Annotated in this window: 82 protein-coding genes, 2 tRNA genes and 1 pseudogene (1 of these 85 running past the window's edge); 35 read left to right on the top strand and 50 right to left on the bottom strand. The window is 73.0% G+C overall.

Translation table 11 applies throughout. The features are described from left to right. Nucleotides 1-362: 362 nt before the first annotated feature. The 15 genes from AC069K_RS18670 to AC069K_RS18740 all read right to left on the bottom strand — a co-directional run bounded on the left by AC069K_RS18670 (nucleotide 363) and on the right by AC069K_RS18740 (nucleotide 23,522). Nucleotides 363-4,499, bottom strand: a complete 4,137-nt coding sequence (locus AC069K_RS18670) for an Rne/Rng family ribonuclease (protein WP_478617513.1) — start codon at nucleotides 4,497-4,499, stop codon at nucleotides 363-365. A gap of 236 nt (nucleotides 4,500-4,735) precedes the next feature. Next, nucleotides 4,736-5,512: a TIGR03936 family radical SAM-associated protein gene (locus AC069K_RS18675; protein WP_365113378.1), complete on the bottom strand. Its 777-nt coding sequence runs from the start codon at nucleotides 5,510-5,512 to the stop codon at nucleotides 4,736-4,738. Between the two features lie 132 nt (nucleotides 5,513-5,644). Then, complete coding sequence (locus AC069K_RS18680) at nucleotides 5,645-6,793, bottom strand: hypothetical protein (protein WP_478617516.1); 1,149 nt, start codon at nucleotides 6,791-6,793, stop codon at nucleotides 5,645-5,647. 74 nt (nucleotides 6,794-6,867) lie between these two features. Then, nucleotides 6,868-8,796 carry a TIGR03960 family B12-binding radical SAM protein gene (locus AC069K_RS18685; protein ID WP_358837351.1) on the bottom strand — a complete coding sequence of 643 codons (1,929 nt, stop codon included), beginning with the start codon at nucleotides 8,794-8,796 and terminating at the stop codon, nucleotides 6,868-6,870. A gap of 87 nt (nucleotides 8,797-8,883) precedes the next feature. After that, a complete protein-coding gene (locus tag AC069K_RS18690) occupies nucleotides 8,884-10,425 on the bottom strand; it encodes a CYTH and CHAD domain-containing protein (RefSeq protein WP_478617520.1) in 1,542 nt (513 codons plus the stop codon). A gap of 82 nt (nucleotides 10,426-10,507) precedes the next feature. Next, on the bottom strand, nucleotides 10,508-11,698 hold the full coding sequence (gene rodA / locus AC069K_RS18695) for a rod shape-determining protein RodA (protein WP_358831440.1): 1,191 nt from the start codon (nucleotides 11,696-11,698) through the stop codon (nucleotides 10,508-10,510). Further along, nucleotides 11,698-13,899 carry a penicillin-binding protein 2 gene (gene mrdA / locus AC069K_RS18700; RefSeq protein WP_365113384.1) on the bottom strand — a complete coding sequence of 734 codons (2,202 nt, stop codon included), beginning with the start codon at nucleotides 13,897-13,899 and terminating at the stop codon, nucleotides 11,698-11,700. The genes rodA and mrdA overlap by 1 nt, the downstream gene beginning before the upstream one ends. Before the next feature lie 13 nt (nucleotides 13,900-13,912). Further along, the gene (gene mreD, locus AC069K_RS18705; protein ID WP_365113386.1) at nucleotides 13,913-14,596 is read right to left on the bottom strand and encodes a rod shape-determining protein MreD; all 684 of its coding nucleotides are present in this window, start codon (nucleotides 14,594-14,596) and stop codon (nucleotides 13,913-13,915) included. A 16-nt stretch (nucleotides 14,597-14,612) separates the two neighbouring features. After that, nucleotides 14,613-15,734: a rod shape-determining protein MreC gene (mreC, locus tag AC069K_RS18710; protein WP_478617526.1), complete on the bottom strand. Its 1,122-nt coding sequence runs from the start codon at nucleotides 15,732-15,734 to the stop codon at nucleotides 14,613-14,615. 136 nt (nucleotides 15,735-15,870) lie between these two features. Then, the gene (locus AC069K_RS18715; protein ID WP_053727412.1) at nucleotides 15,871-16,890 is read right to left on the bottom strand and encodes a rod shape-determining protein; all 1,020 of its coding nucleotides are present in this window, start codon (nucleotides 16,888-16,890) and stop codon (nucleotides 15,871-15,873) included. Nucleotides 16,891-17,155: 265 nt separating this feature from the next. After that, complete coding sequence (gene ndk / locus AC069K_RS18720; protein WP_358831444.1) at nucleotides 17,156-17,569, bottom strand: nucleoside-diphosphate kinase; 414 nt, start codon at nucleotides 17,567-17,569, stop codon at nucleotides 17,156-17,158. Nucleotides 17,570-17,673: 104 nt separating this feature from the next. Further along, a complete protein-coding gene (locus AC069K_RS18725; RefSeq protein WP_365113391.1) occupies nucleotides 17,674-18,024 on the bottom strand; it encodes a DUF4233 domain-containing protein in 351 nt (116 codons plus the stop codon). A 6-nt stretch (nucleotides 18,025-18,030) separates the two neighbouring features. Beyond that, entirely contained in the window at nucleotides 18,031-19,542 is a 1,512-nt protein-coding gene (gene folC, locus AC069K_RS18730) for a bifunctional tetrahydrofolate synthase/dihydrofolate synthase (RefSeq protein ID WP_478617531.1), read from the bottom strand. A gap of 73 nt (nucleotides 19,543-19,615) precedes the next feature. Beyond that, on the bottom strand, nucleotides 19,616-20,719 hold the full coding sequence (locus tag AC069K_RS18735; RefSeq protein ID WP_478617534.1) for a sensor histidine kinase: 1,104 nt from the start codon (nucleotides 20,717-20,719) through the stop codon (nucleotides 19,616-19,618). A gap of 178 nt (nucleotides 20,720-20,897) precedes the next feature. Next, nucleotides 20,898-23,522: a valine--tRNA ligase gene (locus tag AC069K_RS18740; protein WP_478617537.1), complete on the bottom strand. Its 2,625-nt coding sequence runs from the start codon at nucleotides 23,520-23,522 to the stop codon at nucleotides 20,898-20,900. Nucleotides 23,523-23,661: 139 nt separating this feature from the next. On the opposite strand from AC069K_RS18740, the gene AC069K_RS18745 reads away from it, so the two are divergent. Further along, nucleotides 23,662-24,576: a hypothetical protein gene (locus tag AC069K_RS18745; protein ID WP_478617539.1), complete on the top strand. Its 915-nt coding sequence runs from the start codon at nucleotides 23,662-23,664 to the stop codon at nucleotides 24,574-24,576. Between the two features lie 76 nt (nucleotides 24,577-24,652). On the opposite strand, the gene clpX is transcribed toward AC069K_RS18745, so the two are convergent. The 5 genes from clpX to AC069K_RS18770 all read right to left on the bottom strand — a co-directional run bounded on the left by clpX (nucleotide 24,653) and on the right by AC069K_RS18770 (nucleotide 29,478). Then, nucleotides 24,653-25,945, bottom strand: coding sequence for an ATP-dependent Clp protease ATP-binding subunit ClpX (gene clpX, locus AC069K_RS18750; protein WP_067158960.1), 1,293 nt, complete (start codon nucleotides 25,943-25,945; stop codon nucleotides 24,653-24,655). Nucleotides 25,946-26,102: 157 nt separating this feature from the next. Beyond that, a complete protein-coding gene (locus tag AC069K_RS18755; protein ID WP_101392375.1) occupies nucleotides 26,103-26,765 on the bottom strand; it encodes an ATP-dependent Clp protease proteolytic subunit in 663 nt (220 codons plus the stop codon). 94 nt (nucleotides 26,766-26,859) lie between these two features. Further along, complete coding sequence (locus AC069K_RS18760; RefSeq protein WP_358831450.1) at nucleotides 26,860-27,477, bottom strand: ATP-dependent Clp protease proteolytic subunit; 618 nt, start codon at nucleotides 27,475-27,477, stop codon at nucleotides 26,860-26,862. A 333-nt stretch (nucleotides 27,478-27,810) separates the two neighbouring features. Then, on the bottom strand, nucleotides 27,811-29,202 hold the full coding sequence (tig, locus tag AC069K_RS18765) for a trigger factor (RefSeq protein WP_478617544.1): 1,392 nt from the start codon (nucleotides 29,200-29,202) through the stop codon (nucleotides 27,811-27,813). Nucleotides 29,203-29,401: 199 nt separating this feature from the next. After that, nucleotides 29,402-29,478: transfer RNA gene (locus AC069K_RS18770), tRNA-Pro, on the bottom strand. Nucleotides 29,479-29,630: 152 nt separating this feature from the next. On the opposite strand from AC069K_RS18770, the gene AC069K_RS18775 reads away from it, so the two are divergent. Beyond that, nucleotides 29,631-29,704: transfer RNA gene (locus AC069K_RS18775), tRNA-Gly, on the top strand. A gap of 82 nt (nucleotides 29,705-29,786) precedes the next feature. Here the strand turns inward: AC069K_RS18775 and AC069K_RS18780 are convergent. From AC069K_RS18780 to AC069K_RS18800, 5 genes are all read right to left on the bottom strand, one after another. Beyond that, entirely contained in the window at nucleotides 29,787-29,981 is a 195-nt protein-coding gene (locus AC069K_RS18780) for a hypothetical protein (protein ID WP_067159004.1), read from the bottom strand. A gap of 128 nt (nucleotides 29,982-30,109) precedes the next feature. Beyond that, nucleotides 30,110-30,568 carry an HD domain-containing protein gene (locus tag AC069K_RS18785; protein ID WP_478617548.1) on the bottom strand — a complete coding sequence of 153 codons (459 nt, stop codon included), beginning with the start codon at nucleotides 30,566-30,568 and terminating at the stop codon, nucleotides 30,110-30,112. Between the two features lie 5 nt (nucleotides 30,569-30,573). Beyond that, entirely contained in the window at nucleotides 30,574-33,000 is a 2,427-nt protein-coding gene (locus tag AC069K_RS18790) for an ABC transporter permease (protein WP_478617551.1), read from the bottom strand. Continuing rightward, a complete protein-coding gene (locus AC069K_RS18795) occupies nucleotides 33,000-33,815 on the bottom strand; it encodes an ABC transporter ATP-binding protein (protein WP_478617553.1) in 816 nt (271 codons plus the stop codon). Before AC069K_RS18795 ends, AC069K_RS18790 begins: the two co-directional genes overlap by 1 nt. A 145-nt stretch (nucleotides 33,816-33,960) precedes the next feature. After that, nucleotides 33,961-35,106, bottom strand: a complete 1,146-nt coding sequence (locus AC069K_RS18800; protein WP_358831455.1) for a PP2C family protein-serine/threonine phosphatase — start codon at nucleotides 35,104-35,106, stop codon at nucleotides 33,961-33,963. A 107-nt stretch (nucleotides 35,107-35,213) separates the two neighbouring features. Between AC069K_RS18800 and AC069K_RS18805 the strand changes: the two genes are divergently transcribed. Then, complete coding sequence (locus tag AC069K_RS18805) at nucleotides 35,214-36,443, top strand: GNAT family N-acetyltransferase (protein WP_478617557.1); 1,230 nt, start codon at nucleotides 35,214-35,216, stop codon at nucleotides 36,441-36,443. Between the two features lie 12 nt (nucleotides 36,444-36,455). On the opposite strand, the gene AC069K_RS18810 is transcribed toward AC069K_RS18805, so the two are convergent. Both AC069K_RS18810 and AC069K_RS18815 read right to left on the bottom strand, forming a co-directional pair. Next, nucleotides 36,456-37,265: an Fpg/Nei family DNA glycosylase gene (locus AC069K_RS18810; RefSeq protein WP_478617560.1), complete on the bottom strand. Its 810-nt coding sequence runs from the start codon at nucleotides 37,263-37,265 to the stop codon at nucleotides 36,456-36,458. Between the two features lie 9 nt (nucleotides 37,266-37,274). Next, nucleotides 37,275-37,763: a ribose-5-phosphate isomerase gene (locus AC069K_RS18815; protein WP_358831458.1), complete on the bottom strand. Its 489-nt coding sequence runs from the start codon at nucleotides 37,761-37,763 to the stop codon at nucleotides 37,275-37,277. A 217-nt stretch (nucleotides 37,764-37,980) separates the two neighbouring features. Between AC069K_RS18815 and AC069K_RS18820 the strand changes: the two genes are divergently transcribed. Continuing rightward, nucleotides 37,981-39,468: an amino acid permease gene (locus AC069K_RS18820; RefSeq protein ID WP_478617564.1), complete on the top strand. Its 1,488-nt coding sequence runs from the start codon at nucleotides 37,981-37,983 to the stop codon at nucleotides 39,466-39,468. Here AC069K_RS18820 and AC069K_RS18825 read toward each other — a convergent pair. Next, on the bottom strand, nucleotides 39,432-41,300 hold the full coding sequence (locus AC069K_RS18825; RefSeq protein WP_478617567.1) for a protein kinase domain-containing protein: 1,869 nt from the start codon (nucleotides 41,298-41,300) through the stop codon (nucleotides 39,432-39,434). The genes AC069K_RS18820 and AC069K_RS18825 overlap by 37 nt on opposite strands. A gap of 147 nt (nucleotides 41,301-41,447) precedes the next feature. Here AC069K_RS18825 and AC069K_RS18830 point away from each other — a divergent pair, with 147 nt between their 5' ends. Next, nucleotides 41,448-42,236 (top strand): hypothetical protein, encoded by a 789-nt coding sequence (locus AC069K_RS18830; protein WP_478617570.1) that lies wholly within the window; start codon nucleotides 41,448-41,450, stop codon nucleotides 42,234-42,236. Between the two features lie 128 nt (nucleotides 42,237-42,364). Here AC069K_RS18830 and AC069K_RS18835 read toward each other — a convergent pair whose 3' ends face one another. Continuing rightward, nucleotides 42,365-42,967 (bottom strand): biotin transporter BioY, encoded by a 603-nt coding sequence (locus tag AC069K_RS18835; RefSeq protein ID WP_365101062.1) that lies wholly within the window; start codon nucleotides 42,965-42,967, stop codon nucleotides 42,365-42,367. A gap of 279 nt (nucleotides 42,968-43,246) precedes the next feature. Between AC069K_RS18835 and AC069K_RS18840 the strand changes: the two genes are divergently transcribed. From AC069K_RS18840 to AC069K_RS18855, 4 genes are all read left to right on the top strand, one after another. Continuing rightward, complete coding sequence (locus AC069K_RS18840) at nucleotides 43,247-44,692, top strand: amino acid permease (protein ID WP_478617574.1); 1,446 nt, start codon at nucleotides 43,247-43,249, stop codon at nucleotides 44,690-44,692. A 182-nt stretch (nucleotides 44,693-44,874) separates the two neighbouring features. Beyond that, on the top strand, nucleotides 44,875-46,278 hold the full coding sequence (locus AC069K_RS18845; protein ID WP_478617577.1) for an amino acid permease: 1,404 nt from the start codon (nucleotides 44,875-44,877) through the stop codon (nucleotides 46,276-46,278). A 158-nt stretch (nucleotides 46,279-46,436) separates the two neighbouring features. Further along, nucleotides 46,437-47,078, top strand: coding sequence for a superoxide dismutase (locus AC069K_RS18850; RefSeq protein ID WP_478617580.1), 642 nt, complete (start codon nucleotides 46,437-46,439; stop codon nucleotides 47,076-47,078). A 215-nt stretch (nucleotides 47,079-47,293) separates the two neighbouring features. Further along, nucleotides 47,294-47,827 carry a DUF4240 domain-containing protein gene (locus tag AC069K_RS18855; RefSeq protein WP_358831466.1) on the top strand — a complete coding sequence of 178 codons (534 nt, stop codon included), beginning with the start codon at nucleotides 47,294-47,296 and terminating at the stop codon, nucleotides 47,825-47,827. A gap of 67 nt (nucleotides 47,828-47,894) precedes the next feature. Here the strand turns inward: AC069K_RS18855 and AC069K_RS18860 are convergent, their stop codons facing one another. Continuing rightward, entirely contained in the window at nucleotides 47,895-48,557 is a 663-nt protein-coding gene (locus AC069K_RS18860) for a DsbA family oxidoreductase (protein ID WP_478617583.1), read from the bottom strand. 136 nt (nucleotides 48,558-48,693) lie between these two features. On the opposite strand from AC069K_RS18860, the gene pepN (AC069K_RS18865) reads away from it, so the two are divergent. Next, a complete protein-coding gene (gene pepN, locus AC069K_RS18865; RefSeq protein WP_478617586.1) occupies nucleotides 48,694-51,273 on the top strand; it encodes an aminopeptidase N in 2,580 nt (859 codons plus the stop codon). Between the two features lie 136 nt (nucleotides 51,274-51,409). Next, nucleotides 51,410-52,492, top strand: coding sequence for a hypothetical protein (locus AC069K_RS18870; RefSeq protein WP_478617589.1), 1,083 nt, complete (start codon nucleotides 51,410-51,412; stop codon nucleotides 52,490-52,492). 18 nt (nucleotides 52,493-52,510) lie between these two features. On the opposite strand, the gene AC069K_RS18875 is transcribed toward AC069K_RS18870, so the two are convergent. The 3 genes from AC069K_RS18875 to AC069K_RS18885 form a co-directional block, all read right to left on the bottom strand. After that, the gene (locus AC069K_RS18875) at nucleotides 52,511-53,701 is read right to left on the bottom strand and encodes a serine hydrolase domain-containing protein (RefSeq protein ID WP_478617592.1); all 1,191 of its coding nucleotides are present in this window, start codon (nucleotides 53,699-53,701) and stop codon (nucleotides 52,511-52,513) included. Between the two features lie 118 nt (nucleotides 53,702-53,819). Next, nucleotides 53,820-54,725, bottom strand: coding sequence for a pyridoxamine 5'-phosphate oxidase family protein (locus AC069K_RS18880; RefSeq protein ID WP_478617595.1), 906 nt, complete (start codon nucleotides 54,723-54,725; stop codon nucleotides 53,820-53,822). A gap of 124 nt (nucleotides 54,726-54,849) precedes the next feature. After that, complete coding sequence (locus AC069K_RS18885) at nucleotides 54,850-55,305, bottom strand: VOC family protein (RefSeq protein ID WP_365101079.1); 456 nt, start codon at nucleotides 55,303-55,305, stop codon at nucleotides 54,850-54,852. Nucleotides 55,306-55,463: 158 nt separating this feature from the next. Between AC069K_RS18885 and AC069K_RS18890 the strand changes: the two genes are divergently transcribed. Then, complete coding sequence (locus AC069K_RS18890) at nucleotides 55,464-56,006, top strand: CGNR zinc finger domain-containing protein (protein WP_478617598.1); 543 nt, start codon at nucleotides 55,464-55,466, stop codon at nucleotides 56,004-56,006. Nucleotides 56,007-56,163: 157 nt separating this feature from the next. Then, on the top strand, nucleotides 56,164-59,484 hold the full coding sequence (locus tag AC069K_RS18895) for a S8 family serine peptidase (protein WP_478617601.1): 3,321 nt from the start codon (nucleotides 56,164-56,166) through the stop codon (nucleotides 59,482-59,484). A gap of 77 nt (nucleotides 59,485-59,561) precedes the next feature. On the opposite strand, the gene AC069K_RS18900 is transcribed toward AC069K_RS18895, so the two are convergent. Then, nucleotides 59,562-61,052 carry a M28 family peptidase gene (locus tag AC069K_RS18900; protein ID WP_478617604.1) on the bottom strand — a complete coding sequence of 497 codons (1,491 nt, stop codon included), beginning with the start codon at nucleotides 61,050-61,052 and terminating at the stop codon, nucleotides 59,562-59,564. Nucleotides 61,053-61,320: 268 nt separating this feature from the next. Between AC069K_RS18900 and AC069K_RS18905 the strand changes: the two genes are divergently transcribed. Next, a complete protein-coding gene (locus AC069K_RS18905) occupies nucleotides 61,321-62,349 on the top strand; it encodes an aspartate-semialdehyde dehydrogenase (RefSeq protein ID WP_365101087.1) in 1,029 nt (342 codons plus the stop codon). 620 nt (nucleotides 62,350-62,969) lie between these two features. Here the strand turns inward: AC069K_RS18905 and AC069K_RS18910 are convergent. After that, nucleotides 62,970-63,482 (bottom strand): DUF1203 domain-containing protein, encoded by a 513-nt coding sequence (locus AC069K_RS18910; RefSeq protein ID WP_478617608.1) that lies wholly within the window; start codon nucleotides 63,480-63,482, stop codon nucleotides 62,970-62,972. 241 nt (nucleotides 63,483-63,723) lie between these two features. Here AC069K_RS18910 and pepN (AC069K_RS18915) point away from each other — a divergent pair, with 241 nt between their 5' ends. Continuing rightward, the gene (pepN, locus tag AC069K_RS18915; RefSeq protein ID WP_478617611.1) at nucleotides 63,724-66,291 is read left to right on the top strand and encodes an aminopeptidase N; all 2,568 of its coding nucleotides are present in this window, start codon (nucleotides 63,724-63,726) and stop codon (nucleotides 66,289-66,291) included. Nucleotides 66,292-66,756: 465 nt separating this feature from the next. Here pepN (AC069K_RS18915) and AC069K_RS18920 read toward each other — a convergent pair whose 3' ends face one another. Genes AC069K_RS18920 through AC069K_RS18930 form a run of 3 tightly spaced genes read right to left on the bottom strand, consistent with a single transcriptional unit; the run spans nucleotide 66,757 to nucleotide 69,803 of the window. Next, nucleotides 66,757-67,821 carry a LysR family transcriptional regulator gene (locus AC069K_RS18920; protein ID WP_478617613.1) on the bottom strand — a complete coding sequence of 355 codons (1,065 nt, stop codon included), beginning with the start codon at nucleotides 67,819-67,821 and terminating at the stop codon, nucleotides 66,757-66,759. Between the two features lie 10 nt (nucleotides 67,822-67,831). Continuing rightward, a complete protein-coding gene (locus tag AC069K_RS18925) occupies nucleotides 67,832-68,758 on the bottom strand; it encodes a DMT family transporter (RefSeq protein ID WP_478618099.1) in 927 nt (308 codons plus the stop codon). 49 nt (nucleotides 68,759-68,807) lie between these two features. Then, nucleotides 68,808-69,803 (bottom strand): EamA family transporter, encoded by a 996-nt coding sequence (locus AC069K_RS18930; RefSeq protein ID WP_478617616.1) that lies wholly within the window; start codon nucleotides 69,801-69,803, stop codon nucleotides 68,808-68,810. Between the two features lie 79 nt (nucleotides 69,804-69,882). Between AC069K_RS18930 and AC069K_RS18935 the strand changes: the two genes are divergently transcribed. Continuing rightward, complete coding sequence (locus tag AC069K_RS18935; RefSeq protein ID WP_478617619.1) at nucleotides 69,883-70,380, top strand: MarR family winged helix-turn-helix transcriptional regulator; 498 nt, start codon at nucleotides 69,883-69,885, stop codon at nucleotides 70,378-70,380. A gap of 90 nt (nucleotides 70,381-70,470) precedes the next feature. On the opposite strand, the gene AC069K_RS18940 is transcribed toward AC069K_RS18935, so the two are convergent. The 3 genes from AC069K_RS18940 to AC069K_RS18950 are packed head-to-tail and all read right to left on the bottom strand — an operon-like array spanning nucleotide 70,471 to nucleotide 73,020. Further along, complete coding sequence (locus tag AC069K_RS18940; RefSeq protein ID WP_101388341.1) at nucleotides 70,471-70,698, bottom strand: hypothetical protein; 228 nt, start codon at nucleotides 70,696-70,698, stop codon at nucleotides 70,471-70,473. Nucleotides 70,699-70,718: 20 nt separating this feature from the next. Then, on the bottom strand, nucleotides 70,719-72,872 hold the full coding sequence (gene malQ, locus AC069K_RS18945; RefSeq protein ID WP_478617623.1) for a 4-alpha-glucanotransferase: 2,154 nt from the start codon (nucleotides 72,870-72,872) through the stop codon (nucleotides 70,719-70,721). A 4-nt stretch (nucleotides 72,873-72,876) separates the two neighbouring features. Further along, nucleotides 72,877-73,020 (bottom strand): hypothetical protein, encoded by a 144-nt coding sequence (locus AC069K_RS18950; RefSeq protein ID WP_358831491.1) that lies wholly within the window; start codon nucleotides 73,018-73,020, stop codon nucleotides 72,877-72,879. Nucleotides 73,021-73,289: 269 nt separating this feature from the next. Between AC069K_RS18950 and AC069K_RS18955 the strand changes: the two genes are divergently transcribed. Next, complete coding sequence (locus tag AC069K_RS18955; RefSeq protein ID WP_478617626.1) at nucleotides 73,290-76,370, top strand: beta-N-acetylglucosaminidase domain-containing protein; 3,081 nt, start codon at nucleotides 73,290-73,292, stop codon at nucleotides 76,368-76,370. A 68-nt stretch (nucleotides 76,371-76,438) separates the two neighbouring features. Here AC069K_RS18955 and AC069K_RS18960 read toward each other — a convergent pair whose 3' ends face one another. After that, nucleotides 76,439-76,975, bottom strand: a complete 537-nt coding sequence (locus AC069K_RS18960) for an HNH endonuclease (protein ID WP_365101103.1) — start codon at nucleotides 76,973-76,975, stop codon at nucleotides 76,439-76,441. Between the two features lie 254 nt (nucleotides 76,976-77,229). Between AC069K_RS18960 and AC069K_RS18965 the strand changes: the two genes are divergently transcribed. The 14 genes from AC069K_RS18965 (at nucleotide 77,230) to AC069K_RS19030 (ending at nucleotide 96,183) form a co-directional block, all read left to right on the top strand. Then, the gene (locus AC069K_RS18965) at nucleotides 77,230-78,309 is read left to right on the top strand and encodes a mechanosensitive ion channel family protein (protein ID WP_478617630.1); all 1,080 of its coding nucleotides are present in this window, start codon (nucleotides 77,230-77,232) and stop codon (nucleotides 78,307-78,309) included. Between the two features lie 224 nt (nucleotides 78,310-78,533). Next, complete coding sequence (locus AC069K_RS18970; RefSeq protein WP_478617633.1) at nucleotides 78,534-79,751, top strand: ROK family transcriptional regulator; 1,218 nt, start codon at nucleotides 78,534-78,536, stop codon at nucleotides 79,749-79,751. A 100-nt stretch (nucleotides 79,752-79,851) separates the two neighbouring features. Next, the gene (locus AC069K_RS18975; protein ID WP_478617636.1) at nucleotides 79,852-81,198 is read left to right on the top strand and encodes an ABC transporter substrate-binding protein; all 1,347 of its coding nucleotides are present in this window, start codon (nucleotides 79,852-79,854) and stop codon (nucleotides 81,196-81,198) included. A gap of 31 nt (nucleotides 81,199-81,229) precedes the next feature. After that, complete coding sequence (locus AC069K_RS18980) at nucleotides 81,230-82,171, top strand: carbohydrate ABC transporter permease (RefSeq protein WP_478617639.1); 942 nt, start codon at nucleotides 81,230-81,232, stop codon at nucleotides 82,169-82,171. 3 nt (nucleotides 82,172-82,174) lie between these two features. Further along, nucleotides 82,175-83,065, top strand: coding sequence for a carbohydrate ABC transporter permease (locus AC069K_RS18985; RefSeq protein ID WP_365101111.1), 891 nt, complete (start codon nucleotides 82,175-82,177; stop codon nucleotides 83,063-83,065). 4 nt (nucleotides 83,066-83,069) lie between these two features. After that, on the top strand, nucleotides 83,070-84,335 hold the full coding sequence (locus AC069K_RS18990) for a 6-phospho-beta-glucosidase (RefSeq protein ID WP_478617642.1): 1,266 nt from the start codon (nucleotides 83,070-83,072) through the stop codon (nucleotides 84,333-84,335). After that, complete coding sequence (locus AC069K_RS18995; protein WP_478617645.1) at nucleotides 84,332-85,312, top strand: N-acetylglucosamine kinase; 981 nt, start codon at nucleotides 84,332-84,334, stop codon at nucleotides 85,310-85,312. The genes AC069K_RS18990 and AC069K_RS18995 overlap by 4 nt, the downstream gene beginning before the upstream one ends. 279 nt (nucleotides 85,313-85,591) lie before the next feature. Further along, entirely contained in the window at nucleotides 85,592-87,004 is a 1,413-nt protein-coding gene (locus AC069K_RS19000) for a hypothetical protein (RefSeq protein WP_478617648.1), read from the top strand. Nucleotides 87,005-87,065: 61 nt separating this feature from the next. Then, complete coding sequence (locus AC069K_RS19005) at nucleotides 87,066-88,043, top strand: glutamate ABC transporter substrate-binding protein (RefSeq protein ID WP_365101117.1); 978 nt, start codon at nucleotides 87,066-87,068, stop codon at nucleotides 88,041-88,043. A 58-nt stretch (nucleotides 88,044-88,101) separates the two neighbouring features. Next, nucleotides 88,102-89,430, top strand: coding sequence for a coiled-coil domain-containing protein (locus AC069K_RS19010; RefSeq protein WP_365101119.1), 1,329 nt, complete (start codon nucleotides 88,102-88,104; stop codon nucleotides 89,428-89,430). Nucleotides 89,431-89,480: 50 nt separating this feature from the next. Continuing rightward, nucleotides 89,481-92,144, top strand: coding sequence for a tetratricopeptide repeat protein (locus AC069K_RS19015; RefSeq protein WP_365101272.1), 2,664 nt, complete (start codon nucleotides 89,481-89,483; stop codon nucleotides 92,142-92,144). A 3-nt stretch (nucleotides 92,145-92,147) separates the two neighbouring features. After that, nucleotides 92,148-93,464: a PP2C family protein-serine/threonine phosphatase gene (locus AC069K_RS19020; protein WP_478617653.1), complete on the top strand. Its 1,317-nt coding sequence runs from the start codon at nucleotides 92,148-92,150 to the stop codon at nucleotides 93,462-93,464. 66 nt (nucleotides 93,465-93,530) lie between these two features. Next, a complete protein-coding gene (locus tag AC069K_RS19025) occupies nucleotides 93,531-94,889 on the top strand; it encodes a vWA domain-containing protein (RefSeq protein WP_478617656.1) in 1,359 nt (452 codons plus the stop codon). Between the two features lie 118 nt (nucleotides 94,890-95,007). Then, nucleotides 95,008-96,183, top strand: coding sequence for an FHA domain-containing protein (locus AC069K_RS19030; protein ID WP_478617659.1), 1,176 nt, complete (start codon nucleotides 95,008-95,010; stop codon nucleotides 96,181-96,183). Between the two features lie 13 nt (nucleotides 96,184-96,196). Here AC069K_RS19030 and AC069K_RS19035 read toward each other — a convergent pair whose 3' ends face one another. After that, the gene (locus AC069K_RS19035) at nucleotides 96,197-97,177 is read right to left on the bottom strand and encodes a methyltransferase domain-containing protein (RefSeq protein WP_478617662.1); all 981 of its coding nucleotides are present in this window, start codon (nucleotides 97,175-97,177) and stop codon (nucleotides 96,197-96,199) included. 117 nt (nucleotides 97,178-97,294) lie between these two features. Here AC069K_RS19035 and AC069K_RS19040 point away from each other — a divergent pair, with 117 nt between their 5' ends. The 4 genes from AC069K_RS19040 to AC069K_RS19055 all read left to right on the top strand — a co-directional run bounded on the left by AC069K_RS19040 (nucleotide 97,295) and on the right by AC069K_RS19055 (nucleotide 104,915). Then, nucleotides 97,295-97,699: a globin gene (locus AC069K_RS19040; protein ID WP_358836506.1), complete on the top strand. Its 405-nt coding sequence runs from the start codon at nucleotides 97,295-97,297 to the stop codon at nucleotides 97,697-97,699. Nucleotides 97,700-97,865: 166 nt separating this feature from the next. Then, nucleotides 97,866-101,174, top strand: a complete 3,309-nt coding sequence (locus AC069K_RS19045) for an FtsX-like permease family protein (RefSeq protein ID WP_478617665.1) — start codon at nucleotides 97,866-97,868, stop codon at nucleotides 101,172-101,174. A gap of 1 nt (nucleotide 101,175) precedes the next feature. Further along, the gene (locus AC069K_RS19050) at nucleotides 101,176-103,905 is read left to right on the top strand and encodes an FtsX-like permease family protein (RefSeq protein ID WP_478617668.1); all 2,730 of its coding nucleotides are present in this window, start codon (nucleotides 101,176-101,178) and stop codon (nucleotides 103,903-103,905) included. After that, on the top strand, nucleotides 103,902-104,915 hold the full coding sequence (locus AC069K_RS19055) for an ABC transporter ATP-binding protein (protein WP_478617670.1): 1,014 nt from the start codon (nucleotides 103,902-103,904) through the stop codon (nucleotides 104,913-104,915). Before AC069K_RS19050 ends, AC069K_RS19055 begins: the two co-directional genes overlap by 4 nt. A gap of 580 nt (nucleotides 104,916-105,495) precedes the next feature. Here AC069K_RS19055 and AC069K_RS19060 read toward each other — a convergent pair. The 7 genes and pseudogenes from AC069K_RS19060 to AC069K_RS19090 all read right to left on the bottom strand — a co-directional run. Next, the gene (locus tag AC069K_RS19060; RefSeq protein WP_478617672.1) at nucleotides 105,496-106,176 is read right to left on the bottom strand and encodes a DUF8010 domain-containing protein; all 681 of its coding nucleotides are present in this window, start codon (nucleotides 106,174-106,176) and stop codon (nucleotides 105,496-105,498) included. Further along, nucleotides 106,173-106,661 (bottom strand): acyl-CoA thioesterase, encoded by a 489-nt coding sequence (locus AC069K_RS19065; protein ID WP_358832196.1) that lies wholly within the window; start codon nucleotides 106,659-106,661, stop codon nucleotides 106,173-106,175. The genes AC069K_RS19060 and AC069K_RS19065 overlap by 4 nt, the downstream gene beginning before the upstream one ends. 5 nt (nucleotides 106,662-106,666) lie before the next feature. Further along, nucleotides 106,667-108,331, bottom strand: coding sequence for an energy-dependent translational throttle protein EttA (ettA, locus tag AC069K_RS19070; protein ID WP_358832195.1), 1,665 nt, complete (start codon nucleotides 108,329-108,331; stop codon nucleotides 106,667-106,669). A 188-nt stretch (nucleotides 108,332-108,519) separates the two neighbouring features. Next, the gene (locus tag AC069K_RS19075) at nucleotides 108,520-109,920 is read right to left on the bottom strand and encodes an LAETG motif-containing sortase-dependent surface protein (RefSeq protein WP_478617676.1); all 1,401 of its coding nucleotides are present in this window, start codon (nucleotides 109,918-109,920) and stop codon (nucleotides 108,520-108,522) included. 498 nt (nucleotides 109,921-110,418) lie between these two features. After that, nucleotides 110,419-110,805 (bottom strand): annotated as a pseudogene (locus AC069K_RS19080) (single-stranded DNA-binding protein); the annotation flags it as partial. A 350-nt stretch (nucleotides 110,806-111,155) separates the two neighbouring features. Then, nucleotides 111,156-113,201: a YfjP family GTPase gene (locus tag AC069K_RS19085; protein WP_478618104.1), complete on the bottom strand. Its 2,046-nt coding sequence runs from the start codon at nucleotides 113,199-113,201 to the stop codon at nucleotides 111,156-111,158. A gap of 1,838 nt (nucleotides 113,202-115,039) precedes the next feature. Next, nucleotides 115,040-115,343: the final stretch of a dynamin family protein gene (locus AC069K_RS19090; protein ID WP_478618106.1), read on the bottom strand. Its footprint extends 1,295 nt past the window's final position; only the last 304 of its 1,599 coding nucleotides appear in the window; its start codon lies off the right edge, out of view; it ends in the stop codon at nucleotides 115,040-115,042.

Genomic DNA, 115,343 nt, shown 5'->3' on the forward strand with positions numbered 1-115,343 from the left:
CCCGCGCCCCTCACATGCCGCTGCGCGGCATTCCCGGGGCGCCCCGAAGGGGCGCTTCAAGGGGCGCGGGGAACGGCGCGAGCAACCCCCCACGGCCCGCGGACGACGACTGGTCTTAGGGGCGCGGGGAACTGCGCGACCAGCCCCCCACCGCCCCGCAGACGAAAAGCGACCCTCCCAGCGGAACGCACGAGCCTGCCCAGGACGGTACCGGGCGCCCACAGGGGCGCGGGGAACTGCGCGACCAGCCCCCACCGGCCCACGGACAAACACCCGCCCGGACGGGCCCGGCGAAGGGCGAAGGCCCGGCCCCGGGGTCCCCGGGGCCGGGCCTTCGATGGTGCGTCCCAGCGGGACGGAGATCAGCTCTCCGTCGGCACCTGCTCGGCCGCCGCCTTCTTCGCGGTGGCCTTCTTGGCCGTCGTCTTCTTCGCCGCGGTCTTCTTCGCCGCCGTCTTCTTGGCGACCGCCTTCTTCGCGGTGGTGGCCTTCTTGGCCGTCTTACGGGCCGTCTTCTTGGCCGGAGCCGCCTCGGCGTCGGCGTCGGCGTCGGCGTCGGCGTCGGCCTCGGCCGGAGCCGCGACCTCGGCCGGAGCCGCTACCTCGGCCGCGACCGGCTCGGCCGCCGGCGCGTTCTCCACCACGAGAACCGCCTCCTGCGCGCCCGACGGCGACCCGGCCGGTGCCGTGGCCTTGCGGGTCGCCCGGCGACGGGCCCTCGGCGGGGCGGCGGCGGGCGCCTCCTCGACGACGGGCTCGGCCGCGACCTGCTCGGGCTCGGCGACCGGCGCCGGTGCGGCGACCGGCTCGGCCACCACGACGGGCTCCACCACGACCGGCTCGGCCGCGGCGGGCGGACCCGCGGGCGCGGACACCTTGCGGGTGGCCCGGCGCCGGGTGCGCCCACGCGGCGCCTCGTCCTCGATGAACGACGCGACCGTCACCGCCTTCGGCTCGGCCTCCTGCGCGGGCGCGGGCGCGGGCTCCGCCACCACCGGCTCGGCCTCGGCGACCGGCTCGACGCCCCGCTTGGGCGCACTGGCCGGAGCCGACGCCTTGCGGCTCGCACGGCGCCGGGAGCGGCTGCCGCGGGCCGCGGCCTCCGCCTCGGCGACGCTGCTGTAGAGCTCCTCGTCCGGCACGAACTCCGGCTCCGCGAGCGCGACGGGCGCCGCGACCTCGGCCGCCAGCTCCGCCTCGGTCTCGACCACCTCGATGTCCGCGTCCGCGTGGACGGGGTCGATGTCGACGACGTCGATGTCCTCGTGGCTCTCGTGGCTCTCGTGCTCGTGCGCCTCGTGGTCGTGCTCTCCGCCGCGGCCGCGCTTCTTGGAGCGCTTGCCGTTGCCGCCACCGCCGGTGCCGGTCGGCTGCTCCATGTGCACGATCACGCCGCGCCCGTTGCAGTGGACACAGGTCTCGGAGAACGACTCGAGCAGGCCCTGGCCGACCCGCTTGCGGGTCATCTGGACCAGGCCCAGCGAGGTGACCTCCGCGACCTGGTGCTTCGTACGGTCGCGGCCCAGGCATTCGAGCAGGCGCCGCAGCACCAGGTCCCGGTTGGACTCCAGGACCATGTCGATGAAGTCGATGACGACGATGCCACCGAGGTCGCGCAGCCGCAGCTGGCGCACGATCTCCTCGGCCGCCTCCAGGTTGTTCCTGGTGACGGTCTCCTCCAGGTTGCCGCCCTGGCCGGTGAACTTGCCGGTGTTGACGTCGACGACGATCATCGCCTCGGTCTTGTCGATCACCAGCGAGCCGCCGGACGGCAGCCAGACCTTGCGGTCGAGCGCCTTCATCAGCTGCTCGTCGATCCGGTACGTCGCGAAGACGTCGACCTCGGAGGTCCACCGGGTCAGCCGGTCCACCAGGTCCGGCGCCACGTGCGAGACGTAGCCGTGGATGGTCTCCCAGGCCTCGTCACCGCTGACGATGACCTTGGTGAAGTCCTCGTTGAAGATGTCGCGCACGACGCGGACGGTCATGTCCGGCTCGCCGTACAGCAGGCTCGGCGAGCTCGTCGAGATCTGCTTGGCCTTCTTGGAGATCTCCTCCCACTGCTGCTGCAGACGCTCGACGTCGCGGCGCAGCTCGTCCTCGCTCGCGCCCTCGGCGGCGGTGCGCACGATGACGCCCGCGTCCTCGGGGACGATCTTCTTGAGGATGGTCTTCAGCCGCGCCCGCTCGGTGTCCGGGAGCTTGCGGCTGATGCCGGTCATCGAGCCCTCGGGCACGTACACGAGGTAGCGGCCCGGCAGGGAGACCTGGCTGGTCAGACGGGCGCCCTTGTGACCGATCGGGTCCTTGGTGACCTGCACCAGAACCGACTGGCCGGACTTGAGCGCGGCCTCGATGCGGCGCGGCCCGTTGCCCATGCCCAGCGCCTCGAAGTTGACCTCACCGGCGTACAGGACGGCGTTGCGGCCCTTGCCGATGTCGACGAAGGCGGCCTCCATCGACGGCAGCACGTTCTGGACCTTGCCCAGGTAGACGTTGCCGACGTACGAGGTGGCCTGCTCCTTGTTGACGTAGTGCTCGACCAGCACGTTGTCTTCCAGGACGCCGATCTGAGTGCGCTCGCCGCTCTGGCGGACGACCATCACGCGCTCGACGGCCTCGCGGCGCGCCAGGAACTCCGCCTCGGTGATGATCGGCACCCGGCGGCGGCCCTGCTCGCGGCCCTCGCGGCGGCGCTGCTTCTTCGCCTCCAGACGGGTCGAGCCCTTGATGGACTGCACCTCGTCGGCGCCGGTGCCGGGCTCGGCCTTCTCGCGGGCCGGGCGCGGCTCGCGGACCTTGACGACCGTACGCTCCGGGTCGTCGCCGCCCGTACCGGACTCGTGGTCGCCCCCGTCACCGCTGCGGCGACGGCGACGGCGGCGCCGGCGGCTGCTGCTGGTGCCGGCGGCCGACGGGGTGTCCTCGGACTCCTCGTCCTCGTCCTCGAACGCCTCGCCCTCGGCGGACTCCTCCGCCTCGCCCTCGTCGCTCTCGGCGGACTCGCCCCGGCGACGGCGGCGGCCACCGCGGCGGCGGCGGCGCGAGGGACGGTCGTCCTCGTGCTCCTCGGTGTCGGCGCCCTCGGGCTCCTCCTCGGCGGCGGGCTCCTCGTCGGCCTCCTCGGCGACGGCCACCGGGGCCTGGGGCTCGGGCGCGGTCTCGGCGCTCTCACCGCGACGGCGGCGGCGACGGCGGGAGCCGCCCTGGGGCTCGGCCTGCTCGGCGGCGGGAGCGGCGGCGACCTCGGCGGTGGTCTCCTCCGGCTCCTCCTCCTCGTCCGGCACCTCGGCGGCCCGGGCGGCGGCCGCGGCGGCCGTCTCCGGGGTCTGGAACATCGGCTCGTGGAAGACCGGCGCCTGGAAGACGGCGACGGCGGGGCGGGTGGCCCGGCGGCGGGAGCGGCCGGTCTCCGCCTTCGGCTCGGCCGCGGCCGCCTCGGGCTCCTTGACGGGCTCGTCGGCGGCGGCCGGGGTGAACTGCGGCGCGGTGGCCTTACGGGTGGCACGGCGACGGGTACGCCCACGCGGCGCGTCGTCCTCGGCGGACTCGGCGGGCGCGGCCGGCTCGGCGGCGGGCTCCTCGGCGGCCGGGGCCGCGGCGGCGGGCTCGACGACCACGGCGGCCTGCTCGGCCTCCTCGGCGGCCCTGGGCGCACCGGCGGGCGCGGTGGCCTTGCGGGTGGCGCGGCGACGGGTGCGCGCCGGGGCGGCGGACTCCTCGGCGGCGGCCACCACGGCGGCCTCCTCGGCCGGTGAGGCGACCGGGTCCTCGGCGGCGACGGCCGGCGGCGCGCCGGCGGCGGACTCCTCGACGGCCGGGGCGCCGGCGGGCGCGGTGGCCTTGCGGGTGGCGCGGCGACGGGTGCGCGCCGGGGCGGCGGGCTCCTCGGCGGCGGGCTCGGCCTGGGGCTCGGCGGCCGCGACGGGCTCGGCGGCCACGACGACCTCGGCCTCCTCGGCGGCCGGGGCACCGGCCGGGGCGGTGGCCTTGCGGGTGGCACGGCGACGGGTGCGGGCCGGGGCGGCGGGCTCCTCGGCGGCGGCCTCGGCCTCGGCGGCGGCCGGGGCCTCGACGGCCTCGGGCGTCTCAGCAGCGGGCGCACCGGCCGGGGCGGTGGCCTTACGGGTGGCGCGGCGACGCGTACGCGGGGCGGCGGCCTCCTCGGCGGCAGCGGGAACCTCGGCCGGGGCCTCGGCGGCGGGCGCTTCGGTGGCCGTCGCGGCCGTCTCGGCGGCGGGCGCACCCGCCGGGGCGGTGGCCTTGCGAGTGGCGCGGCGACGCGTACGCGGGGCGGCGGCCTCCTCGGCGGCAGCGGGCGCCTCGGCCGGGGCCTCGGTGGCCGCGGCGGGCGTCTCGGGCGCCTCGGCGCCCGCCGCACCCGGCGGACCGGCGGGCCGCGACGCCGCGCGGCGCCTGCGGCGCGGCGGCAGCGTGTCGCTGGGGCTGTTGTTGTCGTCTCCGGTCACACCGGATTCGTTCTTCTCGTTCTCAAGCATGCGGGCGTAGCTCCCGTCACGCTCCCGGGCGCCGCGCCTGGTTCCGGTCCGGCGGCACATCCGCGTGATGTGCGCGGGTGCCGTCGTCCGGGGCGCGGGCGCCGCACGGGAGCTGATATGTCCGGCTCGCCGGTTCCGTACGCGATGTACGCACGGCCTGGCGAAAGTCTCCTGGTCAGTGCGCGGCCCGACCCAGGTGGCTCCCGAGTACCAGGGCTGCGCTACAACGACTGTCCTTACGCGGCTGGACCCGGCGCCGTCGCAGAGGTGGTCCCGGCGGCCTTGGGTGGAGCGGCCGGGGCTGCCTCGCGGTCGGGCGCGAGCGGGTCGGTCACCGTGCCGGACTCCTCGTCGAAGAGCCCCTGCGCCAGCCTGGTCACCGCTGCGGGGACCGGCGGCGCCAGGTCGGCCACAGCTCGGAGACCGGACAGGACGTCGTCGGGTCGCACGGCAGGTGTCAGGTGCCGTACCACCAGGCGCAGTATCGCACAGGGCTTGTCCAGCGGCCTATCGGCCTGGGGAGAAAGCGCCTCCAGGCCGGCCACGGCGCCGCGCGTGTCGAAGGTGCGCATGCCGTTCTTCGTCCGGCGCTGGACCTCGACCGTGTCGGCGGCGAGGAAGGCGCCGACGGCCTTCTGGGCGTCCTCGACGGGTACGCCGTCGAGCCGCATCTCCCAGACGGAGGCGGTCAGCCGGTCGGCCAGGCCCGAGGTGCGGGCCTCCACGGCGTCGGTGATGTCGAGCCCGGCGGGCAGCGACTCGTCGAGCAGCGTGAGCAGCGTCGCCGGGTCGCGGTGCTCGGTGAGCGCGATCTCCAGGTACTCGGCCTCGGAGCCGGTACCGGTGGGGGCCGCGTTCGCGTACGACACCTTGGGGTGCGGGGTGAAGCCGGCCGAGTAGGCCATGGGCACCTCGGCGCGGCGCAGCGCGCGCTCGAAGGCGCGCTGGAAGTCGCGGTGGCTGGTGAACCGGAGGCGGCCGCGCTTGGTGTAGCGCAGTCGGATGCGCTGCACCGCGGGTGCGGGCGGCGGGCCTTCGGGCTGTCGCTTGCCCAGTGGTTCTTCTCCTCGTGCGGGGCGGGCGCGGTGGGCGCCGCCCACCTGTCCTGTGGGGGCCCTCCGGTCACAGCCCGCGCGCCGCCCGGCTCATCCCTCCGTCCTGCTGAGGGAGATCTCGGGGGCGGGCACCGCGCCGGAGGCAGTAGTTGTACTACCCAGAGTACGCGTCGTGAGCGGTGCCGGTTCCCGGCGCGGGCCGCCGACGAGGGCCCGCCAGGCGTCCGCGCGGGCCTGGCGCACGGTCTCGCGGGCCGAGGCGAGGGTCTCGCGGGCGGTACGGGCCGCGCCGCTCAGCGTGTCGCGCGCGGCGCGGCCCGCCAGGACGGCCGCGCGCGCCGCCGGGGCCCACAGGGTGCGGCGGGCCCAGTGCAGCACCGGTGCGCACAGGGTCTGCCACAGCCAACGCAGCGGGCGGCCGACGAGCTGCCACGCGAGCCACTTCAGGCCGCGCCCGACGGCCCGGGAGAGGTGTCCGGCGATCCGCCAGGCGTGTCCGAAGGCGGCGCCGATCTCGCGCGCGACGACGGCGACGGCATGCCCGACCGGCATCAGCACCCGTCGGCAGAACCACCCGACCGGTACCACAAACAAGACCAAACCCCCTCGTACGAGGACGGTCCCGACCACCGAGAGGACCGCGCCGATCCCGCGCCCGCACCACGCCAGGCCCGCCCGCAGCCGGGTACCGGCCCACCCGAGCCCGATCCCCATCCCGGTGCCGAGCCGGGCGAGCGCGGCCCACACCCCGGAGCCGAGCCGGGCCGCTCCCGCCCACACACCCGAGAGGACCCGCGCCAAGCCCGCCCACACACCGGAGAGGACCCACACGAACCCCGTCCACACGGCGGCGACGGCCCGCCCGGCCCCGCGTCCCAGCCGGGCGACGCCCCGGCCCAGCGGGGCGAGCAGGTGGCGGTGGAGCCATACCGCGGGGACGGCCACCCCGTACCGCCACAGCCACCCCAGCGGCGTGAGCACCAGCACGCGCACGGCCCGGCCCAGGGCCCACAGCGTGTACGTCAGGGGCACCACGACGAGCGTGCGGCCCAGCCAGGCCAGTGCCCGGCCCACCGGCCGCAGCACCGTGCGGTGGACCGCGCGGCCGGTGGCCGCGACCGCGTCCCACAGGAGGCGGACGGGGACCACCAGGACCAGGACGACGATCCTGACGGGGAGGCGGATCGCGGCGGTCAGACAGCCGTCGGGCTGCCGGGGCGGCTGCTGCTGGAGTTCCATGTACCTCGGGACGCGCCGCAGGCCCCGGACCGTTGCGGTCCGGGGCCTGCTGTGATCAACCGGTAATCGGGCGGTTACTTGACGACGGTCAGCGGGAGCAGCTTCTTGCCGGTGGGACCGATCTGGATGTGCGTGTCCATCTGCGGGCACACCCCGCAGTCGAAGCACGGGGTCCAGCGGCAGTCCTCGACCTCGGTCTCGTCGAGGGCGTCCTGCCAGTCCTCCCAGAGCCAGTCCTTGTCGAGACCGGAGTCGAGGTGGTCCCAGGGCAGGACCTCCTCGTAGGTGCGCTCGCGGGTGGTGTACCAGTCGACGTCCACGCCGTACGCCGGGAGGGTCTTCTCGGCGCAGGCCATCCAGCGGTCGTAGCTGAAGTGCTCGCGCCAGCCGTCGAAGCGGCCGCCGTCCTCGTAGACGGCGCGGATGACCGCGCCGACGCGGCGGTCGCCGCGCGAGAGCAGGCCCTCGACGATGCCGGGCTTGCCGTCGTGGTAGCGGAAGCCGATGGAGCGGCCGTACTTCTTGTCGCCGCGGATCTTGTCGCGGAGCTTCTCCAGGCGGGCGTCGGTCTCCTCGGCGGAGAGCTGCGGGGCCCACTGGAAGGGGGTGTGCGGCTTGGGCACGAACCCGCCGATGGAGACGGTGCAGCGGATGTCGTTCTGGCCGGAGACCTCGCGGCCCTTGGCGATGACGTTGACCGCCATGTCGCCGATCTGGAGGACGTCCTCGTCGGTCTCGGTGGGCAGGCCGCACATGAAGTACAGCTTCACCTGGCGCCAGCCGTTGCCGTAGGCGGTCGCGACCGTACGGATCAGGTCCTCTTCGGAGACCATCTTGTTGATGACCTTGCGCATGCGCTCGGAGCCGCCCTCGGGGGCGAACGTCAGGCCCGAGCGGCGGCCGTTGCGGGTCAGCTCGTTGGCGAGGTCGACGTTGAAGGCGTCCACGCGGGTGGAGGGCAGCGAGAGGCCGATCTTGTCCTCGGTGTAGCGGTCCGCGAGGCCCTTGGCGATCTCACCGATCTCGGTGTGGTCGGCGCTGGACAGGGAGAGCAGGCCGACCTCCTCGAAGCCGGTCGCCTTCAGGCCCTTCTCCACCATCTCGCCGATGCCGGTGATGCTTCGCTCCCGCACGGGGCGCGTGATCATGCCGGCCTGGCAGAAGCGGCAGCCGCGGGTGCAGCCGCGGAAGATCTCCACCGACATGCGCTCGTGGACGGTCTCCGCGAGCGGCACGAGCGGCTGCTTGGGGTAGGGCCACTCGTCGAGGTCCATGACGGTGTGCTTGCTGACCCGCCACGGCACGCCCGACCTGTTCGGTACGACACGGCCGATGCGCCCGTCGGGGAGGTACTCCACGTCGTAGAAGCCCGGGACGTACACGTTGCCGGTCTTCGCGAGGCGGAACAGGACCTCCTCGCGGCCGCCGGGGCGGCCCTCGGCCTTCCAGGCGCGGATGATGGCGGTCATGTCGAGGACGGCCTGCTCGCCGTCGCCGATGACGGCGCAGTCGATGAAGTCCGCGATCGGCTCGGGGTTGAAGGCCGCGTGGCCGCCCGCGAGGACGATCGGGTCGTCGATGCCGCGGTCCCTGGCCTCCAGCGGGATGCCCGCCAGGTCCAGGGCCGTGAGCATGTTGGTGTAGCCGAGCTCGGTGGAGAAGCTGAGCCCGAAGACGTCGAAGGCGCCGACGGGGCGGTGGCTGTCCACGGTGAACTGCGGCACGTGGTGCTCGCGCATCAGCGCTTCCATGTCCGGCCACACGCTGTAGGTGCGCTCGGCCAGGACGCCCTCGCGCTCGTTCAGCACCTCGTAGAGGATCATGACGCCCTGGTTGGGGAGCCCGACCTCGTACGCGTCCGGGTACATGAGCGCCCAGCGCACGTCGCAGCTCTCCCAGGGCTTGACCGTGGAGTTGAGTTCACCGCCGACGTACTGGATCGGCTTCTGCACATGCGGGAGCAGGGCTTCGAGCTGTGGGAAGACGGACTCGGCGGCAGTCATCTCGACGAACTTTCGTGAGCTGGCAAGGGGGCGACTCTCTAGCGTAACCCGCTCCCGGGGTGCCCTCCGCCGCCGCGTTCGCCCGCCTCAGGCCTTCAGCCTCCGGCGCGGCTTCGGCCGGGAGGCCCCGCGCCAGACTTCCGGCAGCTCGCGCTCGCCGTCGGCGCCGGCCGCCTCCTCCTGTCCGTACAGCAGTCCCCAGGTGAAGGCGGACTCGCCCGCCAGCTGCGCCTGGACCGCCAGGGCGCGCAGGGCCTCGCGGGCGACCACGCTGTCCTGGTGGCCGCCCAGCAGCTTCTGCACCGCCTTCATCCGCTTGGCGAACTTCCTCGCGGGGGCGCCGAGCGCGGGTACGGCGGCCTCGGCGGCGTAGCGGACCCGTTTGGCGGCCTTGCGGGCGTCGTGCAGGGCGCGGTCGCGCTGGTCGCCGGGGGCGAGCTCCAGGGCGTGCGCGATCCGGCCCGCCAGCCGTTCGTACTCCTTGAGCACCGCCTTGGGCAGCGCCTTCGCGGCGGGCCGGTGGGCGGCCGGGCGCAGCGGCGGGGCGGCGAGCAGCGCGTCCAGGGCGTCGAGCAGGGCGAGGTGGCGCGGGCTGTCCAGGGCGGCGAGGGTGGTGCGGCGGGCGTCGGCGCGGCGGGCCACGCTCCACAGGCGCAGCCGTCCTTGTACGGGTCCGAGGACGAGGGTGCGGGGCAGGGCGGCGACGCGGCTCTGGAGGCGGGCGGTGAGCACTTCCTGGTCGCGGTCGACGCCGAGCTCTCCCGCGAGCCACTTCAGCTCCTCGCCGAGCGGGTCGGTGACGGTCCGGTCGAGGACTTTGCCGTACGACTTCAGGGCGCTGCGCAGGCGGCGCGAGGCGACGCGCATCCGGTGGACGGCGTCGGGCAGGTCGCGGCGGACGGCGGGGTCGTGGGCGACGAGGGCGTCGCGCTGGGCGCGCAGGTAGGCGAGCACGTGGTCGCCCGCGGTGGACCCGTCCGTGTGCTCCACGGTCCGCGGTTCGGGGAGGTCCGGTACGGCCGGGGCGGTCTCCGCGAGGGCGCGGGCCAGTTTGGAGGCGCTGCGCGCGGGGCGCAGCCCGGCCTCGCGCAGCCGTTGGTCGACGCGGTCGAGGAGGGCGGGGTCGGCGCCGTCGGCGAGCTCCACCTCGACCTCGGTCCAGGTGGCCGTGGCGCCCGCGCGTCCGGGGCCCAGGCGCACCGCGCGCACGGAGTCGACGCTCACCTCGGCGAGCGGTGTGCCGTCCTCGCCGAGCAGGTGGCGCAGGTCGCGGGAGGAGAGGAGCCGGACGACGGGGTCGAGCCGGCCGCCGCGGACGCGGGAGCGCAGGAGCGCGGCCAGGGAGCCCGGGACTTCCGGGGAGAGGGGGGCGCGGATCTCGTCGCGGATGCCGGTGGCGACCGGGAACTTCAGGTGCCAGCCCGCGTCGTCGCCGCCCGTTCTGCGGCGCAGGGTGAGGGAGTCCGCGGCCAGGCGCAGGTCCTGGGTGTCGTAGTAGACGGCGTCCAGCTCGGCGACGCCCCGTTCGGCGACGCGCGCGACTCCCGGGACCCCGGTGAGGCCGGGGAGCCGTACGTCGTCGCCGGTGGCTTCGTACTTCCGCTCGATCTCGCGCTTCGTCTCCGCCATGAACTGAATCTAGACGCGAAACGGAGTCTCAAACAGGCGCCGGACCGGCCATGGCGGCCGGTCCGGTGCTTCGCTCGCGGCGCTATGCCGTTATCGGCCGCTGCACCCTGATCGACTGGAGCAGTCCGATCGCGACCCACACGGCGAACATCGACGATCCTCCGTAGGACACGAAGGGCAGCGGGAGGCCCGCCACCGGCATGATGCCGAGGGTCATCCCTATGTTCTCGAAGGACTGGAAGCCGAACCAGGCGACGATCCCGGCCGCCAGGACCGTGCCGTACAGCTCGGTCGTCTCGCGCGCGATGCGGCAGGCGCGCCACAGGACCACGCCGAGCAGGACGAGGATCAGGCCGGCGCCGACGAAGCCGAGCTCCTCGCCCGCGACGGTGAAGACGAAGTCCGTCTGCTGCTCGGGGACGAACTGGCCGGTGGTCTGGCTGCCCTTGAACAGGCCGGTGCCGGTCAGTCCGCCGGAGCCGATGGCGATACGGGCCTGGTTGGTGTTGTAGCCGACGCCCGCCGGGTCGAGGCTGGGGTTGGCGAAGGCGGCGAAGCGGTTGATCTGGTACTCGTCGAGCAGTCCGAGCGCCGCGACCGCGACCGCCCCGGCCACGCCCGCTCCTATCAGGCCGAGCACCCAGCGGTTGGAGGCTCCGGAGGCGAGCAGCACGCCCAGGATGATGATCACGATGACCATGACGGACCCGAGGTCCGGCATCATCATGATGATCAGGATCGGCAGCGCGGCGATGCCCAGGGACTTGAGCACCGTGCGGTGGTCGGGGTGCGGGGTGTCCCCGGCGTCGACGCGCGACGCCAGTATCATCGCCATCCCCAGAATGATGGTGATCTTGGTGAACTCGGAGGGCTGGAGCGAGAAGCCGCCGCCGATGATGATCCAGGCGTGCGCGCCGTTGACGGTCGCGCCCAGCGGGGTCAGGACGGCCAGGATCAGCACCACCGAGATCCCGTACAGCACCGGCACCGCGCCCCGCAGGGTGCGGTGGCCCAGCCAGATCGTGCCGACCATCAGACCGAACCCGATGCCGGTGTTCATGGCGTGCCGGATCAGGAAGTAGTACGGGTCGCCCTGGTTGAGCTGGGTGCGGTTGCGGGTCGCGGACCACACCAGCAGCGAGCCGATGAAGGACAGCGCGAGCGCGGACAGCAGCAGCCACCAGTCGAGCCGGCGCAGCACCGAGTCGCGCGCGGTGAGCTTGGCGAAGGCGGAGCGCTCGGGGGCGTAGCGCTGGACGGAGAAGCCGGCCATCAGTCCCTCCGCCCGCGTCCGCCGTTGCGGTTGTCGGTGTCGGCGGTGGCGGGCTGCTGCTCACCGGTCTTCTTCTCGGGCGCCTTCTGCGAGTCCGGGTCGTACGGCTCGATCTTCGGCGCGTCGATGGAGCCGTCGGCCTGGACCTTGGGCAGGGCCTGCTGCGGCTGGGGCAGCAGGGCGCGCCCGAGGTCCTGGTTGCCCGCGTCGTCGAGGCCGTAGATCGCGTCGTAGATGTTGCGCACGGCGGGGCCGGAGGCGCCCGAGCCCGTACCACCCTGGGAGATCGTCATGACGATCGAGTAGTCCTTGGTGTACGTGGCGAACCACGAGGTCGTCTGCTTGCCGTAGACCTCGGCGGTGCCGGTCTTGGCGTGCATCGGGATCTGCTTCTGCGGCCAGCCGCCGAACCGCCAGGCGGCCGTACCGCGGGTGGCGACTCCCGCGAGGGCTTCGTCTATGTCGTCGCGGGTGGCCCGGGTCATCGGCAGCTTGCCGTGCGACTTGGGGGTGATCTCCTTGACGGACTTGCCGTCGGCGCTGATCACGGCCTTGCCGACGGTGGGGTTGTAGAGGGTGCCGCCGTTGGAGATCGCCGAGTAGATCGTCGCCATCTGGATGGGGGTGACGAGGGTGTCGCCCTGGCCGATGGAGTAGTTGACCGAGTCACCGGCGCGCATGAGGTTGCCTTCGAGGCAGTTCTCGTACTCGATCTTCTGGACGTAGTCGCCGTCCTTCTTGCCGTGCTTGCACCAGGCGTCCTTGTTGGCCTCCCAGAACCGCTGCTTCCACTGGCGGTCGGGGACCCGGCCGGGGACCTCGCTGGGCAGGTCGATCCCGGTCCTGGCGCCCAGGCCGAAGTCGTGGGCGGTCTTGTAGAACCAGTCGGCGGCGTCCTTCTTCGGCTTCATGCCGCCGTCCTTGAGCCACTGGTCGTGCGCGAGGCCGTAGTAGACGGTGTCGCAGGAGACCTCCAGGGCCTGGCCGATGGTGATGCTGCCGTGGCCCTGGGACTCGAAGTTCTTGAAGACCTGTCCGCCGACCGAGTACGAACTGGGGCAGGGGTAGGTGTTGTTGAACGCGTATCCGGCGCGGACCGCGGCGGCCGAGGAGACCACCTTGAAGATGGAGCCGGGGGCGGCCTGGCCCTGGATGGCGCGGTTCAGCAGCGGGTAGTTGGAGTCCTTGCCGGTGAGCGCCTGGTAGTCCTTGGCGGAGATGCCGCCGACCCAGGCGTTGGGGTCGTAGTTGGGCAGCGAGGCCATCGCCACGACCCGGCCGGTCTTCGCCTCCATCACCACGACCGCGCCCGCGTCGGCCTTGTAGTTCTCGTTGGTGTTCTTGTCGAACTCCTTGCGGGCCTCGGTCATCGCGTGGTTCAGCTCGTACTCCGCGACGGCCTGCACGCGTGCGTCTATCGAGGTGACGATGTTCGAGCCCGGTTCGGCCTTGTCGCTCTGCGCCTGCCCGATGACCCGGCCGAGGTTGTCCACCTCGTAGCGGGTCACGCCCGCCTTGCCGCGCAGCTGCTTGTCGTAGGTGCGCTCAAGGCCCGATCGGCCCACCATGTCCGAGCGCAGATACGGCGAGTCGGTGTCCTTCGCCTTGATGATCTCCTCGTCGGTGACCGGCGAGAGGTAGCCGAGCACCTGCGCGGTGTTGGCCTTGCCGGGCGAGGTGTAGCGGCGCACCGCGGTGGGGTCGGCGGTGATGCCGGGGAAGTCCTCGGAGCGCTCGCGGATCTGGAGGGCCTGCTGGGTGGTGGCCTTGTCGGTGACCGGGATCGGCTGGTAGGGCGAGCCGTTCCAGCAGGGCTTGGGCGTCTTGGCGTCGCACAGGCGCACCTTGTCCATGACGTCCTGCGGCTTCATGCCGAGCACCCCGGCCAGCCGGGTCAGCACGGCCTTGCCCTTGTCGGGCATCTTCGTCAGGTCGGTGCGGGAGGCCGAGACCACCAGCCGGGTCTCGTTGTCCGCCAGCGGCACCCCGCGCGCGTCGAGGATCGCCCCGCGCACGGCGGGCTGGACGACCTGCTGCACGTGGTTGTTCTTCGCCTCGTCCTCGTACTCCTGCCCGTTGCGGATCTGGAGGTACCAGAGGCGCCCGCCGAGGGTGAGGAGCAGGGAGAAGACGAGGACCTGGATGATGACGAGGCGGATCTGCACCCGGGGGGTGCGTCCCGTCTCGGGGATGTTGCTCACGCTGCCCCCTCGTTCACAGTCGCTTGACGCCCTTGATGCGGCCGGCCCGGGCCGCGCGGTTGCGGGCGGCCCTCACCCGCAGGCCGCCCTTCTGGCCGCCGATCCGCAGCCCGGTGCCGCCGGAGAGCCGGCCGGAGGCGATGCTCGCGCCGCCCGCGGCCGCGCCGCCGCCCCCGGACGTCTCGGCCAGCGGGTCGTTGTCGGCCCGTCTGGCGAGCGCCATGATGAGCGGCACGGTGAACGGGGCGAGCAGCAGGTCGTAGACGGCGGCCGTGAACAGCAGGTTCACCAGGCCGACATGGCGGGCCGCGGTGTCGCCGACGAGGGCGCCCACGCCCGCGTAGAGCAGGGTGGAGCCGACGGCCGCGCAGACCACCACGACCATGGGCCCGGTGGCCGAGCGCAGCCGGCCGTGGTCGGGCTTGGCGAGCCCCGCCGCGTAGCCGACCAGGCACAGGACCAGCGCGTAGCGCCCGGCGGCGTGGTCGGCGGGCGGGGCGAGGTCGCTGAGGAGCCCCGCGGCGAAGCCGACGAAGGCGCCGCCGAGGTGGCCGTAGACGAGGGCGAGGCCGAGGACGGTGAGCAGCACCAGGTCCGGGACGGCGCCCGGCAGCTGGAGCCGGGCCAGGACGCTCACCTGGACGACGAGGGCGACGACGATCAGGGCGGCGGAGAGGATGACCCTGTTGATACGCATCTGGATCAGCTCCTACTTACTGGTCACCGTCGGCGGCTGCGTTGTTCGCGGTATTCGCGGTATTCGCGTTGTTCGCGTTGTCCGGATCGCCGCCGGGGAGCGCGCCGGGCTTGCGGTTGGGATCGGCGGGGGGATCCGGGACCGGGTTGCCGTTCGGGTTGCCGTTGGGGTCGTTGGTGGGGATGGGCACGTTGGGGTCGGCCTGGTTGGGGTTGACCGCGTTGCCGGGCGGCGGCGGGGTGACCGTGACGGTCACCGTGGGCGTCGGGGTCGGCCTGGGCTTGGCGGGCAGCACCTGGTCGCGCGGGTCGGTGCGCGGGGCCTGGACGACGACGCCGACGATGTCGAGCTTGGTGAACCCGACGTACGGGCGCACATAGACGGTCCGCGTCAGATCGCCGCCGGAGGGGTCGACCTTGACGACCTCGCCGACGGGGACGCCGGGCACGAACGGCCGGTCGGACTGCGAGCCGAAGGTCACCAGCCGGTCGCCGGCCTTGACCTTGGCCTTGCCGTTGAGCAGCTGCACCGACAGCGGCCGGTCGCCCTGGCCGGTGGCGAAGCCCAGCTCGTCGCTGCTCTCCATCCGGGTGCCGACCGTGAAGTCGGGGTCGTTGGCGAGCAGGACGGTGGCGGTGGACGGGCCGACGGTGGTGACGCGGCCGACCAGGCCCTCCCCGTTCAGCACGGTCATGTCGCGCTTGATGCCGTCGCGCGAGCCGGCGTCGATGGTGACGGTCCAGGAGAAGCCCTGGGCCGCTCCTATGCCGATGACCTGCGCGGCCTTGATGCCGTACTGGCCCTCGCCGGCGGTCTTCAGCATCGCGTCGAGCTGGTTGAGACGCGAGCGGTTGCGGGCGTCGCTGCCGAGCTTCTGCTTCAGCGCCTCGTTCTCCCGCTGGAGGTCGGCGATCTTGTTGTGCCGCTCCCCCGAGTCGCGCACGGCGCCGATGGCGTTGCCCACCGGGTCGACGGCTGCCGCCATGCCGTTCTCGACCGGACCGAACACCGTGGCGGCGGCCTGCCGGGCCCCGTCCACCGGCGAATTCTCCCCACCCCGGATGTCGACCGTGATCAGCGCGAACGCTACGGCGACCAGCAGCACCAGGAGGAGCCGGCTCTCTCGTGTGTCCCTCACGTGCGGCGGCCGTGCCTTCCTCGTCGGAATCTGTTCGATCTGTATATCAACGATCCGCCGTACGGGTTGGCAGTGCCCCGTACGGGCGGTCCCCCCGGGTCACTGGGCGACCCGGGGGGACCTCGGCGTTCTCCGCCTAGCGGCGCGGCTGGGCGTCCAGGACCTGCTGGAGGGCCTCGAACTCCTCGACGCACTTGCCCGATCCCAGGGCGACCGAGTCCAGCGGGTCCTCGGCGATGTGGATCGGCATGCCGGTCTCGCGGCGCAGCCGCTCGTCCAGGCCGCGCAGGAGGGCGCCGCCGCCGGTGAGGACGATGCCGCGGTCCATGATGTCGCCGGAGAGCTCGGGCGGGCACTTGTCGAGCGTCGTCTTCACGGCGTCGACGATCGCGTTGACCGGCTCCTCGATGGCCTTGCGGACCTCGGCGGCCGAGATGACCACGGTCTTGGGCAGCCCGGAGACCAGGTCGCGGCCGCGGATCTCGGTGTGCTCGTCCTTGTCGAGGTCGTACGCCGAACCGATGGTGATCTTGATCTGCTCGGCGGTGCGCTCACCGAGGAGGAGGCTGTACTCCTTCTTGATGTGCTGGATGATCGCGTTGTCCAGCTCGTCGCCGGCGACCCGGATGGACTGTGCCGTGACGATTCCGCCGAGCGAGATCACCGCGACCTCGGTGGTGCCGCCGCCGATGTCGACGACCATGTTGCCGGTCGCCTCGTGGACGGGCAGCCCCGAGCCGATGGCCGCGGCCATGGGCTCCTCGATGATGTGCACCTGACGGGCGCCGGCCTGGGTGGAGGCCTCGATGACGGCGCGGCGCTCGACTCCGGTGATGCCCGAGGGCACGCAGACGACAACGCGCGGGCGCGCCAGGTAACGCCGCTTGTGGATCTTGAGGATGAAGTAGCGGAGCATCCGCTCCGTGATCTCGAAGTCGGCGATGACGCCGTCCTTCAGCGGTCGTACGGCCACGATGTTGCCCGGCGTACGGCCGATCATCTTCTTCGCCTCGGCGCCGACCGCCAGGATGCCGCCGGTGTTGGTGTTGATGGCGACGACGGAGGGCTCGTTCAGGACGATTCCGCGGCCCCTGACGTACACCAGCGTGTTGGCGGTCCCGAGGTCGACAGCCATGTCACGGCCGATGAACGACATGTTGTTGCTCCCCATGAGGATGCGTCCGGCCTTCCCTAATCGAGCGTTGACGGCTTTTTAGGTCGGCGAGGTGGGTGCTGTGGGCGTGAGGCTCCATCGTAGTGCCGCCTGCACGGACACGGCGCGTTGGTCCACCTCTGTTATTGGTGACGACGTGTCGGGGCGATGCGTTCCCGACTTCACCCCGCATATGCCGAAGGGCGACCGAAATTCCTTCGGTCGCCCCAGGTCATGAGCGCTATATGGCTGACAACCGGTCAGGGAATCAGACGCGACCCGGGAAGAAGATCTTCAGTTCCCGTTCGGCCGACTCCTCCGAGTCGGAGGCGTGGATGAGGTTCTCGCGGACGATCGTGCCGAAGTCGCCCCGGATGGATCCGGGCGTGGCGGCGATCGGGTCGGTGGGGCCCGCGAGCCCCCGCACACCCTCGATGACGCGCTCGCCCTCGACGACGAGGACGACGACCGGGCCGGAGGCCATGAAGCCCATCAGCGGCTCGTAGAAGGGCTTGCCCTTGTGCTCGCCGTAGTGCTGCTCCAGCGTCTCCTGGTCCAGCGTCCGCAGCTCCATCGCCGGGATGGTCCAGCCGGCCTTGCGCTCGATACGGCCGATGATCTCGCCGATCAGGCCGCGACGGACGGCGTCGGGCTTGAGGATGACGAGAGTGCGCTGGGTCATGGTGTCCGGCTCCTTGCAGGCATACGTGTGCGGTGAGGCGAGGCTACAGGGGACGCCGGGCACGGCGGCACCCGGACCGGCCCCACAGCCTCCGGCCGGACCGTCTACGCCTGCGGCTCCGCCTCCGCCCGGGCCGCGAAACGGGCCTTCGCCGCGTCCACCTGCCGGCCGTAGTGGATCGAGGCCCACCACAGACCGGCGAAAACCGCACCGAGGAAGAACATGTGCGGGACGACGAAGCCGCTCGCGATCAGCGCGATCTGGAGCGCCCAGCCCAGCTGGAGGCCACCGGGACGGGTCAGGACGCCGCACAGGAGCAGCGAGAACAGCATGGCGATGCCACTGACCGTCCACACCGTGGACACCGTCAGGTCCTGGTCCTTCATGGCGACCAGACCGGCGAACCCGATGACGAGGAATTCACCGATGAGGGTGGAAGCGCAGAGCGTACGCATCGGGCGTCAGCCCCTTCCCAGGAGCAGCCGGGCCTCGCCGACCGTGATCACGGAACCGGTGACGAGGACTCCCGCACCGGCGTACTCGTCCTCTTCCTCCGCCAGGGTGATCGCCGCCTCCAGCGCGTCGTCCAGACGCGGCTCGACCACCACCCGCTCGTCGCCGAAGACCTCGACCGCGATCGCGGCCAGCTCGTCGACGTCCATCGAACGGTGACTGGTGTTGGCGGTCACGACGACCTCGGCGAAGACCGGCTCGAAGGCCTCAAGCAGCCCCTTCACGTCCTTGTCGGCGCTGGCCGCGACCACCCCGATCAGCCGCGAGAAGCCGAACGCCTCGGTCAGCCCCTCGGCCGTGGCCTGCGCGCCCGCCGGGTTGTGGGCGGCGTCCAGGACGACGGTGGGGCTGCGGCGCACCACCTCCAGCCGGCCGGGCGAGAGGACCGAGGCGAACGCCTTGCGGACGGTGTCCACGTCCAGCGGGCGGGCGTGCTCGGAGCCGATGCCGAAGAACGCCTCCACGGCGGCGAGGGCGACGACCGCGTTGTGCGCCTGGTGCGCGCCGTACAGCGGAAGGAAGACGTCCTCGTACTCACCGCCGAGGCCGCGCAGGGTCAGCAGCTGGCCGCCGACCGCGACCTCGCGCGTGACGATCCCGAACTCCATGCCCTCACGGGCCACCGTGGCGTCCGCCCCGACGGCCTTCTTCAGCATCACCTGGGCCGCGTCGACGGGCTGCTGGGCCAGGATGACGGTGGAGTCCTGCTTGATGATCCCGGACTTCTCCACGGCGATCTCGGCGGGGGTGGAGCCGAGGCGGTCGGTGTGGTCCAGGGAGATGGGGGTGACGACGGCCACGGAGGCGTCGATCACATTGGTGGCGTCCCAGCTGCCGCCCATGCCGACCTCGACGACGGCCACGTCGACGGGGGCGTCCGCGAACGCCGCGTACGCCATCCCGGTGAGCACCTCGAAGAAGGACAGCCGGTACTCCTGCTGCCCGTCGACCATCTCCACGTACGGCTTGATGTCCTCGTACGCCTCGATGAACCGCTCGGCGGCGATCGGCGCGCCGTCCAGGCTGATGCGCTCGGTGATCGACTGGACGTGCGGGGAGGTGTACCGGCCGGTGCGCAGGTCGAAGGCGTTGAGCAGCGCCTCGATCATGCGGGCGGTGGAGGTCTTGCCGTTGGTGCCGGTGATGTGGATCGAGGGGTACGCGCGCTGGGGCTCGCCCAGGACGTCCATCAGCGCCGCGATCCGGGCGACGGAGGGCTCCAGCTTGGTCTCGCCCCAGCGGGTCGCCAGCTCCGTCTCGACCGCGCGCAGCGCCTTGTCGACCTCGGGGTCGGCGGGGCGGGCGGGGGCGGGGTCGGTCTGCGGGGCGCCGCCGTGGGTGCGCAGGGTGCGGCTGCCGGCCTCGATCACCGCCAGGTCGGGGTCGCGGGTGGTCTCGGCCTCGACGATCTCGTCGAAGTGGTCGTCGGGGCTGCTGCTGCGGTCGGGCTGCTCGGTCACGTCCCCAGTCTACGGAGCCCCTCCCCGGCCCGGGCCCGGGCGGGCCCGCGCCGCGCGCCCCGGGAACCACAGGTCAGGTCAGTCCGGACGGCAGCACCGCCTCCACCTCGTACGACGTCGCCGTACGCCGGGTGCACAGCACACCCCCCACCCCCTCCACCCGCTCCCGCATGGACAGCGTCCCCGTCCCCGACGACACCGGCACCGTCGACGGCGCCGTGGACGGCACACCGTTGCGGACGCGGACGGTCAGTTCCGCGCCCCGGACGGCGACCGCCACCGAGACCGCCTCCCCCGGCGCGTGCTTCACCGCGTTCGTGAGGCACTCCCGCACCACCCGGTACACCGCCGCCTGGCGCAGCGGGGACAGGGCCCGGGCGCGCCCGGAGACGTCCAGGGTCACCGGCGACCCGGCCCGGCGCGTCTGGGCCGCCAGGGACGGCAGGCCCTCCAGACCCGGCGTGGCGCGCCGCTCGTCCGCCCGCGTCACCAGGATCTCGTTCAGCATCCGGTGCGCCCGCCGCGCCGTCTCGGCCAGGAAGTCGAAGTCGCGCTCGTGCGGGCCGCCCCGGGCACGCCGGGCCCGTACCTCCGCCGTCACCGCCAGCATCGTCAGCTCGCGCCCCACCATGTCGTGGACGTCCCGCGCCACCGACGCCCGCTCCGCCTGCACGGCCCGGAGCGCCTCCACCTCGCGGACCAGGTCCTGGCGGTACGTGGCGACGCCCACCGCCGACGACAGCACCCCCACCGGCACCACGATGCTCAGGAACGAGCTGAGTGTCTCCGCGCGGTGCCCGAGCCAGCCGGGGACGCAGTAGAGGCCGCACGCCACCGCCACGTACAGCACCGTCGCCACCACCGCCGTGCGCCGCCCACGGAAGCGGCCCAGCGAGTACAGCGCGAACTGGATCAGGGTCAGCTGGTGCAGCCACCCGAGGAAGAGCAGCGCGGCCGCGTACGGCACCCACGGCCATCTGCGGCGCAGCAGCAGCGTCGCCGAGCCCGCCGCCAGGACCGGCGGCACCGTGGCGCCGGTCAGCGAGTTGTCCGCCGCCGCCAGGCCCGGCACATCGATGATCATCAGGGCGAAGGCGGCCGTCGCGATCAGTACGTCCAGCGCCCGGTCGTCCCCCAGCGCGCGCCGCAGCGCGGAGGCGGGGGACGGAGCGGACATGTCGTCCATCATGCAAGGTCTTTCGGCCCCGGATGGCCGACTTTCGCCCCTTTGGGGCGACGGAAAGCGTGATGTGACCCACGGGACGGCCCCACCGGCGCGCGAGGCGGGGGCGCGCACGCGAAGGAGCCCCGGACCGTACGACGGTCCGGGGCCCCTCACTCGCACACGGCCTTCGCTACGCCTGCGGCAGGTTCGCCAGCTGCGCCGTGATCCGCTCGATGTCCGCCTCGGCCTTGGCAAGACGCGTACGGATCTTGTCGACCACGTTGTCCGGCGCCTTCGCCAGGAACGCCTCGTTGCCGAGCTTGCCGTTCGCCTGCGCCTTCTCCTTCTCGGCCGCCGCGAGGTCCTTGGCCAGCCGCTTGCGCTCGGCCCCGACGTCGATCGTGCCGGACAGGTCCAGCGCCACGGTCGCGCCCGCGACCGGCAGCGAGGCGGTGGCGTGGAAGCCCTCGCCCGCCGGCTGGAGGCGGAGCAGCTGGCGGATGGCCGCCTCGTGCGGAGCCAGCGCCGTTCCGTCCAGGGTCAGCTCGGCCGGGACCTTCTGGCCCGGCTGGAGACCCTGGTCCGAACGGAACCGGCGGACCTCGGTGACGACCTGCTGGACCAGCTCGATCTCCCGCTCGGCGGCCTCGTCACGGAACCCGCTGTCGCTCGGCCACTCGGCGATGACGAGCGACTCACCACCCGTCAGCGTCGTCCATAGGGTGTCGGTGACGAAGGGGACGACGGGGTGCAGCAGCCGCAGGGTGACGTCCAGGACCTCGCCGAGGACCCGGCCGGAGACCTTCGCCGGCTCGCCGCCCCCGAAGAACGTCGTCTTCGACAGCTCGACGTACCAGTCGAAGACCTCGTCCCACGCGAAGTGGTACAGGGCCTCGGACAGCTTCGAGAACTGGTAGTCCTCGTAGAGGCCGTCGACCTCGGCCACGGTCTTGTTGAGCCGCGACAGGATCCACCGGTCGACCGCCGACAACTGCTCGACGGGCGGCAGTTCCCCCTCGACGGTGGCGCCGTTCATCAGCGCGAAGCGCGTCGCGTTCCAGATCTTGTTGGCGAAGTTGCGGGACGCCTGGACCCAGTCCTCGCCGATCGGGACGTCCACCCCCGGGTTGGCGCCGCGCGCCAGGGTGAAGCGGACGGCGTCGGAGCCGTAGGTGTCCATCCAGTCAAGCGGGTTGACCGCGTTGCCGAAGGACTTCGACATCTTCTTGCCGAACTGGTCGCGGACCATGCCGTGCAGGGCGATGGTGTGGAACGGCGGGGTGCCGTCCATCGCGTACAGACCGAACATCATCATCCGGGCGACCCAGAAGAAGAGGATGTCGTAACCGGTGACCAGGACGGAGTTCGGGTAGAACTTCGCGAGGCTCTCGGTCTGCTGCGGCCAGCCGAGCGTGGAGAAGGGCCACAGGCCCGAGGAGAACCAGGTGTCCAGGACGTCGGTGTCCTGGCGCCAGCCCTCGCCGCTCGGCGCCTCCTCGTCCGGTCCGACGCAGACGATCTCGCCGTTCGGGCCGTACCAGACGGGGATGCGGTGGCCCCACCACAGCTGGCGCGAGATGCACCAGTCGTGGAGGTTGTCGACCCAGTCGAAGTACCGCTTCTCCATCTCCTGCGGGTGGATCTTGACCTTGCCGTCGCGGACCGCGTCACCGGCGGCCTTGGCGAGCGGGCCGACCTTGACCCACCACTGCATCGACAGACGCGGCTCGATGGTGGTCTTGCAGCGCGAGCAGTGGCCGACGGAGTGGGTGTACGGACGCTTCTCGGCGACGATCCGGCCCTCGGCGCGCAGCGCGGCGACGATGGCGGAGCGGGCCTCAAGCCGGTCCAGGCCCTGGAAGGGGCCGTGGACGGTGATGACCGCGTGCTCGTCCATGACGGCGAGGTTGGGCAGGCCGTGGCGCTGGCCGATCTCGAAGTCGTTCGGGTCGTGCGCCGGGGTCACCTTGACGGCGCCGGTGCCGAACTCGGGGTCGACGTGCTCGTCCGCGACGACCGGGATGCGACGGCCGGTGAGCGGCAGCTCGATCTCGGTGCCGACGAGGTGCTTGTACCGCTCGTCCTCGGGGTGGACCGCCACGGCGGTGTCACCGAGCATCGTCTCGGCGCGGGTGGTGGCGACGACGATGGAGGCGTCCCCGTCCCCGTACCGGATGGAGACGAGCTCGCCGTCGTCGTCCTGGTACTCGACCTCGATGTCGGAGATCGCGGTCAGACAGCGCGGGCACCAGTTGATGATGCGCTCGGCGCGGTAGATCAGCTCGTCGTCGTAGAGCTTCTTGAAGATGGTCTGGACGGCCTCGGACAGGCCCTCGTCCATGGTGAACCGCTCACGCGACCAGTCGACACCGTCACCGAGGCGCCGCATCTGCCCGGAGATCTGGCCGCCCGACTCGCCCTTCCACTGCCAGACGCGCTCGATGAACGCCTCGCGCCCCAGGTCGTGCCGGGACTTGCCTTCCTTGGCGAGCTCGCGCTCGACGACGTTCTGGGTGGCGATACCGGCGTGGTCCATGCCCGGCTGCCACAGCGTCTCGTACCCCTGCATGCGCTTGCGGCGGGTGAGGGCGTCGATCAGCGTGTGCTCGAAGGCGTGGCCCAGGTGCAGGCTGCCGGTGACGTTGGGCGGCGGGATGACGATGGTGTACGGAGGCTTGTCACTCTTGGCGTCCGCCTCGAAGTAACCGCGCTCCACCCAGCGCTCGTACAGCTCCCCCTCTACCTGGGCCGGCGCGTACTGGGTCGGCAGTTCGGTGGTGGGCGCTGGATTCTGCTGCTGAGTGTTCTCGGTCACGGGCCCCAGTTTAGGGGTGTCACGGGCCGGTACTGAAACGGGAATCTTTGGTAACGGTCGGCCCCCCGATGCGCTGTGCGGCCCGACCGTCCGCGAGGATGTCGGGATCGGATAAGCATCCCTAGGGGGAATCCCAGCAATGAGCTACAACCAGCCGGGCCCGTACGGCGGCCAGCCCCAGCAGCCCGGCCCGTACGGTCAGCAGCCGCCGCAGCAGCCGTACGGGCAGCCCCAGCCCGCGTACGGCTACCCGCAGCAGCCCCCGCAGGGCGTCCCGCCCCAGCAGGGCTACGGCTACCCGGCCCAGCAGCCCCAGTACGGCCAGCAGCCGCCCTACGGCGCGCCCATGATGCCGCCGCCGGCGCCGCCGAAGAAGAAGACCGGCCTGATCGTCACGGCCGTCGTGGTCGCGATCGCGGCGGTCGGCGGTGGCGTGTACTTCATGACGAAGGGCTCGGGCGGCGGCAACGGCGACGTCTCGGCGAGCACCAAGGGCTACAAGCTGGTCGCGCCCGAGTCGGTCGGTGAGTACAAGCGCTCCGGGTCCTCTTCCTCCGAGAAGACGATGTCCGGCAAGGAGAAGACGGAGACCGAGGCGATGGGGATCAAGGACCCCGCCAAGGTGTCCGCACGGTACAAGGCCGGTGACTCCAGCAACCCGCTGGGCGGCAAGATGCTGCTGCTGTCCGGCATCTACGGTGACATCAGCGACCCGTCGAAGGCGCTCGACGCCACCTTCGCCAAGGTCCAGAAGGGCGACGACGACAAGAAGGACAAGACCACGGTCGAGCTGGCCGGCACGCCCAAGACCATGAAGCCGGCCGGGTTCTCGGGCGCGCTGATGAAGTGCCAGAACCTCAAGGTCACCGACACGAAGTCGGCCAAGACGTTCGAGGTCCCGCTCTGCATCTGGTCGGACTACTCCACGCTCGGCATCGTGGAGACCTACGACATGGCCACGGTGCTCGGCAAGGGCGGCGGCACGCCCATGCCCCTCGACCAGGCCGCCGACCTCGCCGCGAAGCTCTACAACACCGCGCGCGTGAAGAAGTAGCAGCGGCAACGCTAAGGGCGCCCGCCGGTGGGAGATCCCACCGGCGGGCGCCCTTTGCGTTGCCGGGGCAGGTCGGCTACGCCGACTTCTCGTGCCGCCCGTCGTTCTTCACGATGCGCGGCTCGCGCGGTACCAGCGTCGGGTTGACGTTGTTGTGGACCACGTCCGAGGTGATGACGACGCGGGCCACGTCCTTGCGGGACGGGACCTCGTACATCACCGACATCAGGACTTCCTCCATGATCGCGCGCAGGCCGCGCGCCCCCGTGCCGCGCAGGATCGCCTGGTCGGCGATGGCCTCCAGGGCGGGGCGGTCGAAGTCCAGCTCCACGCCGTCGAGTTCGAACAGGCGCTGGTACTGCTTGACCAGCGCGTTGCGCGGCTCGACCAGGATCTGGAGGAGCGCCTCGCGGTCGAGGTTGTGGACCGAGGTCAGGACGGGGAGGCGGCCGATGAACTCGGGGATCATCCCGAACTTCACCAGGTCCTCCGGCATGACCTCCTGGAACTGGTCGCTCGCCTCGATCTCCCGCTTGGAGCGGATCGTCGCGCCGAAGCCGATGCCCTTCGCGCCGGCCCGGGACTCGATGATCTTCTCCAGGCCGGCGAAGGCGCCGCCCACGATGAACAGCACGTTCGTCGTGTCGATCTGGATGAACTCCTGGTGGGGGTGCTTGCGCCCGCCCTGCGGGGGCACCGAGGCCGTGGTGCCCTCCAGGATCTTCAGCAGCGCCTGCTGGACACCCTCACCGCTCACATCGCGCGTGATCGACGGGTTTTCGCTCTTCCGGGCGACCTTGTCGATCTCGTCGATGTAGATGATGCCCGTCTCGGCCTTCTTGACGTCGTAGTCGGCGGCCTGGATGAGCTTCAGGAGGATGTTCTCGACGTCCTCGCCGACGTAGCCCGCCTCCGTCAGCGCCGTCGCGTCCGCGATGGCGAACGGGACGTTCAGCATGCGGGCCAGGGTCTGGGCGAGCAGGGTCTTGCCCGAGCCGGTGGGGCCGAGCAGCAGGATGTTGGACTTCGCGAGTTCGATCGCGTCGTCACGGCCCTGCGCGCCGCCGTTCTCGCCGGCCTGGACGCGCTTGTAGTGGTTGTAGACCGCCACGGAGAGCGCCTTCTTGGCGGGCTCCTGGCCCACCACGTAGCTCTCCAGGAACTCGTAGATCTCGCGCGGCTTGGGCAGTTCCTCCCACCGCACCTCGGAGGACTCGGCGAGTTCCTCCTCGATGATCTCGTTGCAGAGATCGATGCACTCGTCGCAGATGTACACACCGGGGCCTGCGATGAGCTTCTTCACCTGCTTCTGGCTCTTGCCGCAGAACGAGCACTTGAGCAGGTCGCCGCCATCACCGATGCGTGCCACGAGGTGCTTCCCCTTCGCCTGGGAGACGCCACGTTCAGCGGCTCCTGGTGCCTCATATCCGACGGTACCTTGCCTGGCCCCCCGTTCGGGCCCCCCTTGGCGCGGTTCACTTCGACGGGGACCGTCCGAGTGCGCCGCGCCAGGGGATCCGGCCGCGTCAGGCGGCCGCGGCCGACGTCGTCTTGCGGGTCGACACGATCTGGTCGACCAGGCCGTACGCCAGGGCGTCCTCGGCGGTGAGGATCTTGTCCCGCTCGATGTCGTCCCGGATCTTCTCGATGGGCGTGGTGGAGTGCTTGGCGAGCATCTCCTCCAGCTGGCTGCGCATGCGCAGGATCTCGTTGGCCGCGATCTCCAGGTCGGAGAGCTGCTCGCGGCCGGTCTGCGAGGACGGCTGGTGGATCAGCACGCGCGCGTTGGGCAGGGCCATGCGCTTGCCGGGGGTGCCCGCGGCGAGCAGCACGGCGGCGGCGGAGGCCGCCTGGCCCATGCAGACGGTCTGGATGTCGGGCTTCACGAACTGCATCGTGTCGTAGATGGCCGTGAGGGCCGTGAACGAGCCGCCGGGGCTGTTGATGTAGATCGAGATGTCGCGGTCCGGGTCCATCGACTCCAGGCACAGCAGCTGCGCCATGACGTCGTTGGCGGAGGCGTCGTCGATCTGCACGCCGAGGAAGATCACGCGCTCCTCGAACAGCTTCGCGTACGGGTCGTACTCGCGCACGCCCTGCGAGGTGCGCTCGACGAAGCGCGGCACGATGTAGCGGTTGTCCACCTGCGGGCCGGTGTAGAGGCCGCTTGCGGAGAGGTTGTTCTGCATGTCGGGGTTCACCATCCTGGTGGCGTTCGGTGGGCTCGGGGGCTTCGGGGCCGGGGCTGGGGTCCCCGGCTCGCTCGGAGCCGGGGGACGGGGCTCAGGCCCCGGTGCCGCCGCCGCCAGGAACACCGGCCGCGTGGGCCATGATCTCGTCGATGAGGCCGTACTCCTTGGCCTCTTCCGCCGTGTACCAGCGGTCGCGGTCGCCGTCGCGGATGATCGTCTCCACCGTCTGGCCCGAGTGGCGGGCGGTGATCTCCGCCATGCGCGTCTTCGTACGCAGCAGGTACTCGGCCTGGATCTTGATGTCCGAGGCGGTGCCGCCGATGCCGGCGGAGCCCTGGTGCATCAGGATGTCGGTGTTCGGCAGGGCGAAGCGCTTGCCGGGGGCGCCGCCGGTGAGCAGGAACTGGCCCATCGAGGCCGCCATGCCCATACCGATCGTGACCACGTCGTTCGGGATGTACTGCATGGTGTCGTAGATCGCCATGCCGGCCGTCACCGAGCCGCCGGGGCTGTTGATGTAGAGGTAGATGTCCTTCTCCGGCTCGGCGGCCAGGAGGAGCAGCTGCGCCGTGATCTTGTTCGCGATGTCGTCGTCGACCTGCTGGCCGAGGAAGATGATGCGCTCGTTGAGCAGCCGGTTGTAGACATGGTCGCCGAGGCCACCACCGAGGGACGGCTCGCCGGCGGCGTAAGGCATCAGATTCGTCACGTATCCACCTGCTCGTCTCTGACGGCTTCAACCGTCTCAGCGTCTTCGTTCAGAGGGCGGGGCCTTTGGGGCCGACTCGTCACCGGCTGACTCCACCCCCGTATTCATGGACCCTAACGCGCAGGTAGGACAACGCCATCCCGGTTCCCGAACTGTTCGCTCGGAGCGCAAGGTGGTTGAAGGGCGGGCCCGTGCGGAACCGGCCACGGGGCGTGCGGGCGCCGCCCCGGGGCGGGTACGCGGAAGGGCCCGGACGCGGCTGCGTCGCGGGCCCCTCCTTACGTACGTCGTACGTGGTCAGGCGGTGCCTGGCGTACGAGGTGCGGTCGAGGCTCAGGCCTCGGTCTTCTCCTCGGCGTCGTCGGCGGCGGCCTCCACGGCCTCCGTCTCGCCGGCCTCGGCGGCCTCGTCCTCGTCATCCTCCAGGTCGACGACCTCACCGTTGGTGTCGACGACCTTGGCGGACTCGACGACCACGGCCAGCGCCTTGCCGCGGGCGACCTCGCCGACGAGCATCGGCACCTGGCCGCCCTCGACGACGGCCTGGGCGAACTGGTCGGGGGACATACCGGAGGAGGCGGCACGGCGCACCAGGTGCTCGGTGAGCTCCTCCTGGTTGACGTTCAGCTTCTCCTTGTTGACGAGCTCGTCGAGGATGAACTGCGTCTTGATGCCCTTGACGGCCGCTTCCTCGGTCTCGGCGTCGAACTCTTCCTGCGTCTTGCCCTGGATCTCCAGGTACTTGGCGAGGTCGAGGCCCATCTGGCCGAGCTGGTGGTGCTCGAGGTTGTGCTTGCGCGTCTGGATCTCGTCCGCGAGGAGCTTCTCGGGGATCGGGACCTCGGTGATCTTCAGCAGTTCGTCGAGCACGCGCTCCTGGGCCTGGGTGGCCTGGTCGAACTGCTTCATGTTCTCGAGGCGCTTGCGGCTGTCGGCCTTGAGCTCGTCGAGGGTGTCGAACTCGGAGGCGAGCTGCGCGAAGTCGTCGTCCAGCTCCGGCAGTTCGCGCGCGGCGACCTGGGTGACCTTGACGGTGACCTCGGCGTCCTTGCCCTCGGCCGAGCCGCCCTTGAGCTGGGAGGTGAAGGTGGCCTCGCCACCGGCCTCCAGGCCCTTGACGGCCTCGTCGATGCCGTCGAGGAGCTCGCCGGAGCCGATGGTGTACGAGACACCCTCGGCGACGCCGTCCTCCAGGACCTCGCCGTCGACCTTGGCCTCCAGGTCGATCGTCACGACGTCGCCGTCCTGGGCGGCGCGCTCGACCGGGGAGGTCGAGGCGAAGCGCTCACGCAGGTCGGAGACGGCCTTCTCGACGTCCTCGTCGGAGACCTCGACGGCGTCGACGGTGACCTCGATGCCCGAGTAGTCCGGGATCTCGATGGTCGGGCGGATGTCGACCTCGGCGGTGAAGTTCAGCGTCTCGCCGTCCTTCAGCTCCGTGATGTCGACCTCCGGCTGGCCGAGCGGGTTCAGCTCGGCCTCGTTGACCGCCTCGGTGTAGAACTTCGGGAGGGCGTCGTTGACGGCCTCCTCCAGCACAGCACCACGGCCGAACCGCTGGTCGATGACGCGGGCCGGGATCTTGCCCTTGCGGAAGCCCTTGACCGTGACCTGCTGGTTGATCTTCTTGTACGCCGCGTCGAGGCTGTCCTTGAGCTCCTCGAAGGGCACCTCGACAGTGAGCCGAACCCGAGTCGGGTTCAGGGTCTCCACGGCGCTCTTCACGGTTCGGTCTCCTTGTGGCTGACTTCTGGGGGGTTCTACCCGGTGGCCGACGGCCGCGGGCGGATCGGGCCCGGTTCATCGGATTCATCAGACACACGGGCACGCAGCTTGCATAGTAACCGCAAGCGGGATGTCACCCACAATGTGATCTTGTGTGCGGAGATCGCGCAAGGCGCGCTCCGAAGATCGTGCGAGGCGCTGGTCGGGGTGGCGGGATTTGAACCCACGGCCTTCCGCTCCCAAAGCGGACGCGCTACCAAGCTGCGCCACACCCCGTCGGTGCGACACGTAGGGTACATGCCCGCGAGGAATACGTCGGCCGCTTTCCGCGGCGGGCCGCGCGGCCGGACGCGGTGTGCGCGCGCGGGGGGTGACCCGCTACGATGCTCTTCGTGCCGCGGTCGTTCCCGACCTGCGGCGCGGCGCACGCGGGCGTAGCTCAATGGTAGAGCCCTAGTCTTCCAAACTAGCTACGCGGGTTCGATTCCCGTCGCCCGCTCCACCCCTCGGGCCCGGTGACCAGTCTCATCGGGCCCGAGGTGTTTCCCGGGTCTCCCCGAGCGCGTCGCGAGAACGCCGTCCGCTCAGAACTTGATCTGGTTGATCGTGTCCGCGAGCGAGTTCAGGAAGCGCTGTATCGACGGCGCCATTCCGGTCGACGCCATGAAGAATCCGAAGAGCGCGGCGACTATGGCCGGGCCGGTCTTGATGGAACCGCCGCGGATCATCACCACGAGGACGATCGCCAACAGCAGCACCACAGACAGTGAAATGGCCACAACTGATCACACCCTTGGTCGGTCCGCCTTGCCGGCCCGGAGTGTGCCGCCGAGCACACCCCGCGGGGTCCATCGTGCCACCAACACCCCTCCAGGTCCTGCCGCCTGACACATAGCCAAGGTATGCATCACCCCAAACGTGCGTGCGGGTCCGGGAGTTCCAGGAGCGCGCGGGTGGTGGCGTACTTGCGGGTGAGGCGGGACCGGGTCGCCGGGTCGAGGACGGCGAGGCGGGCGGGGTCCGCGTTGTGGGCCAGGTCCGCCTCCTTGACCAGCAGCGCTCCCGGGGTGGCGAGGATCCTGGCCGTGTACGCGGGAAGGTCCTCGCCGGGCTCCTTGGTGAGCGCCCTCACCATCTCCCGCACCCCGGGCGCCAGTTCCGCCTCCTCCAGCCAGCCCGGCGGCAGGGCCGCGTCCTCCACCGAGTCGTGCAGCCAGGCCGCCGCGATCTGCGCCTCGCTGCCGCCGCGCGCGCGTACGCCCTCGGCCACGGCCGCCAGGTGTTCGGTGTAGGGGCGGCCCGCCTTGTCGGTCTGATCCGCGTGGGCCGCCCGTGCGACGGCCTCGACCTCGGGGAGTGTGAGCATGCGGTTCAGCGTAGGGCCGCGCGGGCGGGCAGCGCCGTGGAGGCGAGGCCCAGGCCCAGGACGCCGGCGGCGAACGAGCCGTACAGGAAGGGCGGGATGTACGGGTTCTCGCCGGTCAGGCCGTTGGTCATCGGGAAGAGGGTGGCCAGGGCGATGGCCGTGCCGAGCACCAGGCCCGCCGAGGTCACCAGCAGGGCCTCCCAGCGGACCATGCCCAGGACCTGGCGGCGGGTGGTGCCGATCAGGCGCAGGGTGCCGAGCTCGCGGCGGCGGTCCAGGACGGTCATGACCAGCGTGTTCGCCGCCGCGACGGCCGCGAAGCCGCCGAGGACGGCCGCCATGGTGGTGTTGGCCCAGGCGTTCAGCTCGCGGTCCAGGCTCTTGGCCGTGGCGTAGCCGGCCGCGTCCGTGACCGTGCCGAGCGGTGCCAGCGCGGCGGGGCGGACGGCGCCCTCGATGAGGAGTTCCGTGGGGGCGCGCACGGTGGTGGTGTGGGGCGCCAGGTCGCTCTGCGGGAGGGTGACCTGGGACAGGCCCAGTCCCCTCGCGTACGTGGCCACGACTGTCGGGGAGGCCTTCGTACCGTCGGGCAGGAGCAGGGCGAGACGGCTTCCGACGCGGGCCTTCAGGTCGGCGGCGAGGGTCTTGTCGAGGGCGATCGTGCCGGGGACCAGGGCGGTGAGGGAGCCCGTGCGTACGCCCAGGTCCTGGACGCGGGCCAGGTCGGCGCCCGTGCCGGTGAAGCCCTGGGTGGAGACCGGCTGGAGGCTGCCGCCGGAGTGGACCAGCACGGACGTACGGGTCAGGCCCACCGCCGTGGTGACGCCCGGGGTGGCCTTCGCCCGGGCCACGGAGTCCGGGGCCAGACCGTCCGGGCCGGTGATCACGCGGTCCGCGACGAGGCCCGCCCGCTGCTGCTTCTCGGTGACGCGGTCCTCGCTGGTGTGCAGGAAGACGAGGGTGGAGGAGAACGCCGTCGCCAGCACGATCGGGGTGATCGCGGAGGCCAGCCGGCGGGCGTTGGTGCGGGAGTTGGCGGCCGCGAGCGAGGCCGGGGCGCCCGCCGCGCGCAGCGGCAGCCCGAACAGTCCCGCGCAGGCCCGGGCGATCAGCGGGCCGAGCAGCGCCACGGCCAGCATGAACAGCATGACCACGCCCAGGGCCGCGTTGGCGGCGTCCTCGCCCTTCTCGGCGGCGGCCACACCCGAGAGCGCGATGCCGCCGCCCAGGGCCGCCACGCCCAGCGGGGTGCGGATCCAGCCGGGCCGCAGCCGCTCCACGGACGCGTCCCGCAGGGCCTCGCCGGGCTTGACGCGGGAGGGGCGGCGGGCCGCCAGGTAGCCGGAGAGGAAGGAGGTCAGCACGGCCGCGCCGCCCGCCGCCAGCAGCGGGATCCACGACACCGAGAGCTCCACGGCCCCCGGGACCGCGCCCTTGTCGCGGAGCCGGCCGAACCACCAGGTCGCCAGCGCCACGCCGGGCAGGCAGCCGAGGGCTCCGGCAAGCGGGGCGACGAGCAGGGTCTCGGTGGCGATGGTGCGCCGGATCTGGCGCGGGGTCGCGCCGATGGCGCGCAGCAGGGCGTACTCGCGGCGGCGCTGGCCCACCGAGAGGGTGACGGTCCCGGCGGCGGTGAAGACGGCGACGGCGGTGGCCACGCCGCCGAAGGAGCCGCCGAGCGCGGTCAGCATCTCCTTGGCGTAGGCCAGGCCCGGGGTCTCGACGGAGCCCCGGTCGTCGCCGGTGTGGACCTCGGCGGCGTCCCCGAGCCGCTGGGCGACCTGGGCGGCGAGCGCGGAGGCGTCGACGCCGGGCCTGGGCAGCACCGCGATGGCGTCGGCCTTGCCGGGGTGCCCGGAGAGGGCGAGGGCCTGGGTGTCGGCGAACCACACCGTGCCGGGGCTGTCGGTGGTGCCGGACACCGTGAACTGCCGGGTGCCGGAGGGGGTGTCGAGGGTCACGCGCTGTCCGGGGGCGGCGCCGTCGCCGGTCACCACCTGGCCGGTGCGGGGCGGGGTGCCGGAGGCGAGCTTCGTCCCGGTGAAGGCGGTCGAGCCCCAGCCGTGGGCGGTACCGGGCGCATGTCCCTTCCGTACGGGAAAGGAGACGTCCGCGATCGCGGTGGCGGCGCCGGGGGCCGAGGCCGCGCGGGCGGCGAGGGCGGCGTCGAGGCGGGCCTTGTCGGGCAGCGCGACGGACTCGGTCTCCCGGTCCTCGCCGCTGCCGGTGGTGTAGTGGGCCTGCTGGTCGGCGGCGGCGATCACGGGGGCGCCAGCGTACCGCTCGGCCGGGACGGAGGCGCGCAGCCCGGTCTCCAGGAGGATCCCGCACGCGGAGACGATCATCGCGGCCATGAACAGGGCGATGAAGGTCCCGGCGAACGCGGACGGCTTGAAGCGGAGCGCCGCGCGGGCGAGGCCGTTGGTGCGCATCAGGCGGCCGTTCCGGCGTAGGCGGCCGTGGGCCGGGCGGTCAGGGAGCGCATCCGGGAGGCGATGTCCGCCGCCGGGGCGCGGGTGAGGGCGTCGACGATCGAGCCGTCCGCGAGGAAGAGGACCTGGTCGGCGTAGGCGGCGGCGCCGGGGTCGTGGGTGACCATGACGACGGTCGCGCCCATGCCGTCCACGGCGGTGCGCAGCAGGGTCAGCACCTCGGCGGCGGTCGTGGTGTCCAGCGCGCCCGTGGGTTCGTCCGCGAAGACCACGTCCGGGCGGGTCACCAGCGCGCGGGCGATCGCCACGCGCTGCTGCTGCCCGCCGGACAGCTCCCCGGGCCGTCGCCGCCCCTTGCCCGCGAGCCCCACCTGCCCCAGCAGCTCGTCGGCCCGGCGCCGGTCGGGGCGCCGTCCGGCGAGGCGCATCGGCAGCACCACGTTCTGCTCGACGGTCAGGGACGGCAGCAGGTTGAAGGCCTGGAAGACGAAGCCGAGGCGGGCCCGGCGCAGTTCGGTCAGCTTGTTCTCGCTCATGCCGGTGATCTCGGTCCCGCCGAGCCGCACGGATCCGCCGGTGGGCCGGTCGAGGCCCGCCGCGCACTGGAGGAAGGTCGACTTGCCGGAGCCCGAGGGCCCCATCACCGCCGTGAAGCTGCCGCGCGGCAGCGCGATGTCGATCCCCCGCAGGGCGTGCACGGCCGAGCCGCCGCGCCCGTACTGGCGCCGCACCCCGCGCAGCTCGACGGCCCAGCCGGGGTCGCCCTCGGCGCCCTCGACCGGTGTGTTCCGCCGCTTGCCCCGTCGCAGTGCCATCGCCCGGCCTCTCCTCGTACGTCCGTTTCCGATACGTCGAAGCTACGGATCACCGCAGGTCGCGGACCATGGCGGCTCCCGGCGGATCAGGGGTGGGGAAAGCCCTACCCCCGGGCCGGAGCTGGCCCGTCCGCTTCCGGGTGTCTCAGGCGTCCCGCCTGATCAGCAGGAGCGCGCGGTCGTCGTTGACGTCCTTCGCGACCGCCTCGATCAGATGCCAGGCCGCGCCCTCGAAGCCGGTCGTGACATAGCGGTCGGCCTCGCCCGTGAGGCGGTCGATGCCCTCCGCGATATCGCGTTCGGCCGTCTCGACCAGGCCGTCCGTGAACAGCATCAGGACGTCGCCGGGGCCGAGGGAGCCCTTCACCGGGTGGAACTCGGCCCGGTCGTACACCCCGAGCAGCGGCCCCTCCCCCGACACCTCGCGCCAGCGGCCGGAGCCGGCCTGGAGGTGGAGCGCGGGGAGGTGTCCGGCGGAGAGCAGTTCGTAGTCGCCGGAGTCGAGGTCCAGGACGAGGTGGATGGAGGTGGCGAACCCCTCGTCCCAGTTCTGGCGGAGCAGATAGCCGTTGGCGGCCGGCAGGAAGCCGTGCGGCGGCAGCGAGCCGAGGAGGCCGCCGAACGCGCCGGACAGCAGCAGCGCGCGCGAGCCCGCGTCCATGCCCTTGCCGGAGACGTCGGTGAGGACGACTTCCAGGGTCCGGTTGCCGTTGGTCCTGGCGGCCACGACGAAGTCACCGGAGAAGGACTGGCCGCCGGCCGGGCGCAGGGCCATCTCGCGGTGCCAGCCGCGCGGCAGCCGCGGCAGCGCCGACTGGACGCGGATGCGTTCGCGCAGGTCGAAGAGCATGGTGCCGCCGCGCCGCCAGGGCACGCCGACGCGCGCCCGGAACTGGGCGATGAGCAGCCCGAACAGGCCGCACGCGGCGACCACCAGGACGGTGCCGGGGGTGACCCGGGCGGGGCCCTCGGTGTAGGGGCCGAGCTGGACGGACTCCACGATCAGCGCGAGCGCGGCGGCCGCGTACAGCCCGAGCAGGCTCGCCGGGCGGAGCAGGACGCCGCCCGCGACGATGGGGAGGGTGAGGGCGCTGGGGGCGCACCAGACGGGTGAGACGAGTGTGGCGCCGGCGATCGCGGGCACGGTGAGGAGGAGGCCCACGAGGGCGATCCAGTCGGAGCCGTCACCGCGGAAGTAGTCGACCCCCGACTTGCGCAGCGCGATGCGTGCCCGGTGCGCGGACTTGCGCCACCGGGCACTGAACGAGACCGCTCCCGCGCGACGTGCCATTGCCGGTGACCCTATCCAGCGGACGCGCGCGTGCGCAGGGGGACCCCTGTGGCCATGCGTTCGAAATCCGGTCGACCGGATGGCATACGCGCTGGTAGTCATGGCGTATGACTGTGGATGTACGTGCGCTGGACCCGGCCGACTTCGACGAGTGGTACGCGGCGGTGGAGCGGGTTTTCGGGGGTGTCCCGGAGGATCCGGAGCTGGAGGAGTTCTGGCACACGGTGATCGACCGGAGGCGGTGCCTGGCGGCGTACGAGGGGGAGCGCGTCGTCGGGACGACGCAGACCTTCGCGCTGTCGGTGGAGGTTCCGGGGGGCCAGTTCGTGCCGACCGGGGCGGTCAGCGCGGTGGGTGTCGCGGCGACGCACCGGCGCAGGGGGATCCTCCGCTCGATGATGCGGGCGCAGCTCGACGTGCTGCGCGAGGAGGGCCTGTCGCTCGCCGTGCTCACGGCGTCCGAGGCGGGGATCTACGGCCGGTTCGGGTTCGGCCTGGCCACCCAGCAGCTGGGGCTGGAGATCGACTCCTCGCGGGTGCGGGTGGAGGTGCCCGGCGGCGGGGACGACGTGACGTTGCGGTACGTGCCGGTCGCCGAGGCCGCTTCGGTGTGCGAGGAGGTCCACGGGCGCGCGGCGGGGACGCGCGCGGGCCGGTTCCTGCGTGCGCCGGGCTGGGAGCGGCATCCACTGCTCGACCCGGCGGACTCGCGGGACGGGGCGTCGCCGGCGCAGTGCGTGCTCGCCTCGCGGGGCGGTGAGGTCGTGGGGTACGTCCGTTTCCACACCAAGCCGGTGTGGGACGCGGCGGGGCCGAAGGGGGTCGTGACGCTGCGGGACATCGGCGCGGACGATCCCGCCGTGTACGGCGCGCTGTGGCGCTTCCTCTGCGAGATCGACCTGACGTCGACGGTGAAGGCGGGCAACCGCCCGGTGGACGACCCGCTGCTGCACCTCGTCTCCGATGTGCGGCGGTGCGGGGCGCGGGTGCGGGACGGGATGTACGTACGGCTGGTGGACGTCGGGGCGGCGCTGGCGTCCCGGACGTACTCGGCGCCGGTGGACGTGGTGTTCGAGGTGGCCGACGCGTTCTGCGGATGGAACGCGGGGCGGTGGCGGCTGAGCGGGGACATCAAGGGGGCGGTGTGCTCGCGCACGACGGACACGGCCGATCTGGCGCTGTCCGTACGGGAGTTGGGCGCGGCCTACCTGGGGGGTCCCTCCCTCGGCTCGCTCGCGGCGGCCGGGCAGGTCGAGGAGCTGCGGGAGGGCGCCCTGCGGGAGGCGTCGGTGGCGTTCACGACACCGGTGGCGCCGTGGCTGCCGCACGGGTTCTGACGGTGGGGTGAGTCAGGCGGTCTGGCAGACGGGGCACCAGAACAGGTTCCGCGCCGCCAGGTCCGCCGTGCGGATCTCCGTGCCGCAGACGTGGCACGGCAGGTGCGCGCGGCGGTACACGTACACCTCACCCCCGTGGTCGTCCACGCGCGGCGGGCGCCCCATCGCCTCGGGCGTGTGCTCCGGACGCACGGTGTCGATGCGGTTCAGGCGCACGCCCTCCCGCATCAGCCCCGCCAGGTCCTCCCACATCGCGTCCCACTCGGAACGCCGCACGTCACGGCCCGCCCGGTAGGGATCCACGCCGTGGCGGAACAGGACCTCCGCCCGGTACACGTTCCCGACGCCCGCGATGACCTTCTGGTCCATCAGCAGCGCCGCGATCGTCGTCCGGCTCCGCGAGATCCGCGCCCACGCCTTCTCGCCGTCGTCGGACGGGCGCAGCGGGTCCGGGCCCAGCCGGTCGTGTATCGCCCGCTTCTCGGGGTCGGTGATCAGCGCGCAGGTCGTCGGACCGCGCAGGTCGGCGTATCCGGTGCCGGCGGTGAGGCGCAGGCGGATCGTCTCGGTCGGCGGGGGCGGCGGACCGTCACCGAGCGCGTACTTCCCGAACAGGCCCAGGTGGACGTGGATCCAGCCCGTCCCGCCGAAGCCCAGGAACAGGTGCTTGCCGTGCGCCTCGGCGGACGTCAGCACCTGGCCGTCGGCCAGGGCCGCCCCGTCGGAGAACTTGCCCTGCGGGCTGGACGCGCGCACCCGGCGGCCGCCGAACCGCTCCGCGTGGTCGGCGGCCAGCCGGTGGATCGTATGGCCCTCGGGCATCGGGCCGGGTCAGCCCTGCTGCGGGTGGTGCGCGGGGATCGCCGGGAGCTCGCCCGTCGTCTCGTACGCGGACAGCATCTCGATGCGGCGCGTGTGGCGCTCCTCGTTCGAGTACGGCGTGCTCAGGAAGATCTCCACGAACTTGGTCGCCTCCTCCTGGGTGTGCATCCGCCCACCGATGGAGATCACGTTCGCGTTGTTGTGCTCACGGCCCAGCGCCGCCGTCTGCTCGCTCCAGGCCAGGGCCGCCCGTACGCCCTTCACCTTGTTCGCGGCGATCTGCTCACCGTTGCCGGAGCCGCCGATCACGATGCCCAGCGAGTCCGGGTCCGCGGCCGTCTTCTCGGCGGCGCGCAGGCAGAACGGCGGGTAGTCGTCCTGGGCGTCGTAGATGTGGGGACCGCAGTCGACGGCCTCGTGGCCATGGGCCGTGAGCCATTCGACCAGGTGGTTCTTGAGTTCGTATCCGGCATGGTCTGAACCGAGGTACACGCGCATGCCCCCGAGTGTGGCATGCGAGCGGCCGGGCAGGGTTCATCGGGGTGAGGGGCCCTCGTCCCGGTGGCCGACGACCCGGCCGATGACCTTGTTCCTCCCGACTTGGGCGGTTGTGCCCCTCATCACGATTCGGAGTCAGGCCTTCCGTACCTGGGAGTACCGGGCTTCAATGCGTTGGTTCGTAACCCGAGCGACCTTTAGACCTAAGGATTCGTCCATGACCTCGCAACCCTCCCTTGCGAAGGAAGACGGCCGACCGGGCGATCCCGGAACGCCCGACTCCCCCGTCGTCGGCGCCCCGCACGGCTCAGGCGGCCTCCAGGCCGGTCTCAAGAACCGTCATCTGTCGATGATCGCCATCGGCGGTGTCATCGGCGCCGGGCTCTTCGTCGGCTCCAGCTCCGGCATCGCCGCGGCCGGTCCCGCCATCCTGCTCTCGTACGCGCTCGTCGGCCTGATGGTCGTCTTCGTCATGCGCATGCTGGGCGAGATGGCCGCCGCGCGGCCGACCTCCGGCTCGTTCTCGGCCTACGCCGACCGCGCGCTCGGCCGCTGGGCCGGCTTCTCCATCGGCTGGCTCTACTGGTTCTTCTGGGTCGTGGTGCTCGCCGTCGAGGCGACCGCCGGGGCGAAGATCCTGCACGGCTGGGTCGGGGCGGTCCCGCAGTGGGGCTGGGCGCTGATCGTGATGATCGTGCTGACGGCCACCAACCTCGTCTCCGTCTCCTCGTACGGGGAGTTCGAGTTCTGGTTCGCGGGGATCAAGGTCGTCGCCATCGGCGCCTTCGTCGCCATCGGGCTGCTCGCCGTCTTCGGCATCCTGCCCGGCTCGGACAACCCCGGGGACGGGTTCGCGCATCTGACCGATGCCGGCGGATTCATGCCGAAGGGCGCCGGGGCCATCCTCACCGGTGTGCTGATGGTCGTCTTCTCCTTCATGGGCAGCGAGATCGTCACGCTGGCCGCCGGCGAGTCCGAGGACCCGCAGCGCGCCGTCACCAAGGCCACCAACAGCGTGATCTGGCGCATCGGCGTCTTCTACCTCGGCTCGATCCTCGTCGTGCTCACCCTGCTGAAGTGGAACGACCCGGCGATCGTCAAGGACGGCTCGTACGTCGCCGCGCTCAACTCGATCGGCATCCCGCACGCCGGGCAGATCATGAACGTGATCGTGCTGACGGCGGTGCTCTCCTGCCTCAACTCCGGCCTGTACACCGCCTCCCGCATGGCCTTCTCGCTCGGCCAGCGCGGTGACGCGCCGCGCGCCTTCGCCCGTACCAACGCGCGGGGCGTGCCGCAGGCGGCCATCCTCTGCTCGGTCCTCTTCGGGTTCGTCGCGGTCTTCTTCAACTACAAGTGGCCCGACACCGTCTTCGACTTCCTGCTGAACTCCTCGGGCGCGGTCGCGCTGTTCGTGTGGCTGGTCATCTGCTTCACGCAGCTGCGGATGCGCGGGATCATCCTGCGCGAGACGCCGGAGAAGCTGACGGTCAAGATGTGGCTCTTCCCGTATCTGACGTGGGCGACGATCGCGATGATCTCGTTCGTGCTGGTGTACATGCTGACGGACGACGCCGGGCGCAAGCAGGTGCTGCTGTCGCTGCTGGTGGCGGCCGTGGTCGTGGCCATCGCGCTGGTGCGGGACTTCACGCAGCGCGGCTCCGCCGTTCAGAGCGGTGTGAAGGACGAGGCCACCGCGGAGTAGGTGCGCAGGGCTTCGTCCTCGGTGGCGGCGAGGTACCAGATGTTGATCTGGTACGACTTGCCGCCCTCGTCGAAGCCCGTCTGGCGGGCCTTCCAGGGGGCGCCGTCCTGAGTGAAGTGGTAGTCCCACACGACGGCCGGGCGGCCGTGGAAGGTGGTCCGCTCCAGCCGGATGGCGCGGTAGCCCGGGACGTCGTGGGAGCCCTGTTCGGCTTCCCGCCACTGGGTGAGGAGATCGCCGCCGCGTACGAGTGCGTACGAGGCGGCGATCTCCTGTTTTCCGCCGGGGGCGTGGTAGTGGACGTTGGAGGGGCTCTTGGCGGTCCGCGTCCATGCGGCGGGGGGCGCCCAGGCGAAGCCGGTCTCGTCGCGGGTGCCGGGGGGACGGGAGGTGCCGGCGACGGTGGGGGTGGGAGTGGGGGTGTGGCTGGGGGTGGGGTGGCCCTGGTGGTGGGTGGTGGTGAGGACGAGGGTGGTGGTCGCCGCCACGGCGGTGACGGCGAGGGCGGCGAGGGCCGCACGGCGGCGACTCCCCCACCCCGCCCCTTCCCCGAAGCCCTGGGCGGGCGGCCGGGGGGTGGGCTGAGGCTGACGCGCCGGGGCGGGTGGGGGCGGAAGGGGTACTTCGGGCGCGGGAGGGGACGGGCTCACCGGGGCTACGCCCCCGAACCCCCGCACGGGGCCCTCGTTCCCCACAGCCTGCTCGGGGCTGCTCCCCGGGGCCGGTGGGGGTGCCTCTGGTGCGGGTGGAGGCTGGTTCGCCGCGGCTACGCCCCCGACCCCCCGCACGGGGCCCTCGTTCCCCACAGCCCGCTCGGGGCTGCTCCCCGGGGCCGGTGGGGGTGCCTCTGGTGCGGGTGGAGGCTGGTTCGCCGGGGCCTCGGTCCCCGCGGCTCCCCCGGTGCCTTGCCCCGGGTCCCCCGGTGCCGGCCGGTCCCTCACGTCGTGCGGGGGGTTCGGCGTCGTTCGGTGTACCGCCACCGTGGGGGGATGCGGAGCCGGGGACAGGAGTGTGGGTGGGGCCGCTGTCGGGAGCAGGAGCGCCGACAGGGTGTCCAGGGTCGGGCGGTCGGCCGGGTCCTTCTTGAGGAGGGACGCCAGGACGGGGGTCAGGGGGCCCGCAGCGGCCGGGAGTTCGGGCTCCTCGTACAGGACCGCGTGCAGCGTCGACAGGGTCGTCTCGCGGGCGAACGGGGACTGGCCGCCCACCGCCGCGCACAGCGTCGCCCCGAGCGACCACAGGTCCGACGCCGGGCCCTGGGGGCGGCCCCCCACCCGCTCCGGCGCCATGTAGTCCGGGGAGCCGACCAGCATCCCCACCACCGTCAGCGCCGCCGCGTCCTGGATCGCCGCGATGCCGAAGTCGGTCAGGACCACCCGGCCGGTCCGGCCCAGCAGGACGTTCCCCGGCTTGATGTCCCGGTGCAGGACCCCCACCGCGTGCACCTCCCGCAGCGCCTCCACCAGGCCCAGGCCGATCCGCGCCGCCTCGCGCGGGGCGACCGGCCCGTCCTCGATGAGGAGTTGTTCCAGGGAGCGCGCGTCCACCAGTTCCATCACGATCCAGAGGCGGTCGGACTCCTCCACCACGTCATAGACGCGCACCACGTTCGGATGGTCGATCCGGGCCGTCGCCCGCGCCTCGCGCAGGGTGCGTTCGCGGCGGATGCGGCTGTCCTCCGCGTCGAGGTCGCCCATCCGCATCTCCTTCACGGCGACCTGGCGGTCGAGGACGTCGTCGAACGCCCGCCACACCCGCCCCATTCCGCCCTGGCCGATCGTGGCGTCGAGCCGGTATCGCCCCGCGACCAACAGCCCCCGAATTCCCGGCATTACCGCCCGCCCCCTCAGTACCTGGTACGCCCAGGACAGAAACACGAACTTGCCACCATCACAGCATAATTCCGCGAAATCTTGTGGGACCCTTCTCAGCACTGCTCTCAGTACGTCGGCCGTTCAACTCGGCTGAGGGGGATGGAAATGCGTTCGAAGAAACACTGGGGATCTCTGGCCGCCGGACTCTTCGCCGGGGCGTTGTTATTGCCCTTCGGGGCGGCCGCCCATGCGGCGGATCCGACACCCGGCAGTGACCAGGGCGGATCGCCCGGTCCCAGCGCTCCGGCCGAGCTCAAGATCTCCACGGAGCTGCCGAAGGAAATCAAGGTCACCCATTCCTCCGGGAAGACCACGCTCACCGCGAGGATTCTCAACAAGGGCACCAAGGACACCGGCCGGATCACCCTCACCGTTCTCGGTCTCGACGGTATGCGGATCACCGGCGTCGACGGCTGCGCCACCGTCCCCGAGAAGAAACTGCCGAAGGGGACCAACACCGGATTCGCCTGCGCCATCGACAATCTTGGGGCCGGCGCCGACAAAACGTATGACGTCGCGGCCACTTACGATCTGAACAGGACCGGGAAGATCTGCCTGCCCGTCACCGAGGGCGCCGAAGGCACCGGCGGGAAACTGCTGTGGCAGCAGGGCCCGGTCCCCTTCGGTACGACCAAGCCGACCCCCAACGCCCCCGACACCCCGCTGCTGCTCGGCACCGACAACGTCCCGGCCGCGCCGCCCGCAGGCTCCGCGAGCCCCGCCCCGGCCGCGCCCGGCACCCCCGCCCCGGCCGCGCCGTCCCAACTGCCCAGGACCGGCGTCAACGACGGCATCCTTCCGCTGCTCGCCGCCGCCTGCCTGCTCCTCTTCGTCGGCACCACCGGCATCTGGTGGGCCCACACCCGCCAGCACCACCGCAGGCGTATGCATTAGGGGACGAGGACACGGACGCGGACGCGGACGTACGGAGGGCCCGGGCGCGCATCTCGCGCGGCCGGGCCCTCTGCGTCGTACTGGTCTCAGCCGTACCGGTCCGTACCGTACCGGCTTCCGCCGTACCGCTACTTGCGGCCCACGAACTTCCACGCCGTCGGCAGCGCCCCCATCGCCAGCGCCGCCTTCAGCGCGTCCCCGAGCAGGAACGGCGTCAGGCCCAGCGCCACCGCGCGCGTCAGGGACACGTCCGCCGAGGCCGCCAGGTACGGCACGCCCACCGCGTAGATGATCGCCGAGCCCAGCACCATGGTGCCCGCCGTGCGCAGGACCGAGCGGTCGCCGCCGCGGCGGGCCAGCGCGCCCACCACCGTGGAGGCGAGCAGCATGCCCAGGACGTAGCCGAAGGACGCGCCGCCCGCGCCCGAGGTGCCGTTCGCGAACCAGGGCATCCCGGCCGTGCCGATCAGCGCGTACAGCCCGAGCGAGAGGAAGCCGCGGCGGGCGCCGAGCGCGGTGCCGACCAGCAGCGCGGCGAAGGTCTGGCCGGTGACGGGGACCGGGGAGCCGGGGACGGGCACCGCGATCTGGGCCGCGAGGCCGGTGAGGGCCGCACCGCCGAGGACCAGGACGGCGTCCCGGGTGCGGGCGCCGGGCAGCAGGTCGGCGAGGACCTTTCCGGTTCCCCCGGTACGGGGTGCGGCAGGGGCAGTGACAGTGGTCGTGGCCATCGTGGGCTCCGCGGGATCGGGGACGGGCAGCGAGATACATGCAAGGGACACGGTGACGTTAGCCGAGGGATTCTCACTGGATCACCATCAGCGGCCCACAAAGCGGCGGTTGGGGCCTTGGTGGAGATCGCACAAAGGCCGGACTGCTTCCGTCCGACGGGGTGACCCTCGTCACTGCACCGATGAGGAGTACGTGCGGTTTTGCGGATCCGGCGCGGGCTCGGGGAGACTGTAGGTTCCCCATAAACGATCAGTTGCTGATCCGAGAGAACGAGCGCCATGCACGACGGCAAGACCACGGCCGGGGCCACCGCCGCCGACACCGCCTCGGTGGACCCCGAGCCGCTGTCCCACGGGCTGAAGCAGCGCCATCTGACCATGCTGGGCCTGGGCGGGGTGATCGGCGCCGGGCTCTTCGTGGGGTCGGGCGCCGGGATCGCGGTGGCGGGGCCGGGGATCGTCGTCTCGTATCTCCTCGCGGGCGCCATCGCGATGCTGGTGATGCGGATGCTCGGGGAGATGTCGTCGGCCATGCCGGCCTCGGGGTCGTTCTCCGTGCACGCCGAGCGGGCGCTGGGGCGGTGGGCCGGGTTCAGCGTGGGCTGGCTGTACTGGTTCCTGCTCGTCGTCGTGCTCGCCGTGGAGGCGACCGGCGCGGCGCAGATCGCCCATGGGTGGGTGCCGGGGATGCCGCAGTGGGCCTGGGTACTGGTGTTCATGGTGGTGTTCACCGTGGCCAACCTGGCGGCCGTGAGGAACTTCGGCGAGTTCGAGTTCTGGTTCGCCACGCTCAAGGTCGGCGCGATCGTGCTGTTCCTGATCCTGGGTCTGCTGGCGGTCTTCGGGGTGCTGCCGGACACCGATCCGGTCGGGTTCGCCAACCTGACCGGGCAGGGCGGCTTCCTCCCCGCCGGCTGGGACGGCGTGGTCTCCGGCGTCCTCGCGGTGATCTTCGCCTTCGGCGGTCTGGAGGTCGTCACCATCGCGGCGGCCGAGTCGGACGACCCGGTGCGCGCGGTCGGGCGCGCGGTGCGCAGCGCGGTGTGGCGCATCCTCTTCTTCTATGTGGGCTCGATGCTGGTGATCGTGACCCTGCTGCCGTGGACGTCGATGCGGCCGGGGCACAGCCCGTACGTCGCCGTGCTCGACTCGATCGGCGTCCCGGGCGCCGGGCAGATCATGAACGTCGTGGTGTTCGTGGCGCTGCTCTCGGCGCTGAACGCCAATCTCTACGGCTCGTCCCGGATGGTCTTCTCGCTGGCCGAGCGCGGCGAGGCGCCGAAGGGGCTGCTGAAGGTGGCGGGGGGCGGTGTGCCGCGGCGGGCGGTGCTGGCGTCGGTGGCCTTCGGGTTCGTCTCGGTGCTGCTCAATCTGAAGTGGCCCGACTCGGTCTTCCTCTACATGCTCAACGCGGTCGGCGCGGTGCTGCTGTTCGTCTGGGGGCTGATCGCCGTTTCCCAGCTGCGGCTGCGCCGGCGGATCGAGCGCGAGGCACCGGAGCGGCTGACCCTGCGGATGTGGGGCTTCCCGTATCTGACCTGGGCGGCGCTCGCGGCGATGGCGGCCGTGCTGGTGCTGATGCTCTTCGACGACGGGGCCCGGCCCCAGGTGCTGTGGTCGGCGGGTGCGACGGCGGCGGTGCTGCTGGTCGCCGTCGTACGGGAGTGGCGGACGCGGGCGGCGGAGTCCGGCGGTCCGTCGGCCGACCGAGCGTCAGGTCGGTAGTTACGGGCGGGTTTGGCGGGACCCACGAAGCCGGAGGTGTGCATTCCGTGTGCGACTTGTGCGCAGGGCTTCACGCTGTGTGAGTCGAGTGTCCGGATAGCGGTCTGGTGTTCCCTCTGAGCGGGGCCGCCTCCAGACTGTGGCTCCCGCCCCCCGTCTCAGCTACTGAACAGGGCCTGCCCATGTCCCGGACAAACGTGCCCGCGACGACCGACGCCCCGCCGAAGGTCGACTCCCCTCTCACCCACGGTCTCAAGCAGCGCCATCTCTCGATGATCGCCCTCGGCGGCGTCATCGGCGCCGGGCTCTTCGTCGGCTCCGGCGCGGGCATCGCCGCCGCGGGGCCCTCGATCGTCCTCGCCTACGGCATATCCGGCGCCCTCGTCATGCTGGTGATGCGCATGCTGGGCGAGATGTCGGCGGCCAACCCCGCCTCCGGCTCCTTCTCCGTCCACGCCGAGCGGGCCATCGGCCCCTGGGCCGGCTTCACCGCCGGCTGGTCGTTCTGGGTGCTGCTCTGTGTGGCGGTCGGCCTGGAGGGCATCGGCGCCGCGAAGATCGTCACGGTCTGGCTGCCCGGTACGCCGGAGTGGGCCTGGGTCGCGCTCTTCATGCTGGTGTTCACCGCCACCAACCTCGCGGCCGTGAAGAACTTCGGCGAGTTCGAGTTCTGGTTCGCCGCGCTCAAGGTCGCGGCCATCACGCTCTTCCTCGTCCTCGGCCTGCTCGCCATCCTCGGCGTGCTGCCCGACACCCCCGCCCCCGGCACCTCCAACCTCACCGGCGAGGGCGGGTTCCTGCCCAACGGCTCCGAGGGCCTGGTGCTCGGCCTGCTCGCCTCCGTCTTCGCGTACGGCGGCCTGGAGACGGTGACGATCGCCGCGGCCGAGTCCGAGAAGCCGGTGCAGGGCGTGGCCCGCGCGGTGCGTACGGCGATGTGGCGCATCGCGGTCTTCTACATCGGCTCGATGGCGGTCATCGTCACGCTGGTGCCGTGGAACGACAAGACCGTGGTGGCGAAGGGCCCGTACGTGGCGGCCCTCGACCACCTCGGCATCGACGGCGCCGGGCAGATCATGAACGTGGTCGTCCTGGTGGCCCTGCTCTCCGCGATGAACGCCAACATCTACGGCGCCTCGCGCATGGCGTACTCGCTGGTCGAGCGGGACCAGGGCCCCAAGGCGCTCGGGCGGATCTCCGGTGGCGTGCCGCGCGTCGGGGTGCTGTGCTCCTCGGTCTTCGGCTTCGGGTGCGTGCTGCTGAGCTACTGGCGGCCGGACGACGTCTTCCCCTGGCTGCTGAACATGATCGGCGCGGTGATCCTGGTGGTCTGGATCTTCATCGCCGTCTCCCAGCTGCTGCTGCGCCGGCGCACCGAGCGCGAGACGCCGGAGAAGCTGGTGGTGCGGATGTGGCTGTACCCGGGGCTGACCTGGGTGGCGCTCGCCGCGATGGCCGCGATCTTCGTCCTGATGGCGCGCCAGTCCGACACGCGTGACCAGCTGATGGCGACGGGCGTGCTGACGGCCGTCCTGGCCGTGCTCGGCTACGTCCGGCAGCGGACGGCGGCCCGCCGGGCCCTCTGATCCCACCGCCTCTTCCCGAAGAGCCCTGCGTCCACAGGTCCTAGACCTGCGGACGCAGGGCTTTTTGCTGAGGTGCCCCTGAGCTGCGCACCCCGCATACCTGCTGGTAGCGTGCACTTGCACATCAGTTGCAACAAGCAGTCGGAGGGGCTTCGGACATGGCCATTTACACGCTTCCTGAACTTCCGTACGACTACGCCGCGCTCGAACCCGTCATCAGCCCGGAGATCATCGAGCTGCACCACGACAAGCACCACGCGGCGTATGTGAAGGGCGCGAACGACACCCTGGAGCAGCTCGCGGAGGCCCGCGACAAGGACGCCTGGGGCGCGGTCAACGGCCTGGAGAAGAACCTCGCGTTCCACCTCTCCGGCCACATCCTGCACTCGATCTACTGGCACAACATGACCGGTGACGGCGGCGGCGAGCCGCTGGAGAAGGACGGCGTGGGCGAGCTGGCGGACGCCATCGCCGAGTCCTTCGGCTCCTTCGCCAAGTTCAAGACCCAGCTGACCAAGGCGGCGGCGACGACGCAGGGTTCGGGCTGGGGCGTCCTCGCGTACGAGCCGGTCAGCGGCCGTCTCGTCGTCGAGCAGGTCTACGACCACCAGGGCAACGTCGGCCAGGGCTCCACCCCGATCCTGGTCTTCGACGCCTGGGAGCACGCCTTCTACCTCCAGTACAAGAACCAGAAGGTGGACTTCATCGAGGCGATGTGGCGCGTCGTCAACTGGCAGGACGTGGCGAAGCGTTACGCCACCGCCAAGGACGCCGGCAACACCCTGCTGCTGGTCCCGTAGGGACCCCGCGATCGTCCTGCTCGTGATCGTCTTCTCACCTTTCACGTGCGGGCGGAAAGACGGACGGCCCCCGCGAGGACGTGACTCGCGGGGGCCGTTCGCTGTGCGCCACGCCGCTCACCGGTGCTTTCGCCCCGGCGCGCGGGTGCGGTGCGCCGGTCCTTCACCCTTTCGCGCCGGGGCCGTTGTCAGTGCCGGATGCCATGCTCAGGGCCATGGACACACAGGAGTTCTGGACGCTCATCGACGACGCCCGCGCGCAGGTGGCACACGCGGCCGACGCCGAGGCGGTCGCGGCGCGGGCCGCGGCCCTGCTCGCGGCCCGGCCGGCCGACGAGATAGTGGCGTTCCAGCAGGTCTTCTGGGACCTGATGGCCGCCTCCTACCGCCAGCCGCTCTGGGCCGCGGCGTACACGATCAACGGCGGGTGCTCGGACGACGGATTCGACTACTTCCGGGGCTGGCTGATCGCGCAGGGGCGCGAGGTGTTCGACGCGGCGGTGGCCGACCCGGACGGTCTCGCGGGCGTGGCGGCCGTGCGGGACGCGGCGGTGGAGGGCTGGGAGGTGGAGTGCGAGGAGGCGCTCGCCATCGCCTGGAACGCGCATCTGGCCGCGACCGGCGAGAAGCTGCCCGGCGACAGCTTCACGATCCGCTACCCGGAGCTGGACCCCGGCTGGGACTTCGACTTCGACGACCTGGGGGAGATGGCGAGGCGCCTGCCGCGCCTGGCCGCGCTGTACGGGTGAGGGGCGCGCCCGGCCCCCGCGAGCGGGCGGCTCGCGGGGGCCGGGGCTGCCGGGGCCGGGGCCGTGCTCAGTCGAAGACGGGGCCCTGGGTGCGGGTGCGCTTGATCTCGTAGAAGCCCGGGGTGGAGGCGACCAGGAGGGTGCCGTCCCACAGGCGGGCGGCGGCCTCGCCCTTGGGCGCCGGGGTGACGACCGGGCCGAAGAAGGCTATCTGCTCGCCGTCCGCGCCGGGCACGGCGATGACCGGGGTGCCGACGTCCTGGCCGACCTTGTCGATGCCCTCCTTGTGGGAGGCGCGCAGCTCGGCGTCGAACTCGTAGGCGCTGTTGTCGACCTCGGCGTAGTCGGCGAGGTCGGCGGGCAGGCCCGCCTCCTCCAGGGCGGCCTCCAGGACCTCGCGGCCGGAGCCGAGGTCCTGGTTGTGGATCCGGGTGCCGAGCGCGGTGTAGAGCCTGCCCAGCACCTCCTCGCCGTGCTTCTGCCGCGCGGCCATGACGACCTTCACCGGGCCCCAGGCGCGGTTGACCAGGAAGTCGCGGTAGGACTCCGGCAGCTCGTCCAGCCTGTCCTCGTTGAGGACGCCCAGGCTCATCACATGCCAGCGGACCTCGACGTCACGGACCTTCTCGACCTCCAGCATCCAGCGGGACGTCATCCAGGCCCAGGGACAGAGCGGGTCGAACCAGAAGTCGACGGGGGTCTTCCCGGTCTGGGACGTGGTCGGGGACATGTCTCTCCTCATCGGGGCAACACCGGGTGGATCACGGGGGAGAACGTCCCGAGCGGCCCGGCGCATTCCCGCGTGTCCGGGGCCGGGCGGGCATGGCAGGATCAGCGGTGTTCGAACGAGACACGAAGGAGTGCCCGTGCCCGGTGAGAATCTGTCCCGCGACGAGGCCCGTGAACGGGCCGACCTGCTGTCCGTCGACGGGTACGAGGTCGCCCTCGACCTGCGGTCCGCGGTCGGGGACGCCCCGGACGGGCCGCGGACCTTCCGCTCGCTCACCACGATCCGGTTCCGCTGCGCGCGGCCGGGCGCCGGCTCCTTCGCGGACCTGGTCGCCCCGTCGGTGAACGCGGTCACCCTCAACGGCAAGCCGCTGGACGTGGCCGAGGTCTTCGACGGCACCCGGGTGGCGCTGGCGGACCTCGCCGCGGAGAACGTGCTGGTGGTCGACGCGAACTGCGTGTACAGCCGGACCGGCGAGGGCATGCACCGCTTCGTCGACCCGGAGGACGGCGAGGTCTACCTCTACACCCAGTACGAGCCGGCCGACGCCCGCCGGGTCTTCGCCAACTTCGAGCAGCCCGACCTCAAGGCCCCCTACCGCTTCGAGGTCCGGGCCCCCGAGGACTGGACGGTGTGGTCCAACGGCGAGGGCGAGCGGGCCGGGGACGGCGTCTGGCGGTTCGCCGAGACCAAGCCGATCTCCACGTACATCACCTGTGTGGTCGCCGGTCCGTACCACTACGTGACGGACACCTACACGCGCGCCCTCGACGACGGCACCACCCTGGAGATCCCGCTCGGCGCGATGTGCCGCAAGGGCCTGGCCCGGCACTTCGACGCGGACGACGTCTTCCTCGTCACCAAGCAGGGCCTGGACTTCTTCCACGACCAGTTCAACTACCCGTACCCGTTCGGCAAGTACGACCAGGCCTTCGTGCCGGAGTACAACCTCGGGGCGATGGAGAACCCGGGCCTGGTGACCTTCCGCGAGGAGTTCATCTTCCGCGGCAAGGTGACCCGGGCCGCCTACGAGCGGCGCGCCAACGTCATCCTGCACGAGATGGCGCACATGTGGTTCGGCGACCTGGTCACCATGAGCTGGTGGGACGACCTGTGGCTGAAGGAGTCGTTCGCCGACTTCATGGGCAGCTTCTCGCAGGTGGAGGCGACCCGGTTCGACAACGGCTGGATCACCTTCGCCAACGGCCGCAAGTCCTGGGCGTACCGCGCGGACCAGCTCCCCTCCACCCACCCGGTCACGGCCGACATCCGCGACCTGGAGGACGCCAAGCTCAACTTCGACGGGATCACCTACGCCAAGGGCGCCTCGGTCCTCAAGCAGCTGGTGGCGTACGTGGGGCGGGAGGCGTTCCTGGAGGGCGCCCGGCGCTACTTCAAGCGCCACGCCTACGGCAACACCCGCCTGGCCGACCTCCTGGCGGTGCTGGAGGAGGTCTCCGGGCGCGACATGGCCGCGTGGTCGCGGTCCTGGCTCCAGACGGCGGGCGTCAACTCCCTGACCCCGCAGGTCACCTGTGACGCGGGCGACCGCGTCACCGAGCTCGCGGTGGTCCAGGAGGCCGTCGAGAGCCACCCCGCCCTGCGCCCGCACCGCGTGGCGGTCGGTCTCTACCGCTCCGAGGCGGGCGCCCTCGTGCGGTACGCGCGCGCCGAGGTCGACGTGGACGGGCCGCGCACGGTGGTGGCGGAGCTGGCCGGGGCCGAGCGGCCCGAGCTGGTCCTCGTCAACGACGACGACCTCACGTACTGCAAGATCCGCTTCGACGAGGTCTCGCTCACCACCCTGCGGGCCCACCTCGGCGACCTCACGGACCCGCTGGCCCGCGCCCTGTGCTGGTCGGCGCTGTGGAACCTGACGCGGGACGCGCTGATGCCGGCGCGCGACTTCGTCGACCTGGTCCTCGCCCACGCCGGGCGCGAGACGGACATCGGCGTGCTCCAGATGCTGCACACCTGGACCCGCTCGGCGCACACCCACTACGCGGCGCCCGAGTGGCGCGAGCAGGGCGGGCGGCTGCTGGCCGAGGGCGCGCTGCGCGAGCTGCGGATCGCGTCCCCCGGCAGCGAGCACCAGCTGGCCTGGGCCCGTTTCTTCGCCTCCACGGCGACCACCGACGCCGACTTCCAGCTCCTGGAGGGGCTCCTCGAAGGGACGGCGAAGATCGACGGGCTGGAGGTCGACCAGGAGCTGCGCTGGGTGCTCCTGGAGCCGCTGGCCGCGCACGGCCGGGCGGACGAGTCGGTGATCGGCGCCGAGCTCGCCCGTGACGACACCGCCTCCGGCAAGCGCCACCAGGTGCGGTGCCTGGCGGCCCGGCCCTCGGCGGCGGTCAAGGCGCAGGCCTGGGCGCAGGTCGTGGAGTCGGACGCGCTGTCGAACGCGCTGGTGGAGGCCACCATCGCGGGCTTCGCCCAGCCCTCGCAGCGCGAGCTGATCGCTCCGTACGCGCCGAAGTACTTCGAGGTGATCGAACGCCTGTGGACCGAGCGGTCCATCCAGATCGGCATGGACGTGGTGCGCGGGCTCTTCCCGAGCCTGCGGGACAACCGTACGACGCTCGATTCCACGGACGAATGGCTGGCCGCGCACCAGGACGCGGCCCCGGCACTGCGCCGGCTGGTCCTGGAGGCCCGTGACGACCTGGCCCGCACCCTGCGCGGCCAGGCCTGCGACGCGGCCGCGGGCGCCCGCTGAGCCGGATCGGGGGGCCCGGCGCCGGGCCCCCTGATCGGCACTCGAACGCCCGTACTTTAGGACGGGCTTGTCCGGAATTGTCGACGAGCGTGTAACAGCGGTTACGGGCCGCTCCGGGCGCGGAAAACCCCCCGGCATGAACCACAACACCCCGACCTTCGGCGGCGAGACCCCCTCCCCGCTCTCCCCGCGCCCGCTCAGCCACCTCACCGGCGTGCAGCGCCGCGTCTACTCCGCCGCCCAGCTGCGCGCCCACGGCGTCCCGGCCGCCACCGCCGCCGCCCAGTGCCGCCCCGGCGGCCCCTGGCAGCAACTGCTGCCCGGCGTCTACGTGTTGCACCCGGGGCCGCCCACCAGCGAGGAGCGGCTGCACGCGGCCCTGCTGTACGCGGGGCGCCCCGCCCCCGAGCGCGCCAAGGCGGTCCCCGTCCAGGGCCAGGCGCACGCCGCACCCGTCGAGGCCGTCGTCACCGGCCTCGCCGCGCTCGCCCTGCACCGCTTCTCCTCCGCTCCCCCGCTGCTCTCCCTGGACCACATCGACGTACTGGTGCCGCGCACCCGGCGGCTGCGCTCGACCGGCTGCGTCCGGCTGGTGCGGGCGCAGGTGATGCCGGTGCCGGAGCCGGTGGCCGGGGTGCCGGTGGCGCCGGTGCCCAGGGCCCTGGCGGACGCGGTGGCCGAGCTGACCGACGCCCAGGCGGTACGCCGGCTGCTCACCGAGGCCGTACGCGGCGGGCACTGCGAACCGGCCGCCCTGGTCCGGGAGTTGACGCGGGCGCGGCTGCTGACGCGGGCCCATGTGGTGGACGCGGTGGACTCGCTGCTCGCCGAGGGCCGGGCCATCGCCGAGAACCGCCTCTACGAGATGGTGCGCGTCCACGACCTGCCCGACCCGCTGTGGAACGTGGACCTGCGGCTGCCGGGCGGGCCGCACATCGGGGGCGTGGACGCGTACTGGCCGGACCAGGCGGTGGCGGTCGAGCTCGACACCCGGGCGCCGCGCCAGGGCCGGCGGCGCGAGGAGGGGGCCGAGGACGACCTGTGGAGCGAGTACGCCCGCAAGCGCGAGACGCTGGAGCGGCTGGGGATCACCGTCGTCCACCTCACGCCCAGGAAGCTGCGCGAGGCGATGGAGCAGCAGGCGACCGTGGTCCGCACCGCCCTGATGGCGTCGGTGGACCGGGAGCCGGCCGCGTACGTGGTGGTGCTCCCCCAGTGACGGGCAGGCGCCACACCCTCACTTCACGGGTTTCGCCGTGGGCGCCGTGCCGCAGAACTCGGCGTTCACCACCGCCAAGCCGTCGCCCGACCAGTCGTTGTTGAAGTTGAACGCCAGCGAGTGGCGCCCGTCCTTCGTCGTGAGCGCCATCGACGAGGAGCCGTGGATGCCGCCGTCGTGGCCCCAGACCGCGACGCCGCAGGGCAGTGTGGTCGTCATCAGACCCAGTCCGTAGCGGCCTTCGGGGTGGTCGGGGCCGACGGGGACGGTGGTGGTCATCTCCGCCAGCTGGCGGCGCGGCAGCAGCTTGCCGGTGAGCAGCGCCCGGTAGAAGCGGTTGAGATCGGCGGAGTCCGACACCATCTCCCCGGCCGAGCCCCCCATCGACGGGTTGAGCGCGGTCACGTCGTAGGTCCTGCCGGTCGTCTTCGCGGACAGCTTGGAGTAGGCCCGGCCGCTGGGCTTCGGCATCCGGGCGTCGGTGCCGGGCAGCGAGGTGGCGCGCAGACCCAGCGGGCGCAGGACGCGGCGTTCGATCTCGGTGGCGTAGGAGTGGCCGGTGGCCTTCTCGATCACCATCCCGGCCAGGATGAAGTTGGTGTTGGAGTAGTGCCAGGAGGCGCCCGGCGCGAAGTCCGGGGCGTGCTTCATCGCGATGTCGGACAACTGCCGCGGGGTGTAGGTGTCGTAGCGGTGCCGCAGGAAGTCGGTGCCGAAGACGCGCTGCCCGAAGTCCTCGTCCTCGGTGTAGCTGTAGATGCCGCTGGTGTGGTTGAGGAGTTGGCGCAGGGTGATCCTCGTGCCGTCGTGGCCGTGGCCCCGCACCACGCCCGGCAGCCAGTGGTCCACGGTGTCGTCCAGGCTCAGCCGGCCCTCGGCTTCGAGCTGGAGGACGACGGTGGCCACGAACGTCTTGGTGAGCGAGCCGATCCGGTAGCGGTCCTCGGCGCGCCGCTCGCGGCCGGTGCGCAGATCGGCGACGCCCGCGTCCCCGTTCCAGGCGCGTCCGCCGTCCTCGGCCCTGCCGACCACCCCCGGCACCCCGTCCGCCACGGCCGCGTCCATGGCCTGCTGGGTGGCCCGGTGGGGCGGCGCGGGCGGCGCCTGCCGTGCGGAGGCCGGGGCCACGCACACGGTCGCGGTGATCCCGGCGGCGACGGCCATCCCTAGGGCGGCGGTCCTGACGCTCCTGCCCGTACGTACCGACATGCGCTCTCCCTGTCGTCCGCGGCGCCCGGAACGGCCCCGTCGGCGGACAGGACCCGGCCGCGGCACGGGGAGTTGCCCGGCTCGGGCGGGGTTGAGCGAGTTCCGGCCGAATCGCCGCTCAGCGGGGCGGGTTGGCGGGCGAGTAGTCGGGCGCGGACCAGCGCAGCGGGCTCGCCCCCTCGGACCAGACCGTCCGCTCCAGCGTGAAACGGAGCGTGCGCTCCCCCGCCGCGTACACGGTCCGGGCCGTGCCCGAGAGCTGGAGCGTGCCGCCGTGCGCCCAGTCCACGAAGAGCAGTCCGGCGCGCGGGTCGGCCTCCAGGTTGCCGAGGGTGAGGAACATGGAGTTGCCGGGGTAGTCGCGCCACTCCAGCGTGGTGGAGGAAGTGACGCGGACGAAGCCGGGGTTGCCGCCCCGGTGGCTGGCGTCCACCCCGTCGGGCCCGGTCGTGGCGACGAAGAAGGTGTCGGCGGCGCGGACGAACTCCTCCTGGCCGGGGACGAGCCGGTCGCCGCGCCGCACCGCACCGGCCGGGGCGGGCCGCTCGGTCCGCGCGGTCTCCTCGACGTATTCCTCCAGCTCGCGGCGCTGGAGGTACTTGGGGCAGTTCGAGAAGACCTGCTCGGCCTCGACGGCGAGGCCGCGCGGGGTCGGGCGGGCCGCGCCGTTGAGCCGCATCCGGCGCCGGGTGCGCGGGTCCAGCGCGATCGTGCCCACGCGGGTCCCGGTGGCCGTGAGCGCCCCGGCGAGCGGGTCGGTGGCGGCGGGGTGGCCGGTCACCGAGATCTGGTGCGGCCCGGTGGCCCGGACGAAGCCGGGGCGCCCGGTGAGCAGCGAGGCCCATATCCGGCCGCCGCCGTCCGCCGCCCCGAGCACCAGCATCGGCTGGAGTTCGAGGAAGGCGGCGGCGACCGGGCGGATGCCGGGCCCGATGGCGCGCCCGACGTGGTCGGCGGCTTCCCGGACGCCGACGCGGTCCTGCACGGCCCGGGAGCCGGGGTGGTACGGGGTGGGCGCGGCCATGGGGGTGTCCTCCTCCTTCTTCTGTGCGGTCGGGGAAGGCCGGCGCGGCGCCCTCAAGGGGCGCGGGGCCGCGGCCTTCGCGGCTCCGCCGCGCGGGCGCGACCAGCCACGGACAGCTACCGGACTAGAAGAAACCGCATGTGGGAGCCGCGGCGACCGGCGCGGGCGCCGTCTCCGCGCCCAGCGGCGAGGAGATCTCCAAACGGATTCCGTCCGGGTCGCGGAAGAAGATGCCCCCAGAGGCCGCGCCCTCACGGTGGGCGACGATCCCCTCGTACGCGAACTGCACGCCGTGCGCCCGCAGTTCGCTCTCGTACGCCTTCACCTCGTCGATCGTGTCGACCTCGAAGGCGAGGTGGTGCAGCCCGGCGCGGTCCGGGGCGAAGCCGTCGCCGGCCTGCTGCCACAGGGTGAGCGAGAGCCGCCCCGCGCGGCCGAGGAGGGCGAAGCGGCGGCCGTCCTCCTTGCCCTCGGACAGGACCTCGAAGCCGAGGAGGTCCCGGTAGAAGGCGAGAGAGCGGTCGACCTCGGTGACATTGAGGCCGATGTGGCCGGTGCGGAACGTGCTGGTCGCCGTCATGGCGGTCCCCTTTCCCGAGCGGGGCCAGGTCGCCCCTAACCCCTTACTTCGAGATTAGGGGTTAGAGGCGTGGGATGCAACCGGTCACGTAACCTTGAGTGGTTAGCGCCGCGGCCGTACGCCGCAGCCGTACGCCCCACGCACGGGAGGAGCCCGGGATGTCCGCGCCCGATCCGCGTCCGCTCACCGGAGAGCCCGTCTCCCTCGACCTGCTGAACACGCGCTGGATGCACGACGGGGAGCGCCAGGACCTGCTGGCCCGCACCGACGGACTCGCCGTCTGGCTCGCCGCCACCGGCCTGAACACGCGCTTCCCCGCCGACGCGGCCGCGCTCGGTCCGCTGCTGCGGACCCGCGAGGCACTGCTGCGGGCGGTGGAGAACCCCGGCGACCCGACGGCGGCCGAGGATCTGGACGCGGTCCTGGAGCACGGCCGCATTCGCGCCACTCTGTCCGCCGAAGGGCCGGGCGAGCGGGCCGAGTTCGCCGATCCGGCCTGGGGGCCCGCCTGGACGGCGGCGCGGGACTACCTCGATCTGCTGCGCACCGCGCCGGACCGGATCCGGGCCTGCGCCCATGACGCGTGCATCCTGCACTTCTTCGACACCTCGCGGAACGGCAGCCGCCGCTGGTGCTCGATGGCCGGGTGCGGCAACCGTGCGAAGGCGTCCCGTCACTACGCCCGTACCCGCGAGGGCTGATTCGCCCCGCTTCACCCCGCCCTGCGCCCGATGGCGTATGGCGGGATACCGCCATGTCCGATTCCGGGCTCGGTCAACTCTCCACAAACAACCGTCATATAGGAAATGCTCAGCGGTCATCCGGCACCGTATTCCGGACCCTTTCTGACCATTAGGGATGCAGATGACCTCCGAATCGCCGCGCGCCATACCCGGCGCTAGACGCACGGCCCGCATAGCGGCCGCGGCAGGCCTGGTGGCCGCGCTCATCACCGCGGGCGCCGCCCCCGTCTTCGCCGCGGAGACGGCCGATCCCACTCCCGCCCCGGTGAAGTCCACGCCGGCGAAGTCCCCGGCGGACAAGCTCGGCGCCGCCGACGAGCAGCGGCTCGCCGAGGCCCAGGCCAAGGGCGAGCAGACCGTCACCGTGATGGTCGCCACCGCCCCCGGCGCCACCGGCGCCGTCTCGCACCAGCTCGACGCGGTGCCCGGCGCCACCGTCGGCAAGACCGACGACAAGCTCGGCTACGTCCGGGCCACCCTGCCCACCGGCAGTGCCGAGTCCGCCCTGAAGGCCGCCGCCAAGCTGCCCTCCGTCCACGGGATCGACCTCAAGCAGGAGATCCAGCTGGACGACCCGACCCCGTCGGCCGACAGCGCCAAGGGCGCCGCCGCCCCGCGCCGGTCGCTCTCGGGCTCGTACGCGGCGCCGGGCAAGGACACGCCCGCGAAGAACCCGTACAACCCCTCCTTCGAGACGGGCGCGGTCGACTTCGTCAAGCAGCACCCCAAGGCCGACGGCCGCGGCGTCACCATCGGCGTCCTGGACTCCGGTGTGGACCTGGGCCACCCGGCGCTCCAGAAGACCACCACCGGCGAGCGCAAGATCGTCGACTGGGTCACCGCGACCGACCCGGTCGCCGACGCCGACGGCACCTGGCGCCGGATGAACACCGCCGTCTCCGGACCGGAGTTCACCTACCAGGGCCGCACCTGGAAGGCCCCGGCGGGCAGCTACGACGTCAGCCTGTTCTCGGAGAAGATCACCGCGGGCGGCGACGCCAAGGGCGACGTGAACCGCGACGGCGACACCACCGACACCTGGGGCGTGCTCTACGACCCGGTCGCCGGGACCGTCCGGGTGGACCTCAACAACAACGGTGACTTCACCGACGACGAGGCCATGAAGCCGTACAAGGACGGCTACCAGGTCGGCTACTTCGGCACCGACAACCCGGTGACCGACGTCGTCGAGCGCATGCCGTTCACCGTCGAGATCCGCAAGGACGTGAAGTACGACGCGGCCGGGCACACCTCCGACTACGTCAACATCGGCGTCATCGAGTCCGAGCACGGCACCCACGTGGCGGGCATCACCGCCGCCAACGGCCTGTTCGGCGGCAAGATGAGCGGCGCCGCCCCCGGCGCGAAGATCGTCTCCTCGCGGGCCTGCAACTGGTCCGGCGGTTGCACCAACATCGCGCTGACCGAGGGCATGATCGACCTGGTCACCAACCGCCACGTCGACATCGTCAACATGTCGATCGGCGGACTGCCGGCGCTCAACGACGGCAACAACGCGCGCGCCGAGCTCTACAAGCGCCTGATCGACAGCTACGGCGTCCAGCTGGTCATCTCGGCCGGCAACTCGGGCCCCGGCCTCAACACCATCGGCGACCCGGGCCTGGCCGACCACGTCATCTCGGTCGGCGCCAGCATCTCGCAGCAGACGTGGGCCGCCAACTACGGCTCCAACGTGGCGAAGAAGTACGACATGATGCCGTTCTCCTCGCGCGGTCCGCGTGAGGACGGCGGCTTCACCCCGACGCTGTCGGCGCCGGGTGCCGCGATCAACACCACGCAGACGTGGCTGCCGGGCTCCCCGGTCAAGGAGTCGGGCTACACGCTGCCGGCCGGCTACTCGATGCTCCAGGGCACCTCGATGGCCTCGCCGCAGGCCACCGGCGCCGCGGCCCTGCTGCTGTCGGCCGCCAAGCAGAAGCACCTGGACCTGGCCCCGGCCGACCTGCGCACCGCGCTGACGTCGACGGCCAAGCACATCAAGGGCGCCCAGGCGTACGCCGAGGGCGCGGGCCTGATCGACATCGTCGACGCCTGGGACGCGATCCAGGACGGCGCCACGGCCCACGAGTACACCGTCAAGGCGCCGGTGAGGACCGCGCTCGACTTCGCGCTCAAGACGCCGGGCTTCGGCACCGGCATCTACGACCGCGAGGGCGGCCTCAAGGCGGGCGAGAAGAAGACCTACGACGTCACGGTCTCCCGCACCACGGGCCCGGACAAGGCCGTCAAGCACAAGCTGTCGTTCAAGAACAACGACGGCACCTTCACGATCCTGGGCAAGGACGAGATCGCCCTGGAGCTGAACAAGCCGGTCACGGTCAAGGTGCAGGCACAGCCGAAGTCGGCGGGCGTGCACAGCGCCATCCTGGAGGTCAACGACAAGCGGACCAAGGGCGTGGACCAGCAGATCCTCGCCACCGTGATCGTCTCCAAGCCGCTGGCCAAGGCCTCGGGCTTCGCCTTCACGGACTCGTCCTCGGTGCAGCGCAACAGCACCAAGTCGTACTTCGTGACCGTCCCGGCGGGCGCCAAGGCCCTTGAGGTCTCCATGGGCGCGCTGCGCTCGGGCAGCCAGACCCGGTTCATCGCGATCCACCCCTACGGTGTGCCGGTCGACGAGACGGGGACGCCCAACTGCTACCCGAACTACGACAACCCGGCCAACAAGTGCCGCCCGGACCTGCGCTCCTACGCGGACCCGCAGGCCGGTGTGTGGGAGATCGAGGTCGAGTCGCGCCGTACGTCGCCGTACCTCGACAACCCGTACAAGCTGGACGTGGCGGTGCTCGGCGCCACCTTCGACCCGGCCGTGAAGACCGTGCCCGAGGCGAAGATCGGCACCTCGGCCCCGGTCGAGTGGAAGGTCACCAACGGGTTCGCGGCCATCGACGGCAAGCTCCAGGGCGGCTCGCTCGGCTCCGCGAAGGTCGCCAAGCCGACCATCAAGGCCGGTGAGGTCCAGACGACCACGCTGACCGTCGGCGAGGGCGTGGAGCGCCTCGACGTCGCCATCGGCGGCGTCTCGGACACCGCGGCCGACCTGGACCTCGCGGTCCTCAAGGACGGCGTGCAGGTCGGCTCGTCCGCGGACGGCGACTCCGAGGAGGCCGTCAGCCTGGTGAAGCCGGCCGCCGGCACCTACACGATCCAGGTCGCGGGCTACGCCATCCCGTCCGGTTCGACCACGTACAACTACCGTGACGTGTACTACGCGCCCTCGCTCGGCGCCGTCAAGGTGGACGAGTCGAAGGCGGTCAAGCTGGCCACCGGCGCCACGGCGGCCGTCTCCGCGCAGGTCGTGGTGGCCGGCGCGGCTCCCGAGGGACGCCAGTTCTTCGGCGAGGTCAAGCTGGTCAACGCGCGCGGCACGGCCGCGGGCACCGGCAGCGTCGTGATCGAGAAGGTCACGCCGTAACGGAGTGAGCACGTGCGAGGGGGCCCGGCGTTCGCGAGAACGCCGGGCCCCTCTTTTTGATCCGTACGGCCGCGGGCTCAGCCCTTGAGGGAACTCAGGTCCTGGGCGTAGGTGCCGACCGCGTGGGCGATGACATCGACGTTGAGGTCGAAGTACTTCTTGTCGATGTTCTCCAGGGTGTCACCGGCCGCGTGGTAGTTGGCGTCGTACGGCTTGCCCGCCGCGCCGCCCGCACGGGCCGCCTGCTCCTCGGTCTTGAGGCCCTCGGCGCCGGTGAAGGTGCCGCCCGCCGGGATGCCCTGCTCGATGAACGGGCCGTAGTCGGAGCGGCCGTCGAAGTCGGTGCCCCAGTGCGGGACGCGCCGCTTGTCGAGGTAGCCGTTGATCAGCCGCTCGATCTGGGCGGAGCCGGCCGGACCGGCGCCCGCGCCCGTGTTGTCGGAGTTGTCGCCGTCGTAGACGAGCTCGGCCGGGTTGGGCGAGGCGATCATGTCGAAGTTGAGGTACAGCTTGATCTGCTGCTTCTGCTTCTCCGACAGGGACTTGACGTAGTGCTCGGAGCCCAGCAGGCCCAGCTCCTCGCCCGACCACCAGGCGAACCGCACCTTGTTGGCGAGCGGCTTGGGGTGCTTCCTGGTCTGCTTGGTCTCCTTGGCGAGCTTCAGCGCGACCTCCAGCAGACCGGCCGAGCCGGAGCCGTTGTCGTTGATGCCGGGCCCGGCCTTGACGGAGTCGAGGTGGCTGCCGAGGGCGACGACGCTGGACGGGTCGCCGCCCTTGGTCTGGGCGACGACGTTGCGGGTCTTGTGGGCGACCGCCTCGGTGGCGACGTCCAGGGTGACGGTGACCTCGCCCTTGGCGACCTGCGCGGCCAGCGCCTCGCCGTCGGCGAGGGAGATGCCGGTGGCCGGGATGTGCGCGTTGGCGGGGTCGCTGACGGTGCCGTGGACGGGGGTGTCGCCGGAGTGGTTGTAGAGGATGATCCCGGCCGCGCCGGCCTGGGCCGCGACGGCCTCCTTCTGTACGAAGGTGCAGTTGCCGCGCTTGACCAGGGCGATCTTCCCGGCGAAGGAGCCCGACGCGTAGTCGTCGAGCTCGCAGCCGGGGGTGGCGTCGACGCGGGCCGCCTTCACCTGGGCGGTGAGGCCACCGGCCGGGGTCGCCTTGCTGAAGTCGAACGCGGTGGTCTTGAGCTCGCGCGGCTGGGGCGTGACGACGGCGAGCTTCTCGCGCAGGGTCTTCGACTCGTAGATGTCGAAGTCCTGGTACGCGACCTCGTAGCCGGCCTCCTTCAGCCGGCCGTAGACGTACGCGGCCGAGGCGTCGAAGCCGGGCGTGCCCGCGGCGCGGTTGCCGCCGTGGGCGTCGGCGATCTTCTGGAACTGCTCCAGGTGGTGGTAGGCGCCCTCCCCCGACGCCTGGGCGACCAGCTTTCTCGCGAGCCGTTCGGCCTGGCGGTGCGGGTCCTTGCCGGGGTGCGGGGTCGCGACGGCGGGACCGGCGGCGCCCAGGAGTACGGGGGCTGCGGCCAGGAACGCTATGGCTTTGCTGCGGCGGGATGCGCGCACGGGGCTCCTCCGGAATACGGTTGCCGGTGATCGTTTATCGGTCCGGACGGCAGGACCGTAACCAGCGAAAGGGCCGTGCGGGGGTATTCCGGGGCGGATGCAACAGAGCCGCCATGAACTCGTCACAAGTGGGAAGGGGTCTCCCGCTTACGCCGTCCGGGGCGTCCCACACCCCGGACAATGGATTGGACAAGTCCGCCGGGCGCCGACGCATGATGGGAGCGCCCGTGCCGTACATGCGCGTACCGCGCGTACCGAAGGAGTCACTGTGAGGGTCGGAATCGTCGGAGCCACCGGACAGGTCGGCGGAGTCATGCGGAGCATCCTCGCCGAGCGGAAGTTCCCGGTCGACGAGCTGCGCCTGTTCGCCTCCGCGCGGTCCGCCGGCTCCACCCTCACGTGGGAGGGCCGGGAGATCACCATCGAGGACGCGTCCACGGCCGACTACACCGGCCTGGACATCGTGCTCTTCTCGGCGGGCGGGGCGACCTCGCGGGCGCTGGCGGAGAAGGTGGCCGGGCAGGGCGCCGTCGTGATCGACAACTCCTCCGCCTGGCGGCGCGACCCCGAGGTGCCGCTGGTGGTCTCCGAGGTGAACCCCGAGGCGATCAAGGACCGCCCCAAGGGGATCATCGCCAACCCGAACTGCACCACGATGGCCGCGATGCCGGTCCTGCGCCCCCTCCACGAGGAGGCGGGGCTGACCGCGCTGGTCGCCACCACCTACCAGGCGGTGTCGGGCTCGGGCCTCGCGGGCGTGGCGGAGCTGCACACCCAGGCGTGCGCGGTCGCCGAGACGGCGGACCAGCTCGCCTTCGACGGGGAGTCGGTGTCCTTCCCGGAGCCCGGCGTCTACAAGCGGCCGATCGCGTTCAACGTGCTGCCGCTGGCGGGGTCGATCGTGGACGACGGGTCGTTCGAGACGGACGAGGAGCAGAAGCTCCGCAACGAGTCCCGCAAGATCCTGGGCATCCCGGAGCTGAAGGTCTCCGGCACGTGCGTCCGGGTGCCGGTCTTCTCCGGGCACTCGCTCCAGGTGAACGCGCGCTTCGAGCGGCCGATCGGGGTGGAGCGGGCGTACGAGCTGCTCGGCTCGGCGCCGGGGGTGGAGCTCTCGGAGATTCCCACGCCGCTTCAGGCCGCGGGGAAGGACGCGTCGTATGTGGGGCGGATCCGGGTGGACGAGACCGTGGAGAACGGGCTCGCGCTGTTCCTGTCCAACGACAACCTTCGCAAGGGGGCGGCGTTGAACGCGGTGCAGATTGCGGAGCTGGTGGCGCGGGAGCTGCGGGCCTAGCGTTTTTTGCCCCACCCCGCCCCTTCACCTAGACCCTCCGGGGGTGGGTGGGGGGCGAAGGTGTGCTGCCCGGGGGCAACGCCCCCGGGCCCCCCGGGCGGGGCGGGGCTGCCCCCCTGCACCCCCTTCGCAGGGCCTGCGGCCCCCGCCCCCGACTTCACGTTCGCCTGCGGCCCGTACGGCGTTCCTCGCGCAGTTCCCCGCGCCCCTGGGCACCCGTTCGCCTACCGGCCGGTGGGGTTTGCTCGCGCAGTTTCCCGCACCCCTGGGCACCCGTTCATCTACCGGCCGGTGGGGGTTGCTCGCGCAGTTCCCCGCGCCCCTAAAAGCCCGGGGCTACGCCCCCGGATCCCTCCCTGGCTATCCACGGGCCAGTGATGGCGTGATCGCGTCGCTCCCCGCGCCCGTGGAGGGCGGGGCCCGCCACTGCCCTCGGGCCGGAGGTGCCTTGAGGGGCGCGGGGAACTGCGCGACCAGCCCACCACGGCCCGCGGACAAAAGCCCCCGCACCCCGCCGCAGGCACTACGCACCCCACCCCCATCCCCCTAGGGGCGCGGGGAACTGCGCGAGCAAGCCCCACCCACCCGCAGACGAACCCCGGGCCCGCCCCGCCCCCGGCCTACCGCCTCCGCACCTCGAAGTGGAAGCACCCGTAGTCCACCGCCCGTACGTGGACCAGCACCACCCGGGGGTCCGCGAAGGCCTCCGCGAAGGCCGTTTCGAAGGCCTCCGTCGAGTTGGAGGGGAGTTCCAGCAGGCTGCCCCCGACGATCCGGCCCCCCGCGTCGTACCGCCGCACCACCCGCAGCGCCCCCTCCCGCGCGAACGGGTACCCCTCCCACTCCCCCGGCCCCCCGCACTCCGCGTGGACGAACACCGGGCCCTGCTCGTCGTACGCCCCCGGCTCCACCCCCGTCGCGGCCGCCCAGCGGCGCAGCGGCGCGTACGAGACGAGGGCGATCCGCTCGCCCGGCGCGCTGCGGCGCAGGCAGCAGCGGAGCGGGGCGTCGCCCTCCTCGTCGGTGAAGGGCGCGAAGGCGCGCCCCGCGTCGTCCGTGACGCGAAGCTCTGCCAGCGCGGAGGGCGGGATCGGCAGGGGCGAGTAGGCCGGAGCGTCCGTCGGCCGGCCCATACGAGTCGGACGAGTCGGACGAGTCGGACGAGTCGTAGGGGTCGGCCGGGTCATGTGGCTCGACTGAGTGGTCCGGGTCGTCCGGGTCGTCTGCGTCATGCGTCCAGGCTGCCGGGGCGCCCCACCCCCTCACCGGCGGAATTCGGACCTGGAACCCGCCGGGCAAAAGCCCTGTACGCCCCCCGGACGTCTCGTGCAAGGATGGCCGAAACCGTAGAGAAGTCCTGAAGGAGATGGCCGGGTGCCTGGCACGAATCTGACCCGTGAAGAGGCCCAGCGGCGCGCGGAGCTGCTGAGCGTCGACTCGTACGCGATCGAGCTCGATCTGAGCGGCGCGCAGGAGGGCGGGACCTACAGGTCCGTGACCACCGTGCGCTTCGACTCCGCCGAGGCCGGCGCCGAGACGTTCATCGACCTCGTCGCGCCCGCCGTGCACGAGGTCGTCCTCAACGGCACCGCGCTCGACCCGGCCGCCGTGTTCGCCGACTCGCGCATCGCGCTCGCCGGTCTGCGGGCGGGGGCGAACGAGCTGAAGGTCGTCGCGGACTGCGCGTACACCAACACCGGCGAGGGCCTGCACCGCTTCGTCGACCCGGTCGACGACCAGGCGTACCTCTACACCCAGTTCGAGGTGCCGGACGCCCGCCGCGTCTTCGCCTCCTTCGAGCAGCCGGACCTGAAGGCGACCTTCCAGTTCACCGTGAAGGCCCCCTCGGGCTGGACCGTGATCTCGAACTCGCCGACCCCCGAGCCGGCCGACGACGTATGGGTCTTCGAGCCGACGCCCCGCATCTCCAGCTACATCACGGCGCTGATCGTCGGTCCGTACCACAGCGTCCACTCCTCGTACGAGAAGGACGGGCAGTCCGTGCCGCTGGGCATCTACTGCCGTCCCTCGCTCGCCGAGTTCCTCGACGCCGACGAGATCTTCGACGTCACCCGGCAGGGCTTCGACTGGTTCCAGGAGAAGTTCGACTACGCCTACCCGTTCGCCAAGTACGACCAGCTCTTCGTGCCGGAGTTCAACGCGGGCGCGATGGAGAACGCGGGCGCGGTGACGATCCGGGACCAGTACGTGTTCCGGTCCAAGGTCACCGACGCCGCCTACGAGGTGCGGGCCGAGACCATCCTGCACGAGCTCGCCCACATGTGGTTCGGCGACCTCGTCACCATGGAGTGGTGGAACGACCTGTGGCTGAACGAGTCGTTCGCCACGTACACCTCGATCGCCTGCCAGGCGTACGCGCCGGGCTCCAAGTGGCCGCACGCCTGGACCACGTTCGCCAACTCCATGAAGACCTGGGCGTACCGGCAGGACCAGCTCCCGTCGACGCACCCGATCATGGCGGACATCCGCGACCTCGACGACGTGCTCGTCAACTTCGACGGCATCACGTACGCCAAGGGCGCGTCGGTGCTCAAGCAGCTCGTCGCGTACGTCGGCATGGACGCGTTCTTCCAGGGCGTGCAGGCGTACTTCAAGGCGCACGCCTTCGGCAACACGCGCCTGTCCGACCTGCTCGGCGCGCTGGAGAAGACCTCCGGGCGCGATCTGAAGACCTGGTCGAAGGCGTGGCTGGAGACGGCCGGCATCAACGTGCTGCGTCCGGAGATCGAGGTCGACGGCGAGGGCGTCATCACCTCCTTCACCGTCCTCCAGGAGGCCCCGGCGCTGCCCGCCGGCGCCCAGGGCGAGCCGACCCTGCGCCCGCACCGGATCGCCATCGGCTTCTACGAGCTGAACGAGACCGGCAAGCTGGTGCGCACCGAGCGCGTCGAGCTGGACGTGGAGGGGGCGCGCACGGCGGTCGAGCTCCCGGCGGGCACCCGCCGCCCGGCGGTCGTCCTCCTCAACGACGACGACCTCAGCTACGCGAAGGTGCGCCTCGACGAGGAGTCCCTGAAGGTCGTCACCGCGCACCTCGGCGACTTCGCCGAGTCGCTGCCGCGCGCGCTGTGCTGGGCCTCGGCCTGGGACATGACGCGCGACGGGGAGCTCGCGACCCGCGACTACCTGGCGCTGGTGCTCTCCGGCATCGCCAAGGAGTCGGACATCGGTGTGGTGCAGTCGCTGCACCGCCAGGTGAAGCTCGCCCTTGAGCTGTACGCGGCGCCCGAGTGGCGCGAGACGGGCCTGACCCGCTGGACCGAGGCGACGCTGGAGCAGCTGCGGGCGTCGGCGCCCGGCAGCGACCACCAGCTGGCGTGGGCGCGGGCGTTCGCGGCCACCGCCCGTACCGGTGAGCAGCTCGACCTGCTCCAGGGGCTCCTCGACGGCACCGAGGCGGTGGACGGCCTGGCCGTCGACACCGATCTGCGCTGGGCGTTCGTCGAGCGCCTCGCGGCGACCGGGCGCGCGGACGAGAAGGTGATCGCGGCGGAGCTGGAGCGCGACCGTACGGCGGCGGGCGAGCGCCACGCGGCCACCGCGCGCGCCGCGCGTCCCACGGCCGAGGCGAAGGCCGAGGCGTGGGCGTCGGTGGTGGAGGGCGACTCGCTGCCCAACGCCGTGCAGGAGGCGGTCATCGGGGGCTTCGTCCAGGTCGACCAGCGCGAGCTGCTCGCCCCGTACACGGAGAAGTTCTTCGCGGCGGTGAAGGGGGTGTGGGAGTCGCGGTCGCACGAGATCGCGCAGCAGATCGCGACGGGGCTGTACCCGTCGCTCCAGGTGTCGCAGGCGACGCTGGACACGACGGACGCGTGGCTGGCGTCGGCGTCCCCGAGCGCGGCGCTGCGGCGGCTGATCTCGGAGTCGCGGGCGGGGGTCGAGCGGGCCCTGCGGGCGCAGGAGGCGGACGCGGAGGCGTAGGTTTTTCCCCCACCCCGCCCCTTCCCTGAACCCTCCGGGGGCGGGGCGGGGCGGGTTTGCCCGGGGTTGCGTCCCCGGCCCCTGCGGGACCTGGGGTGCCTCCGGGCCTTCTACGGGACCTGCGCCCCGGGTCCCCGCTTGCGGGGCCTGCGGCCCCCGTGCCCCGCTGGCGCGTATTCGGCTGCGGCCCGTCGGTGGCGGGCCGCGCAGTTCCCCGCGCCCCAGACCACCCAGGGGCGCGGGGAACTGCGCGAGCAACCCACCACGATCCGCAGCCGAAAAACCCGCAGCAGAGCCGCAGAAACCGCCATCCCGCGCCCCAGACCACCCAGGGGCGCGGGGAACTGCGCGAGCAACCCACCAACGGACCGCAGCCGAAAGACCCGGGGCAGTGCCCGGAAACGGGGTCCAGGCCCCGCAGGGACCCCGGGGGTGCAGCCCCATGCGGAAGCGTCCCCGGTGGGTTCAGGGAAGCGGCGCGGTGCGGGACGCGAGGTCCTGGAACGTGGCGAGGACGCGGCCCACCCCGGCCGCGCCTCCCGCCCCCTTCCGCACCGCCCCCACCACATGCCGGTACGGACGCCGCTCCGCGTCCAGTTCACGCATCGCCACCCCCTCCCGCGCCACCGACGCCATCCTCGGCACCAGCGCCACCCCCATCCCCGCCTCCACCATCGCCAGGATCGCCGTCCACCCCGCCGCGCTGTGCGCCTGCTCGGGAACGAAGCCGGCCGCCTCGCACGCCGCCGTCGTGATCTGCGACCACGGGCCGCTGCCGCCGAAGATCCACGGCTCGCCCGCCAGATCCGCCAGGCGCAGGTCCGGTGCGGCGGCGAGCGGGTGGTCGGCGGGCAGGGCCACGTCCAGGGGGTCGGCCAGCAGCGGGACCACCGTGAAGCGGGGGTCCCGGACGCTCGGGGCGTGCGCCGCCAGCGACAGGGCCACGTCCACCGCCCCGGCCGACAGCAGCTCGTACGCTTCGGCCGCCTCCGCCTCCCGTACCCGCACCTCAAGGCCGGGATGGCTGCGCCGCAGCCGCCGTACGGCCGGTACGACCAGCGCGGGCACCGCCGTGGAGAACGCCCCCACCCGTACCGGCCCGGTCTCGCCCCGCAAGTACCCGGCCAACTCCGCGTCCGCCCGCTCCAGTTGCGCGAAGACGGCCTCGGCGTGGCGCAGGACGAGGTGGGCGGCGTCGGTGAGGCGGACGCGGCGGCCGTCCGCCTCCAGGAGGGTCACGCCGAGCCGCCTGGCCAGGTTGGTGAGCTGCTGGGAGACGGCGGAGGGCGTCATCAGCAGCGCCTCGGCGGTCGCGGTGACGGTCCCCTTCTCGCGCAGGGTCCGCAGGATGTGGAGCTTCTTGATGTCCCAGCCGCGCGGACCGTTGGAGGGGGTCCCGGAGGGGGTCCCGGGGGCGTTGCCGGTCCTGTCGGAGGGGGTTCCGGGGGCGGTGCCGGTCCCGTCGGGCACCCCGGTCGCTTCCGGCTCCGCGCGCATCCCCTGCCCCTGCCCCCGCCCCTTCGCGTTCATGGCCGTCAATCTAGTCACGCCCCCCGCGCCGGGAGCCCAGGACCACCCCGCCCAGGATCAGCGCCATGCATCCCAGCCCGCCCGGCCCGGTCGCCTCGCCCAGGAGGGCGTACGCGAGCAGGGCCACGCAGACGGGCTGGAGGTAGTAGACGGCGCCCGCGCGGGCCGCTCCGATCAGCCCGATCGCCCTGTTCCAGGCGAAGAAGGCGACGGCCGAGGAGAGGACACCCACGTACACCAGCGGCCCCACCGTTCCCGGCGTCGCCGCGAAGCCGCCCCGCACCGCGAGGCTCACCCCGTACACCGGAGCCAGCATCAGCGCGCCCAGCGCGAACGTGGTGAACAGGAAGGCGAGACCGCCCAGTTCGGCGGGGCGGCGGCGCAGCAGGGCGCTGTAGGAGGCGAAGGAGACGGCGGCGGCCAGCATCCACAGGTCGCCGGGGGCGAAGTCCGGGCCGGTCGAGCCCTTGCCGACGAGGAGCAGCACCCCGGCGCAGGCGACGAGCATCCCGGTGGTGCGCCGCACCCCGAGCCGGTCGCCGCCGAGCCGCTCGTACACCGCCATCAGCACCGGCGACGTGGCCATGATCATGCCCATGTTGCCCGCGGAGGTGGAGAGTCCGGCCTGGTTGACGAGGGTGTTGTAGACCGTGATGCCCAGCAGGGCGGCGAGAAGGACGAAGCGGAAGTGGCGCCGGATCAGGGCCCGTTGGCGCCAGGTCTCGCGGGCCGCGAAGGGCGCGACCGCCACGAGGGCGATGATCCAGCGCCAGAAGGCGGCCTGGACGGGGGGCACGGAGTCGTGGAGGGACCGGGAGGCGACGAAGCTGCCGGACCAGACGAGGGTCGCGACGCCCGCGAGGGCGAGTCCGGGGCCGTTGGCCCGGCTCGCCCTCTGGGGGGTCCGTATGGTCCGGTCGTGCCGGTCGTGCTCCAGGACTGCCACGGTGGTGGGTGCTCCTTCGGTGGGCGGCGGGGGTGCCGGATTACCGTCGCACCGCCCCGACCATCACGTCCATCGAATCTTTCCGGGCCGACCGTTCAGTCGAAGTGAACGTTTCGGCCGTGGCCGCCGCCGTTCCGGTCGCCGCCACCGGCTCAGTCGTCGTCGCCGGCCGGGTCCTCGGCACGTACTGGCCCGCCAGCGTCGCCCCGAAGGCGACCGCCATGCCCGCCAGCTGGAGCGGGGTGAGCGCCTGGCCGAGCGCGGCCCAGCCGATGACGGCGGCGGTCAGCGGCGACAGCGGGCCGAGGAAGGTCACCGAGGTGGCGGTGAGGCGGCCGATGCCGCGGAACCAGAGCCAGTAGGCGACGGCGGTGTTGACCAGGGCGAGGTAGAGGTAGCCCAGGAGGTTGCGGCCGTCCAGCGCGGGCGGCGCGCCCTCGACCAGGAAGGCGACCGGCGCGATCAGCAGTCCGCCCGCGGTCAGCTGCCAGCCGGTGAGCACCAGCGGGCCGACTCCCTCGGGGCGCCCCCACCGCTTGGTGAAGACGGTTCCCGCGGCCATCGACACGGACGAGGCCACTCCCGCCACGACCCCGACGGCGTCCAGCGCCCCGGTGGCCTTCAGGACGACCAGGCTGACCCCGAGGGCCGCCGCTATGCCGGTGAGCAGGGTCCGCAGCGACGGCCGCTCCCCGAGGAAGAGCGCGGCGAGTCCGGCCACCCACAGCGGTCCGAGCGAGCCGATCACCGCGGCCATGCCGCCGGGCAGCCGGTAGGCGGCGAGGAAGAGGAGCGGGAAGAAGGCCCCGATGTTCAGCGCCCCCAGCACCACCGCCTTCCACCACCACGACCCCCGTGGCAGTCGCCGGGTGGCGAGCATGAGCGCGAGTCCGGCGGGCAGCGCCCGCATCATGCCCGTGAACAGCGGGCGGTCGGCGGGGAGGAACTCCGTCGTCACGGCGTAGGTGGAGCCCCAGGAGACGGGGGCGAGGGCGGTGAGGGCGACGGTGGCGATACGGCTCTGGGTTCGCTTCATGGAAAGTAGCTTACTCCTAAGCTACTTTTCGTCAAGCAACTTTCTTGCGTCCGTTCCACACGGCTCGGATACTGGTCCCATGACTGCGACCCCCCGTGACCCCGTCGACGCCATCACCGCGCAGTGGGCGGAGGTCAGGCCCGACCTCGACACCGTGCCGATGGCCGTCTACGGACGCATCTACCGCGTCGCCAAGGCCATGGGCGACCGGATCGAGAAGGAGTACCGGCGGTTCGGTATCTCGCGCGGCGAGTTCGACGTCCTGGCGACGCTGCGCCGCTCCGGCGAGCCGTACACGCTCTCGCCGCGCCAGCTCTCGGCGACCACGATGCTCACCACCGGCGGGATGACCGGACGCCTGGACAAGCTGGAGAAGGCCGGGCTGCTCAGCCGCAGCCCGGACCCGAACGACCGGCGCGGGCTGCGCGTCACCCTCTCCGACAAGGGCCGCGAGATCGTCGACGCGTCGGTGACGGCCGGTCTGGAGATGCAGCACGAGGTGCTGGACGGGGTGCTCGACGCGGCGGAGGCGGAGCAGCTGAACGGGCTGCTGCGCAAGCTGCTCGCGGCGCACTGACCCCTCGGCAGGAGAAAAACGCAAAGGCGCTCCGCGGTACGAGTGCCACTCGTACCGCGGAGCGCCTCACAGGGCGTACGGCGTGACCGGTCAGGCCTTCTTCGACTTGTCGAGGACCATGACCAGGCCGGCGATGACCGCGAACAGCGCGATGGGCGCGATCACGTACAGGCCGATCGTGTCGAACACGCTCAGGCCGGAGCCCGGGTCGTCGCCGTCGTCGCGGGTGACCGCGAGGGCGGGGGCCGACATGAGCAGCATCATCAGCGTCGTACCGGCTGCCACGGCGCCGGCGCGCAGGGTGTTCTTCTTGTCCACGGTGCAAACGTAGCGAACGCCTAAGCGGGGCGCGCGCCCGGGGGTGCCGTACGGGGCCGCCCGCCCGGGACCGGGGTGTCCGGACCGGGCGCGAACACCCGCATCAGGCCGTGCAGCCGGGGCGAGGCGACCACGTCCTCCAGGGCGAGCGGACGGCCGTCGGGACCGGCCACCGGCAGGCGCCAGTTGGGGTACTGGTCCCAGGTGCCCGGCAGGTTCTGCGGACGGCGGTCGCCCACCGCGTCCGGCAGCCACACCCCGACCATCCGGGCCGGGGTGCGCAGCAGGAACCGGTAGACCGCGCGCACCGCGCCCTCCTCGCCCCGGGCGCCCTCGGGCAGCAGCCCGAGCCGGGTGAGGTAGGCCAGCCACTCGCCCACCTCGGCCGCGTCCTCGGCCTGCTCCTCGGCGAGCGGCCGGGTGAGCAGTCCGAGGCGGTGGCGCAGCCCGACGTGCTCGCCGGTGAGGCGGGCGGCCGTGGAGGGCAGGTCGTGGGTGGTGGCGGTGGCCACGCAGCCCTCGCGCCAGTCGGCGGGGGGCAGCGGGCGGCCGGCGCCCTCCCAGTCGCGCTCGAACCAGAGCACCGAGGTGCCGAGCACCCCGCGCCGGCTCAGGGCCTCGCGCACCCCGGGCTCGACCGTGCCCAGGTCCTCCCCTATGACGGCCGCGTCCGCGCGGTGGGCCTCCAGGACGAGCACGGCGAGCATCGCCTCGGCGTCGTAGCGGACATAGGTGCCCGCCGTGGGCTCCTGCCCCTTGGGGATCCACCAGAGCCGGAACAGGCCCATCACATGGTCGATGCGCAGGGCCCCGGCGTGCCGCAGCAGATTGCGCAGCAGGCCCCGGTAGGGGGCGTAGCCGGAGGCGGCGAGGACGTCGGGGCGCCAGGGCGGCAGCCCCCAGTCCTGGCCGCGCGCGTTGAAGGCGTCGGGGGGCGCGCCCACCGACATGCCCTGGGCGAAGGTGCGTTGCTGCGCCCAGGCGTCGGCGCCGCCCGGGTGCACGCCGACCGCGAGGTCGTGGACGAGGCCGACGGCCATCCCGGCGTCCCTGGCGGCGCGCTGGGCGGCGGCGAGCTGGGTGTCGGTGAGCCAGGCGAGGCGGGTGTGGAAGTCGACGCGGTCGATGAGCTCGCGCCGGGCGCGGGCGGTGGCGGGCGAGCGGGGGTCGCGCAGGGCGCCGGGCCAGCGGGTCCAGTCCGATCCGTACCGCTCGGCCAGCGCGCACCAGGTGGCGTGGTCCTCCAGGGCCTGGCCCTGGTGCGCCAGGTAGTCGCAGTACGCCTCGCGCCGCCCGGGCGTCAGCGGTACCGCGTGCAGGGCTTCGAGTGCCTCGCGCTTCAGCGCCCACACCGCGTCCCGGTCGATCAGTTCGCCGTCGTCGAGCACCGAGCGGCGCAGCGCGTCCGCCGCCGTCAGCAGCTCGTCCAGCCGCTTGCGCTCGCGGACGTAGGCGTACTCGGGAACGTCCTCGATCCGCAGGTGTACGGGGTCGGGGAAGCGGCGGGAGGAGGGGCGGTAGGGGGACGGGTCGGTGGGGGTGCCGGGGACGGCCGCGTGCAACGGGTTGACCTGGAGGAATCCGGCGCCGACGGACCGTCCGGCCCAGCCGGCGAGCTCGGCGAGGTCCCCGAGGTCGCCCATGCCCCAGGACCGGGCGGAGAGCAGGGAGTAGAGCTGCACCAGGAACCCGTGGGTGCGCTCGGGGGGCTGCGGGGTGCGCTCGGGGGCGACCACGAGGCAGGCGGCGGCGGTGCGGCCGTCGGGGGTGCGGGCGGTGGCCCGGTGGACGCCGAGGGGGAGGACGGGCCAGGGCGCGTCCGGCGCCGCGTCGCGCGGCGCGTCGCGCGGCGCGTCCGGCGCCGTCCAGTCCGCCTCCGCGCCGTCCTCGGTCTCGACCCGGACGCGGGTGCCGGGCGGCAGGGCGGTGAGCGGTGGGGGCGGGGCGGGGTCCGGGGTGCGCCAGTGGACCACGGTCGGCGGCAACAGGCGCCCGGCCGCGCTCAGTTCGGCGGTGGCGAGGGACGCCGCCACCGCCTCCGGCGTCGCCGCCTCGACGCCCAGGGCCGCGAGGACGGCGACGACCGTGGCCTCCGGGACGGGGACCGTGCGGTCGGCCGACGGGGCGTAGGACGTGGCGACGCCGTGCAGGGCGGCGAGCCGGGCGAGGGTCATGGCGTCAGGCTCCGGCTTGCGCGGCCACCGGGGTCGGTTCGCTGGTCAGGGGCGCGGCCTCGGTCAGGGGCGGCTCGCTGGTCAGCGGTTCGGCGTCGGCCAGCGGAGGTTCGCTGGTCAGGGGCTGTTCAAGGGCGGAAACGGCCACGGAGGGCTCCACGGGGTCGGCGACGGGGACACAGCAGCCCTACCCAGCGGGCGGGCTCCCAGACGTACAACGCGGGGCGAGTAGCGCTCGTCACCCCCGTCCTGTGACCCAGGTCACCGGAACGGGCAATTCCGGCACAACAGTCACGCGCGTTGACACCTTCGCCACGGGGGTGGTGGGCTCGGGTCCGGTCGCGGCGCGGGACGCTCCGCCGGGGGCTGTCACCAGAGGACCGGAGCTCCACAAGTCCACACAGACGAGGAGACGGTGTGCAGTTCGGGCGCGGGAAGCGGGCGGCGGCCGTCGCGGTCGCCGTCATCGGCGGACTGCTCGGCGCGGCGCCCGGCGCCCTCGCCGCCCCCGCGGACCCCCCGGCACCCGAACAGCCCACCGCCGAGGGCGCGTCCACGGAGACAGCCAGGGAAGCGGCACGGGACGGCACCCCCGCCGTCTGGCCCCGGCCCCAGTCCGTCCGGCACGCGGGCCCGGCGCTGCGCCTCGGCTCGGAGGCCGTGCTGCTCGCGGACCCGGACGCCGACCCGTACGCGGTGGCCGCGCTCGGGGACGTCCTCGGCCGGGCCGGCGTCACCACGCTGCACCACGAACCGGGCGGCCACGGCCCGGTGTTCCGCGTCGGCGGCAGCGGCGCGCAGGACGCGCTGCGCGCCCTGCGGCTCGCCGAGCGCGGGGACCTGCCGCCGGGCGGCTACCGGATCGGGGTGGGCCGGGTCGCCGGGCGGGACACGGTCGCGCTCGACGGGGTCGGTGAGGACGGGCTCTTCCACGCCGTGCAGACGCTGCGTCAGCTCCTGGTCCAGGACCGGCGCGGCGGCACCACGCTGCCCGGCGTCCGGGTGCGGGACTGGCCCGCCACGGCCGTGCGCGGCACGACGGAAGGGTTCTACGGGCAGCCCTGGACGCGCGAACAGCGCCTGGAACACCTCGACTTCATGGGCCGCACCAAGCAGAACCGGTACCTCTACGCGCCCGGCGACGACCCGTACCGCCTGGCCCGCTGGCGCGACCCGTACCCGGCCGGCCTGCGCGCGGACTTCCGGGCGCTCGCCGCCCGCGCCGCCGCCAACCACGTCACCCTCGCCTGGGCCGTGGCGCCCGGCCAGGAGATGTGCCTGTCCTCGGACAAGGACCTCAAGGCGCTGCTGCGCAAGCTCGACGCGATGTGGGCGCTGGGCGTGCGCGCCTTCCAGCTCCAGTTCCAGGACGTCAGCTACAGCGAGTGGCACTGCGGGCAGGACGCGCACACCTTCGGGCGGGGGCCGGCCGCCGCCGCCCGCGCCCACGCGCGCGTGGCGAACGCCGTCGCCGCGCACCTGGCCGAGCGCCATCCGGACGCGCGGCCGCTGTCGCTGATGCCGACCGAGTACTACCAGGACGGCGCCACCGCCTACCGGGACGCGCTCGCGGACGGGCTGGACGCGCGCGTGCAGGTCGCCTGGACGGGCGTCGGGGTGGTGCCGCGCACCATCACCGGCCACGAACTGGCGGGCGCGCGGGACGCGTTCGGGCATCCGCTGGTGACGATGGACAACTACCCGGTGAACGACTGGGCGCCGGGCCGGATCTTCCTCGGCCCCTACACGGGCCGCGAGCCCGCGGTCGCCACCGGCTCCGCCGCCCTGCTCGCCAACGCCATGGTCCAGGCCTCGGCCTCCCGCATCCCGCTGTTCACGGCGGCCGACTACGCCTGGAACCCGCAGGGGTACGAGCCGGAGGAGTCCTGGCGGGCGGCTGTCGCGGACCTCGCGGGCGGTGACGCGCACCTGCGCGAGGCGCTCACGGCGCTGGCGGGCAACGACTCCTCCTCGGTCCTCAGCAGCGCCGAGTCGGCCTATCTGCGCCCGCTGCTCGACACGTTCTGGAGCTCGCGCGGCGCGGCGGACGCGGCGGTACGGGACCGGGCGGCGGCGCGGCTGCGCGCGGCGTTCACGGTGATGCGGCTGACCCCCGAGCGCCTCGCGGGCAGCGGCTCGCTCGCCGACGAGCTGCGCCCCTGGGCCGACCGGCTCGCCCGCTACGGCCGGGCCGGGGAGAAGGCCGTGGACATGCTCCAGGCACAGGCCCACGGCGACGGCGCGGGCGCCTGGCGGGCCGCGCTCGACCTGGAGCCGCTGCGCCGGGACGCCGCCACCGGTCCGGTCACCGTCGGCAAGGGCGTCCTGGACGCGTTCCTGACCCGCGCGGCGCGGGCCTCGGCCACCTGGACGGGCGCCGACCGGCCGCCCGGCGAGGTCACCCTCTCGCCGGACGCCTACACCGTGCGCCTGGGCCGGGTCCGCCCGGTGGAGGCGGTCACCGTGATGGACGACTCCGGCATCGGGCCGAGCCCGTCGGTGGGCCCCGGCTCGGGCCCGCCCGCCTGGGCCACCGCGGGCGCGCGGCCCGTGCCGGACGCCGCCTGGGGGCCGGGCCCGGGTCCCGGCCGGGTCGCCTGGGCCGAGGGCGGGGCGCTGGTGCAGGCGCATCTGCCCGGGGTGGGCTGGCGCAGCCTGGGACCGCTGTCGCCGGACGGCTGGACGCAGAGCGCCGCGCGGGGCGTGCGCGCCGACGCCGTCCGGGTGACGGGCCCGACCGCCGCCGTACGGTCCGTACGCCATCTGGTCCCGTGGTTCGCCGACGAGCCGCGGGCCCGCCTGGAGCTCGCCCGGGACGTGGCCGACGCCGAGATCGGCGGGAAGCCGCAGGTGGTGACGGCCGTGCTGACCTCGACCCGGCCCGCGGACGTGGCGGGCACGCTCGGCGCGAAGGCCCCGCGGGGCCTGGCCGTGCGGGTCCCGGGGGCGCTCACGGTCCCGCGCGGCGCCTCGGTGAGCGTGCCGGTGGAGGTGTCGGTGGCCCCGGGCACCCCGGCGGGCGAGTACCGGGTGCCGGTCGCCTTCTCCGGGCAGGAGCGCGTCCTGACCGTACGGGCGTATCCGCGCACGGCCGGGCCCGATCTGGTCGCGGGGGCCGCGGCCACCTCCTCCGGCGACGAGACGCCCGCGTTCCCCGCGCGCGCGGCCGCCGACGGCGACCCCGCGACGCGCTGGTCCTCCCCGGCGCGGGACGACGCCTGGTGGCAAGTGGAGCTCGCGGCCCCGAGCCGGGTCGGTCTCGTGGTGCTGACCTGGCAGGACGCGTATGCGAGCAGCTACACCGTGCAGGTCTCGCCGGACGGGCGGACCTGGCACACGGCCGCGACCGTGCGGGAGGGCCGGGGCGGCCGGGAGGCGGTGCGGATGGACGCGCGCGACGTGCGGTTCCTGCGGGTGCAGGGGGTGACGCGGGCGACGCCGTACGGGTACTCGCTGTGGTCGGTGGAGGCGTACGGCGTGGCCGGGCGGGGCCGGTGAGGCGGGGCGCGGGCGCACCGGGGCCGGGGGCCGGCGGACCGGCCCCCGGGGACGACGAAGGCCCGGACTCAGGCGGAGATGCCGTCGATCCGGGCCAGGGCGTCGTCGGCGCCGAACGGTTGGAGGTACGGGAGCCAGCGTGGGTCCCGGTGCCCCGTGCCGATGATGCGCCACGCCAGACCGCTGGGCGGTGCGGGCTGGTGGCGCAGGCGCCAGCCGAGCTCCAGCAGGTGCCGGTCGGCCTTGACGTGGTTGCAGCGGCGGCAGGCCGCCACCACGTTGTCCCAGACGTGCTGACCGCCGCGGCTGCGCGGGATCACGTGGTCGACGCTGGTTGCGACGCCACCGCAGTACATACAGCGCCCGCCGTCACGGGCGAAGAGCGCACGGCGGGTCAGTGGGACGGGCCCCCGGTAGGGGACCCGTACGAATCTCTTGAGCCGGACCACGCTGGGAGCGGGGACGACCCGGGTCGCGCTGTGCAGGAAGGCGCCGGATTCCTCTAGGCAGACTGCCTTGTTTTCGAGCACGAGGACGAGCGCGCGGCGGAGCGGTACGACGCCGAGGGGCTCGTACGACGCGTTGAGGACCAGGACGTGCGGCACGGTGGATGCCTCCTTGTACGCCGGCGGCGCGTGGCTCGCGCCGGGACGATCTGCCTTCAGTCTCTCCTCAGGGCCGGTCGGAGCGCCACCACGTCCGGGTAACGGCCCTGAAGTGTTTTCGACCACACTCCCCCGCGTCCCGGGCCCGCCCTCGCGCCCGCCCCGCGCACGGCAACGAAGCACATGGCTTGCCCCGTTAGTGTGGTTGGTCTGCCGTCGCACTGTCGGCAGCGCAATGCCTGGAGGTTCCCGCCGTGCACTGGCCCGCCGTACTGGCCGCCGGATCCCCGTCCGATCCCACCGGCCCGACGACCGCCCCGGTCACCCTCGACGACGCCCAGAAGCAGGCCACCGAGGCCGCTGGCTGGGTGGAGGAGAACTGGTCGACCTGGCTCGCCATCGGCCTGCGGATCCTGCTCATCGTGATCATCGCGTCGGTGCTGCGGGTGCTGGTGCGCCGCGCGCTGACCAAGCTCATCGACCGGATGAACCGCAGCGCCCAGGCGGTGGAGGGCACCGCGCTCGGCGGCCTCCTGGTCAACGCCGAGCGCCGCCGCCAGCGCTCGGAGGCCATCGGCTCGGTGCTGCGCTCGGTGGCGTCCTTCCTGATCCTGGGCACCGCGGCCCTGATGGTCCTGGGCGTCCTCAACATCGACCTGGCGCCGCTGCTCGCCTCGGCGGGTGTCGCGGGTGTGGCGATCGGTTTCGGCGCGCGCAACCTCGTCACCGACTTCCTCTCCGGCGTCTTCATGATCCTGGAGGACCAGTACGGCGTCGGCGACTCGATCGACGCGGGCGTGGCCTCCGGCGAGGTGGTCGAGGTCGGGCTGCGGGTGACGAAGCTGCGCGGCGACAACGGCGAGATCTGGTACGTGCGCAACGGCGAGATCAAGCGCATCGGCAACCTCAGCCAGGGATGGGCGACGGCCGCCGTCGACGTCCAGGTCCGTCCGACGGAGGACCTGGACCGGGTCCGGGCCGCCATCACGGAGGCCGCCGAGTCCATGGCCAAGGACGAGCCGTGGAACGAGCGGCTGTGGGGGCCGGTGGAGGTCCTCGGCCTCAACGAGGTGCTGCTGGACTCGATGGTGATCCGCGTCTCGGCGAAGACGATGCCGGGCAAGGCGCTGGGCGTGGAGCGGGAGCTGCGCTGGCGCATCAAGCGGTCGCTGGACGCGGCCGGGATACGGATCGTGGGGGGTGCGGCGCCGGTGGACCCGGACGCGTCCGCCCCGGACCCGTCCGCCTCGGTGGCCGCCCCGTCGGCCCTCAACAACCCGACTTCCCCGCAGTCGCTGGCCACGACGCCGATCCCTCCGGGGCTGGCGAAGTAGTTCGTTCGGCTGCGGGTCCGTTGTGGCCGGTCGCGCGGTTCCCGCGGCCCTTTCGGGGGTGCGGCCCGGCCCCGGTGCCCAGTGCGCCGGGGCCGTCGTGCGTCACGTAACGCTTTGGTAGACCCCCGGGCCCGCACCATTGACGCCCCGCTGAACGCCCCCTACCTTCACTGCATCCGATAGGAAACTTTCCTAACAGTGATGTGAAGGGCAGGTGCAGCCTCGTGGCCGGTACTACCCCGGGAACGCCGCGCGTACTCCGCGCCATGAACGACCGTGCCGCCCTCGATCTGCTGCTGGAGCACGGCCCTCTGTCCCGCACCCGCATCGGCAAGCTCACCGGGCTCTCCAAGCCGACTGCCTCGCAGCTCCTGGCGCGGCTGGAGGCGGCCGGGCTCGTCGTGGCGACCGGGACCACCGAGGGCCGGCCCGGTCCCAACGCGCAGCTGTACGCGGTCAACGCGCGCGCCGCGCACGTCGCCGGGCTCGACGTCACCCCCGAGCGCATCCGCGCCGCCGTCGCGGACGTCACCGGGGACGTGGTCGGGGAGTTCGAGGCGCGCACCCCGGGGCGCCGGGCCGGCGAGTCCGTGGTGCGGCAGGTCACCGACGCCCTGGACGGGGCCGTGAAGGCCGCCGACCTGGTCCGGGCCGATCTGCACCGCGTCGTCATCGGCACGCCCGGCGCCTTCGACCCCGGCACCGGGCGGCTGCGGTACGCCTCGCACCTGCCCGGCTGGCACTCCCCCGCCCTGCTCGACGAGCTCGCGGCGGCGCTGCCGATGCCGGTCGAGTACGAGAACGACGTCAACCTCGCGGCTATCGCCGAGCAGCGGCTCGGCGCCGCCCGCGGCCACGACGACTTCGTGCTGCTGTGGAACGAGGGCGGTCTCGGCGCGGCCCTCGTCATCGGCGGCCGGCTGCACCGCGGTTTCACCGGCGGCGCGGGCGAGGTGGGCTTCCTGCCGGTGCCGGGCGCCCCGCTGGTCCGGCACGTCACCAAGGCGAACGCGGGCGGCTTCCAGGAGCTGGCCGGCGGTCAGGCGGTGCCGCGCCTGGCCCGGGAGCTGGGGGTCGCCGACATCCCCGGCGGCCCGTCCACCGAGGCCGCCGCCGCGCTGATCACCCGCGCCGCCGAGGCCGTACGGGAGCGGGAGAGCGGGCCCTACCGCACGCTCCTGGAGACCTTCGCCACCGGTCTGGCCACCGGCCTCGCCTCCATGGTCGCCGTGCTCGACCCCGAGCTCGTGGTCCTCTCCGGCGCCCTGATCACCGCCGGGGGCGAGCCCCTGCGCGCGCTGGTCCAGCAGGAGCTGGGCGAACTCGCCGCCTCCCGCCCCCGGCTCGTCATCGGCGAGGTGCGCCACCACCCCGTCCTGCGCGGCGCTCTGGAGAGCGCGCTCGCCGCCACCCGCGACGAGGTCTTCGACACCTCGCGCTGACCCCCGCCGCCCCCGAACGCACCTCCGTACGGTCCCGCCCACCCGTTCCTCATCCCCGTCCCAGCCCCCTGCCCCTGCCCCTGCCCCGGGAGACTTCGCCATGTCCGGAAACAGCCCGAGCCGCCGGAAGTCGGCCGCCGCCCTCGCCGTGACCGCCTCCATCGCCCTGTTCGCCTCCGCCTGTACGGGCCAGAGCTCCTCCTCCGCCGAGGACGACGCCTCCAAGGAGACGACGATCACCTTCTGGCACGGGTGGAGTGCGCCCGAGGAGGTCAAGGCGATCCAGGCCAGCGTGGACGCCTTCCAGAAGGCGCACCCCAACATCCATGTGAAGGTCGTCGGCAACATCAACGACGACAAGATCAACCAGGCGCTGCGCGCGGGCGGTTCGAACGCCCCGGACGTGGTCTCCTCCTTCAGCACCAACAACGTCGGCAAGTTCTGCTCCTCCCGCGCCTTCGTCGACCTCGCGCCCTTCCTGAAGAAGGACGGGATCGACCCGGCCAAGACCTTCCCGAAGGCGATGAACGAGTACACGCAGTTCGAGGGCAAGCGCTGCACGCTCCCGCTGCTCGGCGACGCCTACGCGCTGTACTACAACAAGGACGCCTTCAAGGCCGCCGGGATCACCACGCCCCCCAGGACGTGGAGCGAGTTCGCCGCCGACGCCAAGAAGCTGACGAAGGCCAAGGGGGACTCGTACGAGCAGCTCGGGTTCATGCCCGACTACCACGGCTACGAGTCGACGACCGAGCACTACATCGCGCAGTGGTCGCCCACGTACTTCGACTCCAGCGGCAGGTCGAACATCGCCAAGGACCCGGCCTTCGCCCAGGGGCTCGCCTTCCAGAGGCAACTGGTCGACGACCTGGGCGGGTTCCAGAAGCTGGAGAAGTTCCGCTCGGGCTTCGGTGACGAGTTCGGCGCCAAGCACCCCTTCCACCTGGGGCAGGTCGCCATGCAGATGGACGGCGAGTGGCGGCTGGGGATGGCCGAGGACGCCAAGCCGGCGTTCGAGATCGGGGTCGCCCCGCTGCCGGTGCCGGACGACCAGGCCGGCAGTTACGGCAAGGGGTACATCACCGGCACCATCGCCGGGATCGCCGCCACCTCCGGCAAGCAGAACGCCGCCTGGGAGCTGGTGAAGTACATGACCACCGACACCGAGGCGGTGGTGAACTTCGCCAACGCCATCCACAACGTGCCCTCCACGACGGCGGCGCTCAAGTCGCCGCACCTGAAGTACGACCCGCGCTTCAAGACGTTCCTGGACATCGCGCAGAACCCGGCCTCCACGACCAGCCCGGCCTCGGTCAACGGCGGCCAGTACCTGGTGTCGATCCAGAACCTCGGCTACGACGTGGAGAAGGGCAGGCAGAGCGACATCAGGGCCGGTCTGGAGAAGACCGCCAAGGAGATCGACACGGCGATCGACCAGGCCAAGTAGGCCGGGTCCGACGAGCGCCGCGGAGCACTCCATGACCACGTACACCCTGCGCGCCAAGCGCCGCCGGGCGGCCCTGCGGACGGCCGCCTTCATGTCCCCCTGGCTGATCGGTTTCGGCGTCTTCTTCGCCTACCCGCTGATCTCCACCGTCTACTTCTCCTTCACCCACTACGACGGCTTCGCCGACCCCACCTTCAACGGGCTCAAGAACTGGTCGTACGTCTTCAACGACTACCCGCTGTTCTGGCCCGCGCTGCGCAACACGCTGTGGCTGGTGGTGGTCATGGTGGCCTGCCGGGTCGTCTTCGGGCTCGGCATCGGGCTGCTCATCACCAGGATCAAGACGGGCACCGGGGTCTTCAGGACGCTGTTCTACCTGCCCTACCTCGCCCCGCCCGTCGCCGCCACGCTCGCCTTCGTCTTCCTGCTCAACCCCGGTACGGGACCGGTCAACTCGGTCCTGGCCGGCCTCGGCGTCCCGGCGCCGGCCTGGTTCACCGACCCCACCTGGTCCAAGCCGGCGCTGACCCTGCTGGCGGTGTGGGGCGTGGGCGACCTGATGGTGATCTTCATGGCCGCGCTGCTGGACGTGCCGAGGGAGCAGTACGAGGCGGCCGAGCTGGACGGGGCCTCGGCCTGGCAGCGGTTCCGGTTCGTGACGCTGCCGAACATCTCGCCCATCGTGATGTTCGCGGTGGTCACCGGGATCATCCAGACCATGCAGTACTACACCCAGCCGCTGGTGGCCGGAAAGGTCGCCTCGGGGGTCATCGGCAGCTCCGGTCAGCAGTTCGAGCCCGGCTACCCGGACCAGTCGACGCTGACCCTTCCCCAGCTGGTGTACAACCTCGGATTCCAGCGCTTCGACTACGGCTCCGCCTGTGTGGTCGCCCTGGTCCTCTTCGCCCTCTCCATGGCCTTCACCGCCCTGCTCATGCGGCGCCGCGGCGGACTGATCCAGGCAGGTGACTAGCCGATGGCCGATCTGACGTACCCACTCGACGCGCCGGTGGCGACGACCCCGGCGGCCCGTACGGCCCGCCGCAAGGCGCTCCTGCACTGGATCGGGGTGCACGCCCTCGGGGTCGCGGCGGCCCTCTTCTTCGTGCTGCCGTTCGTCTTCATCGTGCTCACCTCGCTGATGGACAACCAGCAGACGCTCACCCGCGACCTGGTCCCCGACCACTGGCAGTGGTCCAACTACAGGACGGTGTGGAACACCCCGGGCTTCCTGACCTGGTGGCGCAACACCCTGGTCTACGCGGGACTCGGCACCGTCCTGACCGTGGTGTCCTCGGTCCCCGTCGCCTACGCGCTCGCCAAGTTCCGCTTCCGCGGCCGCAATCTGTCGATGATGCTGGTCATCTCGATGATGATGCTGCCGCCCCAGGTGATCATCATCCCGATGTACCTGTTCTGGGCGAAGCAGCTCGACCTGTCCGGCACCCTGTGGCCGCTGATCGTCCCCATGGCGTTCGGCGACGCGTTCTCCATCTTCCTGCTGCGGCAGTTCCTGATGACCATCCCGAACGAGTACCTGGACGCGGCCAAGGTCGACGGCTGCGGAGAGCTGCGGACCCTGTTGCGGGTCGTGCTGCCGATGGCGAAGCCCGGCATCGCCGCCGTCGCGCTCTTCCAGTTCTTCTACGCCTGGAACGACTACTTCGGGCCGCAGATCTACGCCTCGGAGAACCCCGGCGCCTGGACGCTCAGTTACGGCCTGGAGTCCTTCAAGGGCGCGCACCACACCGACTGGAACCTGACCATGGCCGCGACCGTGCTGGTCATGGCCCCCGTGATCCTCGTGTTCTTCTTCGCGCAGAAGGCGTTCGTCGAGGGTGTCACGCTCACCGGAGTGAAGGGTTAGAGAAATGAAGCTCACCGTGGTCGGCGGAGGATCGACCTACACCCCCGAACTCATCGACGGATTCGCCCGGTTGCGGGACACCCTGCCCATCGAGGAGCTGGTCCTGGTCGACCCGGCGGCCGGCCGGCTTGAGCTGGTCGGCGGGCTCGCCCGGCGCATCTTCGCCCGGCAGGGCCATCCGGGCACCATCACCACCACCTCCGACCTGGACGCGGGCGTCGAGGGCGCCGACGCGGTCCTGCTCCAGCTGCGCGTCGGCGGCCAGGCCGCCCGCGAGCAGGACGAGACCTGGCCGCTGGAGTGCGGCTGCGTGGGCCAGGAGACGACCGGGGCGGGCGGACTCGCCAAGGCGCTGCGGACCGTCCCGGTGGTCCTGGACATCGCCGAGCGGGTGCGCCGCGCCAACCCGGACGCCTGGATCATCGACTTCACCAACCCGGTGGGCATCGTCACGCGCGCGCTGCTCCAGGCCGGCCACAAGGCGGTCGGGCTCTGCAACGTGGCCATCGGCTTCCAGCGCAAGTTCGCCGCGCTGCTCGGCGTCGCGCCCGGCCAGGTCCACCTGGACCACGTGGGCCTGAACCACCTCACCTGGGAGCTCGGGGTGCGCCTGGGCGGCCCCGACGGGGAGAACGTGCTGCCCAAGCTGCTCGCCGAGCACGGGGACGCGGTGGCGGACGACCTGCGCCTGCCCCGGCGGGCCCTGGACCGGCTCGGCGTCGTCCCCTCGTACTATCTGCGCTACTACTACGCCCACGACGAGGTCGTACGGGAGCTGGGCACCAAGCCCTCCCGGGCGTCCGAGGTCGCCGAGATGGAACGGCAGTTGCTGACGATGTACGGGGACCCGGCGCTCGACGAGAAGCCGGAGCTGCTGGCCCGGCGCGGCGGCGCCTTCTACTCGGAGGCGGCCGTGGACCTGGCGGCCTCCCTGCTCGGCAACGGCGGCAGCCCGGTGCAGGTGGTCAACGCCCGCAACAACGGCACCCTGCCCTTCCTCCCCGACGACGCGGTGATCGAGGTGCAGGCGCGGGTGGACGCGGACGGCCCGGTGCCGCTGGCCGTGCCGGAGCTCGACCCGCTGTACGCGGGGCTGATCGCGCACGTGACGGCGTACGAGGACCTGGCCCTGGAGGCGGCGCTGCGCGGGGGGCGCGAGCGGGTGTTCCGGGCGCTGCTCGCCCATCCGCTGGTCGGCCAGTACGCGCTGGCGGACGGCCTCACCGACCGGCTGATCGCGCACAACCGGGAGCACCTCGCGTGGGCATGAGCGTGCTGGCCATCGACGCCGGCAACAGCAAGACCGACGTCGCCCTGATCGGCCCCGACGGCACGGTCCTGGGGACCGCCCGGGGCGGCGGCTTCCGCCCGCCGGCCGTGGGGGTCCGGACGGCGGTGGACGCGCTGGCGGACGCGGTGGACCGGGCCTGGGCGGCGGCGGGGAACACCGGACCGGCCGCGGTCGACCACGTCTCGGCGTGCCTGGCCAACGCCGACCTGCCCGTGGAGGAGCGCCAGTTGGCCCGGGCGCTGGCGGCCCGCGGCTGGGGCGGAACGGTCAGGGTCCACAACGACACCTTCGCGATCCTGCGGGCCGGACTGCCCCGAGGCGCCGAACCGCGCGGGGTCGCGGTGGTGTGCGGGGCGGGGATCAACTGCGTCGGCATGACCCCGGACGGCCGCACCGCCCGCTTCCCCGCGCTCGGCAAGATCTCCGGGGACTGGGGCGGGGGCGGCGGTCTGGCCGACGAGGCCCTGTGGTTCGCCGCGCGCGCCGAGGACGGGCGGGGCGAACCGACCGCGCTGGCCCGGGCGCTGCCGGAGCACTTCGGGCTGGAGTCCGTGTACGCGCTGATCGAGGCGCTCCACCTGGAGCACGTGGCGCCCGCCCGCCGCCACGAACTGGCGCCGGTGCTCTTCGCGGTGGCGGCGGACGGGGACCCGGTGGCCCGGTCGCTGGTGGACCGCCAGGCCGAGGAGATCGTGGCGCTGGCCGTGGTCGCCCTGGAGCGCCTGGACCTGCTCGACGAGGAGACACCGGTCCTGCTCGGCGGCAGCGTGCTGGCGGCCCGCCACCCCCAACTGGACGACGGGGTCGTCACGTTGCTGGCGGCCCGGGCGCCGAAGGCGGTCCCGCTGGTGGTGGCGGCCTCGCCGGTGCTGGGGGCGGGGCTGCTCGGGCTGGACGAGGTGGGGGCCTCGGCGGAGGTGTTCGAGCGGCTGCGCGGGCAGTACCCGGGAGCGTGAGGACGGGCCGGCGGCGCTCTCCCGGACGGCCGGCGCGCGGGCGCGGCGGGGGGCGTGCGCTCAGGGGCGGGGGTGGTGCGCGCGGACGCGCAAGCGGTGCCGTCGCTTCCGGTCGCACCGACGGGAACCGATCCGCGGCCTGCGGCGTATACATGGTGGGGAGGTAGCGGGGGCCGGGGCGGAGCAAGCGGGTAACAAGATCAGGTCAACCCTTGTGTGGTGGTCGGTCCCTGCGTCCATACTGCTGGCCAGGCACTCGGTGACCCAGGGGGAGGTCAAGTGGCACAGCCGCCGAGCACACAGGCACCACGGACACCCGTGGCGGTGCCGGATCCGGCACCGCCGGCCGCGCCTGTCACGGGGGCCCGGCCCGCGCCCGCGTCCCGCCGGGGCGGCTGGGCGACGGCCCGGGAGCGGGTGCACGCCGCCGCGACGACCGAGCCGGGGCGGCTGTGGATCATCGGCACGGTGGTCGCGCTGCTGGTGGTGGCGTTCGGCGCGGTGACGGCCTGGCAGGTCACCGACCGGGCGGCCGCCGCCGACGACGTGGTGAGCCGCAGCCAGCCGCTGAGCGCCGACGCGGCCTCCATCTACCGCTCGCTGGCGGACGCGGACACCGCGGCCGCCAGTGGCTTCCTCGCGGGCGCCAAGGAGCCCCGCGCCGTCCGCGTGCGGTACGAGGCGGACATCGCGACCGCCTCCCGCCTGCTGGTGAAGGCCGCGGCCAACACCACGGGCGCCTCCGACTCCGGGCGCGCGATCGCCTCGCTCAACGAGCAACTGCCGGTCTACAACGGCCTGATCGAGCAGGCCCGCGCCAACAACCGCCAGGGCTTCCCGGTCGGCGGCGCCTATCTGCGGTACGCGAACGAGCAGATGACCAAGCACCTGCTGCCCGCCGCCCAGGACCTCTACGAGGCGGAGACCGGCCGGCTCTACGACGACTACGACCAGGCCGAGACCTGGCCGTACGCGGCGCTGGCCGTGGGCGCGGTGGCGCTGGGAGCCCTGTTCTGGGCCCAGCGGCGCACCTACCGGCGCACCAACCGGGTCCTCAACCACGGGCTGCTCGCGGGCAGCGCGGCCTCGGCGGTCGTCCTGCTGTGGCTGGTCGCCGGACACGCGGTGGCCGCCGCGGACCTGTCGGACTCGCGCACCCACGGCCAGGAGTCGCTGAAGGTGCTCAACGACGCCCGGATCAACTCCCTCCAGGCCCGCGCCAACGAGAACCTGACGCTGGTGGCGCGCGGGGCCGTCCTGACCGAGGACGGCAAGGAGGACAAGTACGACGCGGACTACAAGGCGGAGATGAAAGAGCTCGTGGACCAGCTCGGCTCGGCCGGGGACCTCGCCGACGACAGCGCGGGGCGCACCCCGGTCGAGGAGGCGCGCGGCAGCGTCACCGAGTGGCGGCAGCGGCACGACCAGGCGCACCGGACCGACACCGACGGCGACTACGAAGGCGCCCTGGAGCAGGTCATCGGCGCGTCCGGCTCCACCGGCCAGTCCTTCGACCGGGTCGACGCGGCCCTGGAGAAGGCGATCGGGCACGAGCAGCGCGAGTTCACCCGGGCCGCCTCCGACGGCAGGGGCGCGCTGACCGGGCTTCCGCTGGGCGCCGCGGTGCTGGCGGTGCTGGGCGCGGCGGCGGCGGGCGTCGGCGTCAGCCGCAGGCTCGCGGAGTACAGGTGAGCACCGTGGGATCCAGGGAAACACCGGCCCGAGAGGCGCAACGGCCCCGGGAGGAGGCGCGATGAACCGGAAAGGCAGGCTCCGCGGGTGGGGCGGCGTCGGCGGGATGGCGCTCGCCTGCGCCGCCGCCGCGTCCCTGCTGGTCCCGCTGTCGCGGCACGAGGCGGGCGCGGATGCCGCGCGGACCGGCGGCCCCGGGGTGGGGCGGGGCGTCCAGGCCAAGGCCGACACCTGCACCGACCCGGAGGCGAGCCTGCCCGCCTCGGACGCCGGCGGACCGAGCATCGAGAAGATCAAGAAGGCCGGCAAGCTGGTCGCGGGCGTCGACCAGAACAGCTTCCGCTGGGGGTACCGCAACCCGGCCAACGGAAAGCTCGAAGGGTTCGACATCGAGCTGGTGCGGGCGATCGCCAAGGACATCCTGGGCGACCCGGACGCGGTCGTCTACCGCGCCATCCCCACCAGCCGGCGCATCCCGGCCCTCCAGAACGACCAGGTCGACGTGGTCGTGCGGACGATGACCATCAACTGCAAGCGGATCGGCCAGGTCGCCTTCTCCTCCGCGTACTTCCAGGCGGGCCAGCAGGTGCTCGCCCCCAAGGAGTCGGCGATCACCGGCTACAACGCCACGCTGAAGGGCAGGAAGGTCTGCGTGGCGGCCGGTTCGACCGCGTTCGACGCGCTGGAGAAGGAGTCGTACGGGGCCGTCTACAAGGACCTGACCGTGCCCAGCCAGCTGGACTGCCTGGTGCGCCTCCAGCTCGGCCAGGCCGACGCGGTGGTCACCGACAGCGCGCTCGCGGCCAGCCAGGCCGCCCAGGACCCGGCGGTCCAGCTCAAGGGCGACCCGTTCACCAAGGAGTACTACGGGGTGGCGACCAAGCTGGAGAACACCGATCTGGTCCGCCGGATCAACCACGTCCTGGTGGACTACCGCAGCGGCGGCGACAACAGCCCGTGGATGAAGGCCTACCGCGACTGGCTCGCCGCCGACCTGCCCGGGATAACGGGCCCGCCCGAGCCCAAGTACCGTTCCTAGCGCCCGGCTTGACCCGCCCGGCACGACCGCACAGACACGCAGAGCAGAGAGGTGATCGATGGGCGCGGGATCCTTCCCCGGCTCCTCCTCGGGGAGGCCCGTCCGGCCGGTGCTCGACCGGGACGAGGTGGACCGCGCGCTGACCCGGCTCGACGCCGAGCACGAGGCCATCGAGACCTCGCTGCTCGCCCTCCAGGACCACGCGGGAAGGCGCCTGCTGGAGGGCGCCGAGCTGACCGGGGTCACCCGGGAGCGCTGGGCGTCGGCCGAGCAGTCCATCACCGTGCTGTGGGCGTACTTCGACGCCTACAAGGCGGCCCTGGACGACGCCCGTGAGCTGCGCGAGCGGCGCCGCTGGCCCTCCCGCGAGGACCTGGTGGAGCTGACCGAGCGGCTGCGCGGCGAGTCGGTGACCGTCGCGGGCGCCGCCTCCCAGGCCGCCGCGCCGGCCGGCCCCGCCCGGCTGGCCGAGCGGTTCACCCTGGAGCAGCTGGTCAACCGGATGAACGAGCTGTACGCGCGCTCGCTCGACCTGGTCGTCGCCGCCGACGCGGTGTGGTCGGCGCTGCCCGCCCGGATAGACCTCCTGGCGGCGGAGCTGCACCGCACCCGGAGCCTGGCCCACTCGGTGGGCGTGCGCCCCGGGGAGCATCCGGCCGGCGACGACCTGGAGTCGATCACCGAGGAGCTGGCGTCGCTGCGGGCGCAGGTGGTGTCGGACCCGCTCGCGTTCTGGCTGCCCGCGCCGGGCAGCTCCGCCCCCGGCGGCGGCCGCCCGGACACCGAGCGCTACGACCGGGCCGCCCGCGCCCTGGACGACGTACGCCGGGAGATCGACGCCGTATTGACGGTCCGTCAGGACGCCGAGATGCGGCTGGTGCGGCTGCGGGACGTGCTCTCCCGGGCGGACCGCACGCTCACCGAGGCGCGGGCGGCGCGCGGCGAGGTGCTGGCGAAGATCGCCGCGTCCGAGGTGCCCGCGGTGAGCGGCCCGCCGACCCGGCTCCAGGAGCGCCTGGTGGCCGCCGCCGAGTACCGCAGACACGCCCAGTGGCACCGGCTCTCCCCGCTCCTGGAATCCCTGGAGCGCGAGGCGGAGGACGAACTGCTGCGCGCGCGGGAGTCCCTGACGGCCGTCACCGCGCCGCTGGCGGTCCGCGCGGAGCTGCGCGGCCGGCTCGACGCGTACAAGGCGAAGGTCGCCCGGCACGGCCTGGCCGAGGACCCGCTGCTCATCGAACGGTACGACGCGGCGCGCCGGATGCTGTGGTCCGCGCCCTGCGACCTGCGCGTCGCCGAGCAGGCGGTGCTGCGGTACCAGCAGGCGGCGGCGGAGGCGCTGGTTGCCGGACAGCCGGGCCCCGTCGACCAGAGGGGGGAATCGTGAGCGACCAGAAGCAGTGCCAGCGCCCCGGCTGCGAGGGCTCCTACGAGGACATGGGCGGCGGCGAGCTGTACTGCGACACCTGCGGCCTGGCGCCGGTGGTGTCGCTGAGCGGCGCCATCCCGCCGGCCCCGACGGGGATCACCGCGGGCGCCCGCAAGGGCAGCGGCTCCTCCGCCCGCTCCGGGCGCTCCTCGGCCTCCTCCCGCTCCTCGCGCTCCGCCACCTCCCGCCGGTCGGTCTCGGGGCGCCTGTCGCGTTCGCTGACGGGGGCGGGCAGCGCGCGCTCGGTCTCGGTGCGCAGCTCGGGCCCGGCGACCGGCACCTCCGGGCGCAGCAGGCTCGGGGCCGGTCTGGTGACCGTGCCGGGCGTGCCGCGCCCCAATCCGGCGACGGCCGTGATGGAGCACCCGGAGGTCCCCGAGCGGAAGCGTTTCTGCTCGCGGGCGGACTGCGGGGCGCCGGTCGGCCGCTCGCGCGGGGAGCGGCCCGGGCGCACCGAGGGCTTCTGCACCAAGTGCGGCCACCCGTACTCGTTCGTCCCCAAGCTGCACCAGGGCGACATCGTGCACGGCCAGTACGAGGTGGCGGGCTGTCTGGCGCACGGCGGCCTCGGCTGGGTCTACCTCGCCGTGGACCGCGCGGTCTCCGACCGCTGGGTGGTCCTCAAGGGCCTGCTCGACACCGGCGACCAGGACGCGATGGCGGCCGCGATCTCCGAGCGCCGCTTCCTCGCCGAGATCGAGCACTCCAACATCGTGCGCATCTACAACTTCGTGGAGCACCTCGACCAGCGCACCGGCTCCATGGACGGCTACATCGTCATGGAGTACGTGGGCGGCAAGTCGCTCAAGGAGATCGCGAACGAGCGGCGCGGCCCGGACGGCAAGCGCGACCCGCTCCCCGTCGAACAGGCCTGCGCGTACGGGATCGAGGCGCTGGAGGCGCTCGGTCATCTGCACAGCCGCAACCTGCTCTACTGCGACTTCAAGGTCGACAACGCCATCCAGACCGAGGACCAGCTCAAGCTGATCGACATGGGCGCGGTGCGCCGGATGGACGACGACGAGTCGGCCATCTACGGCACGGTCGGCTACCAGGCCCCCGAGGTCGCCGAGGCGGGCCCCTCGGTCGCCTCCGACCTGTACACGGTCGCGCGCACGCTGGCGGTGCTCACCTTCGACTTCCAGGGCTACACCAACGTCTTCGCGGACAGCCTGCCGGACCCCGACCACATCGAGGTCTTCCGTACGTACGAGTCGTTCTACCGGTTCCTCGTACGGGCCACCGACCCCGATCCCGCGCGCCGGTTCGCCTCCGCGCAGGAGATGGCCGAGCAGCTGACCGGGGTGCTGCGGGAGGTCGTGGCACTCCAGACCGGCCGGCCGCGCCCCGCCCTGTCCACCCTGTTCGGCACCGAACTGCGGGTCACCGACACGACGTTGTTCGCGGAGCTCACCGGTGACGTGTCGGCGCTCGGGGCCCGGCCGGTGCCCGAGAGCCGGTGGACGCGCAGACGCGCGGCGCGCTCCGCCGCGAACGGCTCCCCGGCGCCCGGCGCCCCCTCCGCCGTGGTCCACACGGGCGGGGGCGCGGTGCCCGTCGCCGTGGCCGGGCCCACCGTCACCGCCGCGCCGCACCCCGCCCCCGGCACGGGCGCCGCGGTGCCGGGCGGCGCGCCCGCGCACACCGCCCTCGTCCCCGCGCCCCGCGCCGGCGGCGCCCCTGCCCCGTACGGCGGGAGAGCCGGCGGCGACGGCTATCTGCGGCCCCTCGACGCGCCCGCCACCGCGCTGGCGCTGCCGGTCCCGCACGTGGACCCGGGCGACCCCAACGCCGGTTTCCTGGCCGGTCTGATGGGCGCCGCGCCCGCCGAGCTCATCGCCGCGCTGCGCACCGCGCCCGCCGACTCGGTGGAGAAGCGGCTGCGCGAGCTGCGCGCCCGGCTCGACCTCGGCGAACTCCTCTCCGCGGCCCGCGGCCTTGAGTCCCTGGAGGCCGACCACCCCGACGACTGGCGGGTGGTGTGGTACCGGGGGGTGGCCTCGCTGGTCTCCGGCGACCACGAGAACGCCGCGCTCTCCTTCGACGCCGTCTACGACGCGTTCCCGGGCGAGCCGACGCCCAAGCTGGCCCTCGGCGTCTGCGCGGAGGTGCTGGGCCAGCTCGACAACGCCGCCGAGTACTACCGGCTGGTGTGGACGACGGACCCCGGTTACGTCAGTGCCGCGTTCGGCCTGGCCCGGGTGCAGCTGGCCGCCGGGGAGCGCGAGGCGGCCGTGGCCACCCTGGAGTCGGTGCCGGAGGCCTCGATCCACTACACGGCAGCGCGGGTCGCCGCCGTGCGGGCGAGGCTGCGCCGGCGCGCCCCGGGCGACGCCCTGCTGGCCGATCTGCGGGCCGCGGCGGACCAGGTGGAGGCGCTCCAGCACCTCGGCCTGGACGCGGTGCGCCGCGAGCGGCTGGCCACCGAGGTCCTCGGCACCGCGCTCGACTGGGTACTCTCCGGAAGCCGGGGCGGCCCCGGTGAGGGCGGGCGGCCCGGCGACGGCCCGGGCGGCGGGGCCATACTGCTGGGCAGCGAGCTGGACGAACGAGGCCTGCGGTTCGGCCTGGAGCGTTCGTACCGGGTGCTCGCCCGGCTCGCCGGCAGCGGCGAGGAGCGGATCGAACTGGTGGAGCGGGCCAACCGCTTCCGCCCCCGGACGTGGGTGTGATTGATGGCGCAGATGCACCGGCCGGCAACCGGGACGTGCCCCGGCTGCCACGAGCCGCTGGAGTCGGGCGACCGGTACTGCGGGGCCTGCGGGTACGACCTGTCGGCCGTGCCCGCGGCCGCGGTGGACAGCCCGACGGTGGTCCTGGGCACCCCCGTGGCGGGTGAGGCATGGCCAACCGCCCGTGCCGCGGAGGGCCCGGCGGCGGCCGCGGTGCACCTGCCCACCGATCTGCCCGGCACCGACTCGGGCGGCTCCCCGCTGCCCGGGCCCGCACGGCACGACGAGCCCGGCGGCGCAGCCGAGGCCGCGGAGTACCCGCTCCAGGCGCCCGACCCCCGCGCGGCCGACCCCTCCGCCCTCGGGGACCGGGCCACCCACGTCAGCACGCCCCTGAAGGTCTGTGTGGCCTGCCGGGCCGGGCGGGTCGACGACGACGGGTACTGCGAGAACTGCGGCCACGCCCAGCCCCGCGAGCGCGACCACATGGAGCAGGAGCTCGGCCCGGTGGCGGCGGTCAGCGACCGGGGCCTGCGCCACCACCGCAACGAGGACGCGTTCGCCGTGTCCACCACCGCGCTGCCCGACGGCTCGCCCGCCGTAGTCGCGATCGTCTGCGACGGCGTCTCCTCCGCGACCCGCCCCGACGAGGCCTCGGCGGCCGCGGCGGCCCGCGCCAACGAGTCGCTGCTCCAGGCGCTGCCCCAGGGCACGCACCCCCAGCAGGCCATGCACGAGGCGATCGTGGCCGCGGCCGAGGCGGTCAACTCCCTGGCCGGCCCGCCGGATCCGGCGCCCGACCACGACCCGCAGCGCCACCAGAACGCCCCGGCCTGCACCCTGGTCGGCGCCATCGCCGCGGGCGGCCTGCTGGTGGTCGGCTGGGTCGGCGACAGCCGCGCCTACTGGGTGCCCGACGACCGTACGACCCCGCCCGCCCGGCTCACCGAGGACGACTCCTGGGCCGCGCAGATGGTGGCGGCGGGCCTGATGAGCGAGGCCGACGCGTACGCGGACGAGCGGGCGCACGCCATCACGGGCTGGCTCGGCGCCGACGCCTACGAACTGGAGCCGCACACCGCGGCGTTCAAGCCGGACCGCTCCGGCGTGGTCGTGGTCTGCACCGACGGGCTGTGGAACTACGCGGAGGGCGCCGAGGAGATGGCCGGGGCCGTGCCGGCGGACGCCGCCGAACGGCCGCTGCACAGCGCCCAGGTGCTGGTCGGCCACGCCCTGGACGGCGGGGGCCACGACAACGTAACAGTGGCCGTGGTGCCGTTCGCGGTCCCCCGGCCCGGGGCAGGATCCGCCTACAACTAGGCCGTGCCACCTGTTTTCCCCGCATTCTCGTCTCTTCAGGCCCGCAAGCCTCAAGGAGCCCCACAGATGGCCAACTTCTCCAAGCCGCCCGCCCCCCGGTTCTCCGTCGAGGTCTACCAGAACGAGTACCTGCCGGAGGGCGGCCGCGAGGTCAACGCGATCGTCACCGTGACGTCCATGGGCGGCGGGACGGTGGGCGGGGCCGCCCTGACCGGGGCCGCGCTCTCGCCCTCGGCCGTGCCGGGGCAGGCGCCGGGTGCCGCTGTGGTGATCATGGTCGACTGCTCGGGGTCGATGGACTACCCGCCGACGAAGATGCGCAACGCGCGCGACGCGACGGCCGCCGCGATCGACACCCTGCGCGACGGCGTGACGTTCGCGGTGGTCGCGGGCACCCACCGGGCCGAGGAGGTCTACCCCGGCGGCGGCCACCTGGCCACCGCCGACCCGCACACCCGCGCCGAGGCCAAGGAGGCCCTGCGCAAGCTGAGCGCGGGCGGCGGCACCGCCATCGGCACCTGGCTGCGGCTCGCCGACCGGCTGCTGAGCTCGGCCGACGTACCGATCCGGCACGGCATCCTGCTCACCGACGGCCGCAACGAGCACGAGTCGCCGGCCGCGCTCCAGGCGGCCCTGGAGGCCTGCGCGGGCCGCTTCACCTGCGACGCGCGCGGGGTCGGCACCGACTGGGAGGTCAAGGAGGTCACCGCGATCGCCTCCGCGCTGCTCGGCACCGCCGACATCGTGGCCGACCCCTCGGCCCTGGCCGCGGACTTCACGCGGATGATGGAGAACGCGATGGGCAAGGAGGTCGCGGACGTCGCGCTGCGGCTGTGGACACCGGTCGGCGTGGAGATCAGATTCGTCAAGCAGGTCGCGCCCGCCGTCGAGGACCTGACCGGCCGCCGCACCGAGGCGGGGCCGCGCGCCGGGGACTACCCGACGGGCTCATGGGGCGACGAGTCGCGCGACTACCACGTGTGCGTGCTGGTCCCGGAGGCCGGAATCGGCCAGGAGATGCTCGCCGCCCGGGTCTCGCTGATCCTGCCCGACCCGGCGGGCGGCACCCCGCAGACCCTCTCGCAGGGGCTGGTCCGGGCGGTGTGGACGGAGGACATGGCCGCCTCGACCGCGATCAACCCCCAGGTCGCCCACTACACGGGTCAGGCCGAACTGGCCCAGGTCATCCAACAGGGTCTGGATGCCCGCAAGTCGGGCGATATCGACGGCGCCACCGCCAAACTCGGCCGGGCCGTCCAGCTCGCCGCCGCCTCCGGGAACGCCGATACGGCCAAGCTGCTCGCGAAGGTGGTGGACGTCGTCGACGAGGCGACGGGTACTGTGCGACTGAAGGCGAAGGTCGCGGAGGCGGACGAGATGACTCTCGAAACCCGCTCGACGAAGACCGTACGCGTGAAGAAGTGACGACGGGAACGACCCGGGCACCGGCCCGGGGGCGCGCCGCACGCAGCGGTGCGCGGCAGCGAGACGACGTGAGTGCCTCGGCCCGAGGGGCCGGACGAGGAGAGGGGGAAGCGACTCCATGCCGACCTGCCCGAACGGACACCAGTCGGGTTCCGACGACTGGTGCGAGGTCTGCGGCCATCGCATGGGCGCCGTGCCGCCGCCTCCCCCGCCCCCGCCGGCCTTCCCCGGACCGCCCCCGCAGGGCGGCTACGGCTACCCCGGCGCCGAGGCGCCCGCCACCCCGGCGGAGCTCTGCCCGCAGTGCCGCACGCCCCGGGAGGGCAACACGCCCTTCTGCGAGGAGTGCCGCTGGAACTACCTCACCCGGACGGCGACCTCGTACACGCCGCTGGCGCCCCAGCCCTCCCCCGGGCGGGGCGAGGGCCTCAACCTGCCGCCCGGGTTCCAGTCGCCGCCGCGCCACACCCAGGCGCCCCCGGCGCCCCCGGCCCAGCAGCAGCGTGACCCGTTCGAGTACCAGAGCTCGCGGCCCTCGCAGGTCAACCGGCCCGCGGAGCCGCTCACCGGCGACCCCTCGCAGCAGCAGGGGCCGCAGGCGTTCCGCCAGGGACCGCCGCCCCCGCCGAGCGGGGACCCGTCCCCGCGGCAGGGCCCGCCGCCGCACTTCCAGCAGGGCCCGCCGCCCCCGCCCGCCTTCCAGCAGGCGGGGCCGCCCGCGCCCCCGGCGTTCCGGCCGCCGGCCCGTGCGGAGGACGACGACTGGATGATCCAGCCGCCGTCCCAGTCGCAGCCGCCGCAGCAGCACACCCAGGCGCCGCAGGCCCACCAGGCTCCGCAGCAGCCCCAGCCGCCGCAGCAGCAGTTCCAGGCCCCGCCGCCCCAGCAGGTCGGCTGGACGGTGACCATCGGCCCGGACCGCGAGTACTTCATGGCGATGATGCAGCGCAGCGGTCCCGAGGCCGCCGGGCTCAACCTGCCCGCGTACTCGCCCGAGCAGCAGCGCCGCCTCACCGGCAACCAGCTCACCATCGGCCGCCGCCGCCACTCCACCGGCGAGGCGCCCGACATCGACCTGGCCGTGCCGCCGGAGGACCCGGGCGTCTCGCACCAGCACGCGGTCCTGGTCCAGCAGCCCGACGGCAGCTGGGCGGTCGTCGACCAGAACTCCACCAACGGCACCACCGTCAACGGTGCCGAGGAGCCCATCCAGCCCTATGTGCCGGTCCCGCTCCAGGACGGCGACCGGGTGCACGTGGGCGCCTGGACGACGCTGACCGTCCGGCGGGGCTAGGGCGCGACGCGCCCTAGGGCGCGTCCTTCGGCGCGGCGTCCCGCAGGGGCCAGGTGTGCGGTCCCTGCGGGTCGTCCAGCCAGGCCCACTGCCGCTCGCCGCTGACCGTCACGCCGAACCGCTCGCGCCGGGGCCGCCCCTCGCGCTGCCACAGCGCGTACGCCTCGTACGGGTCCAGGCTGTCCGCGGTCAGCGCCAGCAGGAAGCGGAAGAGCTCGTTCTCCAGACCCGGGCGGGTCAGCGGGCCGCGCTCCCGGGCCTCGGGCGCGGGCACGGTGCCGCGCAGCGGGACGAAGTAGGCCGGGGTGTCCAGGAAGTGCCCCTCGGCGTGCCCGGCGTCGCGCACCCTCAGCAGGATCAGGCCGGTCGCCAGCGGGGCCTCGATCAGCGCGCCCGGCGTGCACTGCGCCAGCCAGCCTGCCGGGACCGACGGCAGGGTGCAGGTGGCGATGATCCGGTCGAAGGGCGCCCGGGACGGGCAGCCGCGCGCCCCGTCGCCGGTCACCACCGCTGGGTGGAAGCCCGCTGCCGTCAGATGCGTCCGGGCCGACTCGGTGATCTCCGGTTCCAGGTCGACGGTGGTGACCCGCTCCTCGCCCAGGCGGTGGCTGAGCAGCGCCGCGTTGTAGCCGGTCCCGGCGCCGATCTCCAGGACCGTGTGCCCGTCCCGGACGTCCAGGACCTCCAGCATCCGCGCCATCAGCGACGGCTGGCTGCTGGAGGAGAGCAGCTCCCCGTCGCGCAGCCGGGTGGCCAGCGGGATGTCGGTGTAGACCCCCTCCAGCCAGCGCGCCCGGCGCCGCGGGTCCGGGTCCTCGCCCCACAGCCGCTCGTAGCCGCCGGGCCGCCCGACGAAGTAGTACGGCACGAACAGGTGGCGGGGCACCTCCTCGAAGGCGGCCCGCCAGGCCGGGTCGGCGAGCTCGCCCCCGGCCGCGATCCGCGCGACGAGGGTCGCCCGCGCCTCGGCGGCCGGATCCCGGTATGCGCCCATAGGTCCACTGTGCTGCGCCGGGGCCCGGGAGGCGAGCGGTCGTACGCCGCTCCGGGCCCGGGGGCGGGTGGTCCTAGGCCCCCGGTCCTCGGCCGCCCCGTCTGAGACCATGGACGCGTGAATGAGATTCCGCGCGGCACGCTTCAGGAGCAGACCTTCTACGAGCAGGTCGGCGGCGAGGAGACCTTCCGGCGCCTGGTCCACCGGTTCTACCGGGGCGTCGCCGAGGACCCGCTGCTGCGGCCGATGTACCCGGAGGGCGATCTGGGGCCGGCCGAGGAGCGGCTCGTCCTCTTCCTGATCCAGTACTGGGGCGGCCCGCGCACCTACAGCGACCACCGCGGCCACCCCCGGCTGCGGATGCGCCACGCGCCGTTCACCGTCGACCGCGCCGCGCACGACGCCTGGCTGACCCATATGCGGGAGGCCGTGGACGAGCTGGGGCTCTCCCCGGAGCACGAGACGACGCTCTGGAACTACCTGACGTACGCGGCCGCCTCCATGGTCAACACGGCGGAGTAGAGCGGAACTTCACCTTCCGCACACCCGGCCCCGGAATGCGGGTCTCCGGGAGCGCATTCCGGTCACGATCCGGTCAAGGTGACCCCGCAAGCGGTTTCCACCGCCCCGTCCCCTCTGAAAGCATCCGTACAGACTTTCGGGGGCGGGGCGGGACCATGGGGGCCGTGTGACGGGGTTCGTGTTTCTGCGAGTGCGTGCGCACCGCCTGCTGCTCGCCGCCGCGCTGCTCGCGGTTCTGCTCACCACCTCGGTACTGGCCGCCCTGACCGCGTTCTCCGGCTCCATCGGGGACGCGGCCCTGCGCCACACCCTGACCACCCGCTCCGCGGCCCCCGCCGCGCTGGTCGTCAAGGCGTCCGTCCCCGAGGCGAAACGGCAGGCCGCCGACGCCGCCGTACGGGCGGGCGCGAGCCGCACCTTCGACCGGCTCCCCGTCACCACCGCCACGTTGACGCAGTCCGGGCCATACGCCCTGCCGCGCACCCTGCAGTCCCCCGACGCCCGCAAGGGCGACGAGCCGGACCTCACGCTCTTCGCCGCAGTCGACCGCGCCCGCGTCAGACTGACCGGCGGCGACTGGCCCGCGCCGCCGGGCACCGGCCATGAGATCCAGGCCGCGCTCCCCGAGAGCGCCGCCGCCCGGCTCGGCCTGCGCCACTGGCCCACCGTGCTGCCCCTCACCGACCGGCTGAACGGCCCGGCCGTCCAGGTCCGGATCACCGGCGTCTACCGGCCCGTCGACATCACCGACGCGTACTGGCAGCTGGACGACCTCGGCGGCCGTGGCTCGCGCCGGGTCAACTTCACCACCTACGGACCGCTGCTCACCGACCCCGCCGCGCTCACCGGCGGACGGCTCAGCGCCGGCCAGCGGTCCTGGCTGGCCACCGCCGACTTCTCCGGCCTGACCACCGACCGCGTCGCCGCCCTGCGCACGGCGGCCGAGGCGGGGCCCAAGTCCCTGGTGGGCGGCGGGGTGTTCGCGGGCGACGCGACCGCCACCACCGGACTGCCCGACGTACTCGACGGGGCCGAGCGCTCCCTGCTCGTCTCCCGCTCCACCCTGCTCATCGTGGCCCTGCAACTGGTGCTGCTCGCCGGGTACGCGCTGCTGCTCGTGGCCCGGCTGCTCAGCAGCGAGCGCACCGGCGAGACCGAGCTGCTGCGGGCCCGCGGCGGCTCCCGCGCGCGCCTCCTCGGGCTCTCCGCCACCGAGGCGCTGCTGCTCGCCGTCCCGGCGGCGGTCGGCGCCCCGCTGCTCTCCGGGCCGCTCACCCGTCTCCTCGCGGGCCACGGCCCGCTCGCCCGCAGCGGCGTCCATCTGGAGACCGCCCCCACCGGCACGGTGTGGCTGGTCGCGGCGCTGGTCGCGCTGGGGTGCGCGGCCGCCGTGGTGGCCCCGGCCCTGTCGGCCGGGCGGGCCACCCGCGGCCGGGCCGCCACCCTGCCCGCCTCCGTGCGCGCCGGGGCCGATGTCGGGCTCCTGGTGATCGCCGGGGTCGCCTACTGGCAACTGGACCGCCAGACCTCCGGCTCCGGGGCGCTCAGCGACACCGGCGGCGGCGGCCTCGGCATCGACCCGCTCCTGGTGGCCGCCCCCGCCCTCGCCCTGCTCGCCGGGACCGTACTGACCCTGCGGCTGCTGCCGCCCGCCGCCAAGCTCGCCGAGCGGCGGGCCGCCGGCGGGCGCGGGCTTCCGGCGGCGCTCGCGGGCTGGCAGTTCAGCCGCCGCCCGCTGCGCGGCGCGGGCCCGGTGCTGCTGCTGGTGCTCGCGGTCGCCATGGGCATGCTGGCGATCGGCCAGTCCGCGTCCTGGGACCGCTCGCAGGAGGACCAGGCGGACTTCCGCGCGGGCACCCCGCTCCGGGTCTCCGGGTCGAGCCTGAACGGCTTCGGCCAGGCCGGTTCGTACGACAAGGTCCCCGGGGTGACGACGGTGGCCCCGGCGGCCCGCTCCTCGCTGGAGCTCTCCGGCGGGCGCTCCGGGACGCTGCTGGCCCTGGACACCGCGCACACGGACGGCCTGCTGCTCCGCCCCGGCCTCGGCGACCGCCCGGCCCGCGCGCTGCTGGCCGAACTCACCCCGCGCCCGGCGGCCCGCAGCGGGGTGCCGCTCCCGGCGGACGCCGCCGAGCTCGTCCTCGGCCTGCGGATCGACACCGAGGGCGCCCCGGGCGGTGCCTCCTCCGCCCCGCTCACCCTGAACCTGACGGCGGTGGTCGAGGACCGCTTCGGCATCCAGTACCGCCTCCCGGCCGGGACCCTGGAGGCCGACGGGCGGGCGGCCGAGCGCCGGCTCTCCCTCGACCTGGCGGCCGGCGCCCCGGTGGGGCACCCGGCCGCGCCGCTCGCCCTGACCAGGCTCGACCTGGAGTTCAGCGTGCCGGAGAACGACCAGAAGCAGCGGTTCACCGTGCGCGAGCTGACGAGCGTGGCGCGGGACGGACGCACCACCGCCGTCCCCGTTCCCGCCGCCGACCGCTGGCGGGCCACCTCCATGGAGGTCGCCACCCGCCCCGTCGGCGTGGTCGCCCTGACCCCGAGGACCGACGGGCAGGGCCTCGGCGTGCCGTACACCACGGGATCGAGCCCGCCGGCCGGTCCCTTCTCGACGTCGGTTCCCAGCCGTACCGTCCGGCTCGCCGCCGTACGGCCCGCCGCCCCCGCGCTGACCGCGATCGCCACCGACCGGTTCCTGGCCTCCAGCGGCACCCGGGTCGGCCAGACCGTCACGACCGTCCTGGCCGGTCAGACCCTGCGCGCGAAGGTCGTCGACCGGATGGCCGAGTTCCCCACCACCGGGTCCGGTGCGCGGAGCACCGCCGGGGACGGCCGCGACGGCGGCGCGCTCGTGCTCGACCTGCGCGCCGTCAACCAGGCGCTCGCCGGCACCGGCGACAGCCTCGCCCCGACCGAGTGGTGGCTCACCACCGCCCCCGGCGACGAGGCCCGCGCCGCCGCCGCGCTGCGGGCCCGGCCCGACATGGACCCGCAGCAGGTGGTGGTGCGCGCCGAGGTCGCCGAGCGGTTGCGCGACGACCCGCTGGGCGCGGGCCCGCAGGCCGCGCTCATCGCCGCCGCGATCGCGGCGGCGGCCCTGGCGGCGGTCGGCTTCGGCGTGAGCGCGGCCGGCTCGCTGCGCGAACGCGGCGCCGAGTTCGCCGTGCTGCGGGCCCTGGGCACCCCGCGCCGCCAGCTGGCCCGGCTGATCGCGGCCGAGCAGGGGGTGCTGATCGCGCTGGCACTGCTGGCGGGCCTGGCGCTCGGCGAGGTGCTCACCCGCGCGGTGGTGCCGCTGATCGTGCTGACCGGGCAGGCCACCCAGCCGGTGCCCAAGGTGCTGGTGGAGCTGCCCGCCGGGCGGCTCGCCGTGCTCTTCGCGGGAGTCGCCGCCGTACCGCTGCTGATCGTCGCGACCCTGGCGCTGCGGCGCACCGAACCGGCGGTCTCGCTGCGCCACCAGGGGGACAACTGACATGAGTACCAAGGCCGTTGCCCCCTGGGTGCGCACCCGGCTGCGGACCGCGCCGGGCGCCGCGGGCGCGCTCGCCCTGCTGGTGGCGCTCACCGCGTTCCTCGCGGGCGCGCTGCCGCGCGGCGTCGACGGGTACGAGGACCGGGGCCTGCGCCACGCGGTGGCGTCGGCCGCCCCGGAGAACACGGTGCTGCGGCTGGCCGGCGCGCTGCCCGTCACCAACGACCCCGAGCACCCCGACCCCGGCACCGCGCTCGGTCCGCGGGCCATGGAGCGCGGCTTCCGCGAGCGGATGGCGGCGGTCCCGGCACCGCTGCGGCCGGACGAGGCCCAGACGGCGTACGGGGTGCGCACCACCCAGAAGGTGGTCACGGACCCCCGGCTGGACCCGTGGCTGCCCCGGCCCGAGAGCCTGCCGGTGCGGCTGCTGATCGCCTCCCGGTCCTCCCTGGCCGACCACGGCCGCCTGGTCGCCGGACGGCTGCCCACCGCGACGGCGAAGGCGGGCTCCGTCACGGCGGAGGCCGCGGTGACCGTCACGACCGCCAAGGCGCTGCGCATCTCCCCCGGTTCGGTCGTCCACGTGCCCGGCGCCGGGAGCGAACCGCTGGCGATCCGGATCACCGGGATCGTGCGGCCGCTGAAGCCGGAGGCGAGCTACTGGGCCACCGCGTCGGTCCTGCGCGACCCCGCGTTCACCCCCATGTCCCCCGAGCCGGACGCGCCGCACTACTGGTACGCGGGTCTGCTGCTCGGCGACGGCTCGGCGCCCGTGCTCCTCGGCGCGGACGGAAACGCCGAGCTGTACACGGACATCGCCCCGGCCGCCGCCGCCATGAACGCCCGCCAACTCCCCGGCCTGGCCACCTCGGTGGCCTCCCTGGAGGGTGGCCCGGCGCTCGCCGCGCTGCGCCAGTCGGCCGGCCCCGGAACCACGGTCGCCACCGAACTCGACGCGGTCCTCGCGCAGTACGCCTCCGTACGCGACTCGATCACCCCGGTGGTCGCCGTCGCCACCTTCGGCACCGGAACGGTCGCCGCGGTGGTCCTGCTGATGGCGGGCGGCCTCGCGGCGGCCCGCCGCACCACCGAACTCGCCCTGCTGCGCGCCCGGGGCGGCTCGCTGCCCGGCATCGGCGCCCGGCTGGCCGCCGAGACGGCGGTGGTGGCGCTCCCGTCGGCGGCCCTGGGCCTGGCCCTGGCGGTCCTGACCGTACGCGGCGGACGGCTCGGCCCCGCGCTGCTCGCCGCGGCCGCGGTGGCGGCGGTGGCGTGTCTGGCCCTGCCGGTACGGGCGATGGCCGCCCACCGTACGGTCCGCACCGCCGCCGACCGCGACGACCTGGTACGCGCCCGCCCCTCCCGGCGCCGCACGGTGGCCGAACTGACGCTGCTGGTCCTGGCGGCGGGCGCGGTGTACGCCCTGCGCCGGCGCAGCACGGCGGCGGGCTCCGACACGCTGGTCAGCTCGGCGCCGGTGCTGATCGGCGTGATGGCGGCGCTGCTCCTCGTCCGGCTGTATCCGCTGCCCCTGCGCTGGGCGGCCCGCCCGGCCGCGCGGCTGCGCGGCACGGTCGGCTTCCTCTCGCTGGCCCGCGCCGGCCGCGCCCCCGGCGGCGGGGTCCTCCCGCTGCTCGCCCTGCTCACCGCGCTGACCACGGCCGCGTTCGGCGGCTCGGTGCTCGCCGGGGTGGCGGACGCGCGCGACCGGGCGGCGCTGTACACGACGGGCGCGGACGCGCGGATCGACAGCCAGGGACCGCTGCCGCCGGGCCTCGCCGACCGGGTCGCCAAGGTCGGCGGGGTGGCGCGGGTGGCCGCGGCGCGCGTCGAGTACGGCGTGCAGCTGCCGTCCGGCGACAAGGCCGCGGTCATCGGCGCGGACCCGTCCCCGTACGCCCGTCTCACCGCGGGCACCGGCCTCGGCGCGATCCGGGCCGACGACCTCAAGACCCGCCACGGCGGGGCGCTGGCGGCGATCGCCTCACCAAAGGTGGCCGCCGACCTGGGCCGGGGGCCGCGCGAGGTACGGGTGGCGGGCTACCGCCTCCAGGTCGAGGTGGTCGCGGTGCGCGAGCGCACCCCGGCCGTCCCGCGCGGCGACTACCTGCTGGTGGACCTGGCGGGACTGGGCGCGCGGGAGCCGACGACGCTGCTGGTGGCGGGGACGGGCCTGGACGCGGCGGCCCTGCGCCGCACGGTCGAGCCCTCCCGCGCCGCCGACGCCCCCACGGTCCAGCTCCGCTCGGAGGCCCGGCACAAGCTGGTCGACTCCCCGCTCCAGTCGGGGGCGGAAGGCGTCTACGGGGCGGCGGTGGCGGCGGGCGCCGGGTACGCGGTGCTGGCGCTGCTGCTCTCGCTGCTGCGGGGCGCGCCGGAACGGTCGGCGCTGCTTGCGAGGTTGCGGACGATGGGTCTCACCCGCCGCCAGGGCCGCCGGCTGCTGATCCTGGAGGCGCTGCCGCAGGCGGCCCTGGCCGCGCTCGGCGGCGCGCTCACCGGCTGGGCGGCGACGGAGCTGCTGGCCCCGGGCGTGGACCTGACCGGCCTGGCCCTGGCGGCGTCGCCGTCGGCGGCCGCGGCCGGGGGCGGGCTGCGCACGGATCCGCTGTCGCTCCTGGTCCCGGCGGTGTGCGTGGTGGCGCTGGCGGCGGGAGTGGCGGCGACACAGGCGTGGTGGACGAGCCGGCGTGGCTCGGTCACGGAGCTGAGGGCGGGAGACGCGAGATGACGGGGACGGAGACGAGCGCGGGGTCCGGGCCGGGTGCGGGGCCGGGGCCGGGTGCGGGGTCCGGGTCGCGGGTGCGCACGCTGTCGGAGCTGGAGGAGCGGGCGGCGGCGCGGCGCGACCGCCCCGCGTACGGCCATGACGCCCTGATCGCCTGCGACCGCCTGGTCCGGATCTTCACCACGGACGGCGTGGAGGTGCAGGCGTTGCAGGGTCTGGACCTGCTGGTCGCCGAGGGCGAGCTGATGGCCCTGGTGGGGGCGTCCGGCAGCGGGAAGTCCACGCTGATGAACATCCTGGCGGGCTTGGATGTGCCCACCGCGGGCCAGGCGAAGGTGGCGGGCCGGGACCTGCTGTCGATGGACGCGAAGGCGAGGCTGGACTACCGCAGGGAGGTGGTCGGCTTCGTCTGGCAGCAGACGGCGAGGAACCTCCTGCCGTATCTGACGGCGGCCCAGAACGTCTCGCTCCCGCTCCAGTTGCGCGGCCGCCGCGCGAAGAACAGGTCGACGCGCGCGGACGACCTCCTCACGCTCCTGGACGTGGCCCACTGCCGCGACCGCCGCCCCCACCAGATGTCCGGCGGCGAACAGCAGCGGGTGGCGATCGCCGTCGCCCTCGCCAACAACCCGGCGGTCCTGCTGGCGGACGAGCCGACGGGCGAACTCGACTCCGCCACGGCGGAACAGATCTTCGCGGCGTTCCGCACGGCCAACGAGGAGCTGGGCACGACGATCGTCATCGTCACCCACGACCAGACGGTCGCGACGGAGGTCCGCCGCACGGTGGCGATCCGCGACGGCCGCACCTCGACGGAGGTCCTGCGCCGCACGCACCTGAACGAGCAGACGGGCGAGGAGTCCGTGATCTCCCGCGAATACGCGATGCTCGACCGAGCGGGCCGCCTCCAACTCCCCGCGGAATACACGGAAGCACTGGCGATGGAACGCCGAGTACTCCTGGAACTGGAACAGGACCACATCCAGGTGTGGCCGGACGGGGGTGGGGAGTAGGGGGTGCGGCGCGGGGCGCGTGTGCGGGGGTGCGGGTTGCGGCCCGGAGCGCGTCTGCGGCCCGACTCGGGCTGAGCGCGCAGTTCCCGGCGCCCCTGAGGGGGCCGGTGTCCGGCTGCCGGCTGTGGCGGGCGGTCGCGCAGTTCCCCGCGCCCCTTCAAGGCCCGGAGTACGGCTGCCGGCTGACGTGGGCTGAGCGCGCAGTTCCCCGCGCCCCCAAGGGGTCCGACGGCACGCGGAACAGCCGGCTCAGCCCCAGTCCTTGAGGGGCGCGGGGAACTGCGCGACCAGCCCTCCACAGGCCCGCAGCCGAAGTCCCGGCCGGACAAGGGGCGCGGGGAACTGCGCGACCAGCCCTCCACAGGCCCGCAGCCGAAGTCCCGGCCGGACAAGGGGCGCGGGGAACTGCGCGACCAGCCCACCACCAACCCGCAGGGGAAGTCCGGGCCCGATCAGGGGCGCGGGGAACTGCGCGAGCGGCCCAGCACGGTCCGCAGACAAAAGACGACGGGGCCCGGGGGGCGAAGCCCTCGGGGAAACGTAGGACAGGGCCCGGGGCGGAGCCCAGCCCGGGGAAAGGTCAGCGCGGGGACAACGGCAGGGCCCCGACCCCCGCCCTCCGAACCGCCACAGACCCATACGCCGTACGAAGCCGCAACCACGGCCCCGCCCCCAGCAAAGCCACCTCGGCCCCACCCCCGGACGGAGACGAGACCGCACCGGCCCGCAGGAACCCCAGGGACTGCGCCGCGTGCACCACCCGCAGCGGCACCCCGGTCTCCCCCAGCGTCCGCGACCAGATCTCCCGCCCCATCCGCTCCCGCTCGGCCCGCGTACGCGACTCCTCCGGCAGCGCCTCGTCCCGCGCCCGGAACTCCGCCACCGCGGCCGCGACCGCGCCCCGCATCTCCTCGGGCGAGGGCAGCCCGGGCAGCCGGCGCCAGCCGCCGCGCGGCGGGAGCACGCCGGCCCACGGCGGCCCGGTCACGGCGGCCGGGACCACCACCGCCGACGCGGGCTCGTCGAGGGCCTCCAGGAGCTCACCCGCCGACACGGTGACATCGAGCTCCACCACCGCGTCCAGCCGCACCGTACGAATCGCCAGCACCTCGAACGCCGGCGGGCGCCCGAACACCGCCAGCGCCCCAGCCCCCGCCTGCAGCCGCACGGCCGCCGACCGGTCGTAGTGGATCAGCCGGGCCAGGAAGGCGGCGAGATCCGCCACCTCCCCGGCGTCGGCGAAGCCCAGCTTCACGGTCATGCCGCGGCCCGCTCCGACCCCGCGGGCTTCCCCGCGCCGCCGCCCGCGGCGCCGCGCGCAGCACCGCCCGCACCGGCCGGCCCCTCGACGTACTCCTGGAGGAACGCCTTCTCCTCCGCGGAGATCCGCCGGGGCCGCCCCGCCGCCAGGTCGTACGGCACCACGACCGTGGACGCCCGCACATACACCTGCTCGGGGTCCTTGATCTCGTACGCGATCGTCAGCGACGCCGCGCCGATCTTCGTGACCCACGACTCGACGGTCACCGGCTCGTGGCGGTGCACCAGCGGCCGTACGTAGTCGATCTCGTGCCGGGCCACGACGGACCCGCCCGAGAACGACGGCGAGCCGTCCCCCGGCGCCAGCCGGAACATGAAGTCGATCCGGGCCTCCTCCAGATAGCGGAGGAAGACCACGTTGTTGACGTGCCCGAAGGCGTCCATGTCCGACCAGCGGAGCGGGCAGCTGTAGATGTGGCGAGCCAAGAAGATCAGCCCCGGGTGAGCTTCTTGTAGGTGGCGCGGTGCGGACGCGCCGCGTCGGCCCCGAGCCGCTCGATCTTGTTCTTCTCGTACGACTCGAAGTTGCCCTCGAACCAGTACCACTTCGAGTCGCCCTCGTACGCCAGGATGTGCGTCGCGACCCGGTCCAGGAACCAGCGGTCGTGGGAGATCACGACAGCGGCACCCGGGAACTCCAGGAGCGCGTTCTCCAGCGAGGAGAGCGTCTCGACGTCGAGGTCGTTGGTGGGCTCGTCGAGGAGCAGCAGGTTGCCGCCCTCCTTGAGCGTCAGGGCCAGGTTGAGGCGGTTGCGCTCACCACCGGAGAGCACCCCGGCCGGCTTCTGCTGGTCCGGGCCCTTGAAGCCGAACGCGCTGACGTACGCGCGCGAGGGCATCTCGACCTGGCCGACGTTGATGTAGTCCAGCTCGTCCGACACGACCGCCCAGAGGGTCTTCTTGGGGTCGATGTTGGCGCGGCTCTGGTCGACGTACGAGATCTTGACGGTCTCGCCGACGCGGATGGAGCCCGTGTCGGGGGTCTCCAGGCCCTGGATCATCTTGAACAGCGTGGTCTTGCCCGCGCCGTTCGGACCGATGACGCCCACGATGCCGTTGCGCGGCAGCGTGAAGGACAGGTCGTCGATGAGGACCTTGTCGCCGAAGGCCTTGGAGAGGTTCTCGACCTCGACGACGATCGAGCCCAGACGCGGGCCCGGCGGGATCTGGATCTCCTCGAAGTCCAGCTTCCGCATCTTGTCGGCCTCGGCGGCCATCTCCTCGTAACGGGCGAGGCGCGCCTTGGACTTGGTCTGCCGGCCCTTGGCGTTGGAGCGGACCCACTCCAGCTCTTCCTTGAGCCGCTTGGCGCGCTTCTCGTCCTTGCGGCCCTCGACCTTGAGGCGGGACGCCTTCTTGTCCAGGTACGTGGAGTAGTTGCCCTCGTACGGGATCGCCCGGCCGCGGTCGAGCTCCAGGATCCACTCGGCGACGTTGTTCAGGAAGTACCGGTCGTGGGTGACGGCGACCACGGCGCCCGCGTACTTCGAAAGGTGCTGCTCCAGCCAGTTCACCGACTCGGCGTCGAGGTGGTTGGTGGGCTCGTCGAGGAGGAGCAGGTCGGGCGCCTCGATCAGCAGCTTGCAGAGCGCCACCCGGCGCTTCTCGCCACCGGAGAGGTTGACCACGGGCCAGTCGCCGGGCGGGCAGCCCAGCGCGTCCATGGCCTGCTCCAGCTGGGCGTCGAGGTCCCAGGCGTTGGCGTGGTCGAGGTCCTCCTGGAGCTTGCCCATCTCCTCGAGGAGCGCGTCCGAGTAGTCGGTCGCCATGAGCTCGGCGACCTCGTTGAAGCGCTTGAGCTTGCCCATGATCTCGGCGGCGCCGTCCTGGACGTTCTCCAGGACCGTCTTCGACTCGTCCAGCTGCGGCTCCTGCATGAGGATGCCGACGCTGTAGCCCGGCGACAGGAACGCGTCGCCGTTGGAGGGCTGCTCGAGGCCCGCCATGATCTTGAGAACGGTGGACTTACCGGCACCGTTGGGACCGACCACACCGATCTTCGCGCCGGGCAGGAAGCTCAGCGTGACGTCGTCAAGGATCACCTTGTCGCCGTGCGCCTTGCGCGTCTTGCGCATGGTGTAGATGTACTCAGCCAAGAGAAACCGTCCGGCAGTGTGAATCGGGCTGTGGGCAGATACACCCCATCTTGCCGTACCGCCACCCCCTGGCGGAAACGGGTACTTCCCGGGGGACGCCAGTGGCCCCGGTGCGCCTGCGCTCACCGGGGCCACTGTCACGAGGTGGTCACTCCGAGTCCACGGTTTCGTGGATCGGAGCCGCTGGGTCAGTGCCCGGCGGTCCCGGCCTTCTTGCGGCGGAGGAAGAACACCGCGCCGCCGCCTATGGCGACCAGGGCGACAGCGACGCCCGCGATCATCGGCGTGGAGCTGGAGGAACCCGTCTCGGCGAGGTCACCACCGGTGGTGGAGCCGCCGGACGAGGAGCCCGACGAGGTGCCGCCCGCGGAGGCGGGGCTGGGCTGCGACGACGGCTTGGTGGTGCTGGGGGTGCCGGCCGTCTTGCAGTCCAGGACGCCCTTGAACTCCTGCTTGAAGCCGTTCGGCCCGGTGATCACGAAGTCGTACGCCTGGTCCTCGGCGACCGGCACCGTGATGGTCTTCGACTTGCCGGCTTCGATCGTGTACGACAGGCCGGCGAGCTTGAAGGTGAACGCCTCGTCGCCCTTGTTGGTCGCCGTGACGTCCACGCCGCCCTTGGCGCAGTTCTTCGCGGCCGTCAGGGCCGGAATGGCGCCCTGCTTGGCCCAGGTCGCCTTGGCGACGGCGGTCACCGTGGAGTCGCTGGAGCCGGCGAGGATCTGCGTCTGGCTCTTGGACTCACTGGCGAACGCGCGGCCGACCGGCACCTGGGTGGTGGCCTGGACGGTCAGCGAGCCGGAGCCCGGCTGGGCGCCCGCGGGCACGTCGAAGTAGAGCTGGGTGCCGTTCTTGGCGACCGCGGCGGCCTTGCCGCCCTTGTCGAGGACCTTGACGCCCGCGGCCTTGAGCTCCTCGGACGGGGTCACCGTGACCTTGTCGGCGTTGGTGTGGACGGTCACCGGGCCGAGCTTGGAGCCCGCCTTGCCGGAGACGGCCGCGTTGTCGAGGGTCAGGGACGCCTTGGGCTCGGCGACGTTCTTCGCGGACTTGGTCAGCCAGTCCGCGAGGTCCTTGGCCTGCGCGTCCACCGCGTCGACCTGGGCGTGGTCGGAGTAGCGCCAGATGGCGACCTGGGTGGCCGCGGCGGCCGTGCCATTGGTCAGCTGGCCCTTGAGGCCGGCCGACTTGGCGAGCGCCGTCAGGTCGTTCACCTGCGGGTACGAGTGCTCGAGGATCCAGCGGATCTTGCCCGCGTCCGGGTTGCCGCTGAGCGACGTGCCGCTCCAGGGGGTCTCCTGGTACTTCGCGGCGGGCTGCGTCGGGTTGTGGATGTCGATGCAGTACGTACGCAGGGTGCCGCCGCCGTCGACGACCATCTGGAAGAGGCCGGCCGAGACCGGGCGGTCGCCGCCCTGCTGGTGGATGACGGCCTTGCCGGAGGCGTCCGGGTCCAGGCCCTTGATGGTGGCGACCGCGCCGCCCTGGTGCTGCTGACCGGGCGTGTCGGCGACCGCCGTGCCCGCCCCGGCCATGGCGCCGCCGGCGACCAGACCCGAGACCGCGACGGCGGCAGCGAGGCGTGCCACGCCGCGCTTGCGTACAGACTTGGGTACAGAAAGCCCGTGAACGACTGAAAACACAGAATTCCCCTTCGGGCGAGGAGCTTTCGCGTACGTGCGCGTGGGGGAAGTGCCTCGCCTGCTGACTCAAGTGCCCCGTGAGTAACGGAAATCCTATGGAGATCGGGCCGCCTGATCCCCTGTCATGCGATCAGATAACCATTCCGAATCGGAATCGTTATCGCCGTTACCCGTCCCCACCTGGGGTTATCGACAAATCTCCAGTGCGGAAACGGACTTTCAGGGCGCCGCGACGGCTTCCTCGACAGCCCTCACGGAGGCCTCAACACGCCCCCCACCTGCGCTTTCCCCACCTTGCCCGGCGTGCCCCCCAACCGCCTCGTCACCCCCAGCGACCACTTCCGCACCGCCCGTTCCCGCCCAGGGCGGAGAGGCCGTGGAAACCGGTTGCGGGTCCGGTTTCCATGCGCTCGGAGCCCCCGAACCGGCTTCTCCCGCAGGGTCCTTGGGCGGCCCGGTGAGCGTGGGGTCCGCTTTCACCACGCGCCGGAACGCGGACGTCCCCCGCGTCAGATCGTGGCCCACCGCGATTGCCTCGACATCCGCCGAGAACCGGCGCTGGCCGTCCAAGTCCTCGTCACGCACCCGCAACCTGCCGTGCACCACGAGCGGTTCGCCCACGGCGACCGAACTCGCCAGGTTCAGGCCCAGCGTCCGCCAGGCCCAGACCGTGTAGAAACTGGAGTGGCCGTCCACCCAGGCGTTCTTCTGCCGGTCGAACCGGCGCGGGGTCACCGCGAGCCGGAACCGGGCCACCCCGCCGGTCGCCGTCTCCCGGAACTCCACCCGCGTCGCGGCGTTCCCCACCAACGTCACCAGCGTGTCGTTCATCCCCACCACTCCCCCGTCCTGCGTGCCGTGCGCGCCCGTCGCGCCCATCGGCGTCCCCGTCGCGGCTCCGTCCGGCCCAGCTGGCCGATCGAACCCTTGCGCTGTCGATGACCATGCTGGACCGGACGGAGGACCTTGCGCCGGGGCCTGTGGACCACCCGGCGATTGTGGAAAACCTCGTCACCCGAACGGGGGTTGTCGGGGTCGGGCGGAGGCGGGTCGGTGGGGGGGAGGGCGCAGGGTGGAGGGCGGCGGGGCGGCGGGGCGGCGGGGTGGTGTCGGGGCGTCCGTGCCGGTGCTCGGCGAGCCGCGAGCCCGCCCCCGTCACTACACCCCGTCACTAAACCCCGTCACGACACCCCGACCCGCACCCCCGACCCCGCCGCGGTCCCCCCGCGCACCGCCACGTACTGCTCGCGCACCTCGCGATAGCGCATCAGCTCCGCCGCGACCGGGTCCAGGACCTGCGCCCGGCCGCACCCCGCCGCCGCTTCCCGCAACCGCCGCTCGGCCTCCTGCCCGTACCGCCGGCCGGGTCCGCGCGCCGCGACCCCGCAGGCCCACTCGACCAGCGGACCCCCGACGATCCCGGCCAGCATCACCAGCGCCGGCACCAGCAGCCCGGGCGGGAACACCCCCACGATCTGCCCGGCGAGCCACACACCGCCCACGATCTGCACCAGCGTCATGGCCGCCTGCACCACGACCGCCGCGGGCCACCACGCGGGGCGGGGCGAGGTGCCCCGTTCCAGCTCGGCCCGTACAGCGAGTTCGTCCAGGGCCTCCGGCAGCCCCTCGGCGCCGCGCACCGCCGCCTCCCGTACCGCCTGCGCCCAGGGGGCGGGCAGTCCGGTGGCCGCCTCCTCCGCGACCAGGCGTACCGCCTGTTCGACCCGCTGGCGGGCCGTCACCTCCTCCTCCGGAGGAGGAGCGGGCTGCGGCGACTCCCGGCCCGGGACGCGCAACCCCTCGTACCAGCGCCAGAGCCGCAGCCAGGGGGTGCCGCAGGCGCGGCCGGCGTTGCGCCGCCACTCCCGTTCGGCGGCCTCCCCCGCGGCGGCGGCGCCCACGGCCGCCGCGAGCCGGTCGGTGAAGGCCTCGCGGGCCCGCTCGTCGAGCCCCGTACGGCCGTCCGCGACGTAGACCGGCCGCAGTTCGGCGGCGGCGGCGTCCAGGTCGGCCGAGACGCGGCGTTCCGGAGCGCCGCGTTCCTGCACGAACCGGCTGAGCAGGTCGCGCAGTTCGCCGACCCCCTGGCCGGTGAGGGCGGAGAGGGAGACGACGGTGGCGCCGGGTTCGCCGTGCTCACCGAGCGCCATGCCGTCCTCGTCGAGGAGCCGGCGCAGATCGTCGAGCACCTGGTCGGCGGCGTCGCCGGGGAGCCGGTCGACCTGGTTCAGTACAACGAAGGTGACCTCGGCGTGCCCGGCCAGCGGCCGCAGGTACCGCTCGTGGAGCACGGCGTCCGCGTACTTCTCCGGGTCGACGACCCAGACGACCGCGTCGACGAGCGCCAGGACCCGGTCGGCCTGGCGGCGGTGTTCGACGAGCGCCGAGTCGAGGTCGGGCAGGTCGACGAGGACCAGCCCCTGGAGGGCCTCGGCGTGCGGGTCGGTGGGCAGGGGCCTGCGGCGCAGCCTGCCCGGCAGCCCGAGCCGGTCCAGCAGGCCCGCGGCGCCGTCGGTCCAACTGCACGCGATGGGGGCGGCGGTGGTGGGGCGGCGGAGCCCGGTCTCCGAGATGTGCGTACCGGCGAGGGCGTTGAACAGGGTCGACTTGCCGCTGCCGGTGGCCCCGGCGATGGCGACGACCGTGTGCCGCGCGGACAGCCGCTGCCGTGCGGCGGCCTCGTCGAGCACGCGGCCCGCCTCGGCGAGCGTCTTCCCGTCGAGCCGCGTCCGCGACAGCCCCACGAGCTCCCGCAGCGCCTCCAGCCGCCCGCGCAGTTCGGCTCCGTAGGGCCCGCCGATGGGTACGTACGCCTCGACCGGCTCGGGCTCCTCCACGGGAACCTCGTCCTCGGCCGCTTCGTTGACCCGTCGAGCGATCAGCCCGTCGTCCCAGCCGAGCTCGGACTCCGACTGCGCGGCGAGGACGGCCTGCGAGGCCTGTGCGGGTTCTGCGGCTTGTGCGGCTTGCGCGGCTTGCGCCGAGTTGGCCCGGGCGCGGCGGTACGGGAGGCGGCTCGTCCGGGGCGGGGCGGGCGCGGGCGCGAGTGTGGGCGCGGGTGCCTTTCGAGTGGGGGCCTGCGACGAGGTCTTCGGGGGTGTCGCGGGACGCGGGGGTGTCTTGGTACGGGCGCTGCTGGGGATGTCCCGGGCGGGGCGGGGGTTCCTGGGAGCCTCGGCGGGTTGCGTACTGGCGGTGCTACTGGCGGTGCTGCTGGCGGTCGACATATCGACTTCTGTCGTTTTGGGCCCGGGCGTGTCGGATCTGGGGGTGGCGGGCTTGAAGGTGACGGACTTGAACGTGACGGGCCGGGACACGATCGGCGTCGAGGCGAGCGGCCTGGACACCCCTGGCCTGGGCTTCTCCGGCAAGGGAACGATCGGCTTGGGGGTGGCTGGCTTGGGGGAGGCGGGGGTGGGCTTGTCGGATTTGGCGGTGCTGGGCTTGGAGGCGCCGGGTTGAGGTGCGACCGGCTTGGACGCATCGGGTCCGGCCGCGGCCGGCTTGGGATTGGCCTGCTCGGACGCGACTGGCCCGGACGCGCCGGGACGGGCGGCGGCCGGCTCGGACGCGCCGGGACGGGCGGCGGCCGGCTCGGACGCGCCGGGACGGGCGGCGGTCGGCTCGGACGTGCCGGGACGGGCGGCGGTCGGCTCGGACGTGCCGGGACGGGCGGCGGTCGGCTCGGACGTGCCGGGTTGCTGCGCATCCAGCTCGGGGTCGCCCTGCTCGGGTGCGACCGGCTTGGACGCGTCGGGTTGGGGCGCGTCCGGCTCGGGGCTGCCCTGCTTGGGTGCGACCGGCTTGGACGCGTCGGGTTGGGGCGCGTCCGGCTTGGGGTTGCCCTGTTCGGGCGTGACCGGCTCGGACGTGCGGGGTTGTTGCGCGTCCGGCTTGGGCTTGGCCTGCTCGGACGCGATTGGCCCGGGCGCGCAGGGACGGGCGGCGGCCGGCTCGGGCGCGCCGGGACGGGCGGCGGCCGGCTCGGACGTGCCGGGTTGCTGCGCGTCCGGCACGGGGTCGCCCTGTTCGGACGTGACCGGCCCGGACTTCTCGGGCTCGGCCCCGACCTTCCTGGACGCCTCCGATTGGGTCTCGGCCGCCTTGGACCTGCCCTGCTCGGGCGGTGCGACCGGTACGGACCTGCCAGGCTGGACGGGGTCGGCCTTGGGTGTGTCGGGCTTGGCCCCGAGCGGCTTCGAACCCTCGCGTTGCGGCGTCACCGTCTTGGGTTCGTCCTGCTCGGGCGTGACCGGCACGGACTTGTCGGGCTTGGTGGCGTCCGCCATGGGCGCATCGCCCTTGGTCGCGACCAGCCTGGAAGCCTCCGACTTCGCCACTCCCGGCCTGGACTTCTCCTGCTCGGGCGTGACGCGCCCGGACTTGCGGGCCTCCGGCGCGACACGCCCGGACTCGTCAGCCCCGGCCGCGACCGCCCTGGACTTCTCCGACTCCCGCCCGACCGGCCTGGACTTCTCGGGCTCCGGCCCGACCGGCTTGGGCTGGTCGGGCCCAGGAGCAGGAGCGCCCCGCTTCGACGTCGGCGCGGCAGACGGGGGCGTACCGCCGCCGGACGGAGTTCCTCCGGTTGTGTCGGCGTCGGGCGTGTCGGCTTCCTCGGCGCGAACTTCCTTCCCCGACTCCCCAGCGGGAGACCCCTTGGCCCCCGCCGCGCTCTCACCCGGCTCCGACCTGCGGGAAGGCGGTCGTTCGGCCCACGGGCGGTCGAAGCCGAGCCACCCGGAGGTGGGCCGGACGGTCTCCAGCCCGCCGCTCGGCGACCTCCCGGGGATGCGGACCTCGACCGTCACGGACGCGACCGGCGCCACCGGGGCGGGCCCGTCGCCGGGTCCTTCGCCGGACGCCCCCTCCCCCTCCGCTGCGACTTTCTCCGCGGCCTCAGATTCCGCAGAGTCAGAGGTCACAGAGGCCGCAGAGTCCGCAGAGTCCGGAGAAGACCCGGCCTTGGCGTCGGCCCCGGCCCGCGACTCCCCCGCGTCCGGTTCCGGCCCCCCGGACTCGGGCTGGTCGGCCCCCGGCCGGTCCGTCAGAGCGGTCACCCCGCTCACCTCTCCTTCTGCAGTAGGGACAGCGCGGCGATCAGCCCGGCCTGGGGCTCCGGGGTCACCCGGAGCGCGTCCAGCGGGGCGAGCCGGCGGTCGCGTTCGGCGTGCAGGACGCGGTCGATGTACGAGGTGACGAGCTTTCCGCCCTGGTCGCGCAGGCGCAGCGCGCGCTTGGCGCCGATGCGTTCGGCCAGCCGTTCCCCGGCCCTGCGGGCGCGGCGTCCACCGAGGAGCGAGGCCGCCAGCAGGGCCGCCACGGCCTCGGCGGAGGGGGCGACGGCCCGGTCCATCTCCCGTACCTCC

The sequence above is a fragment of the Streptomyces sp. NPDC043908 genome (assembly GCF_056435525.1).

Coding starts and splice junctions, on each gene's coding strand:
- AC069K_RS18670 (WP_478617513.1), bottom strand. CDS start 4,499: ATGCTTGAGAACGAGAAGAACGAATCCGGTGTGACCGGAGACGACAAC.
- AC069K_RS18680 (WP_478617516.1), bottom strand. CDS start 6,793: ATGGAACTCCAGCAGCAGCCGCCCCGGCAGCCCGACGGCTGTCTGACC.
- AC069K_RS18685 (WP_358837351.1), bottom strand. CDS start 8,796: ATGACTGCCGCCGAGTCCGTCTTCCCACAGCTCGAAGCCCTGCTCCCG.
- AC069K_RS18690 (WP_478617520.1), bottom strand. CDS start 10,425: ATGGCGGAGACGAAGCGCGAGATCGAGCGGAAGTACGAAGCCACCGGC.
- rodA (WP_358831440.1), bottom strand. CDS start 11,698: ATGGCCGGCTTCTCCGTCCAGCGCTACGCCCCCGAGCGCTCCGCCTTC.
- mreD (WP_365113386.1), bottom strand. CDS start 14,596: ATGCGTATCAACAGGGTCATCCTCTCCGCCGCCCTGATCGTCGTCGCC.
- AC069K_RS18715 (WP_053727412.1), bottom strand. CDS start 16,890: ATGTCGTTCATCGGCCGTGACATGGCTGTCGACCTCGGGACCGCCAAC.
- ndk (WP_358831444.1), bottom strand. CDS start 17,569: ATGACCCAGCGCACTCTCGTCATCCTCAAGCCCGACGCCGTCCGTCGC.
- AC069K_RS18725 (WP_365113391.1), bottom strand. CDS start 18,024: ATGCGTACGCTCTGCGCTTCCACCCTCATCGGTGAATTCCTCGTCATC.
- AC069K_RS18735 (WP_478617534.1), bottom strand. CDS start 20,719: ATGTCCGCTCCGTCCCCCGCCTCCGCGCTGCGGCGCGCGCTGGGGGAC.
- AC069K_RS18745 (WP_478617539.1), top strand. CDS start 23,662: ATGAGCTACAACCAGCCGGGCCCGTACGGCGGCCAGCCCCAGCAGCCC.
- AC069K_RS18755 (WP_101392375.1), bottom strand. CDS start 26,765: ATGCAGAACAACCTCTCCGCAAGCGGCCTCTACACCGGCCCGCAGGTG.
- AC069K_RS18785 (WP_478617548.1), bottom strand. CDS start 30,568: ATGCTCACACTCCCCGAGGTCGAGGCCGTCGCACGGGCGGCCCACGCG.
- AC069K_RS18790 (WP_478617551.1), bottom strand. CDS start 33,000: ATGCGCACCAACGGCCTCGCCCGCGCGGCGCTCCGCTTCAAGCCGTCC.
- AC069K_RS18795 (WP_478617553.1), bottom strand. CDS start 33,815: ATGGCACTGCGACGGGGCAAGCGGCGGAACACACCGGTCGAGGGCGCC.
- AC069K_RS18800 (WP_358831455.1), bottom strand. CDS start 35,106: ATGGCACGTCGCGCGGGAGCGGTCTCGTTCAGTGCCCGGTGGCGCAAG.
- AC069K_RS18805 (WP_478617557.1), top strand. CDS start 35,214: ATGACTGTGGATGTACGTGCGCTGGACCCGGCCGACTTCGACGAGTGG.
- AC069K_RS18810 (WP_478617560.1), bottom strand. CDS start 37,265: ATGCCCGAGGGCCATACGATCCACCGGCTGGCCGCCGACCACGCGGAG.
- AC069K_RS18815 (WP_358831458.1), bottom strand. CDS start 37,763: ATGCGCGTGTACCTCGGTTCAGACCATGCCGGATACGAACTCAAGAAC.
- AC069K_RS18820 (WP_478617564.1), top strand. CDS start 37,981: ATGACCTCGCAACCCTCCCTTGCGAAGGAAGACGGCCGACCGGGCGAT.
- AC069K_RS18825 (WP_478617567.1), bottom strand. CDS start 41,300: ATGCCGGGAATTCGGGGGCTGTTGGTCGCGGGGCGATACCGGCTCGAC.
- AC069K_RS18830 (WP_478617570.1), top strand. CDS start 41,448: ATGCGTTCGAAGAAACACTGGGGATCTCTGGCCGCCGGACTCTTCGCC.
- AC069K_RS18835 (WP_365101062.1), bottom strand. CDS start 42,967: ATGGCCACGACCACTGTCACTGCCCCTGCCGCACCCCGTACCGGGGGA.
- AC069K_RS18840 (WP_478617574.1), top strand. CDS start 43,247: ATGCACGACGGCAAGACCACGGCCGGGGCCACCGCCGCCGACACCGCC.
- AC069K_RS18845 (WP_478617577.1), top strand. CDS start 44,875: ATGTCCCGGACAAACGTGCCCGCGACGACCGACGCCCCGCCGAAGGTC.
- AC069K_RS18850 (WP_478617580.1), top strand. CDS start 46,437: ATGGCCATTTACACGCTTCCTGAACTTCCGTACGACTACGCCGCGCTC.
- AC069K_RS18855 (WP_358831466.1), top strand. CDS start 47,294: ATGGACACACAGGAGTTCTGGACGCTCATCGACGACGCCCGCGCGCAG.
- AC069K_RS18860 (WP_478617583.1), bottom strand. CDS start 48,557: ATGTCCCCGACCACGTCCCAGACCGGGAAGACCCCCGTCGACTTCTGG.
- AC069K_RS18870 (WP_478617589.1), top strand. CDS start 51,410: ATGAACCACAACACCCCGACCTTCGGCGGCGAGACCCCCTCCCCGCTC.
- AC069K_RS18875 (WP_478617592.1), bottom strand. CDS start 53,701: ATGTCGGTACGTACGGGCAGGAGCGTCAGGACCGCCGCCCTAGGGATG.
- AC069K_RS18880 (WP_478617595.1), bottom strand. CDS start 54,725: ATGGCCGCGCCCACCCCGTACCACCCCGGCTCCCGGGCCGTGCAGGAC.
- AC069K_RS18885 (WP_365101079.1), bottom strand. CDS start 55,305: ATGACGGCGACCAGCACGTTCCGCACCGGCCACATCGGCCTCAATGTC.
- AC069K_RS18890 (WP_478617598.1), top strand. CDS start 55,464: ATGTCCGCGCCCGATCCGCGTCCGCTCACCGGAGAGCCCGTCTCCCTC.
- AC069K_RS18895 (WP_478617601.1), top strand. CDS start 56,164: ATGCAGATGACCTCCGAATCGCCGCGCGCCATACCCGGCGCTAGACGC.
- AC069K_RS18910 (WP_478617608.1), bottom strand. CDS start 63,482: ATGGGCCGGCCGACGGACGCTCCGGCCTACTCGCCCCTGCCGATCCCG.
- AC069K_RS18920 (WP_478617613.1), bottom strand. CDS start 67,821: ATGAACGCGAAGGGGCGGGGGCAGGGGCAGGGGATGCGCGCGGAGCCG.
- AC069K_RS18930 (WP_478617616.1), bottom strand. CDS start 69,803: ATGAAGCGAACCCAGAGCCGTATCGCCACCGTCGCCCTCACCGCCCTC.
- AC069K_RS18935 (WP_478617619.1), top strand. CDS start 69,883: ATGACTGCGACCCCCCGTGACCCCGTCGACGCCATCACCGCGCAGTGG.
- malQ (WP_478617623.1), bottom strand. CDS start 72,872: ATGACCCTCGCCCGGCTCGCCGCCCTGCACGGCGTCGCCACGTCCTAC.
- AC069K_RS18975 (WP_478617636.1), top strand. CDS start 79,852: ATGTCCGGAAACAGCCCGAGCCGCCGGAAGTCGGCCGCCGCCCTCGCC.
- AC069K_RS18980 (WP_478617639.1), top strand. CDS start 81,230: ATGACCACGTACACCCTGCGCGCCAAGCGCCGCCGGGCGGCCCTGCGG.
- AC069K_RS18985 (WP_365101111.1), top strand. CDS start 82,175: ATGGCCGATCTGACGTACCCACTCGACGCGCCGGTGGCGACGACCCCG.
- AC069K_RS18990 (WP_478617642.1), top strand. CDS start 83,070: ATGAAGCTCACCGTGGTCGGCGGAGGATCGACCTACACCCCCGAACTC.
- AC069K_RS18995 (WP_478617645.1), top strand. CDS start 84,332: ATGAGCGTGCTGGCCATCGACGCCGGCAACAGCAAGACCGACGTCGCC.
- AC069K_RS19005 (WP_365101117.1), top strand. CDS start 87,066: ATGAACCGGAAAGGCAGGCTCCGCGGGTGGGGCGGCGTCGGCGGGATG.
- AC069K_RS19010 (WP_365101119.1), top strand. CDS start 88,102: ATGGGCGCGGGATCCTTCCCCGGCTCCTCCTCGGGGAGGCCCGTCCGG.
- AC069K_RS19015 (WP_365101272.1), top strand. CDS start 89,481: ATGGGCGGCGGCGAGCTGTACTGCGACACCTGCGGCCTGGCGCCGGTG.
- AC069K_RS19020 (WP_478617653.1), top strand. CDS start 92,148: ATGGCGCAGATGCACCGGCCGGCAACCGGGACGTGCCCCGGCTGCCAC.
- AC069K_RS19025 (WP_478617656.1), top strand. CDS start 93,531: ATGGCCAACTTCTCCAAGCCGCCCGCCCCCCGGTTCTCCGTCGAGGTC.
- AC069K_RS19030 (WP_478617659.1), top strand. CDS start 95,008: ATGCCGACCTGCCCGAACGGACACCAGTCGGGTTCCGACGACTGGTGC.
- AC069K_RS19035 (WP_478617662.1), bottom strand. CDS start 97,177: ATGGGCGCATACCGGGATCCGGCCGCCGAGGCGCGGGCGACCCTCGTC.
- AC069K_RS19050 (WP_478617668.1), top strand. CDS start 101,176: ATGAGTACCAAGGCCGTTGCCCCCTGGGTGCGCACCCGGCTGCGGACC.
- AC069K_RS19055 (WP_478617670.1), top strand. CDS start 103,902: ATGACGGGGACGGAGACGAGCGCGGGGTCCGGGCCGGGTGCGGGGCCG.
- AC069K_RS19060 (WP_478617672.1), bottom strand. CDS start 106,176: ATGACCGTGAAGCTGGGCTTCGCCGACGCCGGGGAGGTGGCGGATCTC.
- AC069K_RS19085 (WP_478618104.1), bottom strand. CDS start 113,201: ATGTCGACCGCCAGCAGCACCGCCAGTAGCACCGCCAGTACGCAACCC.